Genomic DNA, 96,348 nt, shown 5'->3' on the forward strand with positions numbered 1-96,348 from the left:
TTGCATCATGGGCTGCGCCTCCCATGGCAATGCACCCACTTGATGGGTGGGGGCCTGCATCAGCACGCGAGCGCCTGAATTGCCGGTCTCGCTCAGCTGCGGCTCAGTGGCAACGTCCTGCAGACGACTGTTCAGGGTCCTTTGCCTCTTCGCTGGTCTCAACTCCGCTGTATCATGCTCACGGTTGATGAGGACCTCCTCGCTTGGTAGCTGGTTGCTCCTGTCCTGTGCAGCGATCCGCTCGTCCAGCGCGCGCTGGTCGCCGTCGCGCCAGCTCAGGGGACGAAAGGACCCTGCGGGATCCGAGGCTTGGTGATGGTGCCCAGGCACGAAAGACGATGCCACAACAGCGTCGTCTTCATTAGCTTCCCCAAGGGGGAGATTCTCCGGCCAACTGAATGTCTCCTGCGGCCCGCTGCGCTGCGCAGCGGCGTCCCCCGTCCCAACGGGGCTTTCCTTAACCGCGTCTCGGGCGTGTCGGTCCATGAGTTCAAAGTTCGTGAGATAATTTGCCGTTCCAGATGTATCGTCACCCATGAGTCGGGCTTGTAGTGCCTGCCGATTGACGACGAGGTTGTTGAGGTTCAGGTCATCTGGCTGCCATCTTTGCAATCGCCCAACCAGCGCCCGCGTGCCGTCCACCACGTAGACTCCGCAATCCCACCTGTTGCTCTGCTGGGCCATGCGGGGTGAGTCCAGGCGGGCGCCCAGCCTTTTTGCGAACTCTTTTGCAAGCTCTTTATTGTATTCCCCGGCGGAGTCATAATGATGGGCAACCGGCCGTGCCCGGTCGCGGCGATCAACGAATAGCAGCGACCAATGGGTGCCGCGGTTCTCACGAGTCGTACCGGCATCGCTCACTGGCACGAACAGGAAGTCGGCTGTGTCGTTACCGTTCTGATTATGGACGATGCGCTGGAATGCGCTTAGCCTGTCGCTCTCGGAGCCGAAGCGCAGATGAGAATGGGCTACGAGGGGATCCACGAACCGCGTCCGGGCGGCGAGTTCTGGATTGTTCCCCTGCAACTCCTGCTCCAGGAGCTGGTAATCCCTCTGGATATGTTGGTCGCCTAGCAATTGCAATGCGCCGAGCACCCGCCCGTCTTCATTAGCTTTCCCAGGGAGCTTCTCTGGCCGACCCAATGCCTTCTGCGGCCCGCTATGCTGCGCAGCGGCGTCCCCAATGGCACGAGCCTCCATGCCGACTGCGTCTTCCGGACGAGCAGCAAGGGCAATTTCGCGCCTGAGTTCGGACTTCCGGAGATGAGCTAATGCACTGATCCCACCGGAGTTCATATAGCGCTTGGCATCTTCATCCAGCGACCCCTCGTGAAGCCGAGCCGCAATCCCCGGCTTGTTGTTTTCAACCAGGTATTGACTAAAACGTCTAAGAGCAGATCCATAGGTCTGAATGGTAGCGGGATTCGGCTCGGTCGCAGACGCTGCCTTGTACTCTTTGATGAGAGCCGCTGTGTATTTTCTGATGAGCGCGGCGTCGGCAGGGTCGGGAGTCAGGACAGCGCGGCCCAGCACTGGCGCTCCGCCCGCCCACGTCTTGAGACGACCCACTGCTCTAGCCACGTCCGAGGGGCCACGCCTGCTCTCGTACTCCGAGGGGCCAACCCTGCTCTCGTACTCCTTGAGATCCTGATCCAGCGCGTCAAGCCGAGCAGCAAATCCCGGCCTGTTATTATCAAAGAGCCAACGACCAAAGCCGAGAAGAGAATTTACATGGCGCTTGACCGAGCGCTCCCCGACCTTACCGGCATAGAGTGCTGACCTCAGCCCTTCGACAACAGTCGCATCGTTGGAATAAAGAGGACGCTTGTCGTGACCGGAGACCACTATTGAAGGATCTGGCTGCACCGCCGCCGGCACAGAACGAGCATGGTCACGCAACTCGACCGGTGCGGGATTCAGATCAACCACTGACGAATCCGGTGCATGATGATGGCGCGCCGTTGAGTGACCCGGCTGCAGCACCGAGGCACCTAGCATCGACCCACTGCCTCCGGCGTACGGCGCCGCGGCGTGTTCTTGTCCGCTCCCTTGCATCATGGGCTGCGCTTCCCATGGGGCCGCGGCTTCGATGAGGCTCAGGTCTCCCTGAGACGGATGAGGATGGAACGGGTCTGGCAGAGCCGGAACGCCGGGGGCGGGAATTTGGGCAGCGGCTCGGCGCGCCTCGCCCAAGCGCTGCTCAAAGCCCTCTTGCCCGGCCTGTGCCGCTTGCTCTTGAGATGCCGGGGGCTGCACCTGCCGCCAAGCTGTTACATTGGATAGGTCAAATTTGTGCCGGTTCACGCTAGCCTCACGTCCACAGATCAGCTGAGCAACCTACTTGGGCATACTTACGAGAAGCTGACGAGGTCCGCGGTCCCGAAGCGGGTAGGCCTAATTTTCTGCGCGCCGATTGCGCTGGCGCGACGTAGCCCGGCCTTTTGCCAGCTCGGCAGCTACGGCTCGCGAAGAGCGTCGTAAGGCTTGCGGAGCCGCCCCTCAGCTCCCGTCGAGGAGCAATCCACAATTCACATATTTGGAGATGGCTCGCTGGTTTACCGGTGTCGCTTTTACTTCCCGATTTCAAACAGGGAAAAGTTAGGTGTTGTTTAGGCAGCCCCGATTTTCCGCTAACGATTTCATTGGTCATTTGCCGAACCAATTACACAACCGAAAAGCAACTCCTTCCCCATCTCTCTCCGATGAAGCATGGTCCGCGGCACGTCGTGTAGCCCGCGAGCTGGATAAGATCCTCGATGGTGCGGGGCCCCGTCAGGCGCCGATCGAGCGGGCCGCCGCGGAGCTGCGCCTGTCGACCCGCCAGATCTACAATCTGCTGGCGCGCTACCGCATCCCCCGGACCGTGACGTCGCTGCTGCGCGCGACGGGGACGGGACTCGGAAAAAGCGCCTTGACCAGGGTATCGAGGAGATCATCGTGAAGACGCAGTGGCTCGTGGTGGAGGCTCCGCCGGCTCGCTCCCGTCGTGGCCGAGGTCCGGGCTCGCTGCGAGGAGGCCGGCCTGGCCACTCCATCCTATCTCACCGTCGCGCGTCGCATACCCTCGCTGTTCAGCCCCGAGGAGATCGCGAGGAAAAGATCAGCGAACCCGAAGCATCTTCAACGGCTCAAGGCGCGGCCGGGTTACATCCATGCCACGCACCCGCTGAATGTCTGCCAGATCGATCACACACCCACCGACATCAACTTCGTTGAGGTCGTCGACGGTGGTGGAACCTTCATCGGCCGCGCATATCTTACGATCGTTAGCGACGTGGCGACGCGCTGCATTCTCGGCTTCTGCCTCACCCTTGAGAAGCCATCGGCGCTGTCGGTCGCGCTCTGCCTCGCGCAGGCCATGTGTCCAAAGAAGGCATGGTTGGCCACGCATCCTGGTCGACGGCGCGCCACAACCAAAGCTTTTTGCCGGGCGATGGTGACGACCACTTCGTTCAGGTACAAGACATCATTCCGGCACGGCGGCTTGCGGCGCAAGCAGCGAGCGCAGTCCGGCCCGAACTTGATGCCCCACCGGCGACTTGTCTCATACGAAACCACGATGCCGCGTTCCAGCAGCATTTCCTCCACCAGGCGCAAGGCTCAGCGGAAACCGGAAATAAAGCCAGACCGCGTGGGCGATAATAGGCGGCGGAAATCGGGGGGCGTGTAGCTGACGGCGGGCGTATTCATGCCCCCCGGCGTCCATGTCGCAAATCTTGACGATTGCTTTGTGTGTCAAGCCCGCCGTCAACGCGTTCATATGCAGACATTGTGAAAATCGCCCTATTCCGCCTTTTTTTACCGCCCCTTAAGTCCCCCGCTCGCATGCTTGTCGATGCCATTGAACTCATAGCCATCGGCCAAGGATTTTGGAAAATATGTTTCCGCTCGCAGCAGAAAACGTGAGAGTCGCTGTAGGCCTAACGTTAAGGGGGAGAGAGCGGTTTGAATTGGACGAAATGTGTACCGGAGTACCGAGTCATGAAGCCCCGAGGTAATCTGGTCCGACTGCAATTTCAGGTGAATGAGAAGCGGCGACAGTTGCACCAGCTAGACATGATGATTGCCGATTTCGAACGCATGGCGCGAGAACTGGACTTCCAGATAAACGCCGAGGAAACGAAGGCCGGCATCTCCGATGTCAATCATTTCGCTTATCCGACGTTCGCCAAGGCCGCTCGCCTACGTCGTGACAACGTCAAGAATTCGCAATCGGACCTTCTGCGGCAGAGAACCGCAGCCGAGCCATGCCTCGCCGAGGCTGAAGCAGAGCTCTCCAAGGCGCAAATGCTAGAATCGCGCAGCGGCAGAGGCCACGACCTCGAACCCGGCAACCGAAGCGCCATGATCGGCTGAGCCGGACGGCTTCAGCGCGCCTCAATTCGCGACACCGACTGGCCGTTGGCGCGCGAGAGGCGTGCGGGCAGTGTAAAGATATCAGCGTCTTGATGCAGCGATAGCTGGCCGGGACGGCTGTCATGCTGCGGCGACATACGCGATTTTGTTCCAGATTTGCATAGCGGCGTTACGCAGGTATTGGGGGAAAGTGGAACTGGTTGGCAATCGGATCATCGGCGGAGACGAACCGCTGCCGGCGGACCGGCGCCTGGCGGCAACGCCTGGCGCTTTCGGCGGCGGCGGTAACGGCAAAGCAGGCTGGCCGCGTCGAGGATGAAGCGCCTGCGCGATGCCGTTCTGCTCACGGCCGGGAGACGGGGTCGGCCCCGCCGGCCGGATGCTGCTCGCTTGGCGCGGCACCGTAAAGTCAACCGACAGCTTATGAAGATGTGCGTACATTGGGCCATGTCAGAAGTTGCTCGTGGTCCGCTCTATGGTCGCCACGGCTTTCCCCCGAGATCATTGCGCACGCGGTATGGCTCTACTTTCGCTTTCCGCTCAGCCTGCGCATGGTTGAGGGCATGCTGGCGGCCCGCGGCATCATCGTCACGGATCAGACCGTTCGAAGCTGCGCGGAGAAATTCGGACGGAATTTCGCCCGAGAGATCAAGCGACGGTCAGCCGGCTGCCTGGGCGACAAATGGCATCTCGACGAATGTGTCGTGGCTATCAGTGGCAAGAAGCAGTGGCTCTGGCGTGCCGTCGATCAGGACGGCTTCGTCCTCGAAGTGCTGGTACAAAGCCGCCGAAATGCCAAGGCGGCAAAGCGTCTGATGCGCAAGTTGAAGGCTCAAGGGCAGACACCACGGATCATGATGACCGACAAGCTCCGATCCTATGATGCCGCCATGCGCGACCTCATGCCCGGCGTCGAACACCGGTCGCACACAGGCCTGAATAATCGAGCGGAAAATTCGCACCAGCCCACCCGACGACGCGAAAGGATCATGAAACGCTTCAAGTCGGCACGCCAGCTTCAGCGGTTCGTTTCCATCCATGATCCGATTGCCGACCTGCTCCACTTTCCCTGCAATGCGCTGTCATCGGCTCAACATCGAGACCTGCGTAACGCCGCCATGCATTGTGTCGCCACAGCGTCACAGCCGTCCCGGCCAGCTATCGCTGCATCAAGCCGCTGAAACTTACAGTGCCGGGCGCGCTGCTACCTGATTTTCCTTACCGCTCAATCAATCTGACAGCACCGATTCTTCTCAACCGCGGCATGCCCTAAATCGTCACTTGCGTTCCGATCTCGACGACGCGTCCGGTCGGGATCTGGAAATATTCGGTCGCATCGGCGGCCGTGCGTGCCAGGCCAATGAACAGCTTGTCCTGCCACACCGGCATGCCCGAATTGGGCGAGGCTTTGAGCGAGCGCCTCGACAGGAAGAAGGATGTCGTCATGATGTCAAACTTCCAGCCTTGCTTGCGGCAGGTCGCCAGCGCGCGCGGAATGTTGGGCTGCTCCATATAGCCGAAGGTCAGCGTCACCCGCATGAACAACTCGTTGACCGTCTCCATCTTGACCCGCTCGCTGTCGGGCACCAGCGGCTGCGGTGCGGTGACCACCGACAGAATGACGTTCTGCTCGTGCAGCACCTTGTAGTGCTTCAGGCTGTGCATCAGCGCTGTCGGCGCGCTTTGCGGATCGCTGGTCAGGAACACGGCGGTGCCGGACACCAGCTGCGGCTTCTTCTTCAACAGATTGCCGGCGAGGAAATCGAGCGGGATTTCGTTGCGGCGGGTCTTGTCGAAGAGATAGCGGCTGCCGCGCACCCAGGTCCACATTGCCAGAACGATGGTGAAGGCCACTGCCAGCGAGGCCCAGCCGCCCTCGAACACCTTGACGATGTTGGAGGCAAAGAAGCCGATGTCGATGAACGCGAACAGCGCCGTCATGGCGACCGCCACCCACAGGCGCCATTTCCAAATGCGCGTCATGACGACGAACAGCAGCACCGTCGTCACCAGCATGTTGCCGGTCACCGAGATGCCATAGGCCGAGGCCAGCTTGCTCGATTCGCCGAAACCGACCACCAGCAGCATCACCGCCAGCGCCAGCAACAGATTGACACGTGGCATGTAGATCTGGCCCGACTGCCGTTCCGAGGTGTGCAGGATTTCGAGACGCGGCAGCATATTGAGCTGCACCGCCTGCCGGGTCAGCGAGAAGGCGCCGGAGATCACCGCCTGGCTGGCGATAACCGTCGCGGCGGTTGCCAGCACCACCATCGGGATCAGCGTCCAGCCTTCGTTCATCTCGAAGAATGGGTGGCCGACGTGACCGTTCTTCGCCAGCACGAAAGCGCCCTGCCCAGCATAGTTGAGCAGCAGGCAGGGAAACACGATCCACAGCCAGGCGACCACGATGGGCCTGCATCCGAAATGGCCGAGATCGGCATAGAGCGCTTCTGCGCCGGTGACGGCAAGGAAGATGGCGCCGATGGTGACGAAAGCGACGTCGGGCGAATTGATCAGGAAGGCGACAATGTAATGCGGGCTGATCGCCCACAGGATTTCCGGGTCGGCGATGATCTGGTTGAGACCGGAAAGGCCGATCGCCAGGAACCATCCAGCGGTCACCGGACCGAAGACTAATCCCACCCCACCCGTGCCAAAGCGCTGCACCGCGAACACCATGGCGAGGATGACCAGGGTCAGCGGCACCACATAAGGCTGGAAAGCAGGCGTGACGACGTTCATGCCTTCGACGGCCGAAAGCACCGAAATCGCGGGCGTGATGACCGCGTCGCCGAAAAACAGCGAGGCGCCGACGATGCCGATGCCCAGGATCACCGCCGACCGCTTGGGGAAACTGCCGCGCGCTAGCGCCATTAGCGACAGCACGCCGCCCTCGCCGCCGTTATCGGCGCGCAGCACGAACATGATGTACTTGATGGTGACGATAATAGTCAGCGACCAGATGATCAGCGACAGCACGCCCAGGATATCGCCGCGCTCGGCGACATTGCCGCCCGACGACGCCACCAGCGCCTCACGGAACGCGTAGATCGGGCTGGTGCCAATATCGCCATAGACAACGCCGAGCGCGCCTAGCATCAGCACCTTGGGGCTTTGCTGTTCGATTGCCGGATGGCTCGACTGTTCGACGGGTTCTGCCTCGCTACCAGTATTGGTAAGGACCATGGACGACACTCCGATAAGGGGCGGCCCTCTACCTTTGCTGCACTGCAATATCAAGTGCCGCAACGTAATGGCTCCGTATGCGGACCGCATTTGTTGCCGCACCGGCGGATTGTCTCATACGAAACCACGATCCCGCTCCCGGGCCATTTCCTCGACGAGACACAGGCTCAAGGGGAACCTGATGGAGGGCCAGACCGGATCAGCGATGATCTGCGGCAGGAAACGATGGCGCTGCTTGTAGCTGACGGCATATCTTTCTCCTGTGTGTGTCTGCCAGACGAGCGGGCGGGCACGGAAGTGGTCGCGCTCTACTGCCAGACATACTCGTCGAACCTGATGAAAACCTGACTTGTACACCCAGCCCAAACAGGTGCGAGGGGTCGGTCTATTACCAAAGGCTCTGAGGGCTGATTCTCTAGGGTTCCCGCCTCGATTGATCCGTGACCCTTCTTGTGTACCGCCCCGGGTTGATCGGAGGCTCCAACTCCTGAGAAGGTGGAACCATGACAAGCAAGGCGACCAACAAGTTCTCTCCCGAGGTCCGGACCCCCGCGGTGCGGCTGGTTCTGGATCACGAACGCGAGCATACGTCGCGGTGGGCGGCGGTTTCATCGATCGCCGCCAAGATCGGCTGCACGGCGCAGACGCTGCATGAGGGGTGAAGAAGGCCGAGCGCGACAGTGGCGTGCAAGTCGGTGTGCCTACGGATGTGGCGACGAAACTCAAGGCTCTGGAACGCGAGAGCCGTGAGCTTCGCCAGGCCAACGAGATCCTTCGCAAGGCTTCCGCGTATTTTGCCCAGGCGAAGCTCGACCGCCGGTTCAGGCCACGATCGCGTTCATCGACGATCACCGCAAGGCGCATGGGGTCGAGCCGATCTGCAAGGTGCTGCCGATCGCCCCGTCGACCTACCACGACCATGTCGCCAAGCGCGTCGACCCCTGCCGGCTGTCGGCTCGGGCAAGATGGGATACAGCCTCGAAGGATGAGGTCCGACGGTTTGAGGCGAACTTCCGCGTCTACGGCGTTCGCAAGGTCTGGCGGCGGTTGCGTCGCGAGGGCTTCGACGTCGCCCGCTGCACGGTTGCCCGCTTGATGAAGGCCATGGACCTCGAAGGCATCGTCCGCGGCAAGCCGATCCGCACTACGGTGAGCGACAAGGCCGCACCTTGCCCTCTCGACCACGTCAACCGCCAGTTCCATGCTCCGGCGCCGAACATGCTGCGGGTCTCCGACTTCACCTGCGTCGCGACCTGGACGGGCTTCGTCTATGTGGCCTTTGTCATCGACACCTATGCCCGTCGGATCGTCGGCTGGCGGGTGAGCCGGACGGCGCATGCAGCCTTCGTTCTCGATGCCCTGGAACAGGCTCCATGATCGGCGGCCCGTGCAGGGAGGCGGGCTCATCCATCACAGGGATAGAGGCAGCCAAGGCGGATTCAACCGGTCGTCGCAACACCGGCATCATACTGTCCCCCAAGGAGCTGGTCGAGGACTTCGGCAGGTGTTTTACAGCCGAGCGTTTTGCGCGGTCTTGTGTTGATAGCATGGGCGACTGCGTCCAATCCCGGGCTGTGTGCCGACTGAGATCCGTGCCCTTTGGGAAGTACTGTCTCAGCAAGCCGTTGGTGTTTTCGTTGGAGTCTCGCTGCCACGGGCTTGGGGATCGCAGAAGTAAATCTCGAGCCCGGTGTCGATGCGCAGGTCGGCTGCTGCGCCATTTCCGCTCCATGGTCCCAAGTCAGCGACTGACGCAGTTGCTCGGGAAGTTTGCCCATGGATCGGGCTATGGCTCTGCGGACTGCTTCAGCGCCGTGGCCGGCAAGTGGTGGACCGTTCTTGATGCGCAGGCTCTGCTGATAGCCATGCATGCGCGGCAGGTGAAGCAGCATTGTGAAGCGTGAACTTCGTTCCACGAGCGTGCCGATCGCCGAGCTTCCGAAAGGATGAGGTCGCCTTCCCAATGTCCGGGGACAGCCCGATCGGCAATTTCGGCCGGACGGTCGCTTATGATAACGGCGTCTCCAATGAAGGGCTTGTTGCGCACTCGGGCCCGTTCGCGCGGTACGCGCAACGCTCGGCCTGAACGCAGACATGCGGTCAGTTCTCGGCGCAATGCTCCGCGTCCTTGAATGTACAAGGACTGATAGATCGTCTCGTGGCTGATCCGCATGGTTTGATCCTCTGGATAATCGATCTGAAGACCGATTTAGCGATCTGCTCGGGGCTCCAGGGCTGCCGACCACCTCCGGCTCTGCCGGTGAACAGCCCTCCGCATTTTCCATACCCACCTTGGGGCCCTCGAATGAGGCGCCATGCGGGTTGGTGACTTTGCTAGCCAAGCGCTCCTCAACATATTCACGCAGAGCCGGATTGACCGCCAGCTTGCCAGGAGGCCGCCGGGACGCACGATCGGCGTGCCATCAGGCGGCACTGGTCCGGTAATCCAGATTGCCGCTGCGCGTCGCGGCATTGCGCCTGACCTCCCGCGAGATTGTGCTCGGCGGCCGACCTAGCTTACGCGCAATGGCCCGGATGCCGATTCCCCGGCAAGCTCAAGCGCAATATCCTCGCGCTCCCGAAAGAAGGATATCGCCCCGAAGGCGGCTTTGCCCACGGCGCCAAATGCGTTGGCGGCATCCCTCCTGCACTCCGAAACCAGCGCGGACCAAGAGGCGTTGATATACCGGCATCCAGTGCGGCCTCCTCGCTCGAACGTCCCAAGGCAATAGCTTGCCAGAACCGGAAGCGATTCTCACGCTGTCAGGCAGGCGGACGCCCGGGCGAATCTAGCTTCTTTCGAGTGCACCGATCTGAAGCGCGTTGGTGAACCGTCATTGCAACCTCCAATCCCTTGGTGTTGCGACGACCGGTTGAATCCGCCCAATAGTCAGCATTCGATACACCGAGCGCTTGGCGGAGGCCGGCGTCGAACCCTCGGTGGGCAGTGTCGGCGACTCTTTCGATAATGCTCTCGCCGAAACGATGAACGGTCTTTACAAGGCCGAGGTGATCCATCGACGCGGACCCTGGCGCTCATTCGAGGCCGTCGAGTTCGCCACGCTCGAATGGGTCGACTGCTTCAACAATCGCCGGCTGCTGGAGCCCATCGGCAACATCCCGCCGGCCGAAGCCGAGGAACGCTACTACGCCATGTTGGATGAACCAGCCATAGCCGCGTGACTCAAACGAAACGGCCTCCGAAAAGCCCGGGGCGGTTCACATCGCATTTGATGCCAACTTCATCGTATTTTCTTCGTCTTAGACGGGCTTTTGGCAGACCCACAGAGCTGGGAACCCTTTGCCATACTACAACTGTAACATCATATCGGTTTAGCAGGTCAAGCTTCGGTGGTACCCTCATTGGGTAGAATAACTACTTTGGAGGCGAGCAATGGATCGCGATAACAAACGGGCACGCGCAGCTGCAAGATCATCTCAAGGCGTGGGGAGCAGTAGCCTCCGTGACGTTCCAGAGGGGCCATTGAGCGATGTTGCAGAACGGCTGGTAACCGCTAACCCGCGCGATACAGCGCGAAATCTTGGGGGCTTCAAAGGCCTCGGGACGCACGAGCGAACAGCCGTTCGGGGCACTCAACCCGGGCCAGAAACTGACCTCGCGAGATTTGAAAGGCGGGCCAATCAGCTTGGACGATCAGCCATCGATCTGGCCGAGAAATTAACAGCCGGATTGGGGTACACCCCGGATGACGTAGCGTTGCAGCAAGTCAGAGCGGTCAGTAATGTATGCCATTACCTAACGCCAGGGATGCAAGATGCTATTGTTAATCGCATTGGCAACATGGAGCCGTCGTCGCAAGCTCTCGGAGCTCTTTACGTTGCGCCACACTTCAGTAAGTTTAATGACGAAAATAAATCTCGCATTCTTGATCAGGCCATTGGATTGGCTTCTGATCCGGATGTCAATGTCAAGTTGACAGCATCCAATGCTATTCTCAACGCGTATCACCAGTTCGACGCAAATCAACAGGCCCAAGCTCACTCAGTTCCCGGCATGCAACACATCTTGCCGCACATGCCGCCGCCGCAGCATGCAGCAGAGGAACGGAGTGCGAATCTGGACGGCCACATAGCAGGTATTGAGGCTGCAGTCCGTGATACAGTAAGCCCGCAAACCTCCTATGAACAGCTGCAGCGGGGTGCTCAAGTCGGGCAGTCCATAAGCCACACCTACAATCACGCCCGAGAGGACCTAATGGAGGCCACCAGAAGCAGAGATCGCTCCGGCCGTTGAGGTCTCGGCCATGGTACAGTGACGCTTTCTCTCCCGAATTCCGTTTACGGCCTTGCCGTTTCCAATTCGCTGGCCGTTGAGGTACCTGCTTAGTGTAACTTTCAAAAACCACGTCTGCCGGGTGATGCGCTGCAAGCATCGCACCACCCGCTGCGGCATCGATCTGTCGAGCGGCGACATCGCGCGACGTCGGTTCGGTCTCTGAAGCACGCGCAGCATTAGCTACGGCTAATCCGGCAATGGAACAATGCTTTCAACAAAAACGACGCCCCCCAACATAGCCATTAGCATCGCGTGCTCACTCGCCGTGGGCTTCTGTGCGGCAAGTCTTTACGCAACCTTCCGCCACGGCGGTAGCGGCGAGGCTCTGATGGCGTTTGATGTCCGTGCCTTTTGGTTTGAGACGCCCTTCTGTTTGGGTTTCGCAACCCCCGTTTTCTATCGGGGCGCGGCTATCGTGCTCTCGACGTCCGCGGTCGTCTTGCTGATTCAGCAGATCGTATTGCGCCGCAAGCTCGAACACCACGGGACGGCTCGTTGGGCTCGAGTGGATGAAATGCGACGCACGGGATATCTGCGACGATACCGTGGCGTGACAGGGCCGGTGTTTGGGAAGACAAGTGGCCCTTTCTGGCCTGGCTACTACCTGACCAATGGCGAGCAGCCTCACAGCCTCATCGTTGCACCGACCCGCGCTGGCAAGGGCGTCGGCATAGTCATTCCAACGCTACTTACATTCAAAGGCTCGGTGATAGCTCTGGACGTCAAGGGGGAGCTCTTTGAGCTCACCTCGAGGGCGCGCAAAGCCGCAGGTGACGACGTGTTTAAATTCGCGCCGCTGGATTCGGAGCGGCGCACAAACTGCTACAATCCGCTGTTGGATCTTATAGCGCTGCCTCCACAGCAGCAATTCACCGAAGCCCGCCGCTTGGCCGCAAACTTGATTACGGCCAAGGGGGAGGGCGCGGAAGGTTTCGTCAGCGGCGCTCGAGATATCTTTGTCGCGGGAATCCTTGCCTGCATCGAGCGGGGCACGCCAACAATCGGCGCCGTCTATGACCTCTTCGCCCAGCCGGGGGAGAAGTTTAAGCTCTTCGCGCGACTCGCCATGGAGACCCAGAACAAAGAGGCACAACGCATCTTCGACGACATGGCGGGGAACGATACCAAAATCCTAACCTCCTACACTTCCGTGCTCGGCGATGGCGGGCTCAACCTGTGGGCGGATCCCGCTGTAAAGGCGGCTACAAGTCGCTCGGACTTTTCGGTATATGATCTTCGCCGTCGCAGAACGTGCATCTATCTTTGCGTTGGTCCGAACGACCTTGAGGTGATCGCGCCTTTGATACGCTTGTTTTTTCAGCAAATCGTTTCAATTCTGCAGCGGTCGCTGGCCCGCCGGGATGAAAAGCACGAGGTTCTCTTCCTGCTCGATGAGTTCAAGCACTTGGGTAAGCTGGAGGCGATCGAGACCGCAATCACGACTATCGCGGGCTACAAGGGGCGTTTCATGCTCATCATCCAAAGCCTTTCGGCACTGACGGGGGCTTATGGAGAGGCTGGCAAGCAGAATTTTCTCAGCAATACCGGACTGCAAGTGTTCATGGCCACGGCTGATGACGAGACTCCGAACTACATTTCCAAGGCCATCGGTGAATACACGTTTGAAGCCAAATCGATTTCCCACAGCCAGGCGCGAACGTTCGACTGGAACATTCAGAATTCACATCAAGGTGCACCGCTATTGCGTCCCGAACAGGTTCGGCTGCTCGATGACGACTACGAGATTGTTCTCATCAAAGGTCTGCCACCATTAAAATTGAGGAAGGTGCGTTATTTCTCGGATCGCATTCTGAAACGCATCTTTGAAAGCCAGACAGGCGCCCTCCCGGAGCCGGCGCCCTTGATGGGAGCAGAGGAGGCGCTCTCCGCAGAATCTCAACTCGATGACCCGCTGTGTGAATTGGCGCAGGACTTTGACGATACAGTTTGATGTGAGGCTAGTATGGACCCGCGAAATAGTAATCCATCCCGTGTAACAGCTTTGTCGCAGGTGCAGGACGCCGGCTTGGAAGACGGGCAAGCGGTCCAGGCCCGGCGAGTGGGCTTTGAGCAGCACGTGTCCGAGGCGCTCCGGCCGCTGTTCGATGGTCGAGCTGACGAGCCGCCAACCGATCCAGAGGAGCTTCTGCGACTGGAACAGGGGTTTCGCGAGGTGCTTCAGCGAGGGCAGGATCATCAAGCCGCCTCGTCTTTTTTCAGCAACCCAGGGATGCCCGCTGGACGGGATGACCTCAACAGAAGCGTGTCGGAGGCTTTCGCAAGCTCTGGGACGCCGGAGTTCGGGCCGCCGCCCCCAGTCTTGGCTGCCAGCGAACAGCAGATCCGCCCTTCGCCGGATGCGCTTGACCAGGGCAACCACCTGCCACCCGAGTGAGTCGTCCCAACAATGAACATTCCCCAGCGCTGTTGTGGCCAGCGGAGACGCACAGGGCCCTGAACACGCCGCAAGCCGTCGCCATTCAGCAGCAGCTGAGCGAAATCGGCAATTCAGGCGGCCGCGTGCCTATGCAGAGAGGGGCTGATGCGATCTCCGGACCGGTAGCTCTCGCCGTAATTGATCAGGCTGGTACTGTTGGAAGACTTGATCAGCCTCGTCACCCCAATCTCCAGCATAGCTCACTGTCACGCGGCCAACGTGCCTCCGTAGCTAACGTCTACGTCAGCGTTGAAGAAGTACCCTGCGCCACGGGATGTTTTGACCAGGCGAGGGTTGGCCGCATCAGCCTCCAGCTTTCGGCGCAAGCGCATGATTAGGACATCGATACTTCGATCGTACACCTCTTCTCCACGCACACGGCTCGCGAGCAAAAGCCGTTCTCTGGATAGCACGTTGCGGGGGTTCTCCAGAAATGCGATCAAGAGATTGAACTCACATGCGGTAAGCTTGACCTCGCCACGCTCCGCACAGATCAGTCGCCGCTGCTTCACGCTGAGCTTCCAGGCCCCAAAGCGAAATGAGCGCTGCTCTCTGGTTCGTGGACTAGAAATGCGCTGGCGTAGCGCTACTCGAATGCGGGCCAAGAATTCGCGCATCCCGAAAGGCTTGGGAATGAAATCGGTTGCGCCGAGCTCCAGTGCAACCACTTTTTCCGCCTCATCAAGCCGGTCGCCGCTGATCACTATGATAGGAACATCCGATTTTGTCGCCAGATTGCGGACGATCGCAAGTCCATCCTCCCGGCCTAGGTTAAGGTCGACAACCACGAGATCGACTGGCTCACGTGAAAGAACATAGTCAAACTGCTTGCTATCGTGGACTGCGGTTACCTTCAGGGCATGCATCGTGAGATACTCGGCGATGAGGCGCCGCATTGCGGCATCATCGTCAATGACAAGAACATGTTTCAACGGCACACCTTCAATCTTGAATCCCCTTGTCTAAACCTGTTGCCGAGCAACCCTGGGGCACGGACCCAGAACAGCTGCCCCTGATACCACTCGCCGTGGCGTGCGGCCAATGTGAGGCCGTGCTCGTCCTGGTCTTTTCATCCCCAGCGAATTGACCGCACCAAGGCAGCCCGTGGCCACCAGACAGGTTCAAGCGCCGACATGACCCTGCCGTGCGGTCCTTCGCTTTTTCGCTTCGAGCTCCCCCGTTGGTGCAGGCCTGCCAATATCACTCGAGTTTGACCTCATGGATGCCAGGTTTCCTGCTATGCCCTTGCATCCTGGTCATCCTGGAGTTTGCGGACCTGGATCATCTCGATATCCTCCGGCTCGTGGATCCAGCTCGGACATGGTTGAGCAGCGCGGCGTTTGGCTTGATCGGATAGGCGGTCGGCGGAAGAAGACCGTGATTCGCTGCAGCGGCCTTGTGCCAAATAGTATGTCTCCTGCCAAGCCGGCTTCGTCCAAGGTGGCCGGCGGCCTCAAATGCTGTTCGGGCGACCGGCAGGTCGCCGGTTGCGGTGAACGTCCGGGCTAACATTTCTCAGTTACTGCAACTCCTCCATCTTGAGCGTGTCACTATGCTTGTCCATTGCGCCGTCGGACTCCGTCAATGACGTGCGGATTTCTGCCGATGGGACTGTGCATGATCCACCCTTTGACGGCGGGAACAGCTGAACCAGGCTCGCACCAGGATGGGCTGCGCCGCCACGTCTTCCCAGTTGACCCTCTCCCCCGCGGATTTGCGCCTTCGAGCCAGCTTCGCGGACGAGCTCGCGTCTCAAGCAATGATCTGAGTGTGCAGGGCCGCGCATGGCTGCTCTTTGAGGACCGGCAGCATACCGGCAAAGTTGGGCTGCTTTATCGCCTTCGTCGATTCCCCACGGTGATCCCGAGCCTGAACAAACCCGCCAAGCTCCCCATTTTTGTCCTTGGCTTGGCGCTGACAGAAGTACCATCCATGACGCCGAAGTCGCGGCCCACACTCCAGGAGCAACGGACGGCCGGGACGAGCAATCCTGTACAGGAGTCATTGTACCAAGATGCTCCGGATGTCGCTGGCTGATCGGGCCCGCGCCACCCACGCATGCGCAAGATGCTCACCCACGCTGATACGAACACGGTCTTTGCTTCAGTTGAAACCGAAAAGCTGAACTTGAACATCACACAGTAACAAACCTCCCCGATAAGCGCGTGCCGGACAGGGCCAGAACCCGTCCGGCGGCTTGGAAAGGTAGGTGATAGGGAATGCTTATTGCAGCTTGGCCGCTGGCCATCGTCCTGATGACATCCATGTCACTCCCAGCCGAGCCCGCGCCACTTTCTCCGCGTGAGTTCCGCAGCCTGTCGCGCAAATGCGCCCCCTGGGTTGCGCCGTCCACCCTCGCCGCGATTGCCAAGATTGAAAGTGGCTTTGAAACGCTGGTGGCTCATGACAACACCACAGGTGAGCAGCTTCGCTGGATAGACCACCTGGAAGCCACGCGGGGCATCAAGGAACGCCTCGAAGCACAACATTCTGTCGATGTTGGATTGATGCAGATAAACAGCAAGAACTTTGCCATGCTCAATCTCACGCCGGAAAGGGCTTTCGAGCCCTGCGCCTCGCTTTCGGCTGCCGCCCACTTGCTTGAAAGCCGGTATGCCGGCGGCACCACTGCTGTGGCACAGCAACTGGCGCTTCGCCGTGCCATCTCGGCCTATAACACGGGCGACGTCACGCATGGCTTCGCCAACGGTTATGTACGCAAGGTCGAGTCGGCCGCAAAGGACATCTCAAGTCTCCTTGAGAGAACGCTGGAGCCGACTGCTCGAGATGTGCCGCACCTTGAGGCACCCGGTCGGAAAGCCGTGCCGCCTCTGCTCCAGCAGAGCCAACAGGCCAATAGAAAGAAGCAGCCCAACCAAGATTCTTGGGACATCTGGGGCTCGTATCAGCCGGACCGCTCCGGGGCCGATCCCTCCGATCCGACAGGCAGCCAGGCTGCGAAAGCACGGGAACCCGCGAACCCGAACAAACTCGTATTCGATTGAAACATGGAGATGCAATGATGACGCCACTCAAGATACTTCGTGCGCTTAAAACGCGTGTTCCTTCGCCTTTTTCCATGCTGCGCATGGCGGCTGAATATGTACCGGCCGCTGCTGCAGGCGCGGCGTGGACGGTCTTCTACAGCGGGCCAGCCGCGGCTCAGGTGACCGGAGGGACGGATCCTGCCAAGATGGTCCAGAATATCTGCACGTTCATACTTGGCCCCTTTGGACAATCACTGGCCGTGCTCGGGCTCGTAGCCATCGGTATCTCTTGGATGTTCGGTCGTGCTTCACTTGGCCTGGTTGCGGGTGTCGTTGGAGGGATCGTCATCATGTTCGGGGCCAGCTTCCTGGGCAAGGCGCTCATAGGCGGCGGCTGATGAGCGACCGGTTGGAAGTGAGCACCCTCTATGTGGCGGCGACGCGCCCCGCACTGTTTCTGGGGGTGCCGCTGACGCTGGCCGGATTGCTCATGATGTTGGCTGGGCTTGTTATCATTATCCTTCAGAACCCGCTCTACGAAATCGTTCTCGTGCCACTCTGGTTCGGAGCACGGCTGGTTGTTGAGCGTGACTATAACGCGGCAAGCGTCGTGCTGCTCTATTTGCAGACGGCCGGCAGAAGCGTGGACGGGCCGGTCTGGGGAGGCGCAAGCGTCAGCGCCAATCCGATCAGAGTGCCGAAACGCGGAAGAGGAATGGTGTAATGTTCGGCGCCAGCGGCCGGACCGAGAGGTCTGGCGAGATCTACCTTCCGTATGTTGGTCACGTAAGCGATCAGGTTGTCCTTCTGGAAGACGGATCGATCATGGCCATGGCACATGTGAACGGTGTGCCCTTTGATTTGGAAGACGCTGAGATGCGCAACTCGCGCTGCCGCGCGTTCAACACTCTCTTGCGCAACATCGCCGATGACAATGTCTCGATATACGCTCATCTTGTGAGACACAACGATGTGCCGGCGCCGGCGCCGCGCCAGTTTCAAAGTGCATTCGCTGGCAGTCTGAGCGAGGCCTACGAGCGTCGTGTGCTGTCGGGAAAGCTCTTTCGCAACGATCACTTCCTCACTTTGATCGTGTCCCCCCGCACCGCAATCGGCAAGATCGGCTTGCGGATTGCCAAGTCCCGCAGACGGAATGAGCACGATCTAGCCACCCAAATGCGGAGCCTGGAAGACCTCTGGCACATCACTGCTGGCGCACTCGGCGGTTACGGTCTGCGCCGGTTGGGCATTCGTGAGAAAGGCAACGTGCTCTTCACGGAAATCGGCGAGGCGCTTCGGCTCATGATGACTTGCCGGTTTCTTCCGGTTCCGATGGTTACCGGCTCACTTGGCGCCTCGATCTACACTGACCAGGTCATCTGCGGGAAGCGGGCGCTTGAGATTCGAAGGCCCGGGGATAGCTCCGTCGGATCATTGTTTTCGTTCCGTGAATATCCGGCGACGACGCGGCCGGGCATGCTAAATTCCTTGCTGTCCGCCAACTTCCCGCTTGTCCTGAGCCAGAGCTTTTCCTTCCTCACTCGCCCACAAGCTCATGCCAAACTAAGCCTTAAGTCCAGCCAGATGACGAGTGCCGGCGACAAGGCTCTCACCCAGATCAATGAACTTGCCGAGGCAGAGGACGCACTGGCAAGCAACGAATTCGTGATGGGTTCGCATCATCTGAGCCTGTGCGTCTATGCCGACAGCCTCAATAGCCTTGCAGATCGCGCAGCAAGTGCCCGCGCACGGCTGGCCGACGCGGGCGCCGTTATCGTCCAAGAGGGCATCGGCATGGAGGCCGCATATTGGTCCCAACTTCCGGGGAACAACAGGTGGCGCACGCGCCCGGGGGCGATCACCTCACACAATTTTGCCGGGCTCGTCTCATTTGAGAACTTCCCAAGCGGTTCCAGTTCCGGCCACTGGGGCAATGCTGTTGCGCGCTTTCGCACAAACGGTGGAACTTCTTTCGACTACATCCCCCATGAGAATGACGTCGGCATGACGGCAATATTCGGGCCCGTTGGCAAAGGCAAGACGACGCTGATGACCTTTGTCCTCGCGATGCTTGAGCAAAGCTTGGTCGATCGCAATGGTGCGATCGTCTTCTTCGACAAGGATCGGGGTGGTGAACTGCTGGTGCGAGCCACGGGAGGGACATATCTTGCGTTGCGCAGAGGCGCTCCGAGCGGCTTGGCCCCTCTGCGTGGACTGGACAACACCTCCGCCTCCCGGGACTTTCTGCGCGAGTGGTTGATGGCCCTGATCGAGAGTGACGGCCGTGGTCCGATCTCGCCGGAGGAAAGCCGTCGGCTGGAACGCGGCATTGTTCGTCAGCTTTCGTTCGAACCCCCTATGCGCTCACTTGCGGGCCTGCGCGAGTTCCTATTGCACAGCCCCTCCGAGGGCGCAGGAGCACGGCTGCAGCGGTGGTGTAGAGGGGGGGCGCTTGGATGGGCCTTTGACGGCGACGTGGACGAAGTAAGGCTGGATGCCTCCATTACGGGCTTCGACATGACGCAGCTCCTGGAATATGAGGAGGTCTGTGCACCGGCCGCCGCATACCTTCTGCATCGAGTGGGCGCTATCGTCGATGGTCGTCGGTTCGTCATGAGCTGCGACGAATTTCGATTCTATCTACTCAACCCCCAATTCTCGGCCGTTATCGACAAGTTCTTGCTCACGGTCCGCAAAAACAACGGCATGTTGATACTCGCAACGCAGCAGCCTGAACACGTTCTGGAATCGCCTCTCGGAGCTAGTCTCGTTGCGCAATGTATGACGAAAATTTTCTACCCATCACCGACGGCGGACCGCTCTGCGTATGTCGATGGCTTGAAGTGCACTGCGCAGGAGTTCGAGGCAATCCGCCAGGGAATGGCAATCGGCAGCCGCAAGTTTTTGCTCAAGCGCGATAGCGGGAGTATTGTTTGCGAATTCGATCTTGGGCAGATGCGCGAGTACGTAGCCGTACTCTCGGGGCGGGCCAACACAGTGCGCTTTGCCGACCAGCTTCGTAACCAGCACGGAGACGCCCCAAGTGGGTGGCTCGACAAGTTCATGGCCCGGTACCACGAAGTTCAAGACTGACGGAGGAATATTCATGAAATTTGCCAAACTTGCAGTAACGACCCTTGCTGCTTCCCTTCTGCTTCACGGACAGGCCCGTTCGCAATTTATCGTCAGCGACCCTGTAACAGAAACACAAGCGACCTTAACAGCGCTTTCCAATGCGGCGATCCTTGAGAGGTCAATCGAGACGCTCGCTACCACGATTGAAATGGTGACAATTCTAACGTCGTCATTCGCTGTCACGGGACTGCTAAGCTCACTGAACCAAGGAAATCACTACCCGTCGAGCAATAAGCTGGAGGAGCAGATGTTTGATGCTCGGGCGCCAGCTTCGATTATGGCCCGTAACATTGCGAAGGACCCAAATCGGATAGTCAACGGCACCGATTCAGAAGCGAAACTGTTACAGGGACAAATCGCCGGGGCCGCCAATGCCGCAGCTATTGCAGCCGACACTTTGGGCATGATGGACAAGCGCCTTAAGGATAACGCCGGCACGCTCGGTCAGCTTTCCCGCTCGGGAAATATTATGCAGGCCACCGTGACCAACGGTCTGGTCCTCAAGCAGATTCACGATGCGATGATCCAAAATGTCCAGGCCACGAGTCTGCTGACAATGGCCACTGCACAAGGGAGCCTTCACGCCGTGGAGGAGGCCGCCACGCAGCGTCGCGAACATCAGGACACCGCTAATATGTTTAGCATCCTCCCGTAAACCACACAGAGTTCATCAGGCTCAGCTGCGCTGATCAGGGACACATCAGGCTCACGCCATGAATTTCAAAATTCCCGCGCCATTCACGACTATACACACGATCTTTCATGGGGCCTTCACGTCCGGGCTGCACAAAGTGCTTGAAAACGTCCAAGCGGCGGTCAGTGCGCCTCTGGTTGCGTGTGTCACGCTCTGGATAATAATCCAAGGCTGTCTGGTCATGCGTGGTCAAGTCGATGCGCGCGGGGGTATCTCGCGCGTAATCATGGTGTCGATTGTCGTCGCCCTTATCTTAGGGCAGGCCAACTATCAGCAGTACATTGAAGCGCTCTTCGACGACACGATTCCGAGGTTGGCTCACGACATCAGTGGCAGCGACTTGCCCTTCATCGGAATCCCCCAGAAGCTCGATCTCATGTTTGCTTCAAGCCAGTATGTCTTTCAGCTGATTGCTTCCGAAATTGGGCCTATGAACGGCCAGGACATACTTGCTTTCGAGGGAGCGCAATGGATTTTCTACGGCGCGCTGTGGACAGCGTTCGAGATCTACGATGCCGTTGGAATTCTGACGAAGGTGCTCTTGACGATCGGCCCCCTGGTCCTTGTAGGCTACCTTTTTGATCACACTCGAGACATAGCCACCAGATGGATCGGCCAACTGCTCTCGTACGGGCTGCTGCTTCTCCTCCTCAACATCGTTGCAACGATAGTAATCGCTGCCGAAGCAGTCTCGCTGGCAGCCATGCTTTTGATGATCAAATTCTCGGGCACGACAGCAGCCAAGATCATCGGGCTTTACGAGCTCGACATGCTTTTCCTAGCTGGTGACGCTCTGATCGTCGCGCTTCCGACGATCGCCAGCAGCATCGCCGGCGGCTCTTGGGGAGGTGCGAACCGACCTCTTAACAGCCTCAATCGCCACTTTGCCAAAACGGCGGGTGGTTAATCAATCGACAAGCTCGGTGCCAAAAACATGAAATATTGCCTACTTCTGTCAATCCTCGCTTTGGCCGCCTGCAAGACGAGCCATGGGCTTGCGACATGCGCGGGTGCCCCATTCCAACTGAACGTGGGACAATGGGAAACCACCCCTGAGGATCTTCAGGTCGAATGCGCGGAAGAGCCAAAGTGAAAGTTCCTGAACATGCCCTTCTGGTGGAGAGAGAAACGCTAGCCGCCCACTATAAGAAGGTGGAAGCGTTTCAAACTTCACGAGCGAAGTCTGCGCGGCGCCTGTCAAAGGCCCTGATAGCCTTTGCCGCAGCGGCGGTCCTAGGAAATGTTGCCCAGGCATTTACCATTGCTGCCATGGTCCCGTTGGCCAAGCTCGTACCTGTGTTCCTCTGGGTCCGGCCGGATGGGACCGTCGACAGCGAAGTGTCAGTCTCTCGACTGCCGGCAACCCAAGACCGAGCCGTCATAAATGCTTCGCTGTGGGAATATGTACGCCTGCGCGAGGGGTACACAGCAGATACAGCCCAATACGCCTATGACCTCGTATCCAGTTTCAGCGCGCCGGCTGTGCGACAGCAATATCAAGATTTCTTCAACTATCCGAATCCCACCTCGCCGCAAGTCACGGTCGGCAAACGCGGCAAGCTCGAGGTCGGGCATATTTCTTCAAACGACATCAGTCCGGACGTTCAACAGATCCGTTACAAACGTACGCTTGTTGTCGATGGGCAGATGCCGATAGTGACCACCTGGACAGCTACCATCCGCTACGAGCGCTTGACGGGTCTGCCTGGGCAATCGAGGCTCACCAATCCGGGAGGTCTACTCGTCACTTCCTATCAAAGCTCGGAAGATAGCGTATCGAACCTGGGCTATGTGCAGCCATGACAAAAAGAGCGTTTCTCGCGCTGGTCTGTTCACTCTTCTTAACGATGGAAGCGTCCGCGGAAGACACACCACTTGCCGGCAAGCATGATGCGCGCATGCGCTACCTGGCTTACCGTCCTGACGAAGTGGTGCGCCTGTCTACCGCAGTGGGGGCAACGCTGGTTGTCACATTCGCGGCCAACGAGACAGTCGCAGCCGTGGCCGTTTCCAATAGCAAAGACCTGGCTGCGCTCCCGCGCGCCAACTATCTCTTTTTTAAGGCTAGCCGGATGCTCCCGCCGCAGCCGGTCATCGTGCTGGCCGAGAGTGAGTCCGGTACACGGAGATACGTCTTCAGTATTTCAACGAGAGCGATGCCAAAACTCGATGAGCAGCAACCTGACCTATACTACAGTGTGCAGTTCACCTATCCTGCTGATGAGGCTGCTGCTCAGAGAAAGGACGCAGAAAGGCGCTCGATTCTTGGTCAGGCCCGGGCGAAAGTGCTGCGCGACGAGAGAGTTCAGGATTTGTTGAATCGGCCCGCCGCAACTACCAGTCCGGACGAAAGCAATTTTCACTACGTCGCAAAGGGCGATCGATCGCTGGCGCCGCTGGAAGTTTTCGATAATGGCTTTACCACCGTATTTGGCTTCGCAAGCAATTCCCGCATACCCTCCCTCTACATTATCAATCCCGACGGCAAGGAAGCCGCTGCCAATTACACGGTCAAAGGAGACTATGTTGAAGTATCCGCAGTCGCCCGGGAATGGCGTCTGAGAGATGGCAATACGGTCTTGTCCATTTTCAACAGGGCTTATGACCCTGTGGGACGAGCGCCAGTGACCGGTACAGTGACACCCGACGTGTGGCGCGTTTTGAAAGGCCCGGCCGATGAATGAAACCGGCCCACAGTCGGGACATGATGTCCATGCCTCAGGATCGATGGTCTCGGAGCCGGCCCGCCGGCATGTTTCGGGATTGCAGAAGTTGGCCGTCGCTGCTCTTGTTCTCATCTCATCTCTATCGCTCATCTGGCTCGGCGGTCGTCCCAGCACACAAGACGAGCCAACTCAGCCAAAACCTCCAATTGTCGCCGACGCCGAGCCATTCCGCCCCGTGCCGATTGAGATTGCTCCCGAAGCTCCAGCACCCGTACAGGCGGCGCAGGCAGGAGATCCTGCGCCATCCACGCCGCCTCCGGCGCCAGCTGATCCGCCGCCGGAGGAAACACCAATTTTCGCCTACAGTGGCAGCGGTCAAATGCCCAACGACGGTCAGCGGAGCGAAGACAACCATAGGGATGCTCCCGCGACCTCGCATGAGATTTCAGACGCTGGCGATCTGACGGGGCGATTGAAGCCAGATATACAGGAGCCAAGCCGGGCCACACTTTTGCCGCACCCTGATCTCGTGATTACCCAAGGAACGATAATTCCCTGCATTTTGCAAACGGCAGTCGACACAAATTTACCGGGTTATGTGAAGTGCGTCTTACCTAAAGACGTCCGCGGCGCCACCAACAACGTGGTGCTTTTGGATCGCGGGACGACCGTGATTGGCGAGATCCAGCGTGGTCTCCAACAGGGGGATGCGCGTGTCTTCGTGCTGTGGACGCGCATCGAAACGCCTGACCATGCCCTCGTTTCGCTAGCGTCGCCGGGCGCTGACGAGCTCGGCCGCTCCGGAATGCCTGGCACGGTGGATAATCACTTCTGGCAGCGCTTTGGCGGAGCAATGCTCATGAGCGTCATTCAAGGCGCGTTTCAGGCCGCCGGTCAATACGCTGGCAGCTCAGGTGGAGGAAGCGGCATCAACAGCTTCCAGAGCAACGCCGGACAAGCCGTTGACACGACCCTTAGAGCAACGATCAACGTTCCGCCAACTCTGAAGAAAAACCAGGGAGATGCTGTATCGATCTTTGTGGCTCGGGACCTCGATTTCTCAGATGTATACGATCTTAGACCGATCGCCGTGGCGCCAGCCCCCCAACATCGCCAACGCCGGAGAGACAACAATGCGACCGGAGGCTGACCCTCAATTGCGTTTGCTTCTCAACCCTGTTTTGAAATGGCTTGAGGAGCCAAGGACCGAAGAGGTCGCTATCAACCGGCCTGGGGAAGCCTTTGTCCGACAGGCCGGCGTTTTCACGAAACATCCGCTACCGCTATCTTATGACGATCTGGAGGACATCGCGATCCTCGCTGGAGCGCTGCGCAAGCAAGATGTCGGACCGCAAAGCCCCCTCTGTGCGACTGAGCTGCCGAACGGAGAGCGGCTGCAGATCTGTTTGCCGCCCGCTGTTCCCTCAGGAACAATAAGCCTGACGATACGGCGTCCCTCAAGTCGTGTGACCGAACTCAAGGAAGTTTCTTCTCGCTACGAATACTCGCGTTGGAATCAATGGCGGTCACGAAAGGAGCGCCAAGAGCGGCAGGACGAAACGATTCTTCAGCACTACGACCATGGTGACTTGGAGCAATTTTTGCGAGCATGCGTTTGCGGGCGGCTCACGATGCTGCTTTGCGGACCTACTGGAAGCGGCAAAACGACAATGAGCAAGACTTTGATCAACGCTATACCCCCGCAAGAGAGGCTGATAAGTATCGAGGACACGCTCGAACTTGCAATCCCGCACGAGAACCATGTCCGGTTACTCTATCCGAAGGACCGAGCAAGCGTAGGTGCGGTGACAGCCGAGCAACTGTTGCAAGCCAGCTTGCGCATGCGCCCTGATCGAATATTGCTTGGCGAGATGCGCGATGATGCTGCTTGGGCCTACCTTAGCGAAGTCGTCTCCGGCCATGCGGGATCAATATCAACGATTCATGGGGCGGATCCGGTCCAAGGCTTTAAAAAGCTCTTTTCACTCGTCAAGAGCAGCCCGCAAGGAGCTGCTGTGGAAGACCACACGCTTCTTGACCTGCTGTCGGCTGCCATTGACGTCATTGTGCCGTTCAGTACCCACGGCGACGTGTATGAGGTGGGGGAGGTGTGGCTCGCCGCCGATGCCCGGCGACGCGGAGAGACAGTAGCCGACCTTCTTAACAAGCACTAAGGCTAGAGCACGTCGGGGATCGGTAAGTCGTTTGTGATACGATGGCGTAATTTGTTCAGATTGAACGTCCACTTTGATTTGAGGGAGGTGGATAATGGGAGGAGGACTGGGCGTAGACCTTCGGTCACAAGTCTGAAGTCTTCGGGCGCCCTGTCGGCGCGGCAAGTTGCGGCACGATTCGACTGGGTGTATCGAGCGCGTCCGCTGAATTGCGCGGGCGACGCTCACCGAGCTGGTGCCGATGCCTGCTTCAAAAGCGGCATCGACACCCGGCAGGTCGTACCCTTGATTTACCTAGCCGCGCTCAATGAGTGTCTTCAAAGCCGCCGAACGTGGTTCGGAATGACCGGTGGTAAATCGGGAAGTGCCCTATAGGGAATCCTCCTGGTATTGCCTCCAGGGGGTCCTCTCAATGAACAAAGCCGCAACCTGCCCTTGCGACCTCAGCTGGAGTTTGCGACGCAACCCATAGGAGGATCGATGCGCAGAGAAATCGCAGGCAGAGTCGGTGGCATTGTGGGCTGGCCGACCGACGGTTTCAGCCCGTCAACAGGTCTTCACGTGTTCCATCCCCGACTATTGCAGGCGTGCGGCTTGCATGCTCCCGCGATCACCCATCGGAAAGAGCGTTACGAACACTACGAAGAGTTGCGCGACTTCCGCTGTCGCCCCGGTCTTACAGCGGACGGTGACCTGTCCGACCTTGATAGGACGTGAAATGCGAACGCTGCTCATTGATCATCATGTGGATCTTACGCGCGCTGTGCGAGTTGCGCTCGGGGATAGCGGTTTTGCCGTTGATGTAGTTGGCAACCTGGAACAGGCGTCGAGGGCATTTTGTTGCGCAACCTATGAAATTCTCCTGCTGGAGTTGGCTCTGCCAGATGGCGATGGCTTGGGCTGGCTGAGACAGCTAAGGAGCAACGGGCATTCAGTTCCAACCCTCATTATGAGTAGCATCAACGATCTCGAGAAGCGGATTGCAATTTTCAACGGTGGCGCGGACGACTTTCTGCTCAAGCCCGTCTCTTTCGATGAGCTCATCGCCAGAATGAGAGCCATTCTGCGCCGGTCGACACAGGTGACCGACCCCATCGTTGTATTTGGCAATCTCAATTTCGATCCGATCGGCCGACAGGTTTCCGTCTCGGGTCATCCTCTGAAGATCGCACGCCGCGAACTATGTATTTTAGAGCATCTGCTTATCCGTGCAGGCCGCATCGTGCCTCGTGCGCAGTTGGAAGATCACCTCTATTCGTTCAACGACGAGGTATCTGCCAACGCGCTTGAAGTCGGAATCTATCGCTTACGTGGACACCTGAGTAGGTCAGGTGCAACGCCACGTATCACGACCATGCGCGGCATTGGTTACATTCTTGAATTGACTGAGGCGGCATCCGCATAGTTGGTCTAAATTGAAAGAACAGACTGCCTGCCCGTCGTCAGGTTGAGCTTGTGGCCATAATGGACATCGCGGCCGCCCTTGACGATGGTGTCGGCATGCGGTTCGAACGGCTCTGTCGCAAACCTTTTTGTAAGCGAGCATGGCAAGAAAAACGCCTCAGCTGTGGAGGAGCACGTGATGTTCAAGGGCCGCCATTTCGACCAGTCGGTGATCCTGCTGTGCGTGCGCTGGTACCTGGCCTACACTCTGAGCCTGCGCGATCTGGAAGAGATGATGGCCGAACGCGTTGAAGGTCGACCACTCCACTGTGCATCGCTGGGTTGCCCACTTCTCGCCGCAGCTGCTGGAGCGCTTCAACCGGCGCAAGCGTGTGGTCGGCAGCAAGTGGCATTGGACGAGACGTACATCAAGGTCCGCGGCCATGGATGTATCTCTACCGCGCTATCGACATCCTCGGCGATACGGTCGAGTTCTTCTTTAGCGAAAACCGTAACCTGGTGGCGGCCCAACGCTTCCTCCGCAAGGCGCTGACGCGCCATGGCCGGCCGGAGCGCATCGTCATCGACGGCAGCCAGACCAATTACGAAGCAATCCTTTCCTGCGACGCTGAAAGCCGGCTGCGGCAGCGATCGCGGCGACCGCTGAAGCCGATCCGCTCCGCAATAGCCGGCATCTCAACAATCGGATCGAACAGGATCACCGGCGTATCAAGCCGCATTCGATCCATGCTCGGCTTCAAGTCGCATGCGAACGACGTGGTTATCCTCTCCGGCATCGAGATGATCCACATGATGGGCAAGCGACAGGCGAGGTATGCCTACAAGTCTGTCGATCGCTGTTTCGATCTCCTCGCTGCCTGACGGACAGGCCGAAATGGCCGTTCACAACCCCATTTCCAGGTTTGCGACAGAGCCTTTTGTCGGCGTTGCCGGCTTCGAAGGGCCGGTGCGCGCCGAGCGCATCAAGATCACCCCCGGCCACCTTGCTGCGGCCACTCGCCGAGTACGAGGCGGTGGCCGGAGGGAGCTGGTGATGACGACCCTAGATCATGACCTGCTGATCGCAATCCTGGATCGGCTGAAGTTGACGGCGATCCGCGACCAGCTCGACACGCTCATGTCGAGCAAGATCGCGCAGTTCACGTTTGTCCGCGAACTCGACGGCTTCGGCTTCGACGCGCAGCCATCGGTCTGCTTCAGCCAAACGTATTCATAGGTATGGGACAGGCTGCTATGTCCGCCACCCACGCCTGCTCCGAGGCCCTCCAGGGCAATGGTCTGAGACCTGGGCTCAAGCCCTTCGGCGAGGAGGATGAGACGCCGCTGGAGCTCGGGTGCAAGCGCTGCCACGCCCGCTCCGAGGCCCCACAAGGCCGAAGCGCAGTCGTCGGGATCACGAGGCCCCTCGGCCACGACGACGAGACGCTGCTGGAGCCCGGTTGCAAGGCTGCCACAGATGGCCTGAACCTGAATCCGCCTTTCTTGAGGCGTTGCGACTATCATCGCGGCGACACGCAGCTCTTGATTTGTGTGCGAAATCCTCAGCAGATCCATCGGGCTGAGCCGCTCAGCAATATCAACGAGAATGTCCAGCGGCAGATCAAGGATACTCAGAGCAGGAAACGCTTGATCTTGAGGCTCAGAGCGCGTCTGCTCCACTATAGAACAGGATGATTCACCGGGTCTTTCAACGCCAGCCGCCGGTTCCGATGAGAGAATTGTCCCTGATATCACGCTCGATGGAGTTAAATGCCGAGATGGGCGCCTTGCCACGCTCCTCAATGCCCCTCATGATTCACCGCCTATAGCTACCAACTGAATGAATCATCGTGATTGTCGCGCAGCGGAATCCTCAAGGATCGGGCAGTTCGTAGGGGGCGCCGGTTTGACCAGGTTGAGCCCGCGAATTGCTCGATCGGAGAAGATGCTAATTCTCGACCATGCGGTGAGGCTCGAACGAGATCCTCGGGACGCACTCCAAGGTGTCGATCATGTTCGGCACACAAGGAAAGGGCGGCATTGCTGCCGCCCTGTTCCGCTGTAGGTTGATAGGGGCTGGATTAAAAATCCATACCGCCCATCCCGCCCATGCCGCCCATACCGCCGCCGCCCATGCCGCCAGGCATGCCGCCGCCAGCCGACTCCTTCTTCGGAGCCTCCGCGATCATGGCTTCGGTGGTGACGAGCAGGCTGGCGACCGAGGCCGCGTCCTGGAGGGCAGTGCGCACGACCTTGACCGGATCGACGATACCCATGGCGATCATGTCGCCATATTCGCCGGTCTGGGCGTTGTAGCCGTAGGTCGCGCCCTTGTTGTCGAGGATCTTGCCGGCAACGATCGAAGCTTCCGCACCTGCGTTCGAAGCGATCTGACGGGCCGGAGCCTGCAGTGCACGACGAACGATGTTGATGCCGGCAGCCTGGTCGGCATTGACGCCGGTGACCTTGATGTTGGCCGAAGCGCGCAGCAGTGCGACGCCGCCGCCTGCAACGATGCCTTCTTCCACGGCCGCGCGGGTCGCGTTGAGGGCGTCGTCGACGCGGTCCTTCTTTTCCTTGACTTCGACTTCCGTCGCGCCGCCGACGCGGATCACCGCAACGCCGCCGGCGAGCTTCGCCAGACGTTCCTGCAGCTTCTCCTTGTCGTAGTCCGACGTGGTCTCTTCGATCTGCTGCTTGATCTGGGCAACGCGGCCCTGGATCTCGTCCTTCTTGCCGGCGCCGTCGACGATGGTGGTGTTCTCCTTGGAGATCGACACCTTCTTGGCGCGGCCGAGCATGTTGAGGCCGACATTCTCGAGCTTGATGCCGAGGTCTTCCGAAATGACCTGGCCACCGGTGAGGATGGCGATGTCTTCCAGCATGGCCTTTCGGCGATCACCGAAGCCCGGCGCCTTGACGGCGGCGATCTTCAGGCCACCGCGCAGCTTGTTGACGACCAGCGTGGCCAGAGCCTCGCCTTCGACGTCTTCCGAGATGATGAGCAGCGGCTTAGAGGTCTGCACGACGGCTTCGAGAACCGGCAGCATGGCCTGAAGGTTGGAGAGCTTCTTCTCGTGCAGGAGGATGTAGACGTCCTCGAGCTCGGCAACCATCTTGTCGGCGTTGGTGACGAAGTAGGGCGAGAGATAGCCGCGGTCGAACTGCATGCCTTCGACGACTTCCAGCTCGGTCTCGGCGGTCTTGGCTTCCTCAACCGTGATGACGCCTTCGTTGCCGACCTTCTGCATCGCTTCGGCGATCATCTTGCCGACCGACTCGTCGCCATTGCCGGCGATCGTGCCGACCTGGGCAACTTCCTCGGAGGTCTTGATCTTCTTGGCAGCGTTGCCGAGAGCCGCGACGACTTCGGTCACGGCCAGGTCGATGCCGCGCTTCAGGTCCATCGGGTTCATACCGGCGGCAACCGCCTTGTTACCTTCCTGGACGATCGACTGCGCCAGGACGGTCGCGGTCGTGGTGCCATCACCGGCGATGTCGTTGGTCTTCGAAGCAACTTCGCGGATCATCTGCGCGCCCATGTTTTCGAACTTGTCGGAAAGTTCGATTTCCTTGGCGACGGTGACGCCGTCCTTGGTGATGCGCGGTGCGCCGAACGACTTGTCGATGACGACGTTGCGGCCCTTGGGACCGAGGGTCACCTTCACCGCATCGGCGAGGATGTTGATGCCGTGAAGCATGCGCTCACGGGCATCGCGGGAGAATTTTACGTCTTTGGCAGCCATTTTTTAGCTCCTGGCAGGGGCTTGCGATCAAGCCCGAAATTCAGTTGACGGTGAGGCCGATAATCAGCCGATGATGCCCATAATGTCGGATTCCTTCATGATCAGAAGGTCTTCGCCATTGAGCTTGACTTCGGTGCCCGACCACTTGCCGAACAGGATGCGGTCGCCGGCCTTGACGTCCAGCGGGACCAGCTTGCCGGCTTCGTCGCGAGCGCCGGAGCCGACGGCGATGATCTCGCCTTCCTGCGGCTTTTCCTTCGCCGTATCCGGGATGATGATCCCGCCGGCGGTCTTGGATTCGGATTCGACCCGGCGTACGACCACGCGGTCATGCAGCGGCCGGAAATTCGACTTTGCCATTTTTGGATTTCCTTGGTGCGGATGTTGAACGGTGCTCCGTTGCCGGAGCATGCCTAGCACTCAGCCGAAGCGAGTGCTAACGCGGCAATGAGATAAGCCGCAGGCTCCTGCTAGTCAAGACGGAAGAGCAAAGAGCAAAGAGAAAAGAGAAGACAGCAAAGAGCAGCTAGCAAAGAGCGTGTAAGCATCGAGCCTTTTATGTGAACAATGTCGGGTATCCGACATATATGGGGCGGCTCACCCTTTGTAATTGAGCTTTATTCAGATGGTACGATTGGTGCAACGGGTGTTGCATTTGAACTCATCCAGAGGCTCGCACGGGTGGTGCTGCGTCAGCTTGGTCATGTCGAGCTTCAGAAGGCCATTTTGGCATTGGTTCTGTTGCTCCTATTGCCATTCATGACCAGTCCTGCGCGCGTTAGCCGGCCGGCTAGATTCCAACCACGAGAGCGCCGCCGCTGAGACCCGCACCCGCCGCCGCCAGAAGGATTTTCTCTCCTGGCTGGAATGGCTTCATCTGGTTGGCGAGCGAGAGCGACAGCGGGACCGTCGCGGCCGAAGAGTTGCCGTATTCGGCAATCGTCTTGACAATTGCTTGGTCCGCAATGCCGAGGTTTCTTCCGACCGCGCCGAAAATCCGAGTATTGGCCTGATGCGGCACAAACCGGCCGACATTGTGTGGCCGCACTCCCGCAGTGGCTAGCGCGGTTGTCGAGCAATCGGTCATCATCTCGACGGCCTTTGCGAACACTTCGCGCCCGTCGGTCATCGTCATCCGGGTCTGCCCGAGGTCGAGGTCGCCATGGAACGGCGTGTTGCTTCCTCCTGCGGGAATCTGGATCAGCCCGTAGCGCGAGCCGTCCGAAGCCACCGAGGCACCGAGAATGCCCTGATCAGCATCATCGCACTGACCGATCACCAGGGCGCCGGCGGCATCGGCGAACAAGACTGAGCTCGCGCGCTCGGCTGGATTGATGCGGCGGCTGAGGATGTTGGCGGCGATGACCAGCGCTGGTTTGCCATGCAGGCGGGTGAACCCGTCCGCAAACATGAGCGCATAGATGAAGCCGGCGCAGGCGCCGGTCAGATCGACCGCGCCTGCGCGGCCAAGGCCAAGCTTGTGTGCGACCAGCGGCGCGCTTGGCGGCAGAAGATGGTCGGGCGTCGAGGTGGCAAGCAACAGCAGACCGATGTCGTGGCGCGCAATACCGGCGTTCACCAGCGCCATGTCGCCAGCCCGGGTGGCAAGACCCGACAGCGTGTCTTCGTCCGTTGCCCAGAACCGCGAACGGATTCCGGTACGCCTTTCGATCCAGCCCGGCTCGAGGCCGAGATTGCTCTCGATCTCGGCATTGGCCACCTTGCGCCCAGGCACGTGATGGCCAAGTCCGAGAATGCGCGACGACTTGCTCACGGCCTGGACCCGAAGCGTTCCCCGGCCTCCTCGATGGCGTCATAGAGTCGTTCGAGCTCGTCGCCTGCGATGCAATAGGGTGGCAGAAGGTAGAGGACATTGCCGAGCGGGCGCACAAGCAGGCCGCGCTCGAGGAAGAAAGCGCGCAGCTTCGGACCAATCTGGGCGAGATAACCTGCGGAACCGGTTCGCAGGTCGAGCGCCGCGATCGTTCCCGTGGCTCGACAGTCGGCAAAATATGGATTGTCCCGAAAGCGTTGCAGCCCGACGGCCTGCATCACGCTCAAGGCCGTGATCCGCCCGGCCACTGGCTCGTCGCGCCAGATCTCGACATTGGCGAGTGCTGCCGCACAGGCAATCGGATTGGCGGTGTAGGAGCTCGAATGGAAAAACGTCTTCTTCCGGTCCTCGGAATAGTGCGCCCGGAAGATGGCATCGGTGACAAGCGTTACGGCCAGCGGGATGGTGCCGCCGGTCAAGCCTTTGGAGGTGCACAGGATATCTGGAGAAATCGATGCCTGCTCGCAGGCGAACATGGTTCCGGTGCGTCCCCAGCCGGTCATCACCTCGTCGGCGATCAGCAGCGAGCCGGAGGCCTCAGTGATCTTCTTCAATTCGGCGAGAACCGATGCTGGATACATCAGCATGCCGCCGGCGCCCAGCACCAGCGGCTCGACGATCAAGGCTGCGGCTCGTCGATCGCGGGTCACAGCCTCGAAACGATCCAGCGTCTCCTGCTCGTGCCCCGCGGCCGGAAAGGGGATGATGTCGACCTCGAACAGCAAGGGTTCGTAGGCGGCGTTGAACACGCCACGCGCACCGACGCTCATCGTTCCAATCGTGTCACCATGATAGCTGTGCTCCATGACGACGATGCGCGAGCGCGGCGCGCCGATGTTGCGGAAATAACCGAGCGCCATCTTCAGCGCGACTTCGACTGAGGTCGAGCCACTGTCGGAATAGAACACCCAGTCGAGTCCAGCGGGAGCGAGGCCGACAAGCGCCTTGGCCAAGCGCTCTGCCGGCTCGTGCGTGAAGCCCGCAAAGATAATCTGGTCGAGGCTCGACGCGGTTGTCTCGATTGCCTTCATGATGCGGGGATGGCGGTGGCCATGTGTGACGACCCACCAGGAGGAGATGGCGTCCAGGATGCGGGCGCCGTCGGCCCTGTGGAGATAGGCGCCCTCAGTCAGGACGATTTCTGGGATCGCAGGCTCGAGCGCGTGCTGGGTGAAGGGATGCCACACATGAGACTGCGACATCAGTCACCTCCAGTAATCGAGGCGAAGGCGAAGCCGGCAACCATTGCGTCCCTCAGTGTTTTGCCCGTCAGCACATCGAGGTGCGGCAGCCTGCCGAGCTGCGGCGCACCGCTGAATTCCACGATGGTCCGTTGCGTATCGGCCATCTCATCGCCGATGAAAGCGATGCCCGCCAACGGGATGGAGCGGGCGCGGAGCGCCTCGACCGATAGCAAGGTGTGGTTGATGGTGCCGAGTGTGGTGCGGGCGCACAGAATAACGGGCAGCCGCCATTCAGCGAAGATGTCGATTAACCTTGTGCGCCGGTTGAGCGGCACCATTAGGCCGCCGGAGCCTTCGATGACGAGCGGCGTCGGTAGGACGGGAAAAGCAAGATCGGCAGCCTTGATCGCCACGCCGTCGATCTCGGCCGAACGATGCGGCGACAGCGGGCTCCGCAAGCGGTAGGCTTCCGGCAGCACGCGCTCTGAGGGCAAGCCGGCAAGCCGCGCGACAACCTCGCTGTCGGTCTCGCCGTCGAGGCCCGATTGCACCGGTTTCCAGTAAAAGCCGTCCAGCAAACCGGCGAGCCCAGCCGCAAACACGGTCTTGCCAACTCCGGTATCCGTTCCGGTGATGACGATGCGTTGGGTCATATCGCCTCCGGTGATGTTTGGGCCAACACCTCGACCAGCGCCTCGACCATGGCGGAAATGTCGGCTTCGCCGATATTGAGCGTCAGTGAGATGCGCAGCCGCGACGTGCCCTCGGGCACGGTCGGCGGACGAATGCCGCGTATGTCGAAGCCGCGGGCCTGCAGTGCCGCCGCCACCGCCATTGCGCGGCTGACGTCGCCGATGACAACTGGCTGGATCTGCGAGCCGCTGGGCTTTACGCCGCAGCGCTCGACCAACTGGCGGCTCGCGAAAGCGACCCGCTCATGCAGCTGAATACGGCGCATGGGCTCGTCGGCGAGCATTGCGAGCGCTTCGCGCGCCGCGACCGCCATCAGCGGCGATGGCGCAGTAGCGTAGATGAATGGCCGGCATCGGTTGACGAGATAGTCGCACAGCGTTCGCGGCGCTGTGACCAGCGCGCCGGAAGCGCCGAGCGCCTTGCCGCATGTATGGAGCGCTATGATGTTGTCCCGGCCCTCGAAAGCGGCGGCAAGGCCGCGGCCATCCGGTCCCCAGACACCGGTGGCATGCGCCTCGTCGACGACGAGGAACGTCTCGTGCCGATCGGCAAGCGCGACGAGGCTCTCCATCGGCGCGCGGTCGCCATCCATGCTGTAAAGGCTTTCGACCGCGATCCAGACGCGCCCCATGCCGCCTTCGGCGCGCCAGCGGGTGATGACATCCTCGACAGCGTCGACGTCGTTGTGCCCGGCCAGCCTGGCCTCGGCGCGCCCGGCCTGTGCACCCTCACGCATGCTGGCATGGGCAAGTTCGTCGAGGATCAGCAGGTCACCCTTCTGCGGCAGGGCGGTCAGCAGAGCGAAATTGGCTATGTAGCCGCTGCCGAAGAACAGCGCGCGCTCGGTCCCGAAGAATGCCGCCGCGTCTGCCTCCAATTCCTCATGCTCCGGCGCGTTGCCACGCAACAGCCGCGACCCGGTGGCGCCAACCGACGTGCCCCGCGCGATCGCCGCCGCAACCGATTCGCCAAGTCTTTTGGAGGCGGCAAGCCCGAGATAGTCGTTCGACGAGAAGTCGAGGCCGGCGCGCGGCTTCAGCGTCCGCAGCCGGTCCTTGCGCGCCAGTCCCTGCAAGGTCGCCTCATAGCGGGCAAGCGGTGCCCCGTTCATTGCGCCTCGAGTTCCATCGGCTCGATGCCGAGGCGCCGGAACAGCAGGGTATCCTTGTCCTCGCCGGGATTGTCCGCCGTCAGCAGCGTGTCCCCGACGAAAATCGAATTGGCACCGGCAAAAAAGCACAGCGCCTGCATCTCGTCGGTCATGGCGGTGCGGCCGGCCGAAAGTCGGATATGCGATTTCGGCATCATGATGCGCGCCAGCGCGATCACGCGCACGAATTCGATCGGCTCGATCGGCTTGGCGTCGGCAAGCGGGGTGCCGGCGATCGGAATCAGCATGTTGATCGGAACGCTTTGCGGATGTTCCGGCAGATTGGCCAGCGTCACCAGCATGTCGATCCGGTCCACCGGCTCCTCGCCCATGCCGACAATGCCGCCGCAGCAGACCTTGATGCCGGATTGGCGAACGTGCTCGAGCGTCTCGAGCCGGTCGGCAAAGCTGCGCGTGCTGATGATCTCGCTATAGTAGCGTTCCGACGTATCGATGTTGTGGTTGTAGTAGTCGAGACCAGCCTGCTTCATTCGAGCGGCCTGCTCAAGATCGAGCATGCCGAGCGTCATACAGGTCTCCATGCCCAGCGCCTTGACGCCTTCGACCATCGCCACGACCGCATCCATGTCGCGCGCCTTGGGGTTTCGCCAGGCCGCGCCCATGCAATAGCGGGTTGCGCCGGCGTCACGCGCTTTCTTCGCCTCGACGATGACGCGCCTGACCTCCATCAGCTTCGACGCCTTCAGGCCGGTCTCGTGATGCGCCGACTGGCTACAATAGCCGCAATCCTCCGGGCATCTGCCCGTCTTGATGCTGAGCAGCCGGCTGAGCTGGACCTTGTTGGGATCGAAATTCTGGCGGTGCACGGTTTGCGCGAGGAAGAGGAGATTGTTGAAGGGGGCATCGTGAAGTGCCCGAGCCTTCTCCAGGGTCCACGCTCCAGGGTCAGGGGATTGAGCCTGTGGCGATGTCTGCGTTGGACTCGCTGTTTGCATGTCCATGCTGTTCCTCCGGTTCTGCCTTGCTTTGCTGTCTGATTGATGACGATCGGAAAGGACAGTTGATTCGATCCTGTTCGTTCCTCAGGCGATCATGAGCCCCAATAGTCGAGGCCGATATCCAGGATCGGCGCGCTGTGGGTCAGTCGGCCGACTGAAATCAGATCAACGCCGGTCGCGGCAATCGCTCGCGCTGTATCGGATGCGATCCCGCCAGAAGCCTCGGTGATAGCACGGCCGCCAACGATTGCGACGGCGCGGCGAAGATCGGCGAGGGACATGTTGTCGAGCAGAACCGCATCGGGAGCGAAGCCAAGTACCTCCTCCAACTGGGCCAGCGTATCGACCTCGACCTCGATCTTGACGAGATGACCGGCCCGTCTTCGTGCTCGCTCGAGCGCCGGGCGAACGCCGCCTGCGATGGCGATGTGGTTGTCCTTGATCAGAATTGCGTCGTCGAGGCCGAAGCGGTGATTGGATCCGCCACCTGCGCGCACCGCATACTTTTCGACTGCCCGCAATCCGGGCGTCGTCTTGCGCGTGCAGACGATCTTCGCGCCATATCCACGAACCGCAGCGACGATCGATGCCGTTGCTGTAGCGATGCCGCTCAGATGGCACAAAAAATTGAGTGCCGTCCGTTCGGCTGTGAGAATGGCCCGGGCAGGGCCAACCACTGATGCAATGACCTCTCCATCCATGACATTGGAGCCGTCTGCCCGCTCCACCGAGATTTCGATATCAGGATCAATCAAGCGGAAAGCGAGCATCGCCAGATCGAGGCCGGCGACAACTCCGGACTGGCGCGCCGCCAGCACGGTTCCCGCTTGGCGTTCCTTCGGGACGATGGCCTCCGTGGTCAAGTCGCCGGCTCTGCCAAGGTCTTCAAGAAGAGCTGCCCTTACAAGCGGCTCAAGCATGACCGTGGGAAGCGGTGAGAGCGTCATCACTTTGCCCCTTCGAGGCTTGGCGAGTGTCCGAGTTCCCGCGCAGCGGCCAAGGCGGCTTCGAGGGTGATTTCGGACCGTCGGGCGACAGTCGCATGATGAGGAAAGTCTGTCCGGTAATGAGCGCCGCGGCTTTCTTCGCGCAACAGGGCGGCAACCGCGATCATCAGCCCGGCAGCCGCCGGATCCGAGGCCGCGTCCTTGCTATCGGCGAGCGGCAATAAGGCACGTGCGGCTGCTTTTAAACCTTCACCATCCCGGACGATGCCGAGTGCGCGCGACAGGAAAACACGCACCGGAATCGGAGCGGGCGATGGGTAAACGTCCGCAAACGCAGGCTTTGTTCTGCGAGCAGGCGTTCCGGCAACACTTTCAGCGACCCAGCGCGCGCACACGACGGCCTCGGTCAAGGAATTGCTGGCGAGCCTGTTGGCGCCATGCAGTCCTGTCGAAGCGACTTCGCCGCAGGCCCACAGCCCCTTGACGGACGTCCTACCGGAGCAGTCCACGGCAACGCCACCCATGTGGTAGTGTTGGGCCGGACGAATGGGGATGAGATCGCGCGCGGGATTGATGCCGGCTCCACGACAGGCTGATGCGATTGTCGGGAAGTGTCGAGCAAATTCCGGGCCAGGCCGTTGCCGCGCGTCGAGAAAAACACGGTGGCCGTTGGCAAGATGGTTCCAGACGGCGCGCGCCAAGACATCACGAGGCGCAAGTTCCGCCCCTGGCACGCTCTGGAGAAAAGCCTGGCCGGTTTCGTCGATCAGGGCAGCACCTTCGCCGCGGACGGCCTCGCTGATCAGCACCATAGGGCGTTCCGGGCCGTCAAGCGCGGTCGGGTGGAACTGGATGAACTCGAGGTCGGCAAGGACAGCTCCAGCGCGGGCCGCAAGCGCCAGGCCCTGTCCGCAACTGCCCCAAGGATTGGTGGTGTCGAGAAACAGTCCCCCGATCCCACCGGTGGCGAGGACGACCCGCCGTGAGCCGAAGAAGACAGGTCCTGTCGAGCCGCTCGCCCAGACGCCTCGGATCGCATTCTCTCGCACCGCCAGCCGGCGCGCTTCCACGCCCTCCACGACAACAATCGACGGAGTGGAACGCACAGCCGCGATCAGGGCACGCATGATCTCACGCCCGGTGCCGTCACCATGCGCATGAACGATGCGACGTCGGCTGTGTGCGGCCTCCAATCCGAGGCACAGTGAACCTTTCGGCGTACGGTCGAAAGGAACCCCAAAGCCCGCAAGCCCCTCTATCGCCTTGGGCGCGGCTTGGAGGATGCGGCTCGCCACGTCTGTGTCGCAGAGACCATCCCCGGCGGCAAGTGTATCGGCCAGGTGCAGTGCTGGATCGTCGTCTTCGCCGAAACTTGCAGCCAGACCACCCTGTGCCCAGGTGCTCGAATTGTCAGCTCCCAGCAGCGTCCTGGACAGAAGAAGCACCGGCTCCGGCGCCAGTTGAAGCGCGGTCATCAGTCCGGCGATGCCGCCGCCGACGATGATGGGCCGCCCGAAGAAGCTGCGGATATCGGCGCTCAAATTGCCAGCATCCGTTCGACCGCAAGCCGCGCGCGCCCGGCGATCCCGGGTTCGATGGTTATGACATGGTGGTTCTGCTCGAGCGCCATGCGGATGTTGGCAAGCGTGATCCGCTTCATGTGCGGGCACAAATTGCAGGGCCGGATGAACTCGACCTCTGGGTGCGCTAACGCGACGTTGTCGCTCATCGAACATTCCGTCATCAGCACGACACGTGCCGGCCTTTGCCTTTCGACATAGTCGGACATGGCAGCGGTCGAGCCGGAAAAATCTGCTTCAGCCACGACGTCGGGCGGGCATTCGGGATGCGCGAGCACGATCACGCCGGGATGGCTTTCGCGCAACTCGCGGATGTCGGCCGGTGTAAAGCGCTCATGCACCTCGCAATGCCCTTTCCAGGCGATGATCTGCACATCGGTCTGGGCGGCGATATTCTGGGCCAGATATTCGTCCGGCAACATGATCACCTGGGGAACGCCAAGGGATTGGACGACCGCCTTGGCGTTGCCGGATGTACAGCAGATATCCGACTCGGCTTTCACTTCGGCCGACGTGTTGACATAAGTGATGATCGGCACGCCGGGATAACGCTGGCGCATCAAGCGCACGTCTTCTGCCGTGATCGATTCCGCCAACGAACAGCCTGCCCGCAGGTCGGGAATGAGCACCGTCTTTTGCGGATTGAGCAGCTTGGCCGTTTCGGCCATGAAATGTACGCCGGCCAGCACGATGACTTGCGCCTCAATCGTCGCAGCCTTGCGGGCCAGTGCCAAACTGTCGCCGACGATGTCGGCCACGCAATGGAAGATCTCGGGCGTCTGATAGTTGTGCGCCAGGATGATGGCGTTGCGCTCGCGCTTCAATGCAAGGATCGCCTCGATATCCTCGACGAAAGCCGGCCATTCGATCGGCGGGATCACTCGTCGGACGCGCTCGTAGAGAAACGCGGCCGTCGGCAGCATGGCGCTCATCGACCCCTCCAGCTTATACTCTAGTTGAAAATAACCAGCATATACTTGCTGTGAGTATAAGGGATGTCAACCCCGCGCCAGCGGCAATTTTGTCCCGGCGATGACCCTCTCGTCGAGAGCGGCGTGGCGGAACCGGTAAAGCTTCGCTGGCCGGCCGCCGGTCTCCGTGGTGGCCTCTCCGGTCTCTTCGACCAGCTCCTGCTGCTCGATCAGGCGGCGAAAGTTCGGCTTGTGGATGAGCCTGCCGGCGAGCGCCTCCACGGTTCGCTGCAGCTGCAAAAGCGTGAAGACCGGCGGCATCAGCTCAAAGACGACCGGCCGGTATTTGATCTTGGAGCGCAGCCGCGCAATGCCGGTCGCCACGATGCGGCGATGATCGGCGACCATAGACTTGCTGGGCACCAGCGGAGGCGGCGTCGCGTCCCGTCCGCTTCCGGCCTCTTGGACCAGGCCTGCTTCGTAGACCAACTCATAGCGTTGAAGCGTGAGTTCCTCGTTCCAAAAGCGGTCGTCGAAGCCGAAGGCTATCGTCGCCCGCTGCCAGCGTTCACGTCGCGCGGCCGCGTCGCTGACGCCGTCTGCCCATTCAATCAGGCGCGGTCGCAGAACGTCCAGCACGACCGGAGGCGTGCCCGAGCGGTGGTCCTCCCATGGAAAATATTCATACCAACTCTGCCAGCCGCACTTGGGCGAGCCAGCTGCCTGTTCCTTGCGGGTCAATGCGAGATAGCTGATGGAGATGACGCGCTGCTGGCGCTCGGCGCCGATGCGATCCCGATCGGCGAAGGTGTAGAGTTGCTCAATATACCCCAGCGGATGGCCGGTCTGCTGCTCGACCCACCCCCTCAAACCGGATTGCAGCGATCGGTGCTCAAGCGCAAATGGTCCGGAGGACAGGGTGTCCGCCTGGCCGATGGTGAGGACACAGGGTTCACCGTCGTTTACGGCGACGACAAAGGCGATCAGGTCCACTTTGACTTCGTCGGCCTTGACGGCGGCTCTGTCTTTCCTGGGTCCTTTTGCCTGATCGTCCATGTTCGCGAAAGTGGTTGGCCAGCTCGGGGGCGCCTGAATCGATTTAACTGTAAGCGCGCCTGTCAGCACGTCAACACCGCAAAGCTGCACGGCCATTTTTAGCTCTTCGCACTTGCACAAAAATGTGGCAAACGCGACACCCGCGGTTGGTAACGTTGGGGAAGGAGGTTCCATTGAGTGCGTTTGGTGACACCAAGGCGATCACACCGCCGGATATTCGTTCGCGTAAAGGTGGGACGCCGCTCGTCTGCCTTACCGCCTACACGACGCCAGTCGCCCGGCTCGTCGATCCCCATTGCGATGTGGTGCTGGTCGGCGACAGCGTCGGCATGGTTCTCCACGGCCTGCCCTCCACGCTCGGTGTGACGCTGGAGATGATGATCACGCACGGCCAGGCCGTGCGCCGTGGCCTCGAGCAGGCGCTGATGGTCGTCGACTTGCCGTTCGGTTCCTTCGAGGAAAGCCCCGAGCAGGCTTTCCGCAATGCCGCGCGCGTCATGGCCGAGACCGGCTGCGGGGCCGTCAAGCTCGAAGGCGGCGAAACGATGGCAGAGACGATCGGCTTCCTCGCCGCGCGCGGCGTGCCGGTCATGGCCCATGTCGGCTTGACGCCGCAGGCGATCAACACCATCGGTGGCTACCGCGTGCAGGGCAGAGGCGGGGATGCCGAGCGCATCAGGCGCGACGCGCTTGCGGTGAGCGAAGCGGGCGCCTTTGCGGTCGTGCTGGAGAAGGTTCCCGAGGCGCTCGCCCGCCGGATTACCGGGGAGGTGGCGACCCCGACCATTGGCATCGGTGCCTCGGCAGCCTGTGACGGCCAGATTCTCGTCGTCGACGACATGCTGGGCCTCTTCGGCGACTTCCGGCCCAAATTCGTCAAGCGCTACGCTGAACTGGGGGAGGCCGCTGCGGCTGCGATCGCGGCCTATGCGCGGGAAGTGAAGGAGCGCCAGTTTCCGGCCGCCGAGCACGTGTTTGCCGATGCGCCCAAGCCCGCCGACGCGGACGCCACCAAGAGCGGAGAAGCAGCGTGAGCGTGCCGATTGTCAGGAGCGTTGCCCAGCTTCGCCAAATCGTCGCCGCATGGCGCCGCGAGGGCGTGAGGATTGCCGTCGTGCCAACGATGGGCGTCCTGCATGAGGGCCATCTCAGCCTGGTGCGCGCGGCACTCGTGAAGGCCGACCGGGTGATCGTGACGCTCTTCGTCAACCCGAAGCAATTCAACAGCCAGGCCGATCTCGCCGCGTATCCGAGCACTGAGGACGAGGATGCCGCCAAGCTGGCACCGCTTGGCGCGCACCTGCTTTATGCGCCGGATGCAGAGGAGATGTATCCGGCGGCCTTCGCCACGACCGTTTCGGTCTCCGGTGTCAGCGAGGGTCTGTGCGGTGCCTTCCGGCCGGGACATTTCGATGGCGTGGCGACCGTCGTCTCCAAGCTCTTCCTGCAGACCAGCGCTGACTTCGGCTTCTTTGGCGAAAAGGACTTTCAGCAGCTTCAGCTAGTCAGGCGTATGGCCCGGGACCTGGATATTCCAATCACCATTGTTCCTTGTCCGACAATCCGCGAAGCCGACGGTCTTGCACTATCATCGCGCAATGTCCGGCTCTCGCCAGCAGAGCGTGCTGTTGCCCCCGAGCTACCATCGGTCTTGCTCGAGACGGCTGAGCGGCTTGCCCGCGGCTCGCCCGTCCTGCCAACGCTTGCCGAAGCGCGCGCAGCAATTCTGGCTGCAGGCTATCGCGAGGTCGAATACCTAGAACTTCGCGACGAGGCAGATCTGCGACCGATGACAAGCCTTGACCAACCGGCACGCTTGCTTGTCGCGGCCTGGCTCGGCGGCACACGTCTCATAGACAACGTCAGAATATCACGGGTTTCACCAGATTAACGGGGTCCTCGGCACGCCCTGTATCCGTCCGGGATTGTTTAAAACAAGGTCTCTGCCTGGCATCGAGCGATCACGGAGGTTACGCAAAGCTCAAATGCATCGCGTGTTTGAGAACTTCGTCGAGCAACTGTCTGCAAGTGTTGATGCTGCCGATCTCCGTGAGGCAATGGCATCCGCTGCAGCCGGCTTCGATTTTCCGCTATTCGCCTATTTCACTTACCCGTCGGCCTCCGGCGACGCCCCGCAATTGATCTCAAACTATCCATCATCCTGGACATCACGTTATCTGCAACAGCGGTACCACAGTCTTGATCCGGTCATCCTGCGCGGGCTGCAAGGCTGGGATACCTTCGATTGGGGTGTGGATCGCGCTCGGCACTGTCTGCCGAATTCGCAGCAACAAATTCTGGAGAGTGCGGCTGAGTTTGGCATCCGCGGCGGCCTGACGATATCCATGCATGATCATTGCGGCCGGTTTGCTGCCCTGACCTTTGCTTCCGACGAGTCCCGCCCGCCTCTGTTGCGGTCACTGACACGTTACGAAAAAGCATTGCAGCTGGTGGCCATCAACTTTCATATCCATGTCCGGCGCAGGCTCGCCGACGATCGCGTGGTGGATGGTGTAACGCTCACCCCGCGGGAGTTCGAGTGCCTGAAATGGGCGGCGCGCGGCAAGTCGGCTTGGGTTATCAGCCAGCTTCTCGGCGTCTCAAAGCGCACCGTGACCTTTCATCTGGAAAACGCCAAGGCAAAGCTTGGCGTTCGAACGATCAACCAGGCCGTTGCACGACTGGTTGCCTCCGGCCAGGCGAGATCCTGATTCTTCTGCCACGATAGCTGTAAACCTCTACAGGCTGCATCGTTGCCAGCTTTGCCCTTCGATGGCGGGAACACATCCCGCACGGAGGCGACCATGATGCAGCTGATAACACCAGACCTTTACAACGAGTTCGCAAGCGAGCTCAAAGAGATGCACGGGCTCAGGTTTCGGGTGTTCAAGGAAAGGCTCGATTGGGAAGTTGATACCGAAGACCAGATGGAAACAGACCCGTTTGATGGTCTGAAGCCTGTCTATCTGCTCCTCAGGGGATCCGACTGGCGAATTCGCGGTTGCGTGCGTCTTTTGCCCAGCACCGGACCCACAATGTTGCGCGACACGTTCCCGGTGCTGCTGGGTGCTGACGTCATGCCCTCGACTGCCGACATATGGGAGAGCAGTCGTTTCGCGCTCGATCTCCCTCCGTCGGCGCCCAAGGCAGCGGGCGGGCTGGCCCAGGCAACCTACGAGCTCTTCGCGGGCATGATCGAGTTCGGCTTGGCCAAGGATCTGACCCGGATAGTAACGGTGACGGATACGCGCATGGAACGGATCCTTCGCCTCGCGACGTGGCCATTGTCGCGCATCGGACAACCCAAGTCCGTCGGCAAAACGGAGGCGGTGGCCGGGTTTCTCGAGATTTCCCGCGCGAGCCTTTTGCGCATCCGCAGCAGGGGACGTCTGAGCGGACCGGTACTGTGGCAACCGGTTCTAGGCCCGTCGGCATTGTGGACACCTGAGCCGTGAAGGATGCTGGTCTGCCCAAGGAAGCGACGGTCGGTCTTGAATGCTGGCCGGACTGGCGTCGTCACGAAGCTTACCACTACGCCAGACGATTGCCGCGCACTGCCTGGGCCTGGGAGTTTCTTCGGCGCAATCCACAATTCCAGCGCGACCACGCCAAAATGGCACCGTCCGCCTGCATTGTCGGAGCCCAGGCCGACATGAAGATAATCGAGTTGACGACAGGATCATCTTTCCTAAGACAATGGAGCCTCCTTTTTCGCGGACGCGCCACAGTCGGACGCTACGTCGGCAAGGGTTTTTTGGGATCCGCGCGACTGCGCCCGTATCCTACGAGCGGCCGCGGAGCCGGTTGGGCTCGACCGCGATTTTGAACCGCTTGATCTTTCTTCGCTCTCATGCTGCAAGGACATCCTGCTGACACCTGCCGGCGTGCAGCACGTGCTGCTGAGGGAGGACTGCCGGAGTCTGCAGATCGCCCTTTCCGGTGCATCCGTTCTCCGCCCGTTGCGGCTATATGTCGACGCGATCGTGCAGCCGCAGCACCTGAAGTTCCATGTCGCTGCCCTTCAGTTCCTGAACGACATCAATGGTTGCGGCCGCCTGGCAGCTGCTTGCTTTCCGCCGGAGCCCCGCGGAGCGCGTCTGCGTCTCGTGCTCCAGGCTTTGGATGGCTCGCTTGCGGGAGCATCTCATCAGGAGATCGCCATTGCCCTGTTCGGGAGACGCCGTGTCGAAGAAGATTGGTCTCATCCAGGTAGCCATCTTCGCGATCAGGTGCGTCGCGCCATCCAACGTGGCCGCTACCTGATGGGCGGCGGCTATAGACAATTCCTGATGTAATTCCGCTGACAGCTTAGTGATTGTCTTATTCGAAAACGCGCAGGCATCAATCTCCATTTCTCACTGCTATTGTGCCTTATACAAAACGTGACACGCGCCTAGCTAGCTGAACCCTTCTAACCCTATCGGAGAGGGCGCCGCGCGGACTGGCTCGGCCACATAACCACCGACGGGAGTTCCCCACCGTGGCTCCGCCCCCGGCGCTGTGCCGCACGTTGGTTCGAGACCGCTATGATGGTGAAACCTCTCGCCCGATGGTCCACAAGAAGGGGCCATCTCATGCACGATCTCGGCCATGACCACCGGTGGCTTCTTGCCGGCAGCACTCAGGCGACTATAACGGGCGCAGAGCCGACCCTGCGGCTTCCAGACATTCGTGTACAGCTTCAGACCCTCAAGCCGAGCCCGCAGGGCCTCGCTTACCTTTTACGGGGCGGCGGTACGTCCAAGCCGCTTCAACAGTTAAGAATTTCGCAAAGACGATACCCCCGGATCGTCGAGCTTCCGCTGCCACTTCCCGCATTCGCCGAGGCGGTCAATGACCCGCCCTTCACAATAGTTATCCGGCAAGCATCTGGATGCGAGAGATAATGTTGCCGGAGGCATCTCTCATGGCTTCTACACCTGCCTGAACGCCAGAACCGCGTTCGTGCCGCCAAAGGCGAAGGAGTTGCTCAGTGCCACGCGCACCTTGCGCTCGCGTGCCACATTGGGCGTGACGTCGAGATCGCAATCGGGGTCCAGCTCACGATAATTGGCAGTCGGCGGCACGACGCTCTCGCGGATAGCCATCACGCAGGCGATCAACTCGAGCGCGCCGGACGCGCCGAGGCAATGCGCGTGCATGGACTTGGTAGAAGAGATGGACATTGAGAAGGCGTGCTGACCGAAGACGCGCTTGATCGCCGCCGTCTCGATCTGGTCGTTGGCCTTGGTGCCGGTGCCGTGCGCGTTGAGATAGTCGACATCCTCGGCGTCCAGCCTGGCATCGGCAAGGCAGGCCCGCATTGCTGCCTCCGGCCCCTCGACAGTCGGCGCGACGATGTCGGACGCATCGGCGGAAAGGCCGGCACCGGCAATTTCGGCAAGGATGGTGGCGCCCCGAGCCAGGGCATGCTCGTAGCTTTCCAGCACCGCCATGCCGGCGCCTTCACCAAGCGACAGGCCCTGGCGATCGGCCGAGAATGGCCGGCAAGTATCGGGCGAAAGCACGCGGATCGCTTCCCATGCCTTCAGCACACCCCATATGAGCGGCGCTTCGCTGCCGCCGGCAAGCATCACGTCGGCCCGGCCGAGCCTGATCTGGTCCACCGCGCAGGCAATCGCATGGTTTGCCGAGGAACAGGCGGACGTGACGCCGAAGACCGGCCCGCGCAGGCCGAGACTCATGCTGACCTGGCCGGCAGCGGCACCCGGCATCGCCTTGGGTACAGTCAAGAGAGCGGCACGCTTACCGCCCAGAAGGATGGCGCGGTAGGTTTGCTCGATCGCATCCCACCCGCAGCCGCCAACGCCCACCGTCGCACCGAAGCGATAGCTATTTCCCTCTTTGGAGGAAAGTCCGGCCTGACGCATGGCTTCGCGCGCCGCAAGCACAGCGAGCAGGCTGAAGCGGTCCATGGAGATGAGTTGCTTGCCGTCGATGTCATGCTCCGGCAGCGCCTTGATCTCGGCACCGATCCTGACCCTCAATTCATGGAGCTCGGAGTTGACGATTGGGCCGATGGCGGAGCAGCCTTCTCGCATCTCTCTCCAAATGGCGGCGGCGTTGGTCCCAAGCCCGCAAATCCCGCCAATCCCAGTAATCACGACGCGCCTGTCCATTCACACCCCCTTAGCGAGCAAGCTGCGCACGGCTTCCACCATGTCCCCAACATTCTGGAGATCCGACCATGCCTCGGCCGTATTCATCTCGATCTCGATGCCGTAGGCCTGCTCCAGGTCCCAGAGAACGTCCGCCAATCCCAGTGAATCGATACCGAGCGAAGTCAGTCCCGTGGCAGCCGTTATCTCGCCGCCCGTGGCAGGCGCTATGCCGCCCTCCGACGCGGCGCGCTTCTTGATCATGGCGATTATTTCGTTGGCGAGTTGATCTGCCATCTTGTTCCTTTCCAGCTTGCGTTTTCGGCGTCGTTCAAAACCCGAGTCGCGTCGCGTTGCCAAAATTGCCCCTCATAGAGCCTGTGCGACCGACCAAGCCCAATGCCCATAGGAACCGGACGAGTTCCGGCTTCTGCGGCGTCAGCCCGATGAGGAAGAAAAGTCGCCGGCCTCCCGCTTTTGCGCCAGCACATCAAGAATCTGCGTGTAAATGGATAGGAACCGTCGTCAAACGTCAGCTAAACGCTGCGACGGTGGGTGCTGTCAGCGTATTCACTCGGCACCTCATATGTAATCGAGATGTTTCATAGCTCCGGACCATTGCGATCAACTATTGTACCGGTCCACCATTCGTCGGAGAGTTCGACATGATCGGAGCGCTGCCTCTCATTCCCAGTACAATCTCCACCGCACGCGACAGATTTCCTCTTTCGGGCTCTTCTCAAGGGACTCGCCACGCGATAGAGGCAGTGATCGGCGCACGTTAGGTCCTGCCAAGTCCATGCGACATTCCGGAAAATTGGTAAAATCGTTTGTTCCAATCAAATGCATCCACGCTATGGATAGCTAAGACATGCGTTTCAAGGGCTCGATCTGAATCTTCTCGTCGTTCTCGACGCGCTGCTGAGCGAGCGCGGCCTCACGGCGGCGGCACGCCGCATCAACCTAACCAAATTCATGGGGGTTGGTGGATGTGGCGCAAGCCGTTGAAATGACGTAGGATTTGGTTGCTTAAGCCGATCCGAACCATTTCCCGGAGACCACACCTACCATGAACGATCTTGCGCTGCCGCTGAGCGGTTTGTCATCAGTCGGCGGCAAGTCCGTCGTCGCCCGTTTCGACGGCGGCATGCTGTCGTCCAACAGCGGCGTTCTGGCCTTGGCCGAGGTGGAAAAGCGGTTGCGGGTGGCCGAGCGTCTGGCGCGTTGCATCGACGATCCGCGCTGCCCGGACCAGGTCGTCTACAGCCTGGCGGACATGATCGGCTTTCGACGCCAACCGGCTGCGCCGCGATCCGGTCTTCAAGATGGCCCAGGATGCGCTGCCGTCGGGTCGGGATCTGGCGTCGCAATCGACGCTGTGCCGGCTGGAGAACCTACCCGGCGTGCGGGAGCTGGTCGCGATGGGACGGGCGATGGTCGATCTCTATTGCGCCTCGTTCCGGCAGGTGCCGAAGCGGATCGTACTCGACATTGACGATACCTTCGACGCTGTGCACGGAGGCCAACAGCTTCGCCTGTTCAATGCCCACCATGACGAGTACGGCTTCCAGCCGATCGTCGTGTTCGATGGTGCGGGACGGTTCGTCAGCGCGATCCTGCGACCGGCCAAGCGGCCGAGTGGGGCTGAGATCCGCCCCCACCTGCGCCGTCTGGTGCGGGCGATCCGGATCAACTGGCCGAACATTCGAATCCTGCTCCGCGGCGATAGCCATTATTGCAACCCGCAGGTCATCGACTGGTGCCGCGCCAACGACGTCGACTTCATCTTTGGCCTCGCGCCCACCACGACCCTGCGCAAGCATGTCGCGGATCTGGAGGCCAGCACGACGGCGCGCTTCGAAGCGTCGGCCAAGACAGGCAAGGTCCGCAGGTTCAAGGAGTTCTTTGACGGCGCCGCCAGCTGGAGCCGCGTCGAGCGCATCATCGCCCGCGTCGAGGTCAGTGCCCAAGGTACTGACACCCGCTTCATCGTCACCAATCTGGCCGGTGGCAAGGCCAAGGCGCTCTACGCGGACCTTTACTGCCGGCGCGGAGCGGCCGAGAACCACATCAAATCGTGGAAGACGCATCTCGCCGCCGACCGCACATCCTGCACCAGAGCCACAGCCAACCAGTTCCGGCTTCTGCATGCCGGCGCCTACTGGATGATGTGGAGCCTGCGCGCCGCGATGCCGAAGCGTTCCAGCTTTGCCGTCGCCCAATTCGACACGCTGCGTTTGCGCCTCATCAAGATCGCCGCGCGGGTGGTCGAGATGAAGACGCAAATCCGCTTGCACCTGCCGACATTCTGCCCCGACCAGCGCATCCTGCGCATCGTCCTCGATCGCATCCCCCAACTCGCGACATAACGATGGGGCGCTGACGCCCCGAAACGAACCCGTCGACCGCAACCTGCAAACCCCCGCCTGCCATCACAACGGAGCAATCCCGGCGCCTGACGAGGCGCGTGGAAAAGCACCGCAACGACGACCACAACGTCGCTTCAGGCCGTCAAAAGCTTATCGCCGTGCATCAAGGCGGCTAGTTCTTCCGCTGCGGGAATCGGGTTTGAGTAAGACGGACGAAGCACTGAGAACCAACGCTTTCGTGATAGTGCATTCATGCCCCGAGAACTCCTGTTGACCGTTACGAACCCCAAGAAAGCCGGCGTTGAGTGAAACGGTCGCTGAACGTGCTCTGTGGCGTGCGCCGCCTGACTCTCGGTTTCGGCCATGCCGACTAACAGCGTATTGATAGGCCATCGCGGGCTAAGCTCTACCGGCGAAAGCCGCGTCAACAGCGGCAGGCAATCAGAAACTGGATCGGCGGCGACGATGATTATGATCAACGTGACGAACACGTGAATCATGCCGACGGCGCCGACGCTGCCGATGATGATGATGCCGATCATGCGTCGCTGATGCTGCCTAACTACAGTGCTTGTGATCATGCCGATCACCGCGTGATCACGAGCGGCGGCGCTTCGTGTCAGGTGCGTAGCCGGGATGGTCGCGCATGGCCGATTGTTCCTTCGTGCCGCGGGGTGTGGGCTTGCTTTCGATCATGAGGGCGTCAGGCGCAACGAGAAGTTTAGATCAGGGGCTCATCCATGGGCTGGATGATAGTTATCCCTACAATCAATTGTACCAATATTACCGAATACTACTACAAGATCCCCAATGAAAGCGGCCGGATGGGTATCCGTCTCGCGTGGGCTGAAGCTGCCGGCAACAATGGGAAGACGAACATGTGCGGGATTGTTGGCATCGTTGGGCAACAGCCGGTGTCGGATCGGTTGGTCGACGCATTGAAGCGTTTGGAATATCGCGGCTATGATTCCGCCGGCGTTGCGACGATCACCGAAGGTGCCTTGCACCGCCGGCGCGCCGAGGGCAAGCTCGTCAATCTCGAGAGGAGACTGAAGGAAGAGCCGCTGAGCGGCAACATCGGCATCGGCCATACGCGTTGGGCAACCCATGGGGCCTCGACGGAACGCAATGCGCACCCGCACTTTACCGACGGTGTCGCCGTCGTCCATAACGGGATCATCGAGAATTTCACCGAGCTGAAGGAGGAATTGGCGGCGGCTGGCGCCGAGTTCCAGACCGACACCGACACCGAGGTCGTCGCGCATCTCTTGGCAAGACACCGCCGGGAGGGCATGAGGCGGCAAGAGGCGATGCGTGCCATGCTGAAACGCGTCAGGGGCGCCTATGCGCTTGCCGTCCTCTTCGAAGATGATCCGTCGACCATCATGGCGGCGCGCAACGGACCACCGCTGGCGATCGGTCACGGCGACGGCGAGATGTTCCTGGGCTCCGACGCGATCGCGCTCGCTCCCTTCACCAATGAAATTACCTATCTCATCGAGGGCGACTGGGCCGTTGTCGGCAATTCGGGCGCCCATATCTTCGATTTCGACGGCCACCCCGTCGAGCGTCCGCGCCATACCTCCACGGCCGCGGCCGATCTGGCCAGCAAGGGCAATCATCGCCACTTCATGGAGAAGGAAATCTGCGAGCAGCCCGAAGTCATCGCTCATGCTCTCCGTCACTATAGCAACATCATAGAGAATCGCGCCGACATGGTTTCTGGCATCGATTTCGCCAGGATCCCGAGCTTGGCGATCTCGGCCTGCGGGACCGCCTATCTCGCCGGACTGATCGGAAAATACTGGTTCGAGCGCTACGCGCGCCTGACGGTTGAAATCGACGTTGCGTCCGAATTCCGTTACCGCGAGATCCCGTTGTCGCCGCAGTCGGCGGCTCTTTTCATTTCGCAGTCCGGCGAAACCGCCGATACGCTCGCATCGTTGAGGTACTGCAAGGAGCGTGGGCTGAAAATTGGCGCTATCGTCAATGCCTGCGAATCGACCATCGCTCGGGAGGCCGATGCGGTCTTCCCGATCCTTGCCGGACCGGAGATCGGCGTCGCCTCCACCAAGGCGTTTACCTGCCAGCTTGCCGTTCTAGCCGCACTCGCCATCGGCGCCGCCAGAGCCCGCGGGACCGTAACCGAAGACGAGCTGCAGGCGCTCGTCAGGAGCCTCGCCGAAGTGCCGCGCGTCATGGGCCAGGTACTCAACAGCATCCAGCCGGAGATCGAGTTCCTGTCGCGCGAACTGTCAAAGTGTCGTGACGTCCTGTATCTCGGCCGTGGCACCAGTTTCCCGCTAGCGATGGAAGGTGCGCTGAAGCTCAAGGAGATTTCCTACATCCATGCCGAGGGCTATGCGGCGGGTGAATTGAAGCACGGTCCGATCGCATTGATAGACGACAACATGCCAGTGATCGTCATCGCGCCCCATGATCGCTTTTTCGACAAGACCGTCTCCAACATGCAGGAAGTGGCTGCCCGTGGAGGGCGGATTATCCTCATCACCGATGAAAAAGGGGCAGCCGCATCGAAACTCGACACTATGCACACGCTCGTGCTGCCGGCTGTCGACGAGATTATCGCGCCGATGATCTTCTCGCTGCCGATACAGCTTCTTGCCTACCACACGGCGCTCTTCATGGGCACAGATGTAGACCAGCCGCGCAATCTCGCAAAATCGGTCACGGTCGAATGATTGCGAACCTTTATAGGTGGCGATGCTCGTCCATCGAAAGCGCTACCCCCTGTCTGGATCCGAAGCCCGGATGAACCAGATGACCATTGCTGCAATTTCGGGAAACTCGCCGTCGCCGCATCATGACAATCGCCATCCTTTTTTCGGCCGGTCGGGCGATTGCACAGGGCAGCCGGATCGAGCTTGCTCAAGCCGACGTCAGCACAAAAGCGCGCGGCCCTTTCGGCTGTTTCCTCGGGCGCCCCATCCTTTCGGTCTCCGAACAAGCATCGGCGGCTTAAAAAATTTCGTTAACAGCGGTGATCGATGTGTGATTCAAGCACAAGCGCGTCTTTCGCTGCATCGGCGGTGGAAATTGGTCGAAGGTATCAGCGTCCGCGAGGCTGGGTGGACGGTGCCGCGAATAGCCACTGGAGGCGTCAGGGGGAGTTCGAGTTGCTGTTCAAGAAGCCATCGGCGAGAGTGAGTCGTGTAGGATCGCAGGTCGAATGCGCTACAGCCGATCAGGCCATCTCAGGGTGGGCAGGTTCTTAGAACTTGATCAGAAGCAGGTGAGCCGCCATATTCCGACCCGGCTGCCAATTTCAAGTGGCCCATTCCATGGATGAGGCCGGTCCGGCCGAATGGACGTCCATTTTTTTGATTTGCTGGGTGTGCGCCAGGGTCGGGGAGGAAATCTCCCGATTTGTCAGGCGCTCCCATCTTCTTGGAGATGTTTATGAAGGATTCGCGCATTCCCGAGCCAGTCTTGACGGCTATGTCGCAGGGGACCCACATCATCCGCGCTTATCGTGAGCACCTTGGGTATTCAATCGAGGACCTCGCGGTGGCGTGCGGGCTTGCCGCTGAGGAAATCCAAAACATCGAGCGGGGTGTGAGGTACAACAAGGGCTATCGGGATCGGATAGCAAGATCGCTGTCCATACCTGTGGGAATTCTTGAGGCAGAGGCGGACATATCGGACGCCGCCTGATCAGTCGGATAATCTGCAATGGGTGGAAGACCGCTCTTGTGATGTGAAGTTTGCGGCTGATAGTCGTCGCTTGATTCCGTTGGACGCGAATGCCTTCTGGCGCAGTACCGCCAAGAGAATTCTCGTCCACTGTCCGATGGAACTGCACACGGGCTCGCCGAACACGAAGTTGGAACGCTTCGTCATGCTGTCTTAGGCGATATAGCCGCCCGGAGTGCTGCGACACGTGCACGATAGCATCGGCTCGCGACGATGGATTGCTAACAGCGAACTCATGCTGGTCGGCAAGGCGATACTGGCTGGAGCATCAACTCGGCCGACGAGAGTGGCCCCCCATCCTAGACTAGGCAGGATCGGCCGACATGGCCGGCATCGCGCGCCGCTCTGAAAAGAGCACAGCGGGCATCCAGACGCTGCCGGGTTGACTATGGGTGTCGGAACAGCAAAAAGGGGCCGCTCTTCATGAGTGGCGTGCGCCGGCAGTCTAACCCCAAGCCCCCCCGCCAGGCTGCCGGCGCGCTTCTAGGAACATCGAGGTAGGGCACTACGCTTCCTTGTCCGACTACGCCTCGATCAGATCCCGAGCAGCCAGCTAGTGTCCGACCGTCGCTTGCGCCTCTGCCCGCTGAGCCTTGTGCTTCCTCCAGCGAGTCAAGCCGATCACCATGGGTGTCGCCAGTTCTGGTGCTCACCCATGTGCCATTTGCGATCTCGTGTCGGTGAGAGCACCGCAAGCACCTCCCCTGCTACGGCAAGGCGGCTTGCGTCGCCCGTGTTGTTACTATTCTTCGCTGTGATCGGAGTTTTTTCGTGGCTTCGGAATCGGGACATTCGGCTTTGCAAAAAAATAGGCCGTCGTGGTCGATCGTCACGCCCCCGAGTTCGGCGGCACGATGGAATGACAACGGCAGCGCAAGCTCCATTTGCGCGAGGGGCTCGTCCCTTCAAATACTTGATGCATTTGCGCTTTGCGTCCTCCGTGCATGTTGCTCGATGCCAGGCGGAGACCTCTGTCTAAACGATCGCGCATCGATGCAACGCCCGCGCGTTGATCGCCATCATCGCGGCGATCGCTTTGCCGCGACCGCCGCGGCAGCGATGCGCATGCAAAAATTCACAGATGCATTCTAGCCAAATGCTAGCTGCCCAGCAAATGTCCGGCATTTCGCAAGGCCCCTAGGAAGAGACTGGCATGGCCGTTGGCATCGATCTTGGCCTGCATCGACAGGGGCATGCTGTGCCAGTTCTCCAAGGGCGTAGTGAAATGTGAGAACGTACCGTTGACGATGCACTGGTGGGTAACAAGACCCTGTCTGTCCAACGCCAGCACGCCGATCTGGTCGCCCTGATATCGGATGGCTGCGACCCGCTGGACCTCCGCGTCACCGTCGACCCGCACGTCGAAAAGCAGGATGCCGCGGCTCCTGGTGGCTACCTCGGCGGCCTTTTCAGCGAAGCTTAAGGAGAGCGAGCGGACGCTTTCGACCGCCAGCCGTAAAACCATCAAATCCAGTTCATCCACTGCCATAAGGTACCTGCGCGCAACACATGGGTGATAGCAATCGACCACACCGCTTGTTCACAGATGTCGGCTCACGACCGATCATTCAGGGTTTGCCGGTCAGTCCATTGACCGAGGGCGTGCTCCGGTTCGAACCGATCCTGAAGCGGAATGCGCTGGATCTACGGAACCCGAGGAGCAGGCCAGCCAAAGTTGCCGCGACAATTGATGTCGTGATCATTCCAGACATCTGCATCGGCGTCGCTGAACATCCCACTGGTAAGTCCGTTCTCTTGCGGCAAGCCCATCCTCGGGCCGTCTTGTACCTGAAACCCTCGCGGTGGCGTCCCTCGAAACTCGGGACCGCCGGGCGCTTGATCGTCGAGAACTTTGTTTACGAAGGTCCGGACCTCCTGCAGAGCATATTCCGGTGCGCTCGCCTTTGAGCATTCCGCTGAAGCGTGACGTTTCGCTAGTCCGTGTTCCTTGCAGGCTCACCGCGAGGGCGCCTTGCACACAGCGGCACGTCAGCGCATGAAACTCGTCCCCCGTTCACTTCACAAAATGGATTTCCTGAAGTACTGGGAGCGCAGAGAAATCTCCGGTCGCAGCCTACCCGGTTAAAACAAGGACCCAACAATGAAGACTCTCGTCGTCTGCTCCGGCGGATTGGACTCCGTCACCCTTGCTCACAAGGTGGCAGCGGAGCACGAACTCGCCGGCCTCTTATCTTTCGATTACGGCCAACGGCATAGGAAGGAATTGGGCTTCGCCGCCCTTTGTGCGGAGCGACTGAGCGTCCCGCACCGCATCATCGACATCCACGAGATCGGCGGCGGCCTTTCCGGCTCCGCGCTGACCGATAATGTGGACGTGCCCGACGGGCACTACGCCGAAGACACGATGAAGGTCACGGTGGTGCCGAACCGGAACGCCATCATGTTGGCCATTGCCTTCGGCTTCGCCGCAGCGCACGACGCTGACGCGGTGGCGACGGCCGTGCATGGTGGGGATCATTTCATTTATCCCGACTGCCGTCCGGCCTTCATCGACGCTTTCCAGATGATGCAGGACCACGCGCTCGACGGCTACGCGAAGATTCGCATTTATGCACCCTATGTGAATCTCACGAAGGCGGACATTGTTAGGAATGGAGCAGCATACGGCACGCCATTTGCGCAGACCTGGTCCTGCTACAAGGGCGCCGAGCGTCACTGCGGGAGGTGCGGGACCTGTGTCGAGCGGCGCGAGGCGTTTCATCTCTCTGGGCAGCCGGACCCCACCGACTACGAGGACTCCGACTTCTGGCTCGATGCGCTGCGAAGGAGGACCGCGTAATGTTCCGCATCACCAAGGAATTCCACTTCTCAGCCTCGCATCAGCTCACCTCGTTGCCACCCGATCACCAATGCGCGCGCCTGCACGGGCATAACTACATCGTTGAAGTGGAGCTTTCAGCGAATGGACTGAACGAGAACGGCTTCGTGCGCGACTATCACGATTTGGCGCCATTCAAACGCTACATCGACGAGAGCTTCGACCACCGACATCTCAACGACGTGCTGGGACATGAGCAAGTCACGGCGGAATATCTGGCCAGACATTTTTATGAATGGTGCAAGGCACGCCTGCCCGAAACCTCGGCCGTGCGGGTGAGCGAAACGCCGAAAACCTGGGCGGAATACCGGCCATGACCGATACGCATCCCGCAATCCGCGTGAGTGAGATTTTCGGGCCGACGATCCAGGGCGAGGGCGTGCTCATCGGTTTGCCGACGGTCTTCGTCAGAACCGGCGGGTGTGACTATCGCTGTTCCTGGTGCGACAGCCTGCATGCGGTGGACAATCAATTCCGCCATGAATGGGAGATGATGTCCATTGCCGCGGTGTGGCAAAACGTGCTTGCGCTTTCCGGTGGCCGCCCGCTGATGGTATCGCTGTCAGGCGGCAATCCGGCCATCCAGCCGCTCGGCGCGCTCATCGAGCGAGGCCATGGTGAAGGTTACCGTTTTGCGCTGGAGACCCAAGGTTCGGTGGCCAGGGACTGGTTTGCCGACCTTGACGTGCTAGTCCTCAGCCCAAAGCCGCCGTCAAGCCAAATGACGACCGATTGGGCCGCTTTCGAGGCCTGCCTTCAGGCGGCACAAGGCAGGCCGCAAGTCGTGCTCAAGCTCATTGTTTTCGACGAAAGGGACTACGCCTACGCGAAAGACGCCGCTGCGAGATTTCCGCGACTTCCGATCTATCTGCAACCCGGCAATCACACGCCGCCACGCCTCGCAAATGAAGACGCGCCTGTCGACCTTGACGGAATATTGAAGCGGATGGAGTGGCTGGTTGATAGCGTGACCCGCGACAGGTGGTTCGAAGCCCGTGTGCTGCCGCAGCTGCACGTTATGCTCTGGGCTAACAAGAGAGCCGTCTAGCCTAGGCCCGCTTTTCACTGAAACTGCGCCGGCGGATATTCGGGTGGACGGGTTGTCCCACGCTTGACGGCGCTGCCGGGGTGCTTGCGGACTTCTGCCACCGGCACCAAGAGCGTGGCCAGCCGCTTACGACTCGGATTGTTGCCGAGGCTCGGTTTCGACGGGCGTCCCTGGCGCGAACCAATCAAAGGGTTAGCGCGAGCCACGGGTGGATAGTATGGTGGTGCGATGCGGCGGCGCCTGCTGCAGCTGGCACGGTCCTTGCGTATTCTTGTTGCAAGGCCGAAGGGAGCTGTCGGCCGACAACCATGATCTGGCCAGGACGATTGTCGACTGCTTCCGATACAGAAAAGAGGCCGGACTCGACGTGGCGCTTCAGGGACTGCGAAATGGAATACGGCGCCGGAAGGCACGACCGGACGATATCGTCACTATGCCAAGACGCGTCTGGTCCGCTCCGAATCCTGTTTCGACACGACGGTCGCCGATCAACAGTGAAAAACATAGCGCAATCGGTTCACGATCGACTGAGAACCATGACCGTTCCTCTGCGGTGCTCAGACTGCCGCTGAGTGCCTGGCCGTTCCACTTTCGAAATATTTGTCGAACTTTGCCGCGATGCTCCTGACAAAGGGCCGGCTTTCCGCAGGCACGACGAAGCGGTCACCATCAAGTTCAAGCAACCGCGCAGGATCTTGGAGGGCCGTGGAACTCGCTCGGACGAGAAGTCTTTGGCCGGCTTTGCCAAAGCGCTCCACCAGTACGATCGCCGAGAAGCCGAAGTCACACATCAGCCGCTCGATGATCCAGCCGCGAACACGGTCGTCTTCGGAAAGCGCAATGCCACGGACCGCAGCCAGCCCACCGTTCTCGACCATGCGCCCATACTCGGCGGTCGAAGGCATGTTCTGTGCATAGCCCTGGCGAAACTGGCTGATGGATGACGGGCCAAGGGCGATCAAGGTCTCGCAGCGATCCTCGGTATAGCCCTGAAAGTTCCGGTGCAGTGTTCCGGCGCGGGCGGCAAGCGCGAGGGCATCGCCCGGTTTGGCGAAATGGTCGAGCCCGATTGCTTCGTATCCCTGGTCCACGATCGCCCGCGCCGCAAGTTGCGATTGAGCAAACCGCTCTGCCGGACCCGGCAGCCATGCCTCGTCGATCATCGTCTGATGTCTCTTGAACCACGGTACATGGGCGTAGCCAAAAAGCGCTATCCGATCTGGTTCCAGGGTTAATGCCTGCGCGACGGTGGAGGAGACACTCTCCCTGGTCTGGTGCGGCAAGCCGTAGAGCAAGTCCAGATTGACCGATTCGACGCCGCGCGAACGAACGCCGTCGACTACCGCTTTCGTCTGCAAAAAGCTCTGCTCGCGGTTAATTGCCTTTTGCACCTTCGGGTCAAAATCCTGGACGCCGAGGCTCGCACGGGTCATGCCGATTTCGGCGAGTGCGTCGAGGCGGGCATCGTCCATATCATTGGGTTCGATTTCGACGCCGATCTTGGCGCCGGGAAGAAAGGTGAAACTGTTGCGCAGGGCGGTTCCCAGCGCCACCAGATCCTCCGGTTTGAGCATCGTTGGCGAACCGCCGCCGAAATGGACGGCACGCACGCGGCCCTTGCCTGCGACGAGACTGGAGACGGTTGCGATCTCGGCATGCAGTGAGCGCAGATATGTGGTCACTGGTTCGTAGTGGCGTGTCTGCTTGGTGTGGCAAGCGCAGAACCAGCAAAGCTTGTCGCAATACGGGATGTGCAGATAGAGCGAGATCTCATCGCCATCGTTGAGCGCCTGCAGCCAGCCACGACAAATTGCAGCATCAATGCCTGTATGAAAATGCGGCGCTGTCGGATAACTGGTATAGCGCGGGACGTTCTCGCCAAGTCTGGCAGCTAGCTCCAGTCGCATGTCGTGGTCCACCGTGTTTGCGTCGCCGGAACTGTGGATGCTTGGATGAGCCTAAGCCCTGATTTCGATCAGCGTTCAGCACGGACAAACTGCCGCAAGGATTTTTCTACCGTCGATTGCTATCCTGCCCGCACTGGACCGGTAGAGCGATCGAATGACATTACGGCAGGACACTCACAGTTCCGGCATTCCCGTTCTTTGCCTGTCTTGCGAGGCACGGCACCGCGGTGTCTGTGGTGCGCTCGAACCAGACCATTTGGCTCAGCTCGCCAAGACGTCGTCGCGGCACAATATCGAGCCGGGGGTCGAACTGATCGGCGACGCCGAGGCGGTCGACTGTTATTCAAACGTGCTTTCAGGCGTGGTGAAGCTGACGAAGAGCCTTTCGGACGGCCGCCAGCAGATCGTCGGTCTCCAGTTCGCGCCGGATTTTCTGGGACGGCCCTTCAAGATGAAAAGCGCGATCAATGCGGAAGCGGCAACAGCTGTCTCGCTATGCTCGTTTCCGAGAGCGGCCATCGAACGGTTGATGAAGGAATCACCGGAATTTGTGCATCGCCTGTTCAAGCAGGCGCTGAACGAACTCGACGAGGCACGCGAATGGATGGTGACTCTGGGGCGCAAGACCGCACCGGAGAAGGTGGCGAGCTTTCTCCTCATGATCGCCCGGAACATCGATTCCAGTGTTGACCCGGCGGCTAGGTCGGCGTGCTTCGAGCTGCCGATGACGCGTGCCGACATCTCTGATTTCCTTGGAATTACAAACGAGACCGTGAGCCGTCAGCTGACCAGCCTGAGAATGGACGGCGTGATTCGGATCGAGAACAACCGTCGTGTCACCGTGGACAGCATGAGCCGGCTGGAACGGCGCTGCGGCGGCCGAGGCGCAACCGCCGTTTGAATGACACCGAAGCTGCATGGCCTACGTCACTTATTTCGTTCGGGGCAGGGCATGCTCGCGTTGGGCTTAGAAGAAGCCGCATAGCGACAGCCCGCTCTCCATCCGATCGCCTGAGCCAGGTGTGTTTCGGCCAACTCGTCGGCGAAGCATCCATCCTCGAGGTGCTCGACGTGCAACCGGCTGTTCCAGGCAGGATTGCACTCGGCCGAAGTCAATACGCTCATACGCAGGGGAAAATCGCCGTCTCCCCGAACCATGAATGTCACGAAGGCAGCGCAACGCTGGCGCTGCATGTCCCAAGGCATTGAAACGATCGACGTTCGGCAAGGCATCGGCCTACTTTCCAGCGTCACAGAAGGCGCGCTTCCCACACGCCCGCGATCGCCTCCATACCCGGCCAGACCGGGGACGCCGGGCCTGTCCATAAGCGTGGCGGCCGGTGCTGCGCTTCCACATTCGATCGCCACACTCTGATCGCACCGAACTCGATGCTGCTCGAAGCAAAATCGTGCGGCTCTGACATGGATCAGGGCGAGCAGGCCACGGCTGCGCAATAAGGCACTGCGGTTTGGCGCCCGCCGGAATTGGAAATCGGGGCTTGCGATGAAATTCGGCACAGAGATCGTCCTTCTAAGCCTGTTTGCGTTTGCGGCCCTGGTGGCTGCCGGCTTCGGCGTAGATGAACCTTTTCGCCGGCATATGTGGGTTTTGTTCTTCGCCGTGGCTGGCTTCACTGCGATTCTGTTGCGCAACACGGAGTTCAAGCCGGCAGTTCCGATCGACCCCGCCGCTTACATGGATGGGCCGATCCGCTACGGTGCCATCGCCACCGTATTCTGGGGCGTCGTCGGCATGCTGGTCGGCGTGGTCATCGCCCTGCAGCTCGCCTACCCCGATCTCAACATCCAGCCCTGGTTCAATTTCGGCCGACTGCGGCCTTTGCATACTTCCGGCGTGGTTTTTGCCTTCGGCGGCAATGCACTCATCTGCACGTCACTTTATGTCGTGCAGCGGACCTGCCGCGCGCGTCTGTTCGGCGGCGATCTCGGCTGGTTCGTGTTCTGGGGCTATCAGCTCTTCATCGTCATGGCGGCAACCGGCTACCTGCTCGGCATCACCGAGAGCCGCGAATACGCCGAGCCCGAATGGTATGTGGACCTGTGGCTGACCATTGTCTGGGTCGCCTATCTCATCCTGTTCCTCGGCACGATCCTGAAGCGCAAGGAACCGCACATCTATGTCGCCAACTGGTTCTACCTTGCCTTCATCGTCACCATCGCAATGCTGCATGTGATCAACAACCTGTCGATGCCGGTCTCCTTCCTGGGCTCCAAGAGCTATTCAGCCTTCTCCGGCGTACAGGACGCCCTGATGCAATGGTGGTACGGCCACAATGCCGTCGGCTTCTTCCTCACCGCCGGCTTCCTCGGGATGATGTATTATTTCGTGCCCAAGCAAGCCAACCGACCGGTCTATTCCTACCGGCTGTCGATCATCCACTTCTGGGCTTTGATCTTTCTCTACATCTGGGCCGGTCCGCACCACCTCCACTACACCGCCCTGCCGGACTGGGCCCAGACGCTCGGCATGGTGTTCTCAATCATGCTCTGGATGCCCTCGTGGGGCGGCATGATAAACGGCCTGATGACGCTCTCGGGCGCCTGGGACAAGCTGCGCACCGACCCGATCATCCGTATGATGGTGATGGCCATCGCCTTCTACGGGATGTCGACCTTCGAAGGCCCGATGATGTCAATCAAGGCCGTCAACTCGCTCTCGCACTACACCGACTGGACCATCGGTCACGTCCATTCGGGCGCGCTCGGCTGGGTTGGCATGATCTCGTTCGGCGCGATTTATTTCATGGTCCCGAAGTTATGGAATCGCGACCGGCTTTATTCGCTGCGGCTCGTCAACTGGCACTTCTGGCTGGCGACGCTTGGGATCGTCGTTTACGCCGCGGTGATGTGGGTCTCCGGCGTCATGCAGGGCCTGATGTGGCGCGAATACAACGAGCAGGGCTTCCTGGTCTACTCCTTCGCCGAAACCGTCGCCGCCATGCATCCCTACTACATCATGCGTGCCATCGGCGGCGCGATGTATCTGTCGGGCGCCCTCATCATGGCCTGGAACATCGCCATGACCATCCTCGGCTACCAGCGCGAGGAGGATCCGATGCCGCGCTCCATCCCCGCCCTCCAGCCTGTGCGATCAGGAGCCAGAAAATGGGCCTGATGGACAGACACGCGGTCATCGAGAAGAACGCCACACTTCTTCTCCTCGGGTCCCTGCTGGTCGTAACAATCGGCGGTATCGTCGAGATCGCGCCGCTCTTCTATCTCGACAACACCATCGAGAAGGTGGAAGGCATGCGGCCCTATTCGCCGCTCGAGCTCGCCGGGCGCAACATCTATGTACGTGAGGGCTGTTACCTCTGCCACAGCCAGATGATAAGGCCGTTCCGCGACGAGGTCGAGCGCTACGGCCACTATAGCCTGGCGGCCGAGTCGATGTACGACCACCCGTTCCAGTGGGGCTCGAAGCGCACCGGGCCGGATCTCGCCCGGGTCGGCGACCGCTACTCGAACGGATGGCACGTCCAGCATCTCACCGAGCCGCGTTCGGTGGTGCCGGAATCGATCATGCCGAGCTACGCGTTCCTGAAGGACATGCCCATCGAGGTGAAGGATTTCTCGACGCATCTGATCGCCAACAGCCGTGTCGGTGTGCCCTATTCAGACGACATGATCGCTCATGCCAATGCCGATCTCATGGCGCAGGCCGATGCGAATGCCGACACATCGGGCCTGGAGAGACGCTATCCGAAAGCCAAGGTTGGGGACTTCGACGGCGATCCGCAGCAGGTCACCGAAATGGATGCGCTGGTCGCCTATCTCCAGATGCTCGGCACGCTGGTCGATTTCAGGACCTATGACGAAGCCGCCGGTTACCGCTGAGGAGAATGGCGATGACCTACAATTTCATGCGGGAATTTGCCGACAGCTGGGGCCTGCTTGCCATGGCGCTTTTCTTCCTCGGATGCGTTGCCTTTGCACTTCGTCCCGGCAGCCGAAGGCAAGCCGAGAGAGCCGCTCACATTCCTCTCAAGGACGACTGATCATGGGCAGCGAGCATATCGACGAGGTTTCGGGTATCTCGACGACCGGCCATGAGTGGGACGGCATCAAGGAACTCAACAACCCGCTTCCGCGCTGGTGGGTCATCACCTTCTACATCACCATTGCCTGGGCGATCGGCTACACCGTCGTCTATCCGGCATGGCCGATGCTGACTTCCGCGACCAGGGGTGTGCTGGGGTATTCGAGCCGCAGAGACGTCAAGAATGAACTGGCCGCGGCCGAAGTGGCCAAGGGTAAATTTGTGAATGCCATTCAGGCGAAGACCGTCTCCGAGATTACTGCCGACGATACGCTACGCGAATTCGCCGTCGCAGCAGGTGGCGCCGCGTTCAAGGTCAATTGCGTGCAGTGCCATGGCTCGGGCGCTCAAGGGTCCAAGGGTTTTCCCAACCTAAACGACGACGATTGGCTGTGGGGTGGCAACGCCGAACAGATCCAGCAGACGATTGCGCACGGCATCCGCTTCGCATCAGACCCGGATACGCGCCTGTCGGAAATGCCTGCTTTTGGCGACATCATCACGACGGATCAGATCAAGCAGGTCGGCGCCTATGTCGCAAGCCTCTCCGATCCTGTTCAGGACACAAGCCTGATCGAACTCGGCGCCAATGTTTTCGCCGAGAATTGTGCGGCCTGTCATGGTGAGAATGCAAAGGGCAACAGGGAGCTCGGCGCACCCGACCTGACCGACGCGATCTGGCTTTACGGGTCTGGCGAAACAGCCATCGCCGCGCAGGTCCGCGCCCCGAGGCATGGCGTCATGCCGGCCTGGATCGGGCGTCTCGGCGAGATCAAGGTCAAGGAACTCGCGGTCTATGTCCATTCGCTTGGCGGCGGAGAATAGGAACGCAAGCCTATTCTCGTCCTCCCCCCAACCGCCAAGCGACGAGGCCCGGCGCGAGCCGGGCCTCGGCATCATCCAGAAACCGATGGGTCGGGCTTCCGGCGAAATCGTCGCTGGTGACTGGAGCTTCTCGTGCTCGATAACACGCAAATAGAACGGCTCGAAGCCGATGCGGTCAACTCCGCCAAGACCCGTCAGCCGCTCTATGCCGGACGCAAGAAGATCTTCCCGAACCGGGCTTCTGGCAGTTTCCGCCGCTTCAAGTGGTCGGTGATGGCAATCACGCTGGGGATCTACTACCTGACCCCCTGGCTGCGGTGGGATCGCGGGCCATTTGCCCCTGACCAGGCCGTGCTGGTCGATCTTGCCAACCGCCGCTTCTACTTCTTCTTCATCGAGATATGGCCGCAGGAATTCTACTACGTCGCCGGCCTGCTGGTCATGGCCGGTGTCGGCCTTTTCCTGATCACGTCGACTGTCGGTCGTGCCTGGTGCGGCTATACATGCCCGCAGACCGTGTGGGTCGATCTGTTCCTGGTCGTCGAGCGGGCCATCGAGGGCGACCGCAATGCGCGCATCAAGCTCGACGCCGGTCCCTGGACCAGCCGCAAACTCGTGCTGCGAACATCGAAACACGCCATTTGGCTGGTCATAGGGGTGCTGACCGGCGGCGCCTGGATTTTCTATTTCGCCGATGCGCCGATGCTGCTTGGGGAACTCTTCACCGGCACCGCCGCCCCCGTCGCCTACATCACCGTCGCCGTGCTGACGGCGACGACCTATACGTTCGGCGGGCTGATGCGCGAGCAGGTCTGCACCTACATGTGCCCATGGCCGCGCATCCAGGCGGCCATGCTCGACGAGAATTCCCTCACCGTCACCTATAATGACTGGCGCGGCGAACCGCGCTCGCGTCACGCCAAGAGGGTCCTTGCCGCCGGGCAGCCCGTCGGCGACTGCGTCGACTGCAATGCCTGTGTCGCGGTGTGCCCGATGGGGATCGACATTCGTGATGGCCAGCAGCTTGAATGCATCACCTGCGCGCTCTGCATCGATACCTGTGACGGTATCATGGACAAGCTCGGCAGGGAGCGCGGACTGATTTCCTATGCGACGCTGGCCGACTACAACGCCAATGTGATGCTGGCGACCCCGGGCGGCTCCGGTTCAGTCAACCCGTCACTGGTCAGGAGCGCTGACGGCCTGTTCTCCGACAAGGTGGCCCGTTTCCATATTCGCAAGATCTTTCGCCCGCGCACCTTCATCTACATGGGCGTCTGGTCGGCGGTCGGTCTCGCGCTGCTCTATTCGCTGCTGACCCGCGAACGGCTCGAATTGAATGTCCTGCACGATCGCAACCCGCAGTTCGTGACGCTGTCCGACGGTTCGATCCGCAACGGCTACACCGTCAAGCTGCTCAACATGATCCCCGAACCAAGAACGATCATTGTCACGATGCAGGGCCTGCATGGAGCCGAAATAAGCGTTGTCGGCATCGACCTGCCGGCGGATCGCTCCTTCGCCGTCCCGGTCGAACCCGACCGGCTGAAGATGCTCAAGGTTTTCGTGCGTCAGCCGGCAGATCAGGTTCGGGGTGCAGCGCAAAGCTTCAAGTTCCGGGTCGAAAACAAGGCAACGTTCGAGTCGGACGAATATACGGCCACTTTCAACGCACCGGAGAGCGCCAGATGAGCGACACCTCGCGACAATCCCGCGAATTCACCGGCAGGCATATGCTGTTCACCATCCTTGGCTTCTTCGGCGTGGTCATAGCGGTCAATCTGACGATGGCGACGCTCGCCAACACGAGCTGGACCGGCCTTGTCGTCGAAAACACCTATGTGGCGAGCCAGCAATTCAACAAAAAGGCCGAGCAAGGGCGAGCTCAGGCGGCCCTCGGCTGGACTGGCAAACTGACCATCGCAGGCGGTGAGGTCCGCTACAGCCTCACCGATGCTGTCGGCAAGCCGGTTGCCTTGCATGGCGTCAAGGTGCTGTTCCGTCATCCCGCCTACGAGGCCGAGGACAAATCCGTCACTCTTGAGGCTGCCTCCGGTCAGATATTCGCCGCGCACCACACGCCCAAGGATGGCCTCTGGATCGTCGAAATCGACGCCGATGCGAGCCTTGCGGAACCCTATCGCGACGTTCGCCGGATCATGATTTCCCACGGGGCGCTGCAATGAGCTGCTGCGCGCCAGGCGCCCAAATGGCATTGGACCTGGAAAAGGTCACACTGGTCCTGCCTTCTGGCCAGGAAATCAGACTGGCGAGCCGCTCGATTGGCGAAAATCTTCGCCAGACCGACCTCTCGGTGCCGGCTGTGCATTGTGCCGCCTGCATCCAGACGATCGAGACGGCGATCGGCAAGCTAGATCGCGTCGAAGGCGCTCGTGTCAATCTTTCGACGAAACGTGTTTCGGTCCGGTGGCGCGGCGAGGAGGTTCCGCCATTCGTCGCCACACTTGGACGGCTGGGCTATGGCGCGCACCTGTTCGATCCCGAGGCTGACGGGAAGGACAAGACGCTCTCGGAACTGATCCGCGCCGTCGCGGTCGCCGGCTTTGCGGCGGGCAACATCATGCTGCTATCAGTCTCCGTCTGGTCCGGCGCGCAAGGCGCGACCCGCGACCTGTTCCATTGGGTCTCGGCCTTGATTGCCATTCCTGTGCTCGCTTTCGCCGGCGGCATCTATTTTCGCTCGGCCTGGAATGCGCTACGCCACAGCCGCATGAACATGGACGTGCCGATCGCGGTCGGGGTATCGCTCGCTTACGCCATGAGCCTCTACGAGACGATCAACCATGGCGACCATGCTTATTTCGACGCGTCGGTGTCGCTGCTGTTCTTTCTGCTGATCGGCCGCACGCTGGATCACGTGATGCGGGAACGAGCACGGACGGCCGTAAACGGACTGGCTCGGCTGGCGGCGCGCGGCGCCATGGTGCTGCGCGAGGATGGTTCGCGCGACTACTTGCCGGTTGGCGAGATCGAACCAGGAATGGAGCTCTTGATCGCGGCCGGCGAGAGGATGCCCATCGACGGCAGGATCATTGGCGGGGCGTCGGATCTCGACTGTTCCCTGGTTTCCGGGGAAAGCACGCCCAGAACGGTGGGCCCGGGGGCGCAGGTCCAGGCCGGTACACTCAATCTCACCGGTCCGCTGACCATCGAGGCGACGGACGCCGCGAAGGATTCATTCCTGGCCGAAATGGTTCGGCTGATGGAAGCGGCAGAGGGCGGCCGCGCCCGCCATCGCAGGATCGCCGATCGCGTCTCCGCGCTCTATGCCCCCGTGGTCCACCTCACCGCCTTTGTGACGTTCCTCGGCTGGATGGCGGCGACCGGCGACTGGCACCGGGCAATAACAATCGCGATCGCCGTTTTGATCATTACATGCCCGTGTGCGCTCGGTCTCGCCGTGCCGATCGTGCAGGTGGTCGCTGCGCGGCGGCTGTTTGAAAGCGGCGTCATGGTCAGGGACGGCTCCGCCATGGAGCGCCTGGCGGGGATCGACACGGCATTGTTCGACAAAACCGGCACGCTTACGCTCGGACTGCCCAGGCTGATCAATGCGCCGTCCATCGATCCGACGATGCTCGCCATGGCGGCCGAGATGGCAGCGCATTCCCGCCATCCCTTTTCGAAGGCAATCGCTGGCAATGCAGCCTTTGCCGGCCAGCCGAAACTCGCGTCCGTCAGCGAGCATCCGGGCTTCGGCATCGAAGCCATCGCCGAGGGCAGTACCTGGCGGCTGGGTCGCCGCGGATGGGGTGAGTGGAAAGCCCGCACCGTCGGCGAAGGCAAACAAGGCTATGGCGGAACCGTTTTGACGAAGGACGGGGTCATTGTCGCGACTTTCGATTTCGAGGATGAGCTGCGTGCCGATGCCAAGGCGGCCATCGAGCAACTGAACGGCGCCGGCGTGTCGGTGGAGATGCTGTCGGGCGACACAGAAGCTGCCTGCGGCGAAGTCGCGGAAGCACTGGGCGTCGAGCGCTTCGTTCCCGCGTTGCTTCCCTCCGGGAAGGTCGAACACGTCGAAGCATTGACGCGAACTGGCCACAAGGTGCTGATGGTCGGCGATGGGCTCAACGACACGCCTGCATTGGGCGCCGCACACGTTTCGATAGCTCCGGCCACGGCGGCGGATATCGGTCGCAACGCCGCGGATTTCGTGTTCCTGCGTAAAAGTCTTCTGGCGGTCCCACTTGCTTTAGACATTTCGCGGAAGGCCGGACGGCTGATCCGGCAGAACATCGCCATCGCGATCGTTTACAATGGCATCGCCGTGCCGGTCGCCATTCTGGGGCACGTTACGCCACTGATCGCGGCGGTCGCGATGTCCGCCTCGTCCCTCCTGGTCATCGGCAATGCGCTACGCCTGCAAGGTTTCGTGTCAAATGCATCGGTGCAAGATGCCCGACATGACAGGCGCTCCGACATTGGCGCACTGGCACAATCCTCATGACGACGCTCGCCTACCTCATACCTGTGGCCCTGTTCCTCGGAGCGCTTGGGCTGGCGGGGTTCCTGTGGGCCTTGAGGAGCGGCCAATATGAAGATCTCGATGGCGCCGCCGAGCGGATCCTGATCGACCGCGACGAGCCACGCAGTTGACCCAGCCTGCCCTGCGAGGACTCGCTCGAATATTTTCCGCGGTTGCTTCGCGTCATGCCGATTTCGGCGCGCGACGGGTGCGAACGGATCAGCCAGAATACGTTGCCGAACTTTCGGCCAGGAAAGGGCCGCACCGAACGGGAAGCCGGCCATTTCATGATGACCTGACCAGACCATGGCGTGGCGATCGACCAGTCGACCGTGAACCCGCCGTTGCCGCGTTTATCGAGCCTGGTTGATCCACATCAGGGTTATCTCTTCATCGGCATGGTTTCATTGAGCATTTTTGAACGGAGAACGGATGTCTAACGGACGGTTAGGTCGCGTGGAGACGCTTGGGGAGATGAGCCGCAAACCGTGGATCGATTGCGATGCGTTCCAGTGCCCTTCGTCGCAGATAGCCGACGCAATGGCGGCACGCTGATGGCCGGCTCTGTCGATAGATTCGACGTTATTGTGGTCGGAGCCGGGCCGGTCGGACTTTCCTTCGCCGCGTCGCTTGCCCAGAGCCGACTCAAGGTGGCAGTGGTTGAACGGCAGTCGCTCGAAAGCCTGGCGAATCCGGCTTTCGACGGTCGCGAGATCGCGCTGACCCACGCATCGGTTGGAATCCTTCGCGAGCTCGGCGCCTGGGATGCCATCCCCGCTTCGGACAAATCACCGCTACAAGGCGCGCGCGTGCTCAACGGATCGAGCCCTTTCGCCCTGAGCTTCGACTCTCCCAGCGGATCTGGGGAACCACTCGGAATTCTGGTCCCAAATTTTCGGATCCGCGACGCCCTGTTCAAGCTTGTCCACTTCCAGGATCATGCCCAGCTGCTGTGCGGCCGCTCGGTCGTCAATGCAACAACCAGCCACAAAGAAGCAGTCATAAGGCTCTGTGATGGCAGGCAATTGGCCGCTCGGCTGCTCGTTGCAGCGGATTCGCGTCTGTCCGCGACGCGCGACCTGCTCGGCATTGGGGCCGACATCAATCGGCTTGGCAACTCCATGCTGATTTGCCGGGTGAGGCACGAGCGCGCCCATCACCAGATCGCGGTCGAATGGTTCGATCACTATCAGACGATAGCGATGTTGCCGCTCATGGAAGGCGTGTCGTCGCTGCTTCTCACGTTGCGCTCAAACGAGGCCGACAGACTGCTTGCTCTCGACGACGATTTGTTCCTGATGGAATTGACGAACCGTTGTCGAGGACGCCTCGGAGAGATGACCTTGGCAAGCACCCGCCATGCCTATCCGCTGGTCACGACCTGGGCGCACAAGTTCTGGGCTCCGAGTGCGGCACTGATCGGCGATGCTGCCCTCGGCATGCACCCGGTGACCGCGCATGGCTTCAACATCGGCCTCAGCGGCCAGAAGCAACTCGCCGATGGAATCCTGGCGGCATGTCGTGAGCGCCGCGACATTGCTGATCCTGACATGCTCGGCAGATACGAAAGCCGGCTGCGTCTGTCGGCGGCACCGCTCTATCATGCTACGAATGTACTTGTCGCTCTCTACTCAGGCGAGCACCCGACGGCACGGCTTGCAAGACATGCGGGGCTTCGCTTTGCCCAATATCTTCCCTTTATCCGCCATGGCATTTCGGCCATGCTCAGGCGGTGAATCGCTGGCAGCGCTGCCGCTCTGGAACGCTATCTCGGCCCGGCTTCCTTTTGTCTCTGACGTTGCCGATCCTGGCATGATTCGGATCAAGAAACGCGCGCGGACGAGACCTTGATGATCAGCCGGCAATCCTCAGAGCAGACCTGCGACCCGAAGCCATGGTGAGCGCACTGGCTATCCCTGCTGGATAGTTAACCCGTCCTTCAGCGGGCTTGCGTAGCTTGTCCTCGCGAACAACGATGGGAGCAAGCTGGTCCGTCCATGGCCCCGAAGAAAGAAGACACGCTGGAGGCCAAAATCCGTCAGGATCAGCTTGCTGACCTGAGGACCGGTCTCTTCGTGTCGATGCCGATAAGCGCTATCCTGTCAGGCCTGATTTGGGCGGTGCACGCCCTTTCTGGCAGCGGCTTTGCCGCTGCAATCTGGTTCCTGGTCGTCAATGCGATAAATGCCGCCCGCGTTGCACTCGCGCGTTATCAGCTAAAGGAAACGGGGCGCCATGACGGTTTAGTGGGGGTTTTGCCGCGGCTTCGCTGGTTTGGCATCCTTGCTCTTCTGGCAGGGTTTGCCTGGTCCTTCCTGGCCGTCCTGACTGTTGGATACACGACACCTCAAGCACCGCTGCATCTGGTCATTCTGGCGGGCATTTCCGCTGGTGCGGTTACATACGGCAGTTCGTATGCCGCGGCGGCGACCAACTTCATCACACCTCCGCTCCTCATCACGGTGGGTTGCCTTTTGGCGAAAGGCAATTTTGAAGACTACATTCTGGCTTTTACCGTTCTGCTCTTCATGGGCGGCTTGGTTCGAGCTTCGTTTGTTGGGCAAGCACGGTTCCGCGAAGCGAGCCGCCTGAGGCATGAGGCCGAGCGGCTTGCGGCGGAGATGAAGGCCAGTTCCAGGCAGGACCACCTGACGGCCCTTCTCAACAGGCGTGGCCTCGAAGACGCTATCGGACGGTTCGAGACCGCGGATGGCCCCTTCGTGGCAATGCTGGTTGACCTGGACGGGTTCAAATCCGTCAACGATACCTACGGTCACAGGACCGGTGATGAACTGCTTGTCAGGATCGCCCGCCGCATAGAGGAGGAAGCACCGGAAGGCTCAACGCTCGCTCGTATCGGCGGCGATGAATTCGTGCTGTTTTTTCCCTCAACGAGGGTTTCGCTTTCTGCCAGTGATCTCGCCTCCAATATCATAGCCAAAATTGCCCGCCCCTATATCGAGGTCGCGTCCGTCCGGGTCGGGGCATCAATAGGAATATACCTGGCGGAAAGCCCGGGCCTGACCGAAATGTTGTTGCGGGCGGATATCGCCCTTTATACGGCCAAGCGTCGTGGCAGGAACGAATTTTGCCTGTTCGATGCCGAACTCGACAGGGAACTGCAACGCCGCCAGTCCGTCGAACGGGACCTTCATTCGGCGATAAAGACGAGAAGCTTGCAACCTTGGTTCCAGCCGATCGTGAAACTCGACACCGAGGCCGTGGTCGGCTTTGAAGCCTTGCTGAGGTGGTCCCATCCGACTCATGGTGCCATCTCTCCACCCGAAATCATCACAGCTGCACGCGAAACCGGAATGCTTCAGCTGCTGACGCAAACCGTATTCGCCGACTGTTGTGCTTTTATCGACGGCTTGGTGAAAGCTGACTGTCGTGATCTCCGTGTGGCGATGAATGTTTCACCGCGCGAACTGGAAGCCGGCGATATCGACGACATGGTTCTGGATGGTCTGGCGGCAAGAGGTCTCCCTGCAACGATGTTCGAGATCGAGATTACCGAAGAATCCCCGGTTGACCCGGACAGAGTGGATGAAAAGCTCGGACGGCTTTCACATGCGGGCATTTCCATCGCGCTCGATGACTTCGGCACCGGCTTTTCTACGTTGGCATCTCTCAAGGACAGTCGGATACGCAAGGTCAAAATAGACCAGGGCTTCATTCGCGGCTTGGCCAAGTCCCGAGAGGACCGACTGCTTGTCAAATCGGTCATCGATCTCGGTAACATGCTCGGGATCGAGGTCATGGCCGAGGGCGTCGAAACAGAGGCGGATCGGCAAACCCTGCACAAGCTTGGCTGCCGAACCGCTCAAGGCTTCCTGTTCTCCAAGGCTGTGCCTCTGAGCCAAGCATTGGAAATGGCAGTCAAACAGCACGCGAACCAGTTGTGACCGCTCCCGCCGCGCCGTCTCTCGCGGCCGTGCGCTCATGAGTGACGGGTATCTGAACTTCCTTGTTTGAAGAGCATGACAATCCGTGCTGTGCGTCAGCCGGCGAACAGTTCCTTGTAGCCGGTCGTGACCATCCAGTTCGCCCGGTCGATATGGCTGCGAAGAGCCTTGCGGGCGCGGACCGGTTCAAGGGCCGGGTCGATGCCTAGAATGAGATCGGCCATCTCCTCTTCGCTGGCATTGTCGGCGCAGGCATCCAGGATCCGCAGGTAGATCGTGAAATGCTGCCTATCGTAGGCCGTCAGGTTCTCCGACCAGGGGACTTCGTCGCACAGAGTTGAGTTTCGAGTCTCATCTGTTCCCATTGATCGATTCATGCCTGTTGCGAGCCTCGGCTGTTGAGCGCTGGATGCAACGCAGCATATCCCAAAATGGGATAATCCGAAACCGGGATTAGTCGCTGATCCGGTCTTTACCCGACCGGTTCGCCTACATGCCCAAATCTCTTCGCTCGCCCCGCCACCAGCGGTTTCTGGCCCAGCTGGTTTCCCTGCGCAAGGCCAAAGGCCTGACTCAGGCGCAGGTGGCCGAGAAGCTTGATCGTCCCCAATCCTTCGTGGCCAAGTACGAGGGTGGAGAGCGGCGTCTCGATGTCATCGAGTTTCTCGACTTAACTGCGGCGCTTGACGCTGATCCGTGCGAGATTCTGTCCAGCCTGCGGGCTAACGGGCGCCTGCGCGTCTAACGGCTCGCGCCGGTACCGTGAACCGAGCGTGCTTTTCTTCGGCAAGCTGCCATTCCGCTGCGGGTGGGTCTTTACCAAGCCATGCCGATATAGGATGATAATCCTAGGTGGGGCGATTCCTCAACGGAGATCGCAATGGCTAGGACCAAACTTTCCAAGCAGCTTTCACAGGCTGAAATCGAGCGCTTTCTCGCGGAGGCAGAACGGCTGCACCAGAGCATCGTCCAGCCGCTTCTATCACCTACCAGCAACCATTACCGGGCTCTCCAACGCACCCATGAAGCGCTGTTGAAGACGGTGAAGGATATCACCGGTAAGGATGCGCCGTTCATTCAATGGTTCGGAACAGGACCGGTGAATTAGACCAGACTTATAGACTCCAGGCTGCAAACGTCGCATTCTCTCTTCGGGGAGAAGGGGCGTGGGCAACCATCGCTATCAAGACAATCGGTACAACCGTCGCAGGTATGGCGAGCGCCATCGTTCGAAGGATGTTCCGTTGTGGGCAAAGATCGTTGCTGGTGGAACAATCCTGGCTGGCTTTCTTGCCTTCGAAATCGGCCCTGCCGCTCTCGGCTGCAACATCAAAGCCAATATCAGCTACAACACGGGCGAGCGCATCTATCATGTTCCCGGACAGGAATATTACTGGGAGACGCGCATCAACCTGTTGAAAGGCGAGCGCTGGTTTTGTTCGGAGGAAGCCGCGCGCAAGGCTGGGTGGCGGAAGTCTCGGGTCTGAGCGTCCGTGGTAAATGCTTGCGAAAATGCTGCATCGCACATGTTTTCGGTGCAGCATTCATTTGAAGTATTTATCGCGATCCGTTCGAAAAATCTGTCCAGCCTGCCGTCCTGGCGGGCGCCCGCGCGCCTGACGACGCGCACCAGGTGCTCGTGAACCGAGCCCGCTTTTCTTCGGCAAGCTCAGGCGGTCTCGGCCATTCGGCTTCGCCCCTTGGCGTGGGCAGCCCTTCGGGCTGAGACGGCCGCCGTCCTTGCGGGCGGCGCGGTTTGTCTGTTGGCCTTTCCCGGTGGCGCGGGGTGGGCGGCACTCCCTTCTAGGCCCGCCGCGGCATCCCGCAACCCTTCGCGTGCCGCTCAGGGTCCTCCTCTTCGTTCCGGTCCTTCGGATGCGGTCCGCCTCCCACGGCGGGCCTTTCCGGTCGCGACTCGCCGCCCACCCCGCTTCCGGGGAAAGGCGCGGCGATTGGCGAGCGGAGGATAAGACGATGCATGCAAACAGCAAGCGTTGTGCCAGCACAGAGGCTGGCGCAGGCAAGGGCGGGCGCCCCGGCGCCAGCCTTTATCAGGAGATCACCGACCGCATCATTGCCGAACTGGAGCGCGGCACCGTGCCATGGGTCAAGCCATGGGGCAGGGCAAAGGCAGGCCTTGGCCTGCCGAGGAATGCATCCTCTGGGCGCACCTATTCCGGAATCAATATCCTCATCCTGTGGGGCGCGGTGATCGAGCGCAGCTATCCCAGCCAGAACTGGCTCACCTTCCGGCAGGCGCTCGTGCTTGGCGGCAATGTCAGGAAGGGCGAGCGCGGCACGACCATCGTGCATGCCGACCGCTTTGTCCCCAAGGACGAGAAGGAGCGCGCACGCCACGAGGGCGATGAACCACAGGCCGTGCCTTTTTTGAAGCGCTTCACCGTCTTCAATGTCGCGCAGTGCGATAATCTTCCGGAAGACCTCTATGCCGCCGCCGAGCCGCTGCCTCAGTGCGAGATCGTGCCGCAGGCCGAGACGCTCATTCGCGCCAGCGGTGCGGATTTCAGGGTCGGCGGCGATCGCGCTTTCTACATGCCGGGCAGCGACCACATTCAGGTGCCGCCGCAGCCGGCGTTCCATCACCAGATCGACTATTACCGGACCTGCTTTCACGAGCTTGGCCACTGGACCGGCCACCCGACGCGGCTTGCTCGCGACCTCTCCGGCTCGTTCGGCTCCAAGGCTTACGCGCGTGAAGAATTGGTCGCCGAAATCACTGCCGCCTTCGTCTGCAGCAATCTCGGTATCGAGCCGGCCGTGCGTCATGCCGATTACATCGGCTCATGGCTGAAGGTGCTGCGCGAGGACAACCGCGCGATCTTCCGTGCCGCCAGTCTTGCCTCCAAGGCCGCCGATTTCCTGCTTGGCCTTCAGGCCGATGCCGAAGGCGAGGCGCAGGAAGGGATTGCGGCATGACGATGCGCGATCCTCAACTGACCGCGACCGAGCCGACGCCGCAAGGCGAGCAGCTGCTCATTCCCGGCGTTCGGCCGATCACCACGCGCGATCGGCTCACCCTCCTGATGGACGCGCCGATGTGTCCGCGCGCGGCGCAAAAGCCGCTCGATATCGGCCTCTTCGATGAAGCCAGCAGAAATCAACTCGACCTGTTCTGACAAGGAGTCTTTCCATGATCCTGATCACCGATCCACTGCGCGCACGACTGCTCGCCAATAGCGCCGCCGACGCCGACATCGACCATTTTCCCGTTGTGAAACTGTTTAATCCCACAGGTGCCGCCACGTGGCTTCTGAGCGAACTCGACGCCGATGGCGACACGCTGTTCGGCCTTTGCGATCTCGGCTTCGGCTTCCCCGAACTCGGCAGCGTCAGTCTGGCCGAGCTTGCATCCGTAAAAGGTCCGCTTGGCCTCGGCATCGAGCGCGACCTGCATTTCCAGGCGCGCTATCCGGTCTCCGCCTATGCCGAAGCCGCCCGCATTTGCGGCCACATCACCGAGGCCGAGCGACTTCTGCGGCAGGCAGCAGACGCCCTTTCAAAGCCCCATTCCGAGCTTCCGCCCGACACGGCGGAACAGCAGCGCCGATAGGCGCAAAAACCGTCCCGCCGCGCCGGCCTTCGGCCTCTGCGGCCGGGACACCCTCAACCAAAGCGAAGGAGAGTAACCATGCAGCTTGCCCACATCCCCCTAGATCAGCTCAACATTTCCGCGCTCAACATGCGCCATGGAAAACGCGCGCCCGACATATCCGACATCCTGCCGTCCGTGCGCGCGCGCGGCGTGCTGGTGCCTCTCCTTGTGCGGCCCAACGGCCAGCCGGAAACCTTCGAGATCGTTGCCGGCAGGCGGCGCTATTTCGCCGCGAAATCGCTTGCCGACGAGCGCGGCGAAGGCGATCCCTTGCCCTGCGCCGTCATGGAGGACGGTGACGACGCCGATGCGCTGGAAGCCTCGCTGATCGAAAACCTCGCCCGCCTCGATCCTGACGAAGTCTCGCAATGGGAGACGTTTCCGCGGCTCGTCAGGCAAGGCCGCACCGTTCCCGATATCGCAGCGACCTTCGGCATCACTGACCTGAAGGTCAAACGCATTCTGGCGCTTGGCGACCTCTTGCCCAAAATCCGCGAAGCCTACCGGCGCGAGGAGATCGATACCGAGACGGTGCGCCATCTCACCATGGCGTCCAAGGCGCAGCAGAAGGACTGGCTGGCTCTGTCTGCCGATCCCGATCAATACGCGCCGCGTGGCTTTCAATTGAAGCAATGGCTGTTCGGCGGCCAGTCGATTCCCACCAAGGTGGCGCTGTTTGCCATCGAGGAGTATCCCGGCCTGATCACCTCGGACCTGTTCGGCGAGGACAGCTATTTCGCCGATGCCGACCTGTTCTGGCAAAAGCAGAACGAAGCGATTGCCGCCAGACGCGACACCTATCTGAACGACGGCTGGAGCGAGGTGGTGCTGCTGGAGCCGGGCCAGTATTTCTTACCCATGGGACCACGAGAAGACCCCGAAGAAGAAGGGCGGCAAGGTCTTCATCGCGGTCACGTATCGCGGCGAGGTCGAGTGTCCGAGGGCTGGCTGTCACGCAAGCAAGCCCGCCGCGCCCGCGAGGGCGGCGAGCAAGAAGAAACAGCCGCCAAGCCGCCGCGCCCCGAACTCACCGGCCCGATGCAGAACTATGTCGATCTGCATCGCCATGCGGCCGTGCGCGCGGCCATGCTCGACCATCCCGCCGTGGCGCTGCGACTCGTGGTGGCGCACGCCATCACCGGTTCCGGCCTGTGGCAGGTGCGCCCCGAGCCGCAGCGCGCAGCCAACGAGACGGTGACTGCCAGCCTTGCCGGCTGCAAGGCTGAAGCTGCATTCGGCAAAAAACGGCGCGAAGTGTTGGCCCTGCTCGGATCACCGGATGAGGATGGCGTGGTCGCCGGCGGCGATGGCGACGCCTTTGCTATCGCCGGCGTCTTCGCGCGCCTCTTGGCGCTCTGCGACGACGATGTCATGCGCGTTCTCACCCTTGTCATGGCCGAGACGCTTGCAGCCGGCAGCGCCGTCATCGAGGCGCTCGGCAACCATCTGAACGTCGATATGGGCACCTGGTGGCAACCGGACGATGCCTTCTTCGACCTCTTGCGCGACAAGGAAATCGCCAATTCGATGCTCGCCGATGTCGGCGGCAAGCTGGTCGCGGACGGCAATGTCGCCGAGAAGGTCAAGACGCAAAAGAAGATCATCCGCGACTTCCTGGCGGGCGAGAATGGCCGCCTCAGGGTCGAGACCTGGCTGCCGCGCTGGATGAAATTCCCGGCCGAAAGCTACACCAGCCGCGGTGGCTTCCGCACCGCCGATCAGTGGACACAGGTACAGCCGCTGTTCGTCCGCGAATAATCGATCAGGGCCCGAGCGGCGGTTCTCTCGAGTGCCGCCGCTCAGATCGCGCGCGCCGCTCCGGGCCGCGCCGGCTGCCGATTGGTCGTCTTGTCGAGCCAGTGCCTTGCGCGAGAAATCCCGACGCCAACTCGCCCCCATTTCGGCAGCCCTGCACCGCGCCGGGTTGCTTGCCGAGGCGCTCCGCGCATGGGCCAATTGTCCGATCGGGTTGCCGACAGAGCCCGCGCAGCCGGCGCCCTGTAATGCCGCCTGCTCGTTGTGCCGCCGATCGCGCCACCTGTCTCCATGTGTCTCAGGGACCATTCCCCTGCGGCTGGCTTGACGACCTATGGGCGGATCCGGCCCGCCCGAAACCCTCGCCAGCAGCTTTTTTCCCCGCCGCCTGCGGCGGCTTCCTCGCGCCGCTTCGCTTCAAAAAAGCTGCCCGCTCGGGTCCTTCGCTATCGCTGCGGCCGTCCCGGTTCCGGCGGTCCGGACGCGCCCATCACGGTCCGCCATCGCAGGGGAATGGTCCCCTGCGAGCACCAAAGGAGACTGAAAATGACCGCGATCGGATACGTTACCAAACAGGAAAACGGCGGCTACAAGGGCCAGCTCAAGACGCTTAGCGTCCGCGCCGACATCGACATCGTGCCCAATCAGGCAAAGAGCGCCGACACCCATCCCGACTTCCGGGTGCTGACGCAAGGGGTCGAAGTAGGGGCCGGCTGGATCCGCACCGGCGAGACCTCCGGCAAGGACTATGTGAGCCTGTCGATTGCCGCCCCGGAGTTCGGTCCGCGCAAGCTCTACGCCAATCTCGGCCGCGCCGCCGGCCAGGATGACGACGACACATACGCCATCATCTGGAACCCCGTCGACTGAACCGCCAGCCTCGAGCCCCGCGCCGCAGCCGGCGCGGGGCTCTTCTCAAGAAGGGGCGGCGAAAACTCGCCCCCCACTCTTCGCCCGTCCCCAAAACGATCTCGCTCGCCGATCCTCGCCTTCGCTTGTCCGTAGCGAAACGAGGACCATCATGGACGACGAAAACGAACGCGCGGCCCGCGCCAAGAAGGGCAGTCCGTTTCTCAACACCGCGCAGGCCGCCTTCTATATCGGGCTGTCCCAGCGCACGCTGGAGAAGATGCGGCTCAAAGGCGGTGGCCCGCAATTCCGCAAGCACGGCCGCTATGTCCGCTATCACATCGACGAGCTCGACGACTGGTCGAAGGGGCGCGCGCAGGAGACCAGGCCCGAGAATGGCGGGCACGATTCCGGCTCGGCCGGTGAGGGAGGCCGCTCATGAGCCGGCGTCCCACCATCCGTCTGATCGGCAGCCATCTGCGGCGCATTCGGGCGCGCAAGACGATCGCCGTGGCCACGATAGGCCTCAGCCTGATCGGCTTCGCCGCTTTCGACAACCCATCGCCCTGGCTGGTCTGGAATGCCTCGGCCAGTGCGCCGGTCGGCCTCTATCGCCTCGCGTCCGGATCACCGGCTCGTGGCGATCTGGTGCTCGTGCGCCCGCCAAAACCGGTCGCCGATCTCGCCGCCGAACGCTTCTATCTGCCCAGCAATGTGCCGCTGGTCAAGCGCCTTGCCGCGCTGCCTGGCGAGCATGTCTGCGCCTTCGGCGACGCCATCATCATCGGGGCCGAGATTGTCGCGCGCCGGCTGGCAGCCGACACGCAGCACCGTCCGCTGCCTTGGTGGAATGCCTGCCGCAAGCTCGCCGCCGACGAGGTTTTCCTGCTCGGCAGCGATAAAGATCGCTCCTTCGACAGCCGCTATTTCGGGCCGGTGCCGACCGAAAATATTGCCGGGAGGCTCGTGCCGCTATGGACCGAGTAACCCTCCTGATGCTCGGCATGGTCGCGATAGCGCCATGCGCCTGTTCCGCCGCGACCGACGCTCAGCCGGCCGACATCTCCCGTGGTCCGCAGCTGGCAAAATGGCAGCACTACGTAGCTGAGGCAAGCCGGCGTTTCAGCATTCCACAGCCCTGGATTTATGCCGTCATGGATGCCGAAAGCCGGGGGCAGACAATGCTGGACGGACGGCCGATCGCGTCACACGCCGGCGCCATTGGCCTCATGCAGGTGATGCCCGGCACCTACGAGGAGATGCGCGCAGAGCTTGGCCTGGGGGCCGATCCGCACGACCCTCGCGACAACATTCTGGGAGGCACTGCCTATCTGCGCGCCATGTATGACCGCTTCGGCTTTCCCGGCCTGTTTGCCGCCTATAACGCTGGGCCGGACCGCTACGAACAGCATTTGCAGCGTGGGCGACCGCTGCCCAGCGAGACGGTTTTGTATCTGGAACAGCTCAAGGCGGCGGGGATCTCGGCCGCCGACATGGACGCGTTCACCGGCAAATCCCGTTCCGGAAAAGCGCCGGAAATCCCGTCCGGGCAGTCGCTGTTTTTCCTGCGAAACGGTGTTTCCGCGACCGATCCGAATGGCCAAATCGTGGTGCCGCTCGGATCGGAGCGAGCAAGGTCAGGCCGGCCGGATCGCAGGTGAGGGCAGGGGTATCCTGGGTCGGGCGGGGCAGGGAGGCAGGGAGGCAGGTCCGCGGAAGGCAAGATAAAGGCATCGCCTCCTGGAGGCGGCGAAGTCTTTGTCTGCACATCGTTTTCCACGGAGGCTGCCTTCAGCGTCAGGAGAGCTGCAGCCGACAAACCTCTGATATTGCTTAAGATTGCTAGGAGGCTCAATGCAGGATGAAGAGTTCAAGCCGAGCCTGGGCAAAATCGGATCGCGGGGCTCGAAGGCAGGCAAGCGTTTCGCCGGCCAGATCCGCGCCGCGATCAACCGAGCCGGCGGCGGCAGCGGTCGCCGTGGCCGCTTCATCGGAAGCCGGGCGGGGCGCGGCGGGGCTGCTGCCGCCGTTCTCAGAGCGCGCGACCCCCACGCGGCGTTTCGGCAGCGGCGCGCCGTCGTCAAGGCCCGTATCGTCAAGCTGGCCGGCAAGGGTGTTGACGGGGCACGTGCACACCTTCGCTACCTCCAGCGCGACGGCGTGACCCGCGAAGGCGAGCCTGGCGAGCTCTATAGCGCCGACAGCGACCGCGTCGATGGCAAGGCCTTCATCGATCGTGCCGATGGCGACCGGCATCAGTTCCGCTTCATCGTCGCCCCTGAAGACGGCATCGAGTATGATGACCTGAAGCCGCTCACGCGGCGCCTCATGGCGCAGATGGAAGAAGACCTCGGCACTAGGCTCGACTGGGTGGCCGTCGATCATTTCAACACTGGTCATCCGCATACCCATATTATCGTCCGCGGCAAGGACGACCGCGGCGAAAATCTTGTCATCGCGCGAGACTACATCTCGTCTGGTATCCGTGAACGGGCGGCCGAGCTGGTCAGCCTCGACCTTGGCCCGAGAACGGACCGCGAGATCGAGCAACGCCTGCGCCAGGAAATGGAGCGGGAACGCTTCACCAGCATCGATCGGCAGCTGCTCCGCATCCGCGACCATGAGGGGCATGTCTCACCGGCCAGCCGAGATACGTTTCGCCAGACGCTGCACCAGGGCCGCCTGCGCAAGCTCGAGCGGATGGGTCTGGCTGAGGAAGTCGGCTCGGGCCGCTGGCGCCTTGATGGCGAGCTTGAAGCGACGCTGCGCCGCATCGGCGAGCGGGGCGACATCATCAAGACCATGCACCGCGAACTGACCGGCAAGGGGCTCGCCCGCAGTGCCGCCGACTATGTTATCCATGATCGATCTGCAGAGCAGAGGCAGCCTGTCGTCGGCCGCATCGTTGCGCGCGGCCTGGCCGACGAAATCAATGACCGCCATTACCTCGTCGTCGACGGCGTGGACGGCAAAAGCCACTATGTCGATATCGGCAAAGGCGAGGCCACCCAACCGGCGCCAGAGGGCTGCATAGTGCGGGTCACGCCGAGGGACACCGGGCCAAGGCAAGTCGACCGCACAATTGCCGAGATCGCCACGGCCCATGACGGGCGCTACAGCATCGATATCCATCTCAAGCATGACCCGTCGGCCACCGAACGCTTTGCCGAAACGCACGTGCGGCGACTGGAGGCGATCCGCCGGGCGACCGGTGGTGTCGAGCGCGAGCCGGACGGTACATGGACTATCGCGCCGGACCATCTCGACCGCGTCGCGGGCTACGAGCGTCAGCGAGCGAGGGCCGAGCCTGTTGTCGTCGACAAGCTCTCATCAATGCTGCTGGAGAGCCAAGTCAGCTTCGACGGCGCCACCTGGCTCGATCGAGAGCTGGTTTCCGAGACACCGGAGGCCTTGCACAGCTCTGGTTTCGGCCGCGATGTCCGAGAGGCGCAAGGCCGCCGACGGCAGTGGCTGATTGCGCAAGGTCTTGCTCGGGAAGAGCAGGATCGGGTCATCTATCGCGCGAACATGCTTTCGATGCTGCGCCAACGCGAGTTGAACCGCGTGGCCGGCCAGTTGTCGAACGAACTCGGTCTGCCCTATTCTGAAGCCCAGAGTGGCGATCGAATAGAAGGCACGCTCCGCCGCTCCGTCGAGCTCGCCGGCGGAAAATACGCTGTCATCGAGAAATCGCGCGAGTTCACGCTGGTGCCATGGCGGCCGGTGCTTGAGCATCATATCGGCAAGGAGGTTTCCGGCGTCGTGCGTGCAGAGGGGATTTCATGGACCATCGGCCGGCAGAGAAGCGGACCAAGCATTTCGTGACATGGCTACACAACTTCTTTTGCCCGCGTTGAAACAGGTACTCAGTCCGGACGGAGTTCGCCTGCTAATTGCCCGCGGCATTGATCTCGCGAGGGATAAATGGCTGGTCGTGCAAGACTTATCGTTCGCTCTACAAAAAGCGCCGCGATGATTCATCGTGTTCCATGATTCTGAGCCAAAACCCTCCTGCGCCACCACGGCACTCTTCCCGGTGCCACGGAAGCCGCGCCGACGCGGCGGTGCCGGCCTGGTTGCGCAGGGCTGCCCCGGACCCAAACAGTTGCGGCGCATTGAGGACATTGCAATCACTGACGGTGCGGCCCTCGGCGCGCTCGATGAGATAGTCCGCCAGCTAGAGAGGTGGGCTGGCGCCTGGTGACAGCGCCTAGGGCTTTCGGCGGCCGTGGTACGGCGAAGCAGGCTCGCGGCGTCGAGGATGAAGCCGCACTTCGTGATGTTCTTCTGCTCACACGACCGGGAGACAAGGTCGACCCCCGCGGGCCGGATGCTGTTGACCGGGCGTGAACTGGCAGCCTATCCCGCTGAGGATCTTCTAGCGGGAGAAACCTCGCTGCGGTGGGGAAGATTTCGGTCGTCGCCCGCGACGACGAGGCGGTCAGCGACCTGGCCAGACGAGCTTCGGCAGCTTTCCGCTGCGGCATGGTGACGTGCGCGATCATGGCCGCCGAATGAGATCGCTTCGAACGCACCGTCGGATGCTGGCTCGCCGACGCTTTTCTGGCGCAGCGCCTGGGTGGGGCCATGCGGTGCCGCTACTGGGCACCGAGGCAGCTTTGGGCATGAGACCCGATCAATCGCGCCGGGCCGCGACGGTCATTGCGGCATCTGGAGTCGAGGCCGGGTTCAGACCGGGGGAAAAACCTGCTCGTCGCGTAGGAGCCCCGCGTTGCGCGCCGTCGATCTTTCCGCCCAACTCGGCGCCGCGCGGACCGGGGCTTGCCATTGCCGCGAAACTGAGGCCAAGGCGACGGACCCGCCCTGCGTATATCGACGCCCGCCGCGCCGCCGTCGGCGGAAACGAGCGAGCCGTGGACCTCACACAATCTGAGGTGCTGGTGACGATGCATCGCCTACTTCCATCCGCACTCCTACCCACGAGCTCACCCGTGCGCCCGCGGTGCTGCGAACCCGCCGACGAATATTTGGCAGAAGCCGGAGTGGGCGCTCAGCCGCGACGAATTTTTTTGGCCTTGACCGGGCCGGGCGGCGCGACCCGATCGATCAATCAGCGCCCTTCTCGGGGCTGTCGGTCCGCATCGCGCCTGACGGCGGCGCTATGCTGGTGCTCCTACGGCCGCCCTGTTGAACCGCTTTCTCCAGCACCGAACTGAATTGGTCCCGCTGGCGGACATTTCGATGCTTCCGCCTTGTAGGGCTTCTTTGTTGCGGCCGCCTCTGCGGCACGGCTGCGCCGACGTGAACGTGCTTGGCGGCACGTTTTGTCAGGGAGGGGAAAGAGGCGCGCGGCCCTCTCCCTGCAAGCCGCCGCTGGCGGATTCCTCCGTCTGCCCGCTTCGCTCCGTGCAGACCGGGGAGACCCCTCCGCCCCCCTTGCTCCCCCCTGCTCGCCGCGATGCAGGGGGACAGGCGACCTGAACCCGTGCCCAAGCCGATCTGATGGCAGAGGCGGTGGGGCTGGACATGGGCCCGTGGTGGACATACGTGCCACACAAATCCTCATGCTCGCCTAACCGGCCGCAAGGTATGGCAATCCGGGCTGACCCGACGAAAGAAGGAGTAGGTCTCGGCCATTCCCGTGTCCGAGCCCAGAAAAGTTACTGGTTTCCTTACGGGCGCGATACAAAGGGCACAGGCTGGACTTGGCTGCCGGGGGCAGGGCTTGTCGACCGCTCGATCGAAAGTGAGAGACGAGGAGGAGAATCACCGACCTGCAGAGCGGCAAGGCGCTCGCCTACCTCCCTGTCAGTCACCGTTAGCCGATGGTTTAGACGAAGATAGTCCGTCCATGTCGGCGTGCGGAATGTCTCGGTCCAAAGAGTCGAGTTCTGAAGATCGCGCTGGAGGGTCCAGTCCCGCGCACCGGCACGGCTCTGAACGCGCCGCCTTTCGCGCATGCAGCTCAGAAATTCCTCGATATTCTCCTCGGGGATCGAGTACTCCACCTTGATCACGATCGGGCCGCTCCTGGGCTTCAAATCGAGGGCCAGTTCTGGTGGCCTGAAGTCGAAGGCCCCTTGATCCGATTCCTCCCATAGCCGTACCGGCAATAGCTTTCCCACAGCTGCAACCAGCAACAGCGCCGCTGCAGCACCTTCCAAAGCCCACGTCAGGGAATAGTACTGCGCGACAGCACCCCAGATCCAGCTGCCCGCTGCCATGCCGCCGTAGGTCAGGGCGTAATAGATCGACAGGGTGCGACCAACGACCCACCTTGGGCTTGCCAACTGCACACACACGTCGGTTCCGGTCCAGGTGACAACCCAGCCTGCGCCAGCGATTGCAAGCGCGATCGCTGCTACGGCCACCGATGATGTGAGAGCCAGTAAAAGGCAACACGTTGCGCAAGCAACGGACGCGAGCGTGATCAATCGATCTTGGGACGTGATGCGTCGCAAGTAGCTATTGCCAATGCCCGCGATGAAGGCGCCTGTGCCGAAGCCGGCTAACAGGACGCCGTAAACAATTGGCCCGCCCGCCAGTTGGTCGCGAACCACGAGGGGGAGCAGAGCAAGGATCGAGATGCTTGACAGCCCGAACAGGGTTGCACGCACGATCGCCACTCTGATCTCCGAGGAGTCCGTGAAGCGCATGCCATCATGAATGGCCGTCGTCATCCGCTCGCGCGGAAGAGGCGAAGAACGAACTTGCCACTTGGAGCGCAGGACAGCGCTCAATGGGACCAGGTCGGTCAGCGCAGCGAAGGCGAAAGCCGTAAGGGGGCCCAGCAAAGCCAAAATTACACCGCCCAGCGCCGGTCCTATGCTCCGAACCACGTTGTACCCCACCGACATCAGCGTCACTGCAGCGGGTATGTCGCGCTTTTCCAGGATGTCGCCGACCGAGGCGTGCCAGGCTGGATCATTCAAGGCAAAGCCGCATCCCGCCAAGAAACTCAGTCCCAAGATCAGCCATGGACTGACAAAGCCCAGCCCAACAGAGAGAGCCAGCGCCGTGGATGCCAGTGCGATCAGGCAATGTCCGGCAAGCATCACGCCGCGGCGGCTGAAGCTGTCTGCAATCGCTCCAGCAAGGATCGACAAGAAGAAGGCGGGCAGTGTCGATGCAGCCTGCACGAGCGCAACCATCAGATCGGAGGCTGAAATCGTTGCCATAAGCCAGCTTATAGCCACGCTCTGCACCAGCCAGCCAAGGCTGGATATCTGCGTGGCTGTCCAGATCGAACGAAAGACCGGATTCTGAAGAGGGATCAGTGTGTTTGCCGCAAAGGGCGGGGAATCTTGACGCCGCATGACTTCTCACCTCCACCACGTAGTTCTTTCGCTCACTCACTTGCTGACAGCGGTGCGCTTACGCACAGCTGCGTCACAACCAAGTTCCGATATCGCGCTCGCAACAAAGTAGATGTCGCATCCACGGTGCTGATGCGCGATGAGTGTGCCAGTTGGGCGTCGGCTGGTCTGGGTCGCGCAGCCCGATGGGTGCGGTCTGCCCTGCGACTCTTGGCCTTGTACGGTGCTACCGCCCCGATGGCCGGGTTGTCAAACTGCCACGGTGCTAGCAGCGCCCATCCCATCCTGACAGGCATGAGCATACGACGCAGCGGATCGCTGGTATCGGAGGCGGGTGCAAGATCAAGGGTGGCATCGTCTTGACAAGTACGAGCTGGTGGACACCTTTGCCCGACCTATCACATCGGCGATTTATGGGGCCGCCGTTCAACTCGTTGGTCTATGCAAAAAAACATAATTCGCTTGAAAAGACGTTTCGTGCCGGCGCAGGCGCCGAGGAAGGGGCTGAAGCCTTCACCATCGTCATACCGCCGCCGAATGTCACCGGCTTGCTGCATATGGGTCATGCGCTCAACAACACGCTGCAGGACATTCTGGTGCGCTTCGAGCGCATGCGCGGCAAGAACGTCTTGTGGCAGCCGGGCATGGACCATGCCGGCATCGCCACGCAGATGGTGGTCGAGCGCCAGCTGATGCAAAATCAGATCCACCGCCGCGACAAGCGCCACCGGCTGCCGGCGGTCAACATCCTTACCGTCAATGCGGCGGTCACCCTCACGGACAATGACGACTTTCTCGCCGGGCTGGAGGTGACGCCGGAGCGCCAGGCGGTCTGGGACGAGCTCGACGGTCTCGACCGTTTCGACGCGCGCAAGAAGATCGCCGAGCTGATACCGGCGGTTTCCTCGAAAAGGTCGAGCCGCATCGCAGGCCTGAAGCGGCGGTTGCGGCGATCCTGAACAAGGTGCGGTCTCTCCGCGCCAACGCATCCGACACCGAGATTTTTGATCGAAATCTAAGCATCGTCGAAGATGCTTTGCCTGATCTAGGCGCCCAGCCGTAGCAGGCCGCATTGCTGCGCCAGCCGCCACGTAAAGCGCTGCCAGAGTTCTTGCACCCGCGTCATTCGGCTGCCGCTTTGAAGGTTCCGCCTAGGGCCTGCATCAGATCATCGATAATGTCCTGAGGATGCTCAAGTCCCACTGACATTCGCAGTAATCCGCCTGGCGCCTTGGACTTGGCACCCTCGACGGATGCGCGATGCTCAATCAGAGAGTGCGTCCCGCCAAGGCTTGTCGCCCTGGCAATAACCTCGAGGCGGCCGGCCACGGCCATCGCAGCATCGGCTCCGCCTTTGACGATAAAGGATAGCATCGCTCCGTAATGGCTCATTTGCCGCTTAGCGAGATCGTGTCCCGGATCAGTTTGCAGGCCAGGAAAAAGTACTTTTTCGACACGCGGATGAGACGCCAAAGCCTCAGCAACCTTCTGGGCGCCTTCGCAATGCGCGCGCATGCGTACCGACAATGTCTGCAGGCCCCGCAATGCCAGCCAACAGTCGAATGGCGCTGCGACGCTGCCCTTGTGTCTCTGGACCATCCGCAGTGGGCGACCGAGGGGTGACGAGTGCGGGACAATGACGACGCCCGCCATCAAGTCCGAGTGGCCGCCGATGTACTTTGTCGCCGAGTGCATGACCGCGTCCGCCCCAACTTCGAGGGGCCGTTGAAGCACTGGAGTTGCCCACGTGTTGTCCACTACGGCCAAGGCGCCAGCCTCGTGCGCGATTTTGCAGATGGCCGAGATGTCAACAACGCGGATCATCGGGTTTGACGGCGTCTCGACCCAGACGAGGCCAGTCCGCTTCGACGTGACCGCGGCGCGCACGGCATCCAGATCGCGCATGTCGACGGCCGCAAAGTCGAAGCGAGACCCAATGTCGGTCTCGTCAATCAGCGAACGAATGCCGAAATACATGTCATCCGGCAGAACGATCCGACCCGTCGACGGATGGCTCTCAAAGACTGCAGCGATTGCAGCCATGCCCGACGCGAAGGCAATGCCATCTTCTCCGCCCTCGAGCGCGGCAATGGCCATTTCGAACGCGTTGCGTGTCGGATTTCCATCCCGGGTGTATTCGAATCCGGAAGGAAACGAGCCGTCGACGCTACGTTGGAACGTCGTGCTGGTGTGCAGCGGCAGGGACACCGCCCCCGTGGAAGCGTCGACAGCTCGGCCGCAATGGATCGCCTTCGTTTCAAAACGCATCGGTCATTTCCTCGCTAACAGGGCAGTTGCACAATTTCAGGCCGGTCATTATATTGACCGTAATAAGTGAGCCGAGGCACTAAGTCAATATAATGACCGATGTTACGACAGCGTTGGACCCCGAGCGGGTGCTTGGCCAAGCGATAGCGGTTCGGATCCGACAATTGAGGCGCGACCAAAACCTGACCCTGGATCGACTGGCAAAACTGAGCGGCTTATCCAAGGGAACGGTCGTCACGCTGGAGCAAGGCAAGGCGAACCCCAGCATCGGCATACTTTGCCGACTGGCGGCGGCGTTTTCGCTTTCGGTGGCCGATTTGTTGAATGACCATCCTTCCACAGTTCGCCTTCCTATTGAGCGGACAGAGACGAGAACGCTTTGGACAAGCGCTAAAGGAAGCTTTGCACAACTTCATTCATCGATCTCGGGACGAACGATGTTCGAACTGTGGAGCTGGGCCATTATGCCGGGCGACGTGTTTTCCGCAGATGCTCATAGTCCGGATACGCGCGAGCTGATCTCGGTGACTCAGGGGTCCCTAAGTGTCGTGGTGGGTACCCACGCAGTAATTTTGAGCCAAGGCGAGAGCGTGCGGCTTGTCACTGACCAACCGCACTCATACGCGGCGGCATCTGATCTGCCTGCCCACTTCTCGATGGCAGTTCTTGAGCGTGGTGGACAGCGAGATCCGGGGCCCTCTTCGCCGGCAACAAAGATGCCCGGGCCCGTTCCGCAAGACACCGCCGCTCGCTAACGACCGCCCATTCGCGACAGGAGATCCACCGTTGTACGTTCCGCCCCATTTTGCCGTCCCCGATCAGAACACCCTGTTTGACCTAATCGAGAGACATCCGCTCGGTATCCTGGTCACCCACAGCAAAGGCACACTCGACGCGAACCACATTCCCTTCGAGCTTGACCGCTCGAAGGGAGACAAAGGCCTCCTCAATTGCCATGTTGCACGCAAAAATCGAGTCTGGGAGGAAGTTGCCAATGGCGATGAAGTCCTCGTTTTCTTCCGTGCGGCCGACGCTTACATCTCGCCGAACTGGTATCCAAGCAAGCATGAATTCCATAAGCAGGTGCCGACGTGGAACTATCTCGTCGTCCACGCCCACGGACGCATTACTGTCCGGGATGATGAGCGCTATGTGCGCCGTAACGTGGCGAAGCTCACTCACATGCATGAAGCCTCGCAGCCTGCCCCGTGGAAGATGGGCGACGCGCCGAAGGACTTCATTGACACGATGGTTAAGGCGATCGTCGCCCTGGAGATCGAGATCACCGGCCTGGTTGGTAAATCAAAACTCAGCCAGAACAAAGAGGTGCGCGACATTCAGAACGCTGGTGAAATGCTGAATGCCCGAGGCGTCAATGGGATGGGAGAAGCGATGCTCTCGGCTGCGGCGGCCCAATCCCAATAGCATCTATCTTGTCCCGACAAGCCGCTGGTGCTGGATTTCCAAAGGGTGACCTTGAGAGACAAATGCTTCGGCTCGCCGGAAACGCGACCAGCACCTGACCACCCGCTATGCGGCAGATGGACAAGAACTCAGGCCGCCATCGCCAGCCACATCCGCAATGCCGCCGGATCACCCCCCACGGTGGCGATGCCTCGCAGCCAGGTTGGATGACCAAGCAGCCGGGATGTCGGCAGGCTTGCACCCGTTTCAGATGCGAGACGGGTCAAGACGATCATCCTGCACAACGTCACGCGGCGGTGGGCTGGTTTCGAAAAGGGCCGGCCCCGGCCGTTCATACAAGTGGAGTTGGGGCGGGGCCGGATCAAGCCTATCGGGTCGAACCCGCCGGGACCGCGCGTACATCATCCCGGCAACGCCAGGCGCTCGTCCGGCGCCATGCGGGCTTCGGCTTGGCGCGCCGAATGTCTGGACCGGCATCGCGGAGCATGGCGCACCAGTCTCCCACATTGTACGTAGTCGCCATGCTGCCCCTGGCCAGATCGCAAATGACGCACGGCTTGTTCGCGATGGCGAGCTGAAGCAGGTTGACGGCGGTGCCGGGCGATGCGCCGTCCCAGACTATCATCCCAAAGTCCGCGCGCCGCGCCATCTCCCGGTCTTTGGCGGCTGGATCCAGTATCCTCTAGCGCCTTCACGAGGCGGGACCTGGTAGGCAGCCCAGTCGCCCAGATTATTGCTAGCTTCCTCGCTCTGACCGCCGTCTCCCTCTGGCCCTGAGTGAGGGATCGTCATCCGGCTGCAGGCCGGCGCGCCCGGACGCTGCCGCTACGGGAGGCGCTACGCGCGTGGAGCTAGTGGCCTTTGTCGGCCAGCCAGAGGCCCACGTCCTGGATCGAGCGCATGAGCACCGACGGATTGTCCCGCGCGGGAATGAAGCCCCAGTTCTGCCAGTAGCGCTCGGCCTCGGCGTCGATCGCCCGCACCACCACTGCGCGGCCGCCGACGATGTCGGCGCCGGCGACGCAGCGATGCAGCGCGTCCTTGACCAGGCCGCTGCCGATGCCTTGTCCGGCATAGCGATGGTCGACGGCGAGTTGTCCAATCAACAGGCAGGGGATCGGATCGGGCGGGCGTCCGGTGCGGATGGCGCGCGGTGCACTGTTTGGCTGGATCACGCCCGGCGCGAGGCCGTAATAGCCGACGACTGTTCCCTCATCGTGAACGACCAGGACGCGGGTAAAGCCGCGGACCTGGTTCGTTCGCGCGAAGCCGGCCAGCCAAGCGTTGAGCGCCGGCTTGCCGCAATCGAAGCTGTCGAGGCGGTGCGCGTCGTCGAGGAGTTCGATGCCTGAAAGCGCCACCTAACGGTCCCAGGGCGGGGACCGACGCAGCCGCTCGGTCGCCTTCGGCGGGGGCGCAGCGGCGGGGGCTGAGATCGCCTGCATGAAGGCGTCATAAGCTTCCGGGGACACGCGGATGACGGTTTCGTTGAGGATGGCCGCCTGCGCCTCGTGCAGCGCGGCGCGCCGCATGAACTCGGTGCGCGACAGGCCGAGCAGCTCCGCGCCGCGGTCGATGATGGTGAGATCATCGTCGCGAAACCGCATCGAGACGGGTGTTTCCTTCCTGGTGACTGTGGTGGCCATGGCGCGCTCCTGTGCTGCGGACGTATATACGGTAGTGTAACGCGGAACGCAATACTTCGTTCCCTGGTGACGTCTCGTGGACGGATGGCCTCAGGACTCCTCGCCGCATCGGTTCTTCTCGGCTTCTCGCCTGCAATCGCCATTGCCGCAACCCAGAGCAAGGTGGCTTTGGTCAGCTCCGGCGGATGAATTACAGCTTAGGACGCGCATGTGTTCTTATCGGCCGGATGAGCGGCTCCAGAAGCGAAGTCGCTGCCATGACTGTCGCCGGACGAGCCCCGGCTATGCCGAACCCTGATGAACATCTGACGCGATGGCGACTTTCGGGCCGTCACGCCACAAAGGAGGAACGGCTATGAAGGCTGGGCGGCCGGCACTTTCATTCTCAGGCGCCGCTCTATGCCACCTGCCGGCCAAGCGCAGTTGGCGCAAATCTTGAATCTCTCTTTGCGCGGCGGCAGGAGTTCCAATCGCACGTTCGGCCTCACGCAATGAAAGACCGGCACGACCGCGGCACGTGCAGCCTCAGAAAAACCAGTCTGCATTTTATTCAACGGCTTAGCTGCGAGTGCGGCGGCGCGGCGGCGTGCGATGTACTGCAGAGCGGGCTCCGAACTCCTTAGGGCACGCATGCTGCCACTCAACCGGCCTGATCACCACACAAAGTGAGGAAGAACCTGGTTAAGTGCAAAGCGACAATTGCCTCGACGGCGGGTCCCGGCAGGTTTATGCTGCCCAATCTTACCGCAATCCGGAATGGCGATTGAGTACCTTCACGAGTGAAGGGATTCCCGCGGTCTTAGAGATGAGTTGTCGAATGGCGCGAAGTCGCACAGAATCGTGTGTTTGATATCGATCAGGATCGCGAGCTATTTCAGGCGCAAAGAGGTCTTGCGCCCGATGCACAAGTTGCTCCCGGTCCAACGGAAGTGAATGGGGTGGAACTGCTTTGTTGGCCAAATTGTTGACGGAACGTCCGGCGCCCATTGTTGCTACATGTCTGGATTCTTGGGGCGTTTTGGATGATGCAATCCACCAACTCACTCCAAAGGGCAGTGGAATCTGGAACAATGTCGCTTTTGTACGCACGACATCCTTCGTGCCCGATTGGCATATCGTCTTTAACTCTGCTTCTCTTTTTGGGCTCCCTGTTGATATCGAGGCGAGCCCAAACAGGACAATTTTTGCAATCGGCGAACCGCCGACGAAAGCTCATCGCGCATTTCATGAAGGGCAGGGGAAAAATACTATCGTCCTGACGTCTGACGCAGAGCTGGCTGCTCGGCAGAATGCAGCGCGCCGATTCGTTTTGGCTCCACCTATCACTCGGTCTTGGTCTGTAAACAAGACATATGACCAACTTCTGGTCAGCGAAGTCGTGGACAAGCCGCTTCGGCTCTCATGGATTACCAGTAACATCGCCCTGCTTAAAGGGCATCGATATCGGCTGGCGTTTCTGGAACGGCTGAGAGAGGAGCTCGATTTTGACCTGTTCGGCCGAGGTTTTCGGCTGATTGGAGACAAATGGAACGCGCTCGCACCTTACCGTTACAGTATAGCTTTCGAGAATACTCGTGCTGATTACTATTTTACAGAGAAGCTTATGGACTGCTTCGTTGCTGAAACAATGCCGATCTATTACGGCAGCCCGGCAATCACGAGGTTCTTCCCTTCGGACTCAATGGTTCTGATTGACCCAGAGGACAAGAACGTAATCCAAAAAATTCAAGAAATCATCAAGTCGGACCTCTGGAAGGAGCGTCGCGGCGCAATACGAGAGGCGAAGCGGTTGGTCCTCGAGAAATACAATACGTTTGCTTATCTCGCGGGCTTCATCGAAAGCGTTCAGGATAAACCCTTACCGCCAGAAATTATACACATCGATTCGCCTGAGGTCGATTTTGGAATAGACGAATGAAGTACTCCAACGCTCGCTTCGCGTGCCCGGCGGTTGGTGGTCTGGCGAGATCGGTACGGAACGCTCGGCGGAGAATGCCTACCTGCGCAGACGGGCCGGCACGGGCGCACGAGGTCATGCGCCCCCGGCTGCCGCTGATCAGACGAACTGGGGAAGGCCAGGAACGGAATTGAGGACCTCGTCCACGAGTTCGTCGCCGGCATGTTCCTTGGCGAAGGCGATCGTCTCGTTGGCGATGGCGGCGATCTTTAGAAGGCTGAGACCCTCACTCATCAATTGCTGGCCGAGCCCCATGAGGCCGCCTCCGCCCTCTGGGTCATCGCCATGATACTTCGCCACTAATTCCGAAGCTCCGGGAATGGCCTCGATCATGCGCGCAACGGGACCGTCGGCCGCGTGGCGTTGCAGGAAACCCAGCATTAACCCAACGGCCTTCTCTGCGAGAGCCGGGCCGATGCCGGCACTAGTGGCGATGCGCGATAAGAATTCTTCCATGGCAGGGTTCCTAGCTCTTTAATGAGGTTTACACGGGGCCGGTCCGGCGCCCAAAGCGCCCTTGGCCGAACCACAATTGAACCCCACAAAAATAGGCCGGCGGAAGTGCTATTGCAACTGCGCGTAAAACCGCCTTTGTCAACGCAAGCTGCGTCGGACGTGCGTATTTCGCAAAAACGAGACAGTCGTGGAGTGCACCCCTCGACCGAGACAATGACGCGCCAGGGCGAGATCTTCGAACAGACGCGGCATGCGCAGGTAGAGCACGGAATGATCGAGCCGGGCGGCCTGACGTCCGAAGGCGCAGGCCAGCCAAGTCTTTCCGGTGCCGGTCTGCCCGGTGATATGAGGTTTTCATGCGCCTTCAGCCAGGCGCCTTGGGCCAGCTGTCGCTTGGCACTTAATTGGGGTCTCCCTCACTTTGTGTGGTTCATCTGCTGTTAGTGGCGCTGTCGCTATGGACGGGCATGCGAACGAAAACGAAATGGTCGCCCGGCCCAGGGGGTGATATCGCCACTGCGGTCCTTCGACCAAGTCGATTCGATTCTGAATTTCGGCCTTTAGATGTTTGTAGCGATTGAATCAGCGACCAAGATCTGGACAATCGCGGTTATGGTGACCGCGAGCCACTAAGCTTGTGCCGTACCCTTACAATGATTCATCAAGGCGTTTACCTCGGCAATCACGAGATCCGGCGTGATGTCGAACTTGCATCGGACTTTGACCGGACAATGCCGCACTTGGTCCAGACCACACCCGCGACATTCAATAACACTCATAAGCATGCTGACCAGGGGACCTCGAAACCCCCAAATCTCCGGTAGATGTGACGCCGTGAAAATGCCGATAGTAGGGCGGCCAAGCTGGGCGGCGACATGCCCGGTGCCTGAATTGTTCGAAACGACGAGCGCGGCCGAATTCACGAGATAATTGAATTCCAATTCCGACAAGTCGACAGCCGTCCGAATGTTCGCGGCTCCACAATCCCGAGCTATCTTCGCAACCTCCTCAAGCGCTTCCAGGCATTCGCCACGGGCAACGAGGACCACCTCACCACGGGTCGAAAGAGCAGCGACAACTTTGCCAAAACTTTCAATCGGCCAATCTCGCAGGCTGGAATTGGAGAACGGAGCCACGACAATCGGGGCATTGCCTGTAGTCGAATTCTGTGGGTGACCCGCTCCGCTTTCGAAATAGGCAGCTGCCTTTGCGACCAGAAAGAGGAGGATTTCTGACACATGCTGGAGACGCACCTGCTTGCGGTCAATGAACCAATCAAGCCATCTACGAGGGATTTTGTTAGCAAGCCCTATTTTTTGGACCAGCTTGTAGAAGATGGTTCTGCGCAGTTTCAGATTGAATGGCGCTATCGCAATATCGATCTGATGCATGCTGTACGGATCAACTATCGCGGCACGGTGCCTGGCGGGGACTTCAAGCAAGATGGGCCTTGTTTCTTCCGGAACACGCATATCAATGGCAAGATCAAACTCGCCGGTCAGCAGCGGCCTTATGTCGGCGGCTTCTTTGCGCGTTTTGACTTTTGGGTTGCGAGGAAAAAAGTCAAAAGCAATGTGATCGTCGGCGAGGTCGAACTGTTTTGCAGTAGCGATGTTCCAGCTTCCCACCACCAGCGTAATGTGGGCATGCGCAAAACGCTGACGAAGGTCCTTTAGGGCCCCTAGAGACATCCAAAAGTCGCCGACATGATCAAGCTTGAGGACCAAAATTCTCATCCTTGCGCTTGACTGTTCCGGCTCTTCCCAGCTGCGGTATATAATTTGATTGCGGTCGTGCTTTGTAAAATATGCCATTGCCATTCCGAAGATAATACGGTCAACACTGATAGCCCAGTGACGCGTGTGTAGGGTTGGAGTGCTCCCCACTTGTCCGCGTCTCCGCAAGAATTCTGCCATCAGATCCAAGCCGCGCTCCAGCAGGAGCTGTCGGGCGAAGTCTGCATCTCTAGCGGTGGTAGCGCGCCAAGAAGCCAGCTATGTCCCGACCCGCAATGTGAAGGGCTTCGTCACGGTCTTGCATGCAGTGAGTTCGAGAAACGCCGAGTAGACGGCGATCGCCAAGCCGCCGTCCCCAGATCTCGAGCATAACGGCAGTGGCCTCGCTCTTTGGTCGATGCTGATCCTGAATGAGACCGTCGGCGCCGGCGACGACATCGCCGGCCGGATTGACCGTCTCCGGCACGCCCTGTCGCTGTGGTCCCGCATCATGGTGGTTAACAAGGGACCCGCCGCAGGCGCTTTTTTCTGCGCGTCCGGGTCGTCCAACATGAAGTGGACGAAGCAACCCTGTGATGAAGTCGAGGGGGGGGCCCGCCGGGGGGGGGGGGCGGGGGGGGGGGGTTTTTCCCGTGGTTCTGCCCCGCTTTCGCGTGGGGGGGGGTTTCCCCCCCCCCCGGGCGACAACGCCGATTTCCGCTGGATCTCAGCGTTTTGGAGCGATGTGCGGGGTC

Annotated in this window: 83 protein-coding genes, 12 pseudogenes and 1 other annotated feature; of the genes and pseudogenes, 65 read left to right on the top strand and 30 right to left on the bottom strand. The window is 60.7% G+C overall.

Annotation, left to right across the window (positions count from 1 at the left end):
• Nucleotides 1-1,929, bottom strand: a 1,929-nt coding sequence (locus NKI67_RS25485; RefSeq protein ID WP_352647496.1) for a Ulp1 family isopeptidase, incomplete at its 3' end; no start/stop codon positions are given.
• A 721-nt stretch (nucleotides 1,930-2,650) separates the two neighbouring features.
• Here NKI67_RS25485 and NKI67_RS33910 point away from each other — a divergent pair.
• Nucleotides 2,651-3,385, top strand: a pseudogene (locus NKI67_RS33910) (TnsB C-terminal domain-containing protein); the annotation flags it as partial.
• Here NKI67_RS33910 and NKI67_RS25495 read toward each other — a convergent pair.
• Nucleotides 3,384-3,690: pseudogene (locus NKI67_RS25495) on the bottom strand (transposase family protein); the annotation flags it as partial. The pseudogenes NKI67_RS33910 and NKI67_RS25495 overlap by 2 nt on opposite strands.
• Nucleotides 3,691-3,981: 291 nt before the next feature.
• Here NKI67_RS25495 and NKI67_RS25500 point away from each other — a divergent pair.
• The 3 genes and pseudogenes from NKI67_RS25500 to NKI67_RS25510 all read left to right on the top strand — a co-directional run bounded on the left by NKI67_RS25500 (nucleotide 3,982) and on the right by NKI67_RS25510 (nucleotide 5,537).
• The gene (locus tag NKI67_RS25500; RefSeq protein WP_352625602.1) at nucleotides 3,982-4,356 is read left to right on the top strand and encodes a flagellar export protein FliJ; all 375 of its coding nucleotides are present in this window, start codon (nucleotides 3,982-3,984) and stop codon (nucleotides 4,354-4,356) included.
• 236 nt (nucleotides 4,357-4,592) lie between these two features.
• Nucleotides 4,593-4,753: pseudogene (locus NKI67_RS25505) on the top strand (DUF1403 family protein); the annotation flags it as partial.
• Nucleotides 4,754-4,803: 50 nt separating this feature from the next.
• A pseudogene (locus tag NKI67_RS25510) lies at nucleotides 4,804-5,537 on the top strand (IS6 family transposase).
• A gap of 88 nt (nucleotides 5,538-5,625) precedes the next feature.
• On the opposite strand, the gene NKI67_RS25515 reads toward NKI67_RS25510, so the two are convergent.
• Nucleotides 5,626-7,545 (bottom strand): potassium transporter Kup, encoded by a 1,920-nt coding sequence (locus tag NKI67_RS25515; RefSeq protein WP_352625604.1) that lies wholly within the window; start codon nucleotides 7,543-7,545, stop codon nucleotides 5,626-5,628.
• Between the two features lie 503 nt (nucleotides 7,546-8,048).
• On the opposite strand from NKI67_RS25515, the pseudogene NKI67_RS25520 reads away from it, so the two are divergent.
• Nucleotides 8,049-8,977: pseudogene (locus tag NKI67_RS25520) on the top strand (IS3 family transposase); the annotation flags it as partial.
• Nucleotides 8,332-8,448 (top strand) — a sequence feature (AL1L pseudoknot). (Overlaps the previous pseudogene by 117 nt.)
• Before the next feature lie 7 nt (nucleotides 8,978-8,984).
• Here the strand turns inward: NKI67_RS25520 and NKI67_RS25525 are convergent.
• Nucleotides 8,985-10,275, bottom strand: a pseudogene (locus tag NKI67_RS25525) (IS30 family transposase).
• Nucleotides 10,276-10,434: 159 nt separating this feature from the next.
• On the opposite strand from NKI67_RS25525, the pseudogene NKI67_RS25530 reads away from it, so the two are divergent.
• The 4 genes and pseudogenes from NKI67_RS25530 to NKI67_RS25545 form a co-directional block, all read left to right on the top strand.
• A pseudogene (locus tag NKI67_RS25530) lies at nucleotides 10,435-10,728 on the top strand (integrase core domain-containing protein); the annotation flags it as partial.
• 301 nt (nucleotides 10,729-11,029) lie between these two features.
• Nucleotides 11,030-11,800 (top strand): hypothetical protein, encoded by a 771-nt coding sequence (locus tag NKI67_RS25535; protein ID WP_352647500.1) that lies wholly within the window; start codon nucleotides 11,030-11,032, stop codon nucleotides 11,798-11,800.
• Between the two features lie 247 nt (nucleotides 11,801-12,047).
• Nucleotides 12,048-13,793, top strand: coding sequence for a type IV secretion system ATPase VirD4 (gene virD4 / locus NKI67_RS25540; protein ID WP_352647502.1), 1,746 nt, complete (start codon nucleotides 12,048-12,050; stop codon nucleotides 13,791-13,793).
• Between the two features lie 75 nt (nucleotides 13,794-13,868).
• Entirely contained in the window at nucleotides 13,869-14,237 is a 369-nt protein-coding gene (locus NKI67_RS25545) for a hypothetical protein (RefSeq protein ID WP_352480566.1), read from the top strand.
• Nucleotides 14,238-14,485: 248 nt separating this feature from the next.
• Here the strand turns inward: NKI67_RS25545 and virG are convergent, their stop codons facing one another.
• Nucleotides 14,486-15,211, bottom strand: a complete 726-nt coding sequence (gene virG / locus NKI67_RS25550) for a two-component system response regulator VirG (protein WP_023685159.1) — start codon at nucleotides 15,209-15,211, stop codon at nucleotides 14,486-14,488.
• 1,287 nt (nucleotides 15,212-16,498) lie between these two features.
• Between virG and NKI67_RS25555 the strand changes: the two genes are divergently transcribed.
• From NKI67_RS25555 to NKI67_RS33915, 15 genes are all read left to right on the top strand, one after another.
• Nucleotides 16,499-17,284: a type IV secretion system lytic transglycosylase VirB1 gene (locus NKI67_RS25555; protein ID WP_352647504.1), complete on the top strand. Its 786-nt coding sequence runs from the start codon at nucleotides 16,499-16,501 to the stop codon at nucleotides 17,282-17,284.
• Between the two features lie 74 nt (nucleotides 17,285-17,358).
• The gene (gene virB2 / locus NKI67_RS25560) at nucleotides 17,359-17,664 is read left to right on the top strand and encodes a pilin major subunit VirB2 (RefSeq protein WP_023673707.1); all 306 of its coding nucleotides are present in this window, start codon (nucleotides 17,359-17,361) and stop codon (nucleotides 17,662-17,664) included.
• Nucleotides 17,664-17,990, top strand: coding sequence for a type IV secretion system protein VirB3 (locus NKI67_RS25565; RefSeq protein ID WP_023673706.1), 327 nt, complete (start codon nucleotides 17,664-17,666; stop codon nucleotides 17,988-17,990). Before virB2 ends, NKI67_RS25565 begins: the two co-directional genes overlap by 1 nt.
• A complete protein-coding gene (virB4, locus tag NKI67_RS25570) occupies nucleotides 17,990-20,359 on the top strand; it encodes a type IV secretion/conjugal transfer ATPase VirB4 (protein ID WP_023685155.1) in 2,370 nt (789 codons plus the stop codon). The genes NKI67_RS25565 and virB4 overlap by 1 nt, the downstream gene beginning before the upstream one ends.
• 13 nt (nucleotides 20,360-20,372) lie before the next feature.
• Nucleotides 20,373-21,056 carry a TrbJ/VirB5 family protein gene (locus NKI67_RS25575; protein WP_023673704.1) on the top strand — a complete coding sequence of 228 codons (684 nt, stop codon included), beginning with the start codon at nucleotides 20,373-20,375 and terminating at the stop codon, nucleotides 21,054-21,056.
• Nucleotides 21,057-21,114: 58 nt separating this feature from the next.
• Nucleotides 21,115-22,002, top strand: coding sequence for a type IV secretion system protein (locus NKI67_RS25580; RefSeq protein WP_023762840.1), 888 nt, complete (start codon nucleotides 21,115-21,117; stop codon nucleotides 22,000-22,002).
• Between the two features lie 27 nt (nucleotides 22,003-22,029).
• Nucleotides 22,030-22,188: a type IV secretion system lipoprotein VirB7 gene (locus tag NKI67_RS25585; protein ID WP_081731114.1), complete on the top strand. Its 159-nt coding sequence runs from the start codon at nucleotides 22,030-22,032 to the stop codon at nucleotides 22,186-22,188.
• A complete protein-coding gene (locus tag NKI67_RS25590) occupies nucleotides 22,185-22,898 on the top strand; it encodes a type IV secretion system protein VirB8 (RefSeq protein WP_023679587.1) in 714 nt (237 codons plus the stop codon). Before NKI67_RS25585 ends, NKI67_RS25590 begins: the two co-directional genes overlap by 4 nt.
• Nucleotides 22,895-23,779, top strand: coding sequence for a TrbG/VirB9 family P-type conjugative transfer protein (locus NKI67_RS25595; RefSeq protein WP_352480564.1), 885 nt, complete (start codon nucleotides 22,895-22,897; stop codon nucleotides 23,777-23,779). The genes NKI67_RS25590 and NKI67_RS25595 overlap by 4 nt, the downstream gene beginning before the upstream one ends.
• Nucleotides 23,772-24,911: a type IV secretion system protein VirB10 gene (virB10, locus tag NKI67_RS25600; RefSeq protein WP_023679589.1), complete on the top strand. Its 1,140-nt coding sequence runs from the start codon at nucleotides 23,772-23,774 to the stop codon at nucleotides 24,909-24,911. Before NKI67_RS25595 ends, virB10 begins: the two co-directional genes overlap by 8 nt.
• Nucleotides 24,895-25,935 (top strand): P-type DNA transfer ATPase VirB11, encoded by a 1,041-nt coding sequence (gene virB11 / locus NKI67_RS25605; RefSeq protein WP_023673699.1) that lies wholly within the window; start codon nucleotides 24,895-24,897, stop codon nucleotides 25,933-25,935. Before virB10 ends, virB11 begins: the two co-directional genes overlap by 17 nt.
• 718 nt (nucleotides 25,936-26,653) lie before the next feature.
• Entirely contained in the window at nucleotides 26,654-27,340 is a 687-nt protein-coding gene (locus tag NKI67_RS25610) for a response regulator (protein ID WP_023679590.1), read from the top strand.
• Between the two features lie 425 nt (nucleotides 27,341-27,765).
• Entirely contained in the window at nucleotides 27,766-28,200 is a 435-nt protein-coding gene (locus NKI67_RS25615) for a DDE-type integrase/transposase/recombinase (protein ID WP_352572603.1), read from the top strand.
• Nucleotides 28,201-28,213: 13 nt separating this feature from the next.
• Nucleotides 28,214-28,555 (top strand): hypothetical protein, encoded by a 342-nt coding sequence (locus NKI67_RS25620; RefSeq protein WP_352647558.1) that lies wholly within the window; start codon nucleotides 28,214-28,216, stop codon nucleotides 28,553-28,555.
• 17 nt (nucleotides 28,556-28,572) lie between these two features.
• The gene (locus tag NKI67_RS33915; RefSeq protein WP_502909361.1) at nucleotides 28,573-29,013 is read left to right on the top strand and encodes a hypothetical protein; all 441 of its coding nucleotides are present in this window, start codon (nucleotides 28,573-28,575) and stop codon (nucleotides 29,011-29,013) included.
• 386 nt (nucleotides 29,014-29,399) lie between these two features.
• Here the strand turns inward: NKI67_RS33915 and groL are convergent, their stop codons facing one another.
• The 11 genes from groL to NKI67_RS25680 form a co-directional block, all read right to left on the bottom strand.
• The gene (gene groL, locus NKI67_RS25630) at nucleotides 29,400-31,064 is read right to left on the bottom strand and encodes a chaperonin GroEL (RefSeq protein ID WP_352647506.1); all 1,665 of its coding nucleotides are present in this window, start codon (nucleotides 31,062-31,064) and stop codon (nucleotides 29,400-29,402) included.
• A 63-nt stretch (nucleotides 31,065-31,127) separates the two neighbouring features.
• Nucleotides 31,128-31,424, bottom strand: a complete 297-nt coding sequence (gene groES, locus NKI67_RS25635) for a co-chaperone GroES (protein ID WP_019863563.1) — start codon at nucleotides 31,422-31,424, stop codon at nucleotides 31,128-31,130.
• Nucleotides 31,425-31,854: 430 nt separating this feature from the next.
• Nucleotides 31,855-32,838, bottom strand: coding sequence for a 3-oxopimeloyl-[acyl-carrier-protein] synthase BioZ (bioZ, locus tag NKI67_RS25640; RefSeq protein WP_352647508.1), 984 nt, complete (start codon nucleotides 32,836-32,838; stop codon nucleotides 31,855-31,857).
• A complete protein-coding gene (locus NKI67_RS25645; RefSeq protein ID WP_352647510.1) occupies nucleotides 32,835-34,100 on the bottom strand; it encodes an adenosylmethionine--8-amino-7-oxononanoate transaminase in 1,266 nt (421 codons plus the stop codon). The genes bioZ and NKI67_RS25645 overlap by 4 nt, the downstream gene beginning before the upstream one ends.
• Nucleotides 34,100-34,735 carry a dethiobiotin synthase gene (gene bioD, locus NKI67_RS25650; RefSeq protein WP_023673640.1) on the bottom strand — a complete coding sequence of 212 codons (636 nt, stop codon included), beginning with the start codon at nucleotides 34,733-34,735 and terminating at the stop codon, nucleotides 34,100-34,102. Before bioD ends, NKI67_RS25645 begins: the two co-directional genes overlap by 1 nt.
• Nucleotides 34,732-35,886 (bottom strand): 8-amino-7-oxononanoate synthase, encoded by a 1,155-nt coding sequence (locus NKI67_RS25655; RefSeq protein WP_352480283.1) that lies wholly within the window; start codon nucleotides 35,884-35,886, stop codon nucleotides 34,732-34,734. The genes bioD and NKI67_RS25655 overlap by 4 nt, the downstream gene beginning before the upstream one ends.
• The gene (gene bioB / locus NKI67_RS25660; RefSeq protein WP_352480294.1) at nucleotides 35,883-36,881 is read right to left on the bottom strand and encodes a biotin synthase BioB; all 999 of its coding nucleotides are present in this window, start codon (nucleotides 36,879-36,881) and stop codon (nucleotides 35,883-35,885) included. Before bioB ends, NKI67_RS25655 begins: the two co-directional genes overlap by 4 nt.
• Nucleotides 36,882-36,976: 95 nt before the next feature.
• Nucleotides 36,977-37,831: a carboxylating nicotinate-nucleotide diphosphorylase gene (gene nadC, locus NKI67_RS25665; RefSeq protein ID WP_352469119.1), complete on the bottom strand. Its 855-nt coding sequence runs from the start codon at nucleotides 37,829-37,831 to the stop codon at nucleotides 36,977-36,979.
• The gene (locus NKI67_RS25670; protein WP_352595626.1) at nucleotides 37,831-39,372 is read right to left on the bottom strand and encodes an L-aspartate oxidase; all 1,542 of its coding nucleotides are present in this window, start codon (nucleotides 39,370-39,372) and stop codon (nucleotides 37,831-37,833) included. Before NKI67_RS25670 ends, nadC begins: the two co-directional genes overlap by 1 nt.
• Nucleotides 39,369-40,343: a quinolinate synthase NadA gene (nadA, locus tag NKI67_RS25675; RefSeq protein ID WP_352480282.1), complete on the bottom strand. Its 975-nt coding sequence runs from the start codon at nucleotides 40,341-40,343 to the stop codon at nucleotides 39,369-39,371. The genes NKI67_RS25670 and nadA overlap by 4 nt, the downstream gene beginning before the upstream one ends.
• A 66-nt stretch (nucleotides 40,344-40,409) precedes the next feature.
• On the bottom strand, nucleotides 40,410-41,378 hold the full coding sequence (locus NKI67_RS25680; protein WP_352647551.1) for an NUDIX hydrolase: 969 nt from the start codon (nucleotides 41,376-41,378) through the stop codon (nucleotides 40,410-40,412).
• A 173-nt stretch (nucleotides 41,379-41,551) separates the two neighbouring features.
• On the opposite strand from NKI67_RS25680, the gene panB reads away from it, so the two are divergent.
• From panB to NKI67_RS25715, 7 genes and pseudogenes are all read left to right on the top strand, one after another.
• The gene (gene panB / locus NKI67_RS25685; protein WP_352480281.1) at nucleotides 41,552-42,412 is read left to right on the top strand and encodes a 3-methyl-2-oxobutanoate hydroxymethyltransferase; all 861 of its coding nucleotides are present in this window, start codon (nucleotides 41,552-41,554) and stop codon (nucleotides 42,410-42,412) included.
• Nucleotides 42,409-43,269, top strand: coding sequence for a pantoate--beta-alanine ligase (gene panC / locus NKI67_RS25690; RefSeq protein ID WP_352480280.1), 861 nt, complete (start codon nucleotides 42,409-42,411; stop codon nucleotides 43,267-43,269). Before panB ends, panC begins: the two co-directional genes overlap by 4 nt.
• 94 nt (nucleotides 43,270-43,363) lie before the next feature.
• The gene (locus NKI67_RS25695; RefSeq protein WP_352480279.1) at nucleotides 43,364-44,089 is read left to right on the top strand and encodes a LuxR family transcriptional regulator; all 726 of its coding nucleotides are present in this window, start codon (nucleotides 43,364-43,366) and stop codon (nucleotides 44,087-44,089) included.
• 93 nt (nucleotides 44,090-44,182) lie between these two features.
• A complete protein-coding gene (locus NKI67_RS25700) occupies nucleotides 44,183-44,833 on the top strand; it encodes an acyl-homoserine-lactone synthase (protein ID WP_352480278.1) in 651 nt (216 codons plus the stop codon).
• Entirely contained in the window at nucleotides 44,830-45,204 is a 375-nt protein-coding gene (locus tag NKI67_RS25705) for a transcriptional regulator domain-containing protein (RefSeq protein WP_352480277.1), read from the top strand. The genes NKI67_RS25700 and NKI67_RS25705 overlap by 4 nt, the downstream gene beginning before the upstream one ends.
• Nucleotides 45,205-45,361: 157 nt before the next feature.
• A complete protein-coding gene (locus tag NKI67_RS25710; protein WP_245274808.1) occupies nucleotides 45,362-45,673 on the top strand; it encodes a DUF2285 domain-containing protein in 312 nt (103 codons plus the stop codon).
• A gap of 467 nt (nucleotides 45,674-46,140) precedes the next feature.
• A pseudogene (locus tag NKI67_RS25715) lies at nucleotides 46,141-46,305 on the top strand (LysR family transcriptional regulator); the annotation flags it as partial.
• On the opposite strand, the gene NKI67_RS25720 reads toward NKI67_RS25715, so the two are convergent.
• Both NKI67_RS25720 and NKI67_RS25725 read right to left on the bottom strand, forming a co-directional pair.
• Entirely contained in the window at nucleotides 46,292-47,497 is a 1,206-nt protein-coding gene (locus NKI67_RS25720; RefSeq protein WP_352480275.1) for a beta-ketoacyl-[acyl-carrier-protein] synthase family protein, read from the bottom strand. The pseudogene NKI67_RS25715 and the gene NKI67_RS25720 overlap by 14 nt on opposite strands.
• Nucleotides 47,498-47,773, bottom strand: coding sequence for an acyl carrier protein (locus NKI67_RS25725; protein ID WP_023679611.1), 276 nt, complete (start codon nucleotides 47,771-47,773; stop codon nucleotides 47,498-47,500).
• A gap of 772 nt (nucleotides 47,774-48,545) precedes the next feature.
• Between NKI67_RS25725 and NKI67_RS25730 the strand changes: the two are divergent.
• Nucleotides 48,546-49,845, top strand: a pseudogene (locus NKI67_RS25730) (IS1380 family transposase).
• 134 nt (nucleotides 49,846-49,979) lie between these two features.
• Here NKI67_RS25730 and NKI67_RS25735 read toward each other — a convergent pair.
• Nucleotides 49,980-50,387, bottom strand: coding sequence for a hypothetical protein (locus NKI67_RS25735; protein WP_352647514.1), 408 nt, complete (start codon nucleotides 50,385-50,387; stop codon nucleotides 49,980-49,982).
• 336 nt (nucleotides 50,388-50,723) lie between these two features.
• Here NKI67_RS25735 and glmS point away from each other — a divergent pair, with 336 nt between their 5' ends.
• Both glmS and NKI67_RS25745 read left to right on the top strand, forming a co-directional pair.
• Complete coding sequence (gene glmS / locus NKI67_RS25740) at nucleotides 50,724-52,547, top strand: glutamine--fructose-6-phosphate transaminase (isomerizing) (RefSeq protein WP_352480273.1); 1,824 nt, start codon at nucleotides 50,724-50,726, stop codon at nucleotides 52,545-52,547.
• Between the two features lie 718 nt (nucleotides 52,548-53,265).
• Nucleotides 53,266-53,520 (top strand): helix-turn-helix domain-containing protein, encoded by a 255-nt coding sequence (locus NKI67_RS25745; protein WP_031212627.1) that lies wholly within the window; start codon nucleotides 53,266-53,268, stop codon nucleotides 53,518-53,520.
• A 1,138-nt stretch (nucleotides 53,521-54,658) separates the two neighbouring features.
• Here NKI67_RS25745 and NKI67_RS25750 read toward each other — a convergent pair.
• The gene (locus tag NKI67_RS25750) at nucleotides 54,659-55,048 is read right to left on the bottom strand and encodes a hypothetical protein (RefSeq protein WP_023679620.1); all 390 of its coding nucleotides are present in this window, start codon (nucleotides 55,046-55,048) and stop codon (nucleotides 54,659-54,661) included.
• A gap of 612 nt (nucleotides 55,049-55,660) precedes the next feature.
• Between NKI67_RS25750 and queC the strand changes: the two genes are divergently transcribed.
• From queC to queE, 3 genes are read left to right on the top strand one after another with little or no spacing between them, the layout of a single operon-like run.
• Nucleotides 55,661-56,359, top strand: a complete 699-nt coding sequence (gene queC / locus NKI67_RS25755) for a 7-cyano-7-deazaguanine synthase QueC (RefSeq protein WP_023679622.1) — start codon at nucleotides 55,661-55,663, stop codon at nucleotides 56,357-56,359.
• The gene (gene queD, locus NKI67_RS25760) at nucleotides 56,359-56,715 is read left to right on the top strand and encodes a 6-carboxytetrahydropterin synthase QueD (protein ID WP_023679623.1); all 357 of its coding nucleotides are present in this window, start codon (nucleotides 56,359-56,361) and stop codon (nucleotides 56,713-56,715) included. Before queC ends, queD begins: the two co-directional genes overlap by 1 nt.
• A complete protein-coding gene (queE, locus tag NKI67_RS25765; RefSeq protein WP_352480271.1) occupies nucleotides 56,712-57,446 on the top strand; it encodes a 7-carboxy-7-deazaguanine synthase QueE in 735 nt (244 codons plus the stop codon). The genes queD and queE overlap by 4 nt, the downstream gene beginning before the upstream one ends.
• 557 nt (nucleotides 57,447-58,003) lie before the next feature.
• Here the strand turns inward: queE and hemN are convergent.
• Nucleotides 58,004-59,353, bottom strand: coding sequence for an oxygen-independent coproporphyrinogen III oxidase (hemN, locus tag NKI67_RS25770; RefSeq protein ID WP_352647517.1), 1,350 nt, complete (start codon nucleotides 59,351-59,353; stop codon nucleotides 58,004-58,006).
• 154 nt (nucleotides 59,354-59,507) lie between these two features.
• Between hemN and NKI67_RS25775 the strand changes: the two genes are divergently transcribed.
• The 11 genes from NKI67_RS25775 to NKI67_RS25825 all read left to right on the top strand — a co-directional run bounded on the left by NKI67_RS25775 (nucleotide 59,508) and on the right by NKI67_RS25825 (nucleotide 72,632).
• A complete protein-coding gene (locus NKI67_RS25775; RefSeq protein ID WP_352516160.1) occupies nucleotides 59,508-60,254 on the top strand; it encodes a Crp/Fnr family transcriptional regulator in 747 nt (248 codons plus the stop codon).
• A 603-nt stretch (nucleotides 60,255-60,857) separates the two neighbouring features.
• The gene (ccoN, locus tag NKI67_RS25780; RefSeq protein WP_352647519.1) at nucleotides 60,858-62,489 is read left to right on the top strand and encodes a cytochrome-c oxidase, cbb3-type subunit I; all 1,632 of its coding nucleotides are present in this window, start codon (nucleotides 60,858-60,860) and stop codon (nucleotides 62,487-62,489) included.
• Nucleotides 62,480-63,211, top strand: coding sequence for a cytochrome-c oxidase, cbb3-type subunit II (gene ccoO / locus NKI67_RS25785; protein ID WP_352493086.1), 732 nt, complete (start codon nucleotides 62,480-62,482; stop codon nucleotides 63,209-63,211). Before ccoN ends, ccoO begins: the two co-directional genes overlap by 10 nt.
• 11 nt (nucleotides 63,212-63,222) lie before the next feature.
• A complete protein-coding gene (locus tag NKI67_RS25790; RefSeq protein ID WP_023679629.1) occupies nucleotides 63,223-63,372 on the top strand; it encodes a cbb3-type cytochrome c oxidase subunit 3 in 150 nt (49 codons plus the stop codon).
• A gap of 2 nt (nucleotides 63,373-63,374) precedes the next feature.
• The gene (gene ccoP / locus NKI67_RS25795) at nucleotides 63,375-64,238 is read left to right on the top strand and encodes a cytochrome-c oxidase, cbb3-type subunit III (RefSeq protein ID WP_352647521.1); all 864 of its coding nucleotides are present in this window, start codon (nucleotides 63,375-63,377) and stop codon (nucleotides 64,236-64,238) included.
• Between the two features lie 132 nt (nucleotides 64,239-64,370).
• Nucleotides 64,371-65,930: a cytochrome c oxidase accessory protein CcoG gene (gene ccoG / locus NKI67_RS25800; RefSeq protein WP_352647522.1), complete on the top strand. Its 1,560-nt coding sequence runs from the start codon at nucleotides 64,371-64,373 to the stop codon at nucleotides 65,928-65,930.
• Nucleotides 65,927-66,424, top strand: a complete 498-nt coding sequence (locus NKI67_RS25805; RefSeq protein ID WP_352474118.1) for a FixH family protein — start codon at nucleotides 65,927-65,929, stop codon at nucleotides 66,422-66,424. Before ccoG ends, NKI67_RS25805 begins: the two co-directional genes overlap by 4 nt.
• On the top strand, nucleotides 66,421-68,709 hold the full coding sequence (locus NKI67_RS25810) for a cation-translocating P-type ATPase (protein ID WP_352647524.1): 2,289 nt from the start codon (nucleotides 66,421-66,423) through the stop codon (nucleotides 68,707-68,709). Before NKI67_RS25805 ends, NKI67_RS25810 begins: the two co-directional genes overlap by 4 nt.
• Nucleotides 68,706-68,858, top strand: coding sequence for a cbb3-type cytochrome oxidase assembly protein CcoS (ccoS, locus tag NKI67_RS25815; protein WP_023679633.1), 153 nt, complete (start codon nucleotides 68,706-68,708; stop codon nucleotides 68,856-68,858). Before NKI67_RS25810 ends, ccoS begins: the two co-directional genes overlap by 4 nt.
• 423 nt (nucleotides 68,859-69,281) lie before the next feature.
• Entirely contained in the window at nucleotides 69,282-70,463 is a 1,182-nt protein-coding gene (gene ubiM / locus NKI67_RS25820) for a 5-demethoxyubiquinol-8 5-hydroxylase UbiM (protein ID WP_352618404.1), read from the top strand.
• A gap of 261 nt (nucleotides 70,464-70,724) precedes the next feature.
• Entirely contained in the window at nucleotides 70,725-72,632 is a 1,908-nt protein-coding gene (locus NKI67_RS25825) for a putative bifunctional diguanylate cyclase/phosphodiesterase (RefSeq protein ID WP_352647526.1), read from the top strand.
• A gap of 95 nt (nucleotides 72,633-72,727) precedes the next feature.
• On the opposite strand, the gene NKI67_RS25830 is transcribed toward NKI67_RS25825, so the two are convergent.
• Nucleotides 72,728-72,997, bottom strand: coding sequence for a DNA -binding domain-containing protein (locus NKI67_RS25830; protein ID WP_352453619.1), 270 nt, complete (start codon nucleotides 72,995-72,997; stop codon nucleotides 72,728-72,730).
• A gap of 128 nt (nucleotides 72,998-73,125) precedes the next feature.
• Here NKI67_RS25830 and NKI67_RS25835 point away from each other — a divergent pair, with 128 nt between their 5' ends.
• From NKI67_RS25835 to NKI67_RS25895, 13 genes and pseudogenes are all read left to right on the top strand, one after another.
• Nucleotides 73,126-73,377, top strand: coding sequence for a helix-turn-helix domain-containing protein (locus NKI67_RS25835; RefSeq protein ID WP_023722035.1), 252 nt, complete (start codon nucleotides 73,126-73,128; stop codon nucleotides 73,375-73,377).
• A 135-nt stretch (nucleotides 73,378-73,512) separates the two neighbouring features.
• On the top strand, nucleotides 73,513-73,740 hold the full coding sequence (locus NKI67_RS25840) for a hypothetical protein (protein ID WP_352453620.1): 228 nt from the start codon (nucleotides 73,513-73,515) through the stop codon (nucleotides 73,738-73,740).
• A gap of 58 nt (nucleotides 73,741-73,798) precedes the next feature.
• A complete protein-coding gene (locus NKI67_RS25845; RefSeq protein WP_352468497.1) occupies nucleotides 73,799-74,119 on the top strand; it encodes a sunset domain-containing protein in 321 nt (106 codons plus the stop codon).
• 487 nt (nucleotides 74,120-74,606) lie between these two features.
• A complete protein-coding gene (locus NKI67_RS25850; protein ID WP_352647529.1) occupies nucleotides 74,607-75,569 on the top strand; it encodes an ArdC family protein in 963 nt (320 codons plus the stop codon).
• Nucleotides 75,566-75,769 carry a hypothetical protein gene (locus NKI67_RS25855; protein ID WP_352502724.1) on the top strand — a complete coding sequence of 68 codons (204 nt, stop codon included), beginning with the start codon at nucleotides 75,566-75,568 and terminating at the stop codon, nucleotides 75,767-75,769. The genes NKI67_RS25850 and NKI67_RS25855 overlap by 4 nt, the downstream gene beginning before the upstream one ends.
• Nucleotides 75,770-75,783: 14 nt before the next feature.
• Nucleotides 75,784-76,203 carry a DUF2958 domain-containing protein gene (locus NKI67_RS25860; protein WP_352647531.1) on the top strand — a complete coding sequence of 140 codons (420 nt, stop codon included), beginning with the start codon at nucleotides 75,784-75,786 and terminating at the stop codon, nucleotides 76,201-76,203.
• A gap of 78 nt (nucleotides 76,204-76,281) precedes the next feature.
• Nucleotides 76,282-78,003 (top strand): ParB/RepB/Spo0J family partition protein, encoded by a 1,722-nt coding sequence (locus tag NKI67_RS25865; protein ID WP_352647533.1) that lies wholly within the window; start codon nucleotides 76,282-76,284, stop codon nucleotides 78,001-78,003.
• Nucleotides 78,004-78,546: 543 nt separating this feature from the next.
• Complete coding sequence (locus tag NKI67_RS25870) at nucleotides 78,547-78,870, top strand: DUF736 domain-containing protein (protein ID WP_023672372.1); 324 nt, start codon at nucleotides 78,547-78,549, stop codon at nucleotides 78,868-78,870.
• Nucleotides 78,871-79,021: 151 nt separating this feature from the next.
• Nucleotides 79,022-79,291: a helix-turn-helix transcriptional regulator gene (locus NKI67_RS25875; RefSeq protein WP_352647535.1), complete on the top strand. Its 270-nt coding sequence runs from the start codon at nucleotides 79,022-79,024 to the stop codon at nucleotides 79,289-79,291.
• The gene (locus tag NKI67_RS25880) at nucleotides 79,288-79,836 is read left to right on the top strand and encodes a S26 family signal peptidase (protein WP_352647537.1); all 549 of its coding nucleotides are present in this window, start codon (nucleotides 79,288-79,290) and stop codon (nucleotides 79,834-79,836) included. The genes NKI67_RS25875 and NKI67_RS25880 overlap by 4 nt, the downstream gene beginning before the upstream one ends.
• On the top strand, nucleotides 79,824-80,510 hold the full coding sequence (locus NKI67_RS25885) for a lytic transglycosylase domain-containing protein (RefSeq protein ID WP_352647539.1): 687 nt from the start codon (nucleotides 79,824-79,826) through the stop codon (nucleotides 80,508-80,510). The genes NKI67_RS25880 and NKI67_RS25885 overlap by 13 nt, the downstream gene beginning before the upstream one ends.
• A 193-nt stretch (nucleotides 80,511-80,703) precedes the next feature.
• The gene (gene rlxS / locus NKI67_RS25890) at nucleotides 80,704-82,674 is read left to right on the top strand and encodes a relaxase/mobilization nuclease RlxS (protein WP_352647541.1); all 1,971 of its coding nucleotides are present in this window, start codon (nucleotides 80,704-80,706) and stop codon (nucleotides 82,672-82,674) included.
• A 992-nt stretch (nucleotides 82,675-83,666) separates the two neighbouring features.
• Nucleotides 83,667-83,778 (top strand): annotated as a pseudogene (locus NKI67_RS25895) (SMC-Scp complex subunit ScpB); the annotation flags it as partial.
• A gap of 704 nt (nucleotides 83,779-84,482) precedes the next feature.
• Here the strand turns inward: NKI67_RS25895 and NKI67_RS25900 are convergent.
• Complete coding sequence (locus NKI67_RS25900; protein WP_352647542.1) at nucleotides 84,483-86,126, bottom strand: MFS transporter; 1,644 nt, start codon at nucleotides 86,124-86,126, stop codon at nucleotides 84,483-84,485.
• A gap of 473 nt (nucleotides 86,127-86,599) precedes the next feature.
• Between NKI67_RS25900 and NKI67_RS25905 the strand changes: the two are divergent.
• Nucleotides 86,600-86,830, top strand: a pseudogene (locus NKI67_RS25905) (class I tRNA ligase family protein); the annotation flags it as partial.
• 418 nt (nucleotides 86,831-87,248) lie between these two features.
• Here the strand turns inward: NKI67_RS25905 and NKI67_RS25910 are convergent.
• Nucleotides 87,249-88,394 carry a trans-sulfuration enzyme family protein gene (locus tag NKI67_RS25910; RefSeq protein WP_352647545.1) on the bottom strand — a complete coding sequence of 382 codons (1,146 nt, stop codon included), beginning with the start codon at nucleotides 88,392-88,394 and terminating at the stop codon, nucleotides 87,249-87,251.
• 92 nt (nucleotides 88,395-88,486) lie between these two features.
• Between NKI67_RS25910 and NKI67_RS25915 the strand changes: the two genes are divergently transcribed.
• Nucleotides 88,487-89,149: a helix-turn-helix domain-containing protein gene (locus NKI67_RS25915; protein WP_023722008.1), complete on the top strand. Its 663-nt coding sequence runs from the start codon at nucleotides 88,487-88,489 to the stop codon at nucleotides 89,147-89,149.
• A 31-nt stretch (nucleotides 89,150-89,180) separates the two neighbouring features.
• Nucleotides 89,181-89,819 carry an FMN-binding negative transcriptional regulator gene (locus tag NKI67_RS25920; RefSeq protein WP_352595050.1) on the top strand — a complete coding sequence of 213 codons (639 nt, stop codon included), beginning with the start codon at nucleotides 89,181-89,183 and terminating at the stop codon, nucleotides 89,817-89,819.
• Between the two features lie 128 nt (nucleotides 89,820-89,947).
• Here NKI67_RS25920 and NKI67_RS25925 read toward each other — a convergent pair whose 3' ends face one another.
• From NKI67_RS25925 to NKI67_RS25935, 3 genes are all read right to left on the bottom strand, one after another.
• Complete coding sequence (locus NKI67_RS25925) at nucleotides 89,948-90,085, bottom strand: hypothetical protein (RefSeq protein ID WP_352595047.1); 138 nt, start codon at nucleotides 90,083-90,085, stop codon at nucleotides 89,948-89,950.
• Between the two features lie 585 nt (nucleotides 90,086-90,670).
• Entirely contained in the window at nucleotides 90,671-91,180 is a 510-nt protein-coding gene (locus NKI67_RS25930; protein WP_352647547.1) for a GNAT family N-acetyltransferase, read from the bottom strand.
• On the bottom strand, nucleotides 91,181-91,465 hold the full coding sequence (locus tag NKI67_RS25935) for a type II toxin-antitoxin system TacA family antitoxin (RefSeq protein ID WP_352480559.1): 285 nt from the start codon (nucleotides 91,463-91,465) through the stop codon (nucleotides 91,181-91,183). It lies immediately after the preceding gene.
• A gap of 952 nt (nucleotides 91,466-92,417) precedes the next feature.
• Here NKI67_RS25935 and NKI67_RS25940 point away from each other — a divergent pair.
• The gene (locus NKI67_RS25940; RefSeq protein WP_352595041.1) at nucleotides 92,418-93,383 is read left to right on the top strand and encodes a glycosyltransferase family 10 domain-containing protein; all 966 of its coding nucleotides are present in this window, start codon (nucleotides 92,418-92,420) and stop codon (nucleotides 93,381-93,383) included.
• A gap of 138 nt (nucleotides 93,384-93,521) precedes the next feature.
• Here the strand turns inward: NKI67_RS25940 and NKI67_RS25945 are convergent, their stop codons facing one another.
• From NKI67_RS25945 to NKI67_RS25955, 3 genes and pseudogenes are all read right to left on the bottom strand, one after another.
• On the bottom strand, nucleotides 93,522-93,878 hold the full coding sequence (locus NKI67_RS25945) for a hypothetical protein (protein WP_352647549.1): 357 nt from the start codon (nucleotides 93,876-93,878) through the stop codon (nucleotides 93,522-93,524).
• 216 nt (nucleotides 93,879-94,094) lie between these two features.
• Nucleotides 94,095-94,264 (bottom strand): annotated as a pseudogene (locus NKI67_RS33920) (ATP-binding protein); the annotation flags it as partial.
• 243 nt (nucleotides 94,265-94,507) lie between these two features.
• Nucleotides 94,508-95,794 carry a glycosyltransferase family 9 protein gene (locus tag NKI67_RS25955; protein WP_352647556.1) on the bottom strand — a complete coding sequence of 429 codons (1,287 nt, stop codon included), beginning with the start codon at nucleotides 95,792-95,794 and terminating at the stop codon, nucleotides 94,508-94,510.
• Nucleotides 95,795-96,348: the final 554 nt, after the last annotated feature.

This window comes from Mesorhizobium sp. M0408 (assembly GCF_040321495.1).
GTDB lineage: Bacteria > Pseudomonadota > Alphaproteobacteria > Rhizobiales > Rhizobiaceae > Mesorhizobium.

Coding starts and splice junctions, on each gene's coding strand:
- NKI67_RS25885 (WP_352647539.1), top strand. CDS start 79,824: ATGGACCGAGTAACCCTCCTGATGCTCGGCATGGTCGCGATAGCGCCA.
- NKI67_RS33915 (WP_502909361.1), top strand. CDS start 28,573: ATGTCCGCCACCCACGCCTGCTCCGAGGCCCTCCAGGGCAATGGTCTG.
- NKI67_RS25555 (WP_352647504.1), top strand. CDS start 16,499: ATGCTTATTGCAGCTTGGCCGCTGGCCATCGTCCTGATGACATCCATG.
- virB11 (WP_023673699.1), top strand. CDS start 24,895: ATGCGACCGGAGGCTGACCCTCAATTGCGTTTGCTTCTCAACCCTGTT.
- NKI67_RS25655 (WP_352480283.1), bottom strand. CDS start 35,886: ATGAACGGGGCACCGCTTGCCCGCTATGAGGCGACCTTGCAGGGACTG.
- NKI67_RS25810 (WP_352647524.1), top strand. CDS start 66,421: ATGAGCTGCTGCGCGCCAGGCGCCCAAATGGCATTGGACCTGGAAAAG.
- NKI67_RS25595 (WP_352480564.1), top strand. CDS start 22,895: ATGACAAAAAGAGCGTTTCTCGCGCTGGTCTGTTCACTCTTCTTAACG.
- ccoP (WP_352647521.1), top strand. CDS start 63,375: ATGGGCAGCGAGCATATCGACGAGGTTTCGGGTATCTCGACGACCGGC.
- NKI67_RS25955 (WP_352647556.1), bottom strand. CDS start 95,794: ATGGCAGAATTCTTGCGGAGACGCGGACAAGTGGGGAGCACTCCAACC.
- NKI67_RS25870 (WP_023672372.1), top strand. CDS start 78,547: ATGACCGCGATCGGATACGTTACCAAACAGGAAAACGGCGGCTACAAG.
- glmS (WP_352480273.1), top strand. CDS start 50,724: ATGTGCGGGATTGTTGGCATCGTTGGGCAACAGCCGGTGTCGGATCGG.
- NKI67_RS25500 (WP_352625602.1), top strand. CDS start 3,982: ATGAAGCCCCGAGGTAATCTGGTCCGACTGCAATTTCAGGTGAATGAG.
- NKI67_RS25610 (WP_023679590.1), top strand. CDS start 26,654: ATGCGAACGCTGCTCATTGATCATCATGTGGATCTTACGCGCGCTGTG.
- NKI67_RS25860 (WP_352647531.1), top strand. CDS start 75,784: ATGATCCTGATCACCGATCCACTGCGCGCACGACTGCTCGCCAATAGC.
- NKI67_RS25645 (WP_352647510.1), bottom strand. CDS start 34,100: ATGTCGCAGTCTCATGTGTGGCATCCCTTCACCCAGCACGCGCTCGAG.
- NKI67_RS25575 (WP_023673704.1), top strand. CDS start 20,373: ATGAAATTTGCCAAACTTGCAGTAACGACCCTTGCTGCTTCCCTTCTG.
- NKI67_RS25865 (WP_352647533.1), top strand. CDS start 76,282: ATGCAGCTTGCCCACATCCCCCTAGATCAGCTCAACATTTCCGCGCTC.
- ccoS (WP_023679633.1), top strand. CDS start 68,706: ATGACGACGCTCGCCTACCTCATACCTGTGGCCCTGTTCCTCGGAGCG.
- virB4 (WP_023685155.1), top strand. CDS start 17,990: ATGTTCGGCGCCAGCGGCCGGACCGAGAGGTCTGGCGAGATCTACCTT.
- NKI67_RS25775 (WP_352516160.1), top strand. CDS start 59,508: ATGACATTACGGCAGGACACTCACAGTTCCGGCATTCCCGTTCTTTGC.
- virB10 (WP_023679589.1), top strand. CDS start 23,772: ATGAATGAAACCGGCCCACAGTCGGGACATGATGTCCATGCCTCAGGA.
- NKI67_RS25900 (WP_352647542.1), bottom strand. CDS start 86,126: ATGCGGCGTCAAGATTCCCCGCCCTTTGCGGCAAACACACTGATCCCT.
- NKI67_RS25735 (WP_352647514.1), bottom strand. CDS start 50,387: ATGATCGGCATCATCATCATCGGCAGCGTCGGCGCCGTCGGCATGATT.
- NKI67_RS25790 (WP_023679629.1), top strand. CDS start 63,223: ATGACCTACAATTTCATGCGGGAATTTGCCGACAGCTGGGGCCTGCTT.
- ccoN (WP_352647519.1), top strand. CDS start 60,858: ATGAAATTCGGCACAGAGATCGTCCTTCTAAGCCTGTTTGCGTTTGCG.
- rlxS (WP_352647541.1), top strand. CDS start 80,704: ATGCAGGATGAAGAGTTCAAGCCGAGCCTGGGCAAAATCGGATCGCGG.
- NKI67_RS25680 (WP_352647551.1), bottom strand. CDS start 41,378: ATGGACGATCAGGCAAAAGGACCCAGGAAAGACAGAGCCGCCGTCAAG.
- queE (WP_352480271.1), top strand. CDS start 56,712: ATGACCGATACGCATCCCGCAATCCGCGTGAGTGAGATTTTCGGGCCG.
- NKI67_RS25750 (WP_023679620.1), bottom strand. CDS start 55,048: ATGGCAGTGGATGAACTGGATTTGATGGTTTTACGGCTGGCGGTCGAA.
- NKI67_RS25830 (WP_352453619.1), bottom strand. CDS start 72,997: ATGGGAACAGATGAGACTCGAAACTCAACTCTGTGCGACGAAGTCCCC.
- NKI67_RS25725 (WP_023679611.1), bottom strand. CDS start 47,773: ATGGCAGATCAACTCGCCAACGAAATAATCGCCATGATCAAGAAGCGC.
- groL (WP_352647506.1), bottom strand. CDS start 31,064: ATGGCTGCCAAAGACGTAAAATTCTCCCGCGATGCCCGTGAGCGCATG.
- NKI67_RS25840 (WP_352453620.1), top strand. CDS start 73,513: ATGGCTAGGACCAAACTTTCCAAGCAGCTTTCACAGGCTGAAATCGAG.
- NKI67_RS25620 (WP_352647558.1), top strand. CDS start 28,214: ATGGCCGTTCACAACCCCATTTCCAGGTTTGCGACAGAGCCTTTTGTC.
- virB2 (WP_023673707.1), top strand. CDS start 17,359: ATGCTGCGCATGGCGGCTGAATATGTACCGGCCGCTGCTGCAGGCGCG.
- NKI67_RS25515 (WP_352625604.1), bottom strand. CDS start 7,545: ATGGTCCTTACCAATACTGGTAGCGAGGCAGAACCCGTCGAACAGTCG.
- NKI67_RS25615 (WP_352572603.1), top strand. CDS start 27,766: ATGTATCTCTACCGCGCTATCGACATCCTCGGCGATACGGTCGAGTTC.
- NKI67_RS25855 (WP_352502724.1), top strand. CDS start 75,566: ATGACGATGCGCGATCCTCAACTGACCGCGACCGAGCCGACGCCGCAA.
- NKI67_RS25835 (WP_023722035.1), top strand. CDS start 73,126: ATGCCCAAATCTCTTCGCTCGCCCCGCCACCAGCGGTTTCTGGCCCAG.
- NKI67_RS25825 (WP_352647526.1), top strand. CDS start 70,725: ATGGCCCCGAAGAAAGAAGACACGCTGGAGGCCAAAATCCGTCAGGAT.
- virD4 (WP_352647502.1), top strand. CDS start 12,048: ATGCTTTCAACAAAAACGACGCCCCCCAACATAGCCATTAGCATCGCG.
- NKI67_RS25805 (WP_352474118.1), top strand. CDS start 65,927: ATGAGCGACACCTCGCGACAATCCCGCGAATTCACCGGCAGGCATATG.
- NKI67_RS25910 (WP_352647545.1), bottom strand. CDS start 88,394: ATGCGTTTTGAAACGAAGGCGATCCATTGCGGCCGAGCTGTCGACGCT.
- NKI67_RS25700 (WP_352480278.1), top strand. CDS start 44,183: ATGATGCAGCTGATAACACCAGACCTTTACAACGAGTTCGCAAGCGAG.
- queC (WP_023679622.1), top strand. CDS start 55,661: ATGAAGACTCTCGTCGTCTGCTCCGGCGGATTGGACTCCGTCACCCTT.
- NKI67_RS25695 (WP_352480279.1), top strand. CDS start 43,364: ATGCATCGCGTGTTTGAGAACTTCGTCGAGCAACTGTCTGCAAGTGTT.
- NKI67_RS25915 (WP_023722008.1), top strand. CDS start 88,487: ATGACCGATGTTACGACAGCGTTGGACCCCGAGCGGGTGCTTGGCCAA.
- groES (WP_019863563.1), bottom strand. CDS start 31,424: ATGGCAAAGTCGAATTTCCGGCCGCTGCATGACCGCGTGGTCGTACGC.
- nadC (WP_352469119.1), bottom strand. CDS start 37,831: ATGACGCTCTCACCGCTTCCCACGGTCATGCTTGAGCCGCTTGTAAGG.
- NKI67_RS25935 (WP_352480559.1), bottom strand. CDS start 91,465: ATGGCCACCACAGTCACCAGGAAGGAAACACCCGTCTCGATGCGGTTT.
- ubiM (WP_352618404.1), top strand. CDS start 69,282: ATGGCCGGCTCTGTCGATAGATTCGACGTTATTGTGGTCGGAGCCGGG.
- queD (WP_023679623.1), top strand. CDS start 56,359: ATGTTCCGCATCACCAAGGAATTCCACTTCTCAGCCTCGCATCAGCTC.
- NKI67_RS25745 (WP_031212627.1), top strand. CDS start 53,266: ATGAAGGATTCGCGCATTCCCGAGCCAGTCTTGACGGCTATGTCGCAG.
- hemN (WP_352647517.1), bottom strand. CDS start 59,353: ATGCGACTGGAGCTAGCTGCCAGACTTGGCGAGAACGTCCCGCGCTAT.
- bioB (WP_352480294.1), bottom strand. CDS start 36,881: ATGCAAACAGCGAGTCCAACGCAGACATCGCCACAGGCTCAATCCCCT.
- NKI67_RS25585 (WP_081731114.1), top strand. CDS start 22,030: ATGAAATATTGCCTACTTCTGTCAATCCTCGCTTTGGCCGCCTGCAAG.
- nadA (WP_352480282.1), bottom strand. CDS start 40,343: ATGAGCGCCATGCTGCCGACGGCCGCGTTTCTCTACGAGCGCGTCCGA.
- bioD (WP_023673640.1), bottom strand. CDS start 34,735: ATGACCCAACGCATCGTCATCACCGGAACGGATACCGGAGTTGGCAAG.
- NKI67_RS25580 (WP_023762840.1), top strand. CDS start 21,115: ATGAATTTCAAAATTCCCGCGCCATTCACGACTATACACACGATCTTT.
- NKI67_RS25880 (WP_352647537.1), top strand. CDS start 79,288: ATGAGCCGGCGTCCCACCATCCGTCTGATCGGCAGCCATCTGCGGCGC.
- NKI67_RS25875 (WP_352647535.1), top strand. CDS start 79,022: ATGGACGACGAAAACGAACGCGCGGCCCGCGCCAAGAAGGGCAGTCCG.
- ccoO (WP_352493086.1), top strand. CDS start 62,480: ATGGGCCTGATGGACAGACACGCGGTCATCGAGAAGAACGCCACACTT.
- NKI67_RS25850 (WP_352647529.1), top strand. CDS start 74,607: ATGCATGCAAACAGCAAGCGTTGTGCCAGCACAGAGGCTGGCGCAGGC.
- NKI67_RS25945 (WP_352647549.1), bottom strand. CDS start 93,878: ATGGAAGAATTCTTATCGCGCATCGCCACTAGTGCCGGCATCGGCCCG.
- NKI67_RS25720 (WP_352480275.1), bottom strand. CDS start 47,497: ATGGACAGGCGCGTCGTGATTACTGGGATTGGCGGGATTTGCGGGCTT.
- NKI67_RS25565 (WP_023673706.1), top strand. CDS start 17,664: ATGAGCGACCGGTTGGAAGTGAGCACCCTCTATGTGGCGGCGACGCGC.